A 111,663-nucleotide genomic window follows, 5' to 3' on the forward strand; every position below is an offset into this window, starting at 1 on the left:
CGCCGGGGAGCACGCCGGGCAACGGCGTACGCAGCCCCGAGTTCCTGCTCGCCATGGACGCCTTCGGCGGACTCCGCCAGGACCTGTTCCGGGACGCCTTCGCCTACCGGCCGCTGCCGCCGATGCGTACGGACGGCCCGCTCACCCGCCATCTGTCCGACCGGCTGCGCCGGTACGCGGCCTGGACCCCGCACGCGGCCGTGCTCTTCGTCGCGTTCTGCGCCGCGGTGATCACGTACACCGCCGGCTCCCAGCGCGGCGGCCCGGAGCTGCTCATCTGGGTGGCGTCGGGACTGCTCACCGGGGTGCCCGTCGCCATGACCCTGATACGGCCGGTCGGCGCCTGGTGGACGATGTGCGCGACCACGGTGGTCATGAGCGTCCTGGGCCGGGGCGACGGCCTCGGCTGGCCGTGGGCGCCGGGCACGTTCCTCGCCCAGCTCACCGTGATGGTCGTGGTGGCGCTGCGCACCCGGCCCCGTACCGCCGCGTGGATGTGGGTGCTCACGCTGCTGCTCGGCACGGTGATGCAGTTCTCCGGCCACCGGTACGGCGGCTCGGACGCCGGGACGATGGCCGTCACCTCCGCGATCCTGCTTCTGATCGCCGTCGTCGTGAGCATCCGCCGGGAAGCGGAGCAGAAGATCACCGTCCAGCAGTCGGTCACCGCCGTCGAACGCGACAAGCGGACCGTGCTCGAAGAGCGCACCACCATCGCGCGCGAGCTGCACGACGTGGTCGCGCACCACATGTCGGTGGTCGCCATCCAGGCCGAGGCCGCCCCGTACCGCGTGGAAGACCCGCCGCCGGAGCTGACGCAGGCGTTCGCGACGATCCGCGAGAACGCGGTGGCGGCGCTCACCGAGCTGCGCCGCGTGCTCGGTGTCGTACGGGCGGAGGACTACGAGGCGCCGGACGCGCCCCAGCCCACCCTCGCCGACCTCGACCGGCTCCTCGCGAACGTACGCGACGCCGGGCTCGACGTGACCAAGGCGGTCACGGGCGCGGTGCGCGAACTCCCGCAGGGCGTCGAGCTGTCGGCGTACCGCATCATCCAGGAGGCCCTCAGCAACGCCCTGCGGCATGCGCCGGGCGCGGCCGCGCGGGTGGAGGTCGGCTATGTGCTGGGCGGGGTGGGCCTGCGCGTGGTCAACGGCCCGCCGACGGGCCCGGCGGCCGCGTCGCCGGGCAGCGGCCACGGGATCACGGGGATGCGGGAGCGGGTGGCGATGCTGGGCGGCGAGATGACGGCGGGTGAGGTGGGGGAGGACGGCGGTTACGAGGTGACGGTGTTCATCCCCGTGACGGCGGCGGCGACGGCGGGCGAGGCATGAGCGGGGCGAGCATCCGCGTACTGATCGTCGACGACCAGATGATGGTCCGCGAGGGCTTCTCGGTCCTGCTCAACGCCCAGCGGGACATCGAGGTGATCGGCGAGGCGGTCGACGGCCGGGAGGCGCTGGCCAAGGTCCGCGAACTCCGCCCGGACGTCGTCCTGATGGACATCCGGATGCCCGAGATGAACGGCATCGAGGCGACGCGGGAGATCGTGGCGGCGGACACGGCGGCGCGGGTGCTGGTGCTGACCACCTTCGACCTGGACGAGTACGTGTACCAGGCGCTGCGGGCGGGGGCGTCGGGGTTCCTCCTGAAGGACGCGTCCGCACGTCAACTCGCTGAGGGCGTACGGGTCGTGGCGTCCGGCGACGCGCTGCTGGCGCCGTCGGTGACGCGCCGCTTGATCACAGAGTTCGCGCGGTCGACGCCGATGCGGCGGGGAACGGTGGGTGTGGGTTCGGTCCAGGTCGAGGAACTGACCGACCGCGAGACGGAGGTCCTCGTCCTGATCGCCCAGGGCCTTTCCAACGCGGAGATCGCGGAGCGGTTGGTGGTGGCGGAGTCGACGATCAAGACGCATGTGAGCCGGGTACTGGTGAAACTGGGCCTGCGGGACCGCACACAGGCGGCGGTGTACGCGTACGAGTCCCGCCTGATCACCCCGTCGTAGCAGCCCCCACCCCACCCCTTCCCTAAACCCTCCGGGGGCGGGAGGGGGCGAGGGTGGTTTTCCCGGGGGCTACGCCCCGGACCCCTTGGGCGGGGCCTGCGGCCCCTGCACCCCGCTTTCGGGCTGCGCCCCGGGCCCGTGCAGGGGGTGGGTGGGCTACTGGGGGCTTCGCCACTCGGACCCCGTTCGTCTGCGGGCCGTCCCCAACTGGTCGCGCAGTTCCCCGCGCCCCTGAATGGCTCGGCTTCGCCATCGCCATCGGCCGTACCCCTTCAGGGGCGCGGGGAACTGCGCGAGCAACCCACCGCGACCCGCAGACGAAAGAAGCGGGGCGCAGGGGCCGCAGGCCCCGCGACGGGGTCCGGGGCGAAGGCCCGAGGGGGTGCAGGGGCGCAGCCCCGCCCGGGGTCCGGGGGCCCAGCCCCCGGGAACGCACCTCCGCCCCCTCCCACCCCCGGAGGGTTTAGGGAAGGGGCGGGGTGGGGGCCCGACCAGGTCAGGCCGCGAGCTCCGGCTCGCGCTCCGGCGTCGCCACCCGCGAACCATCCCGCATCAGCAACCCCGCCAGCACCGCCGCCACCAGCACCCCGATCCCGCTCACCGCGAACGTCGTCGACATCGACGAGGTGAAGGCCTCGTGAGCCGTACGTACCAGGGACTGGTCACCACCGGCCACAGCCAGCGCACCCGCGATCGAGTGCCGAGCCGCATCCGGCGCGTCCGACGGCATCTCCGACGCGAACCCGCTCGACAGCATCGAGCCGAGGATCGCGATGCCCAGCGCCGTACCGGCCTGCTGGATCGTGTCGTTGAGCGCCGACCCCACCCCCGCCTTGTCCGCCGGGATCGTCCCCATCAGGGCGCCGACCGCAGCCGGCATCGCCAGGCCCGCGCCCAGGCCCAGCAGGCCGAGGGCGATCGCCGGGACCGTGAAGCCCGAGGACGCGGTGACCGTGGTCAGCAGGGCGAAGGACGAGGACATCGTCAGCATGCCGGCCACGATCAGCCACCGGTTGCCGATCTTCGCGGCGGCCTGCGCCCCCACCGTGTTGCCGACCAGCGCCGTCACCGCCAGCGGCACGAACGCCAGGCCCGCCTTGACCGGCGAGTAGCCGAGGACGAACTGGAGGTACTGGGTGAGGACGAGCAGCAGCCCACCCGTACCGATCTGGACGAGCGCCAGCGACACCGAACCGCCGCTGAAGTTGCGGTGCTTGAACAGGACCAGCGGCACCATCGGCGCGGAGGTGACGTTCTCCCAGACCACGAAGCCCGCGAGAGCCACGACCGCGACCGCCAGCGTGACCAGCGAGCGGGACCCGAACGCCCCGTGCTGCGGAATCTCGATGATCCACCAGATCAGCGCGGTCATCCCCGCCGCCGACAGCACCGCGCCCAGCGGATCCGGCTTCTGCCACGGCGCCTTCGACTCCGGCATCAGCAGCAGACCCGCGAGGATGGCCAGCGCCACGACCGGGATGTTGATGAAGAAGATCGAGTGCCAGGAGAAGTGGTCGATCAGTACGCCGCCCAGCACCGGGCTGCCGACCAGACCGAGCATCGACACCGAACCCCACGCCGCCATCGCCTTGCCGCGCTCCTCCTCGTCGAAGACGGTGATGAGGATGGAGAGGGTCGACGGCATGATCAGCGCGCCGCCCACGCCCATCGCCACTCGTACGGCTATGACCTCGCCGGGATTCGTACAGAACACCGCCGCCAGCGACGCCGCCCCGAACAGCAGCAAGCCGATGATCATCACCTTGCGGCGGCCGAACCGGTCACCGAGGCTGCCGGAGGTGAGCAGCAGGCCCGCGAACACCAGGATGTAGGAGTCGAGGATCCACTGCGTGTCCTGGGCACTCGCCCCGAGGTCCTCCGTCATCGACGGCACCGCCACCGTCAGCGCCATGCTGTCGATCACCAGCACCAGCGAGCTGAGGCACAGCACGATCAGGATCCACCAGCGGCGTGGGTTGCGGGTTTCCATGGTTCGTTCCCCTTCTCAGCTGCGCACGTCGTTCTCTCGATGCGCACACTGTACGCAGGGGGGAACAGTGTGCGCAACTGTCTGTCGCTGTACGCTAAATGCGAACGTCGTACGCACGTACCGCCGCGAAGGAGCGTCATGGCCGCCAGGACCACCAAGGCGAACCCCATCCCGTCCGTCTGGGCCCGTCGGGCGCGCGAAGCCGACCAGCCCGCGCTGAGCAGGGCCGCGATCGTCCGCGAGGCGGTCGTGATGCTGGACGCCGACGGCGTCGAGGCGCTCAGCATGCGCAAGCTCGGCGCCCGGCTGAACGCGGGCGCGACCTCCCTCTACCGGCACGTCGCCACCAAGGACGAGCTGATGGAGCTCGCGGTGGACGAGGTGTTCGGGGAGATCGCCGTGCCCGCCGCCGACGGCGCCGACTGGCGGGCCGCCGCCACCGAGGCCGCCCAGTCGTTCCGCGCGACGGCGCTGCGCCACCGCTGGCTGTCCTCGGTCCTCGGCCAGGCGGGCCTCGCCTATCTGGGCCCCAACCTGATGTCGTTCTCCGAGCGGCTCGCCGCGCTCTTCGCGGACGCCGGGTTCCCCGAGCCGGAGCGCGCGATCGAGACGGTCCTGTCGTACGTGATCGGGATGAGCACCACGGAGGCGGCGTGGCTCACCACGGTCGCCCGCTCCGGCGAGTCCGAGGCGGACTTCATCGCCCGCCTCATGCCCGCCGCGCAGCAGGCGGTGGCGGACCACGAGCACCTGGCCGAGGCGTACGCGGCGGAGGTCGTGGACCCGGTCGCGCTGCGCGACGACAAGTTCGCGTACGGGTTGGAGGTCGTCCTGGACGGCTTGGCGCTGAGGCGCCCGAAGGCGTCCTAGACCTCCACTTCGACGGCGGTGAGGCCCCGGATCACGTACCCCGGCTTCCAGCGCGGCTCGGTGACCAGCCGCATGCGCGGGGCCTCGCGCAGCAACAGACCGAAGGACGCGGCCAGTTCGAGGCGGGCGAGGGGGGCGCCGAGGCAGTAGTGGATGCCCGCGCCGAAGCTGACGTGCCGGTTGTCGGCGACCGGACGGCGTACGTCGAAGGTGTCCGGGTCCGCGAACGCGGCCGGGTCCCGGTTGGCGGACCCGAAGAGCAGCGCGACCTCCGCCCCCCGGGGGATCTTCGTCCCCGCGACCTCGATGTCGTCGAGCACCCAGCGTTCGAAGAGCTGCAACGGGGTGTCGTAGCGCAGCAGTTCCTCGACGGCGCCGGGGAGCAGCTTCTCGGGTTCGGCGCGCAGCAGGGCCAGCTGCTCGGGGTGGCGGAAGAGCGTCCACCACGCGTTGGCCGTGGTGTTGACGGTGGCCTCGTGGCCCGCGTTGAGGAGCAGGACGCAGGTGGAGATCATCTCCTGCTCGGTGAGGCGGGTGCCGTCGGTGTCGTGGACGGCGATGAGGGCGGAGACGAGGTCGGGGGCGGGGGTGCGGCGCCGTTCTTGGATCAACTCCCTCAAGTAGGCCGAGAACTCGACCGCCGCCGTAACCGCGCGTGCGGCGGTGTCCTCGTCCGGGTTGAGCTCGTACATCCCGCAGATGTCGGCCGACCAGGGGCGTAGGAGGTGCCGGTCTGCGTCGGGGATGCCGAGCATTTCGGCGATGACGGTGACGGGGAGGGGCTCGGCGACGTCTGCGAGGAGGTCCCCGCCGCCCGCTGCGACGAAGTCGCGTACGAGGCGGGTGGCGATGCGCTGGACGACGGGTTCGAGTTCCTCGACGCGTCGGGGGGTGAACGCCTTCGCCACGAGCCGCCGGATCCGGGTGTGATCCGGACCTTCCTGGTCCAGGATCCCCTGGTCGTTGAGGGTGTGGAAGGGCTCGTGGGCGGGGGATGGGGGCGTACGGCCGAACTCCTCGTGGGTGAAGCGGTGGAGGTAGGTGCGGCCGAGGCGGCGGTCGCGGAGGAGTCCGCTGACGTCGGTGTGGTGGGGGATGAGCCATTGGTTGGTGGGGGTGTGGTGGTGGGCGCGGCCCGCTGCGCGGAGCTGGGCGTACGCGGGGTAGGGGTCGGCGACGAAGCCGGGGTCGCCGGGTCGAAAGTGACGGCTGGTGTCCATGGGTTTCCTTTTCCCCACCCCACCCCTTCCCGAAAGCCCTCTGGCGGGCGGCCGGGATCGTCACCTGCGGGCCGGTGGCGGGCTGGTCGCGCAGTTCCCCGCGCCCCTGAAGAGGTACGGCCGATGGCGATGGCGAAGCCGAGCCATCCAGGGGCGCGGGGAACTGCGCGACCAGTTGGGGACGGCCCGCAGACGAACGCGGACCCCGGGGCGAAGCCCCCCTCCCACCCCCGGAGGGTTTAGGGAAGGGGCGGGGTGGGGGCTGACCACGTCACGGGGGTGGCAGCGTCAGCGTCCACGTCCCCGCCGTCCACGTCCGCGTGCGGACCGGGCCCGCCACCACCTGGCCCGCCCGGTAGCGGAAGCCGTCCCCGGACACCGCCCCCGACACCGTCACCACCCGCGCCCGCGCCCGAACCCCCGGCACCCCCACCCCCCGGGACACCACCACATCGCCCCCCACCCCCACCGACACCCCCACGACCGGACGGTCGAGGTCGGACAGGAGGACCCCGTCCGCCTCGACCCGCAAGCGGTGGGTGACGGACAGGGGCGCCGGTGCCCGCACCAGGGTGCGGACGAGGGAACGGCACGTACCCCAGACGGTCGGGGCGGCAGGACGCACCTCGAGCGGCGGAGCCGGGATGCAGAGGTCGCCGAGGACCACGCCCCCGCTGTCGTCCACCAGGAGGTCGAGGCGGCGTGGCGCGCCCTCCAGGACCGCCCGGGCCGCCGCCACCGCCCCCGTCGGCACCCCCAGTGACCTGGCAAGTTCCACCAGAGGGGCGGTCCCCACGGGCACGATCGCCAGGCCGGAGGCGCAGACATCACCGCAGACATCACGTTCCCGCTGCAGCAATGTCACAGTACGTAGCAGTGCCCGGTCGTCACCCACCACCACGGGCCGCCGCGAACCCCTTCGCGCAAGGGCACGCGAGAACTCCTCCACCCCCTCCGGCCAGCATATTTTCGCCTGTGCACCCGCACACAGCACATCTTTCGCGATCCGCACGGACTCGCCGTCGATACGGCGGGCGACCGGGTCGATGACCACCAGTAGCTGGTCGGCAGCCGACACTTCGGTCCTTCCTCGGGTAGCATCTTTGTGCAAGAGCCCCTTGCGCTATTGCGCCAGGGGCTTCGTCTATTCCGGGGCACATTGGTGAGGCGGCGACAAGCCCCTGACCTTGGACATGCCCCGCCCGGAAGGGGTGTACGCCTGTGCCCGCACTTGTGCTGCTCGGTGCTCAGTGGGGTGACGAGGGCAAGGGAAAGGCCACCGACCTGCTCGGTGGATCCGTTGACTATGTAGTGCGCTACCAGGGCGGCAACAACGCCGGCCACACGGTCGTCGTAGGCGACCAGAAGTACGCGCTGCATCTTCTCCCTTCCGGGATCCTCTCGCCGGGGTGTACCCCGGTCATCGGCAACGGAGTCGTCGTCGACCCGGCGGTCCTGCTCTCCGAGCTGAGCGGGCTGAACGAGCGCGGCGTCGACACGTCCAAGCTGCTCATCAGCGGTAACGCTCACCTGATCACGCCGTACAACGTCACCCTCGACAAGGTGACGGAACGGTTCCTCGGCTCCCGCAAGATCGGCACCACCGGTCGCGGCATCGGACCGACCTACGCGGACAAGATCAACCGCGTGGGCATCCGCGTCCAGGACCTGTACGACGAGTCGATCCTGATGCAGAAGGTCGAGGCGGCGCTGGAGTCCAAGAACCAGCTCCTGGCCAAGGTCTTCAACCGGCGCGCGATCGAGTCCGAGAAGATCGTCGAGGAGATGCTCCAGTACGCGGAGCAGATCAAGCCGTTCGTGGCCGACACGACGCTGATCCTCAACGACGCGATCGACGACGGCAAGGTCGTCCTCTTCGAGGGCGGCCAGGGCACGCTCCTCGACGTCGACCACGGCACGTACCCCTTCGTGACCTCGTCGAACCCGACCGCGGGCGGTGCCTGCACGGGTGCGGGCGTGGGCCCCACGAAGATCAGCCGCGTGATCGGCATCCTCAAGGCCTACACGACGCGCGTCGGCGCGGGCCCGTTCCCGACCGAGCTGTTCGACCAGGACGGCGAGGACCTGCGCCGCATCGGCGGCGAGCGCGGTGTGACCACCGGCCGTGACCGCCGCTGCGGCTGGTTCGACGCGGTGATCGCCCGTTACGCGACCCGGGTCAACGGCCTCACCGACTTCTTCCTCACCAAGCTCGACGTCCTGACGGGCTGGGAGCAGATCCCGGTCTGCGTGGCGTACGAGATCGACGGCAAGCGCGTCGAGGAGCTGCCGTACTCGCAGACCGACTTCCACCACGCGAAGCCGATCTACGAGATGCTGCCGGGCTGGTCCGAGGACATCACCAAGGCCCAGACGTTCTCGGACCTGCCGAAGAACGCGCAGGCGTACGTGAAGGCGCTGGAGGAGATGTCCGGCGCGCCGATCTCCGCGATCGGCGTCGGCCCCGGCCGGACCGAGACGATCGAGATCAACTCGTTCCTGTAGGAGCGGGGTTCGCCCGGGCGGGCGGGGCCGTCGGGATACGTTCCCGTCGGCCCCGCCCCCTTTTTTTTGGCCCGGTGTCCGTCTGCGGACCGTGCTGGGTTGCTCGCGCAGTTCCCCGCGCCCCTAGAAGCCCCCCTGCGGGGCGCCCAGGGGATTGCCGCGGAGCGGCATTTTTAGGGGCGCGGGGAACTGCGCGACCAGCCAGCCACGGTCCGCAGATGAACTCAGGTGACGGTCCGGACTACGAACCAGGCGACGGCGGCGGCGACGGCGAGGACCGCGAGGGCGACCAGCAGGGCGGTTCTGCGGCGTGTGCGCCTGCGTGAGCCCCACGCGGGGCCACGGGGCAGACTCGCCCGGTGCGGCGGCGGGGACGGCGCGGGCTCGCTCGCGGACCACGGCAGCGGAGGCGGCGGATCCGGACGGTGGCTGTCCTCGGGAACGGGCGGCAGATACCGGCGCCGGTACCCGGGAGACACGACGGACTCCCCCGACCGCACCGCGTACCGGGCGAGTTGAGCCGACACCTCCCGGGGCAGCCAGGACTGCCCCGGGCTCCCGCTCGCCAGATACCCGGTGAGCTGCCCCGGCGTCGGCCGCCGCGCCGGATCCTTGTGCAGGCACGCCCGTACGACGGGCAGCAGGGACGCCGGAACGCCCACCAGGTCCGGCTCCTCGTGGACGACGCGGCGCACCAGCGCCCCGATGTCGCCGTCGGGCAGGCCGAAGGCCATCCGCCCGGTCGCGGCGTACGCCAGCACCGTCCCCAGGGAGAACACGTCCGCGGCGGGGGTGACCGGCTCGCCCCGGAACTGCTCGGGTGCCATGAACCCTGGGGTCCCGACGATCACCCCGGCGCCCGCAGAGGCCTCCATCGCGCGCGTGATCCCGAAGTCGATGACGCGCGGCCCGTCCATGGCGAGCAGGACGTGGGACGGCTTCAGATCACGGTGGCGCAGGCCCGCGTCGTGGATGTCGTCCAGCGCCCGCGCGAGCCGGTCGGCGAGCACGAGCAGCGTCGGCTCCGGCAGCGGCCCGAAGCCCCGCTCCACGACGTCCTGGAGGCTGGGCCCCGCCACGTACGCCGTCGCGATCCAGGGGATCTGGGCCTGCGTGTCCGCGTCGAGGACGTACGCGGCCCACGCTCCGCCGACGCGCCGCGCGGCCTCCACGTCCTGGCGCAGCCGCTGCCGGAACGCGGGATCGGCAGCGTACGGCTCCCGTACGAGTTTGACGGCAGCCGGCCGGCCGTTCAGCGACTCGCCCAGGTACACCCGCCCCATACCCCCGGCCCCGAGCCTGCCGAGCAGCCGGAACGGGCCGACGCGATGGGGATCCTCCGCCAACAGGTCGTCCATGACGGGATCGTGGCACAGCGGGGGCCGGTGCGACAGGTGATCGGGCGGGGTCGCCGCCGGGGGGCTTCGCGGCCCGTAGGCCGTATCGCCGGGCCCAAGTGATCGTTCTGCCAGGCGTGATCACCCGTCAGCTGCTCCTCTGTCTCGGCGCGACCGTGGCACTGAACCCGCTCGCCGCGCAGCTGTACGCGGGCACCGGGCAGTGCCCGGTGGGCGTGGGCCCCGTCCCGCCGAGGGTGGCCGCGCCCGCACCGGCCGCGCCCCCCGTGGTGCGGCGTGAGCGCCCTGAGGCCGGGCCGCCCCCGCCCCAGATCGGCGTACCGACGTCCCGCCCGCGCCCGCCGCAGCCGGTGCTGCCGCAGGTCGTGCCCGTGGTGCCCGTGCCGCCGCCCGCCGCCAAGCCCCCCGCCCACCCGGCCGTGCACCACCTCGCGCACCCCTACCGCTCCGCCGCCCACGCCCGTCCCGCCCCCGCCGGGTTCTCCACGGTCACGCTGATGCTCGTCGTCACCACCCCCGCCGTCCTGGCCGCCGCCATCCTCCGCCCCCGATCCCGTTCCGGAGCCCGCCCGTGTCGCAATGGCTAGTACTCCTCGCCGCGTTGGTGCTCGTCTGCGCCGTCGTCCTGACCGTCACCGTGCTGCGCCACCGCCGTGTGGCCGACGCCGAGGACCCCAGTGAGACGCCCGACGTCATCGAGTACATGGTGATGATGGTCGGCGTCGTGTACGCCATCGTGCTCGGCCTCGCGATCGCGGGCGTGTGGGAGGCCCGAGGGGCGGCCGAGGACTCCGTGCAGCGCGAGGCCCAGGCGCTGTACGAGGTCGGCCAGCGGGTCGACGTGTACCCGCCCGCCGTGCGCGACCGCATCCGGAACGAGATCGGCGCGTACGCCGCCCACACCGTGTCGGCCGAGTGGCCCCTACTGGTCCAGGGTCAGGAACCGTCGCCGGACGGAGCCGCGCTGCTCGCGGCCGTACGCACTGACGTCACCCACCGCGCGCCCGCCAACGACCTCCAGGCGCAGGCCTATCAGCCGCTGCTCGACCAGATCGCCACCGCCGACGACGCCCGGCACGCACGGCTCGACAGCGCCGGTTCCACGCTGCCGGGGGTCGTCTGGTTCGGCCTCGTCGCCGGGGCCGTGGTGACGATCGGGCTGATCTTCACGCTCCAGATCCGCCGCTCGGCGAGGGAGTTGCTGCTCGCCGGGATCTTCAGCGGCCTGATCGTTTTCCTGCTGTTCCTGGTCTGGAGCTTCGACGCGCCGTTCGGCAGGTCGGGTACGGAGTCGGCGGACCCGTTCCGCGAACTCGTCCCCAGCGTGACCGCCGCTCAGGCGGCCCACCCGACGAACTGAGCGAGGCGCCGCCCCCGTAGGGACGGCGCCTCGTCGCTCACGTGGCCGGGGTCAGCAGCCGGGGGAGTTCCAGTCGCTGCCCCGCACCCCGCCCGTGGAGTAGTCGTGTTCGGCCGTGTCGCCGGTCATATGGCAGCCCCGGGCGGTGTTGGTGATGTCCGCGCGAGCGTGGAACCACTTGTTGCTCGTCCAGGCGTTCCAATGCCCGATCCAGACGTGCGGGGACTCCACGTTCGCGCCGTAGTTCTGGGCGGGGACGTTCGTGAGGAACGTGATGTGGTAGCTGCCGTCCGGGTCGTAAATGGCCACGCCGATGTTGGCGTTGAACGGCTGCTGGTAGGGCGTGTAGCGCGCGAACGCCGCGTAGCAGCCCTGGTCGTAGAAGTGCTGGATGGTGCCGATCCGGGTGGTGGGAACGCGGTTGTCGTAGAGGCGCTCCTGGTCGATCAGCAGCAGGTTGCTCGATCGGCAACCGGTCTCGGCATCGGAGCCCGCCGCATGCGCGCCCGTCGTGTTGACGGCCGTCAGCGCCAGCGCGGCGAGCGCGAGCCCGGTGGCGCGCTTGGCTCTCGAACTGGTCCGCAGTCCACGTACCTTCATGGGTTCTCCCCCTCGAATACGGTGATGTAGCCGGTATCGGGGGACAGCCTGGCCGCGCTCCTCGCCGCCGAACCGCTTTCCGCTGTCCAAGATCGTCCAAGGTCGTCCCAACCCGTTGGGACAGCGGTGTTCCTACTGCGCCTCCGACGCCTTGTCGTACGTCAACTGCTCCCCCGTGTCGTCGTTCTGGCGGCGCAGGCGGCCGTCCGGGAGGACCGTGAGGGTGGTGGCCGCGCCCGGGGAGCAGGACGTGGTCGGGCCGGACTCGACCGTGGAGGGGCCGAGGCGGAGGGGGGCGTCGGGGGTGGACGGGGTGGCGGTGAGGGGCGCGCGGAAGACGCAGTGGTAGGTGCCGCCGCCGTCCAGCGGGCCGTCCGCCGTGAGCGTCATGACCTGGTCGCCGACCTTGCCGGGGCGGATGACCAGATGGCGGTTGTTGAGGCCGGAGTCGTTGGCGATCGAGCCGGACCAGGCGCCGAGGTACTGCTGGGGGATGTCGCCCGGGGCGCTTGCGCTGGGAGAGGCGGACGGACTTTCGCTGTCGCTCGAACTCGGCGTGGTGGAAGGCTCCTTGGAGGCCGACGGGCTCGCCGACGCCTTGTCGTCCTTCTTCTTCTCCAGCGGGTCGTTCATGTACGCGTACACCGCGCCGCCCGCGCCGACCGCCACCACCAGCGCCACCGCGATCAGCGCGATCGTCGACTTGGCGTTGCGACGCGGCGGCTCCTCGGGGGGCGGGGGCGGGCCGTAGCCGTAGGGGGCGGGGTTGGGGTGCGGGTAGCCGTATCCGACGGGCTGGTGCGGGGGCGGGTAGCTGTGGGCGGGGGCGGGCTGGCCGCCGTTGGCCCAGGGCGGGGGTGCGGGGGCGGCGTAGCCGGGGCGTGCGAGGCCGGAGCTTCCCGTTCCGTTGGGGGAGATCTCGGTGGGGGTCGGGGGCGTCGGGGCCGGGCTGCTCGGCGGGAGTGCGGGCATCGGGGGCGGGGGCGGGACCGGGGTCTGGGCCGTGCCGCCCTCCGGGTTCTCGACCTCCAGCAACTGCACGGCGTGGCTGCCGAGTTCGGCGATCAGGGGGCCGGGGAGCCACGGGCCCGTCGACGCGTCCTCGGGGCCGAGGCGCTCCAGGATCGCGGCGAGCGCGGGGCGGTCCTCGGGGGTCTTGTGCAGACAGTCCCGTACGAGCTCGCGCAGCGCCTCCGGCACCCCGTCCAGCTCCGGCGGCTCCTGCGCGATCCGGAACATCAGCGCGTGCACGCCGCTGTCGCTCCCGCCGAACGGGAGCTTCCCGCTCGCGGCGTACGCCAGCACCGAGCCGAGGCAGAAGACGTCGCAGGCGGGGGTGATGCGGTCGCCTCGGACCTGCTCGGGGGCCATGAAGCCGGGCGATCCGACGAGCGCGCCGGTGCGGGTCAGGCCGCCGTCCGTGACGGTTTCCAGTGCCCGGGCTATGCCGAAGTCGATGACGCGGGGGCCGTCGATGGTGATCAGGACGTTGGAGGGCTTGAGGTCGCGGTGGATCAGCCCGGCGGTGTGGATGTCCTGGAGGGCGTGGGTGAGGCCGCGGGCGAGTACGCGGACGGAGTGCTCGGGGAGGGGGCCGTGGGTCTTGGAGACGATGGTGTGGAGGCTGGGGCCGGCGACGTAGCCGGTGGCTACCCAGGGGGTGGGGGCGTCGGTGTCGGCGTCCAGGACGGGGGCGGTCCATTGGCCGCCGACGCGTCGGGCGGCCTGCACCTCTTGGCGGAAGCGGCCCCGGAACTCCTCTTTCTCGGCCAGCTCCTGTCGTACGAGCTTGACGGCGACGGTCCGTCCTCGGTCGGAGCGGGCGAGGTAGACCTGGCCCATTCCGCCTGCGCCGAGGCGCGCGAGTATCCGGTACGCGCCGATCCTCTGCGGATCCCCGGCCCCCAGCTTGTCCATGGCGCCCGCCGCCCTCCCCCGATCGAACGACCGTCAACGGGCTGAGGATAGTGGGCCTCCGGCGGGGAGGCCCCCACCCCGCCCCTTCCCGAAAGCCCTGGGCGGGCGGCCGGGTGCTTCGTCTGCGGACCGTGGTGGGCTGGTCGCGCAGTTCCCCGCGCCCCTTATGGGGGCCGGTCTTCGTCTGCGGGCTGTGGTGGGTTGCTCGCGCAGTTCCCCGCGCCCCGGAGGGGATACGGGCGGCGGCGATGGCGAAGCCGAGCCTTTTAGGGGCGCGGGGAACTGCGCGACCAGCCACCTACGGTCCGCAGGGGAACGCGAAGCGGGGTGCAGGGGCCGTAAGCCCCGCAACGGGGGTCCGGGGGCGTAGCCCCCGGGAAACCACCTCCACCCCCACCCACCCCCGGAGGGTCTGGGGAAGGGGTGGGGTGGGGGCTCGACACCCTGCCGAGCCACGCCCGCCACGCCATACAACCTGGCCATCCCCACCCCCACCTGCCACTCCCTACCCTGGCCCCATGACCCCTCATGTCGACCCCGACCCCCGGACCGGCGCGGCCGTCAAGGCCGCCGACCGTGCGCACGTGTTCCACTCCTGGTCCGCCCAGGGCCTGATCGACCCGCTCGCCGTCGCCGGCGCGGAGGGCTCGTACTTCTGGGACTACGACGGCAACCGCTACCTCGACTTCACCAGCGGCCTCGTCTTCACGAACATCGGGTACCAGCACCCGAAGGTCGTCGCCGCCATCCAGGAGCAGGCCGGGAAGCTCGCCACCTTCGCGCCCGCCTTCGCCGTCGAGGCCCGCTCCGAGGCCGCACGCCTCATCGCCGAGCGGACCCCCGGCGACCTGGACAAGATCTTCTTCACGAACGGCGGCGCCGAGGCCGTCGAGAACGCCGTCCGGCTGGCCCGGCTGCACACCGGCCGCCACAAGGTGATGAGCGCGTACCGCTCGTACCACGGCGCCACCGCCCAGGCCATCAACCTCACCGGCGACCCCCGCCGCTGGGCCTCCGACACCGGCTCGGCCGGAGTCGTACGCTTCTGGGCGCCCTTCCTCTACCGGTCGGCGTTCTACTCGACGACCGAGGCCGAAGAGTGCGCCCGCGCCCTTACCCACCTCGAAGACACCATCGCCTTCGAGGGGCCCGGCACCATCGCCGCGATCATCCTGGAGACCGTCCCCGGCACCGCCGGCATCATGACCCCGCCCCCCGGCTACCTCGCCGGCGTCCGCGAGATCTGCGACCGGTACGGGATCGTCCTCGTCCTGGACGAGGTCATGTCCGGGTTCGGGCGGACGGGCGCGTGGTTCGCCGCCGATCTGTACGGCGTCACCCCCGACCTCATGACCTTCGCCAAGGGCGTGAACTCCGGGTACGTACCCCTCGGCGGTGTCGCCATCTCCGCCGAGATCGCCGCCACCTTCGACAAGCGGCCCTTCCCCGGCGGGCTCACCTACTCCGGGCACCCCCTCGCCTGCGCCGCCGCCGTCGCCACCATCAACGTCATGGAGGACGAGGGCATCGTCGACCACGCCGCCCACATCGGCTCCACCGTCCTGGAGCCGGGGCTGCGCGACCTCGCCGCCCGCCACCCCTCCGTCGGCGAGGTGCGGGGGACCGGCGTCTTCTGGGCCCTTGAGCTGGTCAAGAGCCGGGAGACGCGCGAGCCGCTCGTCCCGTACAACGCCGCTGGCCCCGACGCCGCCCCCATGGCCGCCTTCGGTGCCGCCTGCAAGAAGAACGGCGTCTGGCCCTTCATCAACATGAACCGCACCCACGTCGTCCCGCCCTGCAACATCACCGAGGCCGAGGCCAAGGAAGGCCTCGCGGTGCTGGACGAGGCGCTGTCCGTCGCGGACGAGTACACCGTCTGAGCCGCTGGTCACGCGCAAGTACGGCCCGGGAGCCCCCGCCCCGGGCCGTACTTGCGTATGCGCGCAATAATGTGCCAGGCTGCCGACCGGAAGCGGCCGGTGTGTTCCACAACGGGCTGAACCTCGCCATACGTACGGTCTATCCAGATGAGTCCACTCGCCCGCCGGTCCCGCTCCCTCTGGACCGACCTCGTGGTCGCCGCCGCCGTCCTGGTGCTCGGCTATCTCGTCCTGCGGGCCGGCAAGGGCGCCACCGTCAACTTCGACCCGGCCGACGTGGCCACCGCCGACACCAGCCCGGCGCGGCTGCCGTACGACGCGGCCCGCTCGCTGCTGCGGATGTTCGCGGCGCTGGGACTCTCGGTCTGCTTCACCTTCGTGTACGCGTACGCCGCCGCCAAGAGCCGCCGCCTTGAGCGGGTGCTGATCCCCGCGCTCGACATCCTCCAGTCGGTGCCCGTGCTCGGGTTCCTCACCGTCGCCGTGACCGGGTTCATCGCGCTGTTCCCCGGGTCCGTACTCGGCCTCGAATGCGCGTCGATCTTCGCGATCTTCACCTCGCAGGCCTGGAACATGACGTTCTCCTTCTACCGGACGCTCACCGCGCTGCCCCGTGAACTCGACGAGGTGTCACGGTCGTTCGGGTTCACCCGGTGGATGCGGTTCTGGCGCGTGGAGCTGCCGTCCGGGGCGATCGACCTGGTCTGGAACGCGATGATGAGCTTCGCGGGCGGTTGGTTCTTCCTGGTCGCCTCGGAGGCGATCAGCGTCGGGAACAGGGCGTACTCGCTGCCCGGCGTCGGCTCGTACGCCGGGGCCGCGATCGCCGAGGGCGACCTCGGGAAGATCGGCTGGGCGATCGCCACCATGGCGGTCATGGTCGTCGGCGTGAACTTCCTCTTCTGGCGGCCGCTCACCGCCTGGGTGGAGAAGTTCAAGAACGAGCAGTCGGAGGCGAGCGAGGTCCAGCGGTCCGTCGTGCTCGACCTGCTGCGCCGGGCCAACGTGCCGACGGCAATCGGGCGTTGGAGCCGTCCGCTGCGGGACGCCGTCGGGCGCGGCGCCCGCGTCTTCGGCCGCGACGACCGGCCGCTCGTCCACGACCCGGCCCGCCGCCGCGCGGGTGACCTGCTCTTCGGCGCGGTGCTGCTCGCGCTTCTCGGCTGGGGGCTGTACGACCTGCTGCGCTACCTCCACCGGCGGACCGGGCTCGGGGTGTTCGGCGAGCCGCTGCTCCTTGGGCTCGCCACGCTCGCCCGGGTCGCCGTGGTGGTGGTCGTGGCGACGCTGGTGTGGGTGCCGGTCGGGGTGCGGATCGGGTTCTCGCCCCGGCTCGCCCGGATCGCCCAGCCCGTCGTCCAGGTCCTGGCCAGCTTCCCCGCCAACTTCCTCTTCCCGCTGGCCATGTGGGTCTTCCTGCGCACCGGTGTGGACATGAACCTGGGCTGCGTCGCGCTGATGGCGCTCGGCGCGCAGTGGTACGTCCTGTTCAACACCGTCGCGGGCGCCATGGCGATCCCGTCCGACCTGCGCGAGGCGATGGACGACCTGGGCGTACGGGGGTGGCAGCGCTGGCGGCGGCTGATCCTGCCGGGGATCTTCCCCGCGTACGTCACCGGCGGCATCACCGCGTCCGGCGGCGCCTGGAACGCCTCGATCGTCTCCGAGGTCGTCACCTTCGGCGGCACGACGCTGACGGCGACGGGCCTGGGCGCGTACGTCTTCCGCGCCACCGAGACCGGCGACCACCCGCGGCTGATCGCGGGGGTGGCGGTGATGAGCCTGTACGTGGTGGTGCTGAACCGGTTGGTGTGGCGGCGGCTGCACGGGGTGGCGCAGCGGCGCTACACGCTCTGACCGATGGCCTTGAGGAGGTTCACGTGATGACCGGAGAAGTGCTGCTCAGCGCGCACGGGCTGACGAAGGCGTACGCCGGGGCCGACGGGGAGCTGCCCGTGCTCGGCGGGATCGACCTGGAGGTGCGGGCGGGCGAGGTCGTCGCGCTGCTCGGCAAGTCCGGGTCGGGCAAGTCGACGCTGCTGCGGTGCCTGGCGGGGCTGGTCCCGGCGAGCTCGGGGACGGTCGCGTACCGGGGGGAGCCGCTGACCGGGGCCAACCCCGGTACGGCGATGGTCTTCCAGACCTTCGCGCTGCTGCCGTGGCTCACGGTCCGGCAGAACGTGGAGCTGGGCCTGGAGGCGAAGGGGGTCGGCCGCAAGGAGCGGGCGCGGGCCGCCGGCCAGGCCATCGACCTGATCGGCCTGGACGGCTTCGAGAACGCGTACCCCAAGGAGCTCTCCGGCGGGATGCGCCAGCGGGTCGGCTTCGCTCGGGCGCTGGTGGTCGAGCCGGACGTGCTGATGATGGACGAGCCCTTCTCGGCGCTGGACGTGCTGACGGCGGAGAACCTGCGCGGCGAGCTGATGGAGCTGTGGGAGTCGGGCCAGTTCCCGACCCGGGCGGTCGTGCTGGTCACGCACAACATCGAGGAGGCGGTGCTGATGGCGGACCGGGTGGTGGTGCTGGGGGCGCGGCCGTACGGGACGATCCGGTCGACGTTCGCGGTGGACCTCCCGCGCCCGCGCGACCGCCGGTCGACGGGGTTCCTGGACCTGGTGGACTCGGTCTACCGGGCCATGACGGGTCGCCCGAAGGACGCGCCCGGCCGCAGCGTGCTGGGCAGCACGCCGCTGCCGTCCGCGTCGGTGGACGGGCTCTCCGGCCTGGCCGAGATCCTCGCCCGGCACGCGTCCGACCGCTCGGACGTGGCGGATCTGGCGGACGGGCTCGGCCTGGAGGTGGACGACCTGTTGCCCCAGATCGACGCGCTGGAGTTGCTGGGGCTGGCGGAGGTTTCGGGGGCGGACCTTGCCCTGACCCCGCTGGGCTCGGCGTTCGCCCGGGCGGACGTCCAGGAGTCCAAGCGGCTCTTCGGGGAGGCGGCGCTGTCGGTTCCGCTGGTGTCGCTGCTGGCGACGAGCCTGACGCGCACGCCGACGCTTCGGCGGGGCTTCTTCCGGGATCTGCTCTCTCACCACTTCACGAGTGAGCAGGTGGAGGGGCAGCTGGAGACGGCGACGGACTGGGGGCGGTACGGGGAGCTGTACGCGTACGACGCCGCGACCGCGACCTACTACTTGCCCCCCACCCCACCCCTTCCCTAAACCCTCCGGGGGATCCGCACCCGCAGGTGGGGAGTCCCCGGCGGGGCTGGCCTATCGTGGGCGGTTACCGAGGAGGGGAGGGCGCCGTGCCCGCGAGTGGAGGCGTGACGCGCAGCACGCTGCGGCAGCAGATCGCCGACGCGCTGCGCGACGAGATACTGGCCGGGCGCCTGCAGCCCGGCGAGGAATTCACCGTCAAGCAGATCGCCGAGCAGTACGGGGTCAGCGCCACCCCCGTCCGCGAGGCCCTCGTCGACCTCACCGCCCAAGGCCTGCTCGACTCCGACCAGCACCGCGGCTTCCGCGTCCATGAGTTCTCCATCGAGGACTACAAGGGGATGGTCGAGGCTCGGTCGCTCGTCGTTAATGGGATCTTTCGGAAGATTACCGAGCTCGGTGCCGCCCAGGGGCCCGCCCTCGTTTCCGTGCGGCGCCGCGCCGAGGAGTGCGCCCGCGCCGCCCGCAGCGGCGACCTCAACATCCTCATCGGCTACGACCTCCGGTTCTGGCGCGAGCTCGGCGCCCTCGCCGGAAACCCGTACATCTCGGACTTCCTGCACCGGCTCCGCATGCAGTGCTGGGTCTTCGCCGTCCCGTACCTGCGCGGGCGCAGTGACCTCAGCGACTGGCTGTGGAACGGGCACGGCGACCTCGTCGACGCCGTGGTCAAGGGCGACGGCGACGCCGCCCACGCCGTGATCTGCGCGTACAACGACCACTCGCTCACCTGGGCGGAGCGGCTGAAGCGGTGACGGACGGCGGCCCCCCCGACCTCTCGGTCGTCGTCCCCGCGTACAACGAGGAGCGGCGCCTCGGCCCGACCCTGGACGCCATCCGGGACCACCTCCACGGCTCGGCGCTCTCCTGGGAGCTGATCGTCGTCGACGACGGGTCCGAGGACGGCACGGCGGACGTGGCGAGGGAAGCGGCCGCCGACCCCCGCATCCGGCTCCTCGCCGCCGACCGCAACCGCGGCAAGGGCCACGCCCTGCGGCTCGGCGTCGCCGCCTCCCGGGGCGCCCGCGTGCTGCTCACCGACGCCGACCTGGCCACCCCCGTCGCCGAGCTCGACCGGCTCGCCAAGGAGCTCGACGGCGCCCAGGCGGCCGCCGCGATCGGCTCCCGCGCCCACCCCGAGGCCGACATAGCGGTCCACCAGGGCCGCGTCCGCGAGTGGCTCGGGCGGATGGGCAACCGGCTCATACGCGCGGTCGCGGTCCCCGGCATCCACGACACCCAGTGCGGCTTCAAGCTCTTCGACGGCGACAAGGCGCGCGCGGCCTTCGCCGACGCCCGCCTCGACGGCTGGGGCATAGACGTGGAGATCCTCCAGTACTTCCGCCGCCACGGCTGGCCCGTGGCCGAGGTCCCGGTCCGCTGGTCCCACCAGGAGGGCTCCAAGGTCGGCCCGGCCGACTACGGCCGGGTGCTCCTCGAACTCGTCCGTCTCAAAGCCCGTTCCGCGAGCCGCGCGAGCCTCGCCCTGTTCGCCCTCTTCCTGCTGTCCTCGGTCCTGCTCTACAAGGACCTCTGGACCGACCTCGGCCACGGCTACCTCGCCGACTCCGGCCAGGACCAGAACCAGTGGGAGTGGTTCTTCTCGGTCACCGCCGACAACGTCCGGCATCTGCGCGACCCGCTCTTCACCACCCTCCAGGGCTTCCCGGACGGGGTGAACCTCATGGGCAACACGCCCATGCTGGGCCTGTCCGTGCCGCTCACACCCGTCACGCTCGCGCTGGGCCCGACCGTCACCTGGGCGCTGGTCCTCACCCTGGGCCTGACCGCCACCGCGTACGCCTGGTACCGGCTCTTCGCGCGCTGGGTGACCGACAATCCATGGGCGGCGGGCCTCGGCGGCGCGCTCGCCGGGTTCGCGCCGCCGATGATCTCGCACGCCAACGCGCACCCGAACTTCTGCGTCCTGTTCATGATCCCGGTGATCGTCGACCGCGCGCTGAGGCTGTGCCGACCGGCCGCGAACGTACGCCGTGACGGCGTGCTGCTCGGCCTGTTCACCGCGTACCAGATCTTCCTCGGCGAGGAGGTCCTGCTGCTCGCCTCGGTCGGCATGCTGCTCTTCGCGCTGTCGTACGCGCTGGCGCGCCGCGGGGTCGTCCGCGAAGCCGGGCCCGCGCTCGCGAAGGGCCTCGGGGTGGCCGCCCTGGTCTGCCTGCCTCTGGTCGCGTACCCGCTGACCTGGCAGTTCTTCGGCAGCCAGAGCTACCACTCGGTGCTGCACGGCGACGCCGCCGGCAACAGCCCGCTCTCGTTCCTGAAGTTCTCCGGGCGGGCGCTGCTCGGCGACGAGGCGACGGCCGACAAGCTGGCGCTCAACAGGACCGAGCAGAACGCGTTCTACGGCTGGCCGCTGATCGCCCTGGCCTTCGCGATCACGGTACGGCTGTGGCGGCACGCCCTGGTCAAGGCGCTCGCGGGCACGGCGGTCGCGGCGGCGCTGCTCTCGCTCGGGCAGAGGATCCGTATCCCCTACACGGACGTCGTCCTGCCCGGCCCCTGGCGGGCCCTCGCCCACCGGCCGCTCTTCGAGTCGGTCATCGAGGGCCGGGTCGGCATGGTCTGCGCGCCGGCGCTCGGCGCGCTGGTCGCGCTGGCGGTCGGCCGCCTCGCGGCGGCGGGCCGGGTGAACCGGTCCGTCGGCCTCGCCGCGGTGGCGCTCGCCCTGCTGCCGATCGTCCCGACGCCCTTCGCGGTGACCGAGCGGGCGCCGGTGCCGTCGTTCTTCGCGGACGGGCTGTGGCGTCCGTACGTGAAGCCCGGCGAGTCCGTGGTGACCGTGCCGCTGCCCGACCCGACGGCCGCCGACGCCCTGCACTGGCAGGTCCGCGCCGACCTCGGCTTCCCGCTGCCCGGCGGCTACTTCAACGGCCCCTGGGGCCCGGACCGCATCGGCATCTACGGCGCCTCCCCGCGCTGGACCTCCAACCTGCTGCGCGATGTGCGCTACGGCGGCGCGATCCCGGACATCGGCGACGCCTGGCGCGCCCAGGCGCGGGCGGACCTGGCGTACTGGAAGGCCGGGCTGGTCGTGCTGCCCCCGCAGGACAACGACGACGCGCTGTACACGACGGTGACCCGGCTGCTCGGCAGGGAGGGACGCCGGGTGGACGGGGTATGGATCTGGGACGTGGGCCGCTGAGCCCGGCGGGTCGGTCGTCATGCGTCTGCTGATACGCGTGTGACGCCTGAGCCGACGGCTTCGCGGCGCGTTGACGCGTGCCCCGCACGGGAGTTGACGGGCGAGCTTCGCGGAGCGTGCTCGGCGGACTACGCTGTCCCGACCATCGCGACCTCGTAAGGAGCCCCGTGGCCTGTGACTTGTGGCTGGTCCCCCTCGTCGACGTGCTGTGCCACAGCCCCGACAACCCGTTCGCCGAGGAGATCGCCTCGTACGACAAGGCACTCGGTGAGGCCGGGCTGCCGCCCGTGCCCGTCTTCGCGTACATGCCCGGCCTGTCGGGCGACGTCGCCCCGGTCGCGGGCTTCGACTACGACGCCCTGCACTTCCTGCGCCGCGCCTACCTCCTCCAGCTCTGCCGCCTCGCCGTGACCCCGGTCGACGAGCTCGGCGGCGACTACGAGCAGCTCCTGGAGATGTTCGAGACGACGGCCCAGCAGTCCCATCTGGTCTGGCACTACGACCACGCGGGCGCGTACGTGCCGGTGGACTTCCACACCCCGCTCGCCAACGAGGAACTGCTGGCCGGGGGCGGTCCGCTGGGCTCCACGCACGGGCTGCTGCGGGAGCTGGAGTTCGTGGCCCCGGCGATCGGGATAGATCCCGTCAACCCGCCGATGGCCCCGGCCCCGCCGGACCGGCCGACCTCGCTCGAGGAGCCGGCGGGCCCGATCCCGTACGACGAGAGCCCCTTCGCACGGGAGCGGCACGTGTGGCTGGGGCTGCACGCGGCGGCGACGCGGTCGCTGGCGCAGGGCTCTATGATCATCTTCAGCTGAGGGGCGGGCTGCTGGGGGCGGGCCGTACGGGGGATGTCGCCGGAGCACCACCGGCCCCACCCCTGACCGTAAACTCCCCGCCACCTGGCGGGAGTAGGACCGGTCCATGTCACAAACGACGGGCGCTCAGAGCGCCGCCGCCCCGGCCCGCTTCTCCGATGTGAAGGGGTGGTTCTGGCCCGCCGACCAACTGCTCTTCGACTGGTTCCTGGCGCGCCAGGAGCGCCAGGAACTCCGTGGTGACCTGCTGGAACTCGGCGCGTACCTGGGCAAGAGCGCGATCTTCCTGGGGTCGTACCTGCGGGAGGGCGAGACGTTCACGGTCTGCGACCTGTTCGACTCGCCCGCGCCGGACGACCCCAACAGCGAGGAGATGGACCGCTCGTACGCGACGCTGACGCGGCGGGCGTTCGAGGCGAACTACCTGTCCTTCCACGACTCGCTCCCGGTCGTCGTCCAGGCACCCACGTCGGTGATCACGTCCCGGGTGTCGGCGGCGTCCTGCCGCTTCGTCCACGTGGACGCGTCGCACCTGTACGAGCATGTGTACGGGGACATCGCGGCGGCCCGGGCCCTGGTCGCCCCCGACGGGATCGTGGCGTTCGACGACTTCCGGGCGGAGCACTGTCCGGGGGTGGCGGCGGCGGTGTGGGGGGCGGTGGCGACGACGGGCCTCCGTCCGATCTGCATCACGGGAACGAAGTTCTACGGCACGTGGTCGGACCCGGAGCCGGCTCGGTCGGAGCTGCTGTCGTGGCTCTCGTCCCGTCCCGACATGTGGCACGGGGTGGAGGAGGTGGCGGGGGCGCCGCTGATCCGGATCGCGGGGAAGAAGGCGGTGGCGCCAACGCCGCCGCGCTCCCGCCACGAGGGGGCCGCGACCCCCTCGACGCCGTCCCCGGCGACGCCCCCGAAGCCGCGAGCGCCCCTGACCCGCCGCTTGGCGAGGACGCTACTGCCGCGCCGCTGAACGGCGGGTTTTTGCCCCACCCCACCCCTTCCCGAAACCCTCCGGGGGTGGGCGGGGGCGGAGGTGGTTTCCCGGGGGCTACGCCCCCGGACCCCTGGGTCTGCATTCGTCTGCGGACCGTCCCCAACTGGTCGCGCAGTTCCCCGCGCCCCTTAAATGCCGCTCCGCGGCAATCCCCCTGGGTGCCCCGAAGGGGCGCATCCAGGGGCGCGGGGAACTGCGCGACCAGCCCGCCACGGTCCGCAGACGAACAGGGGGTCTGGGGGCGCAGCCCCCAGTAGCCCACCCCGCCCCGGTCCCACCCACCCGGCCGCCCGCCAGAGGGCCTTCGGGAAGGGGCGGGGTGGGGGCTTCTACCTCGGGGACTCCGGGGGGCGTTGGCGGGGCATGTTGGGGCGGGTGCCTGGGGGGAGGGGGAAGCGGCCTGGGCCGGGGGCTGCGTCCGGGCGGGGGGAGGAGGATGCCAGCGACTGCATGACCAGCGGCGCTGGGCCCGAGCGGAATTCCACCATCCAGTCCGCCGTTTCGGAGCGGACCAGTTCCGTCACGTCTTCTGAGAAGCGGCGGAGGACCGTGAGGCAGCGGTCCGCCGCCTCGCTCGCCGTCCCCTCCGTCGGGCCGAGCACCTCACGAACACTCTCCGACGCCCAGTCGAACTGCAGCACCTGCAACCTCCGCTGCACCGCCTGCGCCGTCGCAACATCCCGCATCCACCCCGACGTAAGCCCGAAGTACCGGTCGCAGGCCAGGCACGCCGCCCCCAGGAGCAGTGAGACGTAGCCCCAGCCGGACGCCCCCGACAGCGCGCCCGTGACGTCGAGCAGCGGCAGCCCCGCCCCGGCGATCGCGCCCGCCGCCGTGCACACCCGCAGCACCCGCGCGCCCCGCCGCTTCCACAGCCGGTCCGCCAGGTACCACTCGGCCGTGCGCAGCGCCCCCGCCTCGACCCACCGGTACAGCTCGTCCAGCCGTTCCGCGGGCTCGCCCCAGTCGCCGAGCGGGAACGGGCGACCGGTCAGGTCGCGCTCGTCCCGGGGCGGTCCCGGAAGCCCCTCGGGCTGCATCTCCGGCTGGCTCACCCGGCGCTCCCTCCGCGGTGCGTATCGAAACTGTCGGCGTACGGTCGGCACATGTCGGTGACGTAACGTACAGTCACCGTCCATCACCGTGCGCAGCGGCCACCGGCCTCCCCCGAGACGTGACTGCCCTTCCTACCGCCGAATGGTGGGAGCCAGAGCCGATATCCCGGTATTTCCCCCCGTAAGAGGGCCTTGATCAGGTAGGAGAACCTCCGTCGACTCACTCGAAAGAGTTGCGGAGCAGTGCGCGGGGAGAGCACGTAGGCTCGGAGTGCCGGATCCTTCCGGCACCCGAGTACGCGACACGACTACGCGAAAAGACGGAGTGCACCGTGATCCCTGGTGGTGGCCAGCCCAACATGCAGCAGCTGCTCCAGCAGGCGCAGCAGATGCAGCAGGACCTCGCCCGTGCGCAGGAGGAGCTCGCCGCGACCGAGGTCGACGGCCAGGCCGGCGGCGGGCTCGTCAAGGCGACCGTGACCGGCTCCGGCGAGCTGCGCGGCCTCGTCATCGACCCGAAGGCGGTCGACCCGGAGGACACCGAGACGCTCGCGGACCTCGTCGTCGCCGCCGTCCAGGCCGCGAACGAGAACGCGCAGCAGCTCCAGCAGCAGAAGCTCGGCCCGCTGGCGCAGGGCCTCGGCTCAATGCCGGGCCTGCCCTTCTGAGGCGGCTGCGGGAGCGCGCTCCTGAACAGTGGTGAACAACGCGGGTCCGCCCTTATGCGGCGCCCGCCCACCAACTACCGTAAGCACCCGGAAGACCCACGAGAGGCAGTCCGTTGTACGAAGGCGTGGTCCAGGACCTCATCGACGAGTTGGGCAGGCTGCCCGGCGTCGGTCCCAAGAGCGCGCAGCGGATCGCCTTCCACATCCTCCAGGCCGAGCCCACCGACGTGCGCAGGCTCGCGCACGCCCTGCTCGAAGTGAAGGACAAGGTCCGGTTCTGCGCGGTGTGCGGCAACGTGGCGCAGGAGGAGCGGTGCAACATCTGCCGCGACCCGCGCCGCGACCCGGCCGTCATCTGCGTCGTGGAGGAGCCGAAGGACGTCGTGGCGATCGAGCGGACCCGTGAGTTCCGCGGCCGCTACCACGTGCTCGGCGGCGCCATCAGCCCCATCGAGGGGGTCGGCCCGGACGACCTGCGCATCCGCGAGCTGCTCGCCCGGCTCGCCGACGGCACGGTCACCGAGCTGATCCTGGCCACCGACCCGAACCTGGAGGGCGAGGCGACAGCGACGTACCTCGCCCGCATGATCAAGCCGATGGGCCTGCGGGTCACCCGGCTGGCCAGCGGACTCCCCGTCGGGGGAGATCTGGAGTACGCGGACGAGGTCACGCTCGGGCGGGCCTTTGAAGGAAGGCGACTTCTCGATGTCTGACGCAACGCTGCACGCGGTCAACCAGGATCCGGACTCCTTCGCGGTCCAGATCGCGGACCAGGTCGAGTCCTTCATCGTCGCGGTCACCGAGGTGGCCAAGGGCGACGAGCCGGACAGCGCGGTGCCGTTCCTGCTCCTGGAGGTCTCCCAACTGCTGCTCGCGGGCGGGCGCCTGGGCGCGCACGAGGACATCGTCCCGGACGAGCGGTACGAGCCGGACCTCGGCCCGGAGCCGGACGTCGACGACCTGCGCGAGCGGTTCGCGGCCCTGCTCGAGCCGATCGACGTGTACTCGGAGGTCTTCGACCCGTATGAGCCGCGCAAGGCGCCCGTCGCCTGCCGGATCTCCGACGACCTCGCGGACGTCGTCACCGACCTGCGCCACGGCCTCGCCCACTACCGCGCGGGCCGCACCACCGAGGCGCTGTGGTGGTGGCAGTTCTCGTACTTCTCCAACTGGGGCTCCACCGCCTCCGCGACCCTGCGCGCCCTCCAGTCGCTGGTCGCCCACGTCCGCCTCAACCAGCCCCTCCAGGAGCTGGACGGCCTCGACACGGACGAGGACCTGACCGAGGAGTCGCTCGCCGAGGAGGCGGGCCGCGTGATGGCCGAGGAGATCGCGGGGCCGCTGGGCCTGCGTACGGTCAAGTAGTCCGGTACTGGCTCCGACGGCTATGTGAGCCGCCCCACACCCGTGCGTACAACCACGGTCGAGGGGCAGGTGCGCCTTCACGAGCGGACCGGATCCGTCCCCCCGCCCGGGGGCCTACCAAGATCACATCGCGAGCGGGACATCTCACGATGTGGCACCTCCCGGGCGGATCCGGGCCGCTCGTTAGACTGAGCCGACCGCAGTAATGGACTGAGCGAGGAGCGCACGTGGGCCTTGTCGTGCAGAAGTACGGAGGCTCCTCCGTTGCCGATGCCGAGGGCATCAAGCGCGTCGCCAAGCGGATCGTGGAAGCCAAGAAGAACGGCCACCAGGTGGTCGTCGTGGTTTCCGCGATGGGCGACACGACGGACGAGTTGATCGATCTCGCCGAGCAGGTATCTCCGATGCCGACCGGCCGGGAATTCGACATGCTGCTGACCGCCGGAGAGCGGATCTCCATGGCCCTGCTGGCCATGGCGATCAAAAACCTGGGCCACAAGGCCCAGTCGTTCACGGGCAGCCAGGCAGGCGTCATCACGGACTCGGTCCACAACAAAGCGCGGATCATCGACGTCACGCCGGGCCGGATCCGGACCGCCCTCGACGAGGGCAACATCGCGATCGTGGCCGGTTTCCAGGGGGTCTCCCAGGACTCCAAGGACATCACCACGCTCGGCCGAGGCGGGTCCGACACCACGGCCGTGGCCCTCGCGGCGGCGCTCGACGCCGAGGTCTGCGAGATCTACACCGACGTCGACGGTGTGTTCACCGCGGACCCGCGCGTGGTCAAGAAGGCCAAGAAGATCGACTGGATCTCCTTCGAGGACATGCTGGAGCTGGCCGCGTCCGGCTCCAAGGTGCTGCTGCACCGCTGCGTCGAGTACGCACGCCGTTACAACATTCCGATCCACGTCCGGTCGTCCTTCAGCGGACTTCAGGGCACCTGGGTCAGCAACGAACCGCGAGGGGATCAGCAGGTGGAGCACGCCATCATCTCCGGAGTCGCCCACGACGTCTCCGAGGCGAAGATCACGGTGGTCGGGGTCCCCGACAAGCCGGGCGAGGCCGCGGCCATCTTCCGGACGATCGCCAATGCCGAGATCAACATCGACATGGTCGTCCAGAACGTCTCCGCCGCCTCCACCGGGCTGACCGACATCTCCTTCACCCTGCCCAAGGCGGAGGGCCGCAAGGCCATCGACGCCCTGGAGCGGGCCAAGGCGACCATCGGCTTCGAGTCGCTGCGCTACGACGACCAGATCGCCAAGATCTCGCTGGTCGGCGCCGGGATGAAGACCAACCCGGGCGTCACCGCCGGGTTCTTCGAGGCGCTCAGCGACGCGGGCGTGAACATCGAGCTGATCTCCACCTCCGAGATCCGTATCTCCGTGGTCACCCGCGCCGACGACGTCAACGAGGCCGTGCGCGCCGTGCACACCGCCTTCGGCCTGGACTCCGACTCCGACGAGGCGGTCGTCTACGGAGGCACCGGACGATGAACCGGGGGCCGGCGCTCGCGGTCGTCGGTGCGACCGGGGGCGCCGGCGCGGTGCTGCTCCAGATCCTGTCCCAGCACGCGGACGTCTGGGGCGAGATCAGGCTGGTCGCCTCCGCGCGCTCGGCGGGCCGCAAGCTCGTCGTGCGCGGCGAGGAGACCGAGGTCCTGCCTCTGGGCGAGGAGGCCCTCGACGGCGTAGACGTCGCCGTCTTCCTGGTGCCCGAGCAGGTCGCCGCCCAGTGGGCGCCGGTCGCCGCCGCCAAGGGCGCGGTGGTCGTGGACACCTCGGCGGCCTTCCGCATGGACCCGGACGTGCCGCTGGTGGTGCCCGAGGTCAACCCGCACGCCGTACGGCTGCGGCCGCGCGGGATCGTCGCCTCCCCGCACTGCGTCACCCTCGCGCTGATCGTGGCGGTGGGCGCGCTGCACGCCGAGTACGGCCTGAGCGGGCTCGTCGTCTCCACGTACCAGGCGGTCAGCGGCGCCGGCCGGGCCGGCGTCGAGACCCTGCGCGCCCAGCTCTCCCTCGTCGCGGGTACGGAACTGGGCACCGGGCCCGGCGATGTGCGCCGGGCTGTGGGCGAGGACACCGGGCCGTTCGCGGCGCCGGTCGCGCTCAACGTGGTGCCCTGGTCGGGGGAGCCGGCCGACGGCGGCTGGTCCAGCGAGGAGCTGGGGCTGCGCGCGGAGACCCGCAAGGTGCTCGGCCTGCCGCGGCTCGCGGTGGCCGCGACCTGCGTGCGGGTCCCGGTGGTCACCACCCACTCCGTCTCCGTCCACGCGACCTTCGAGAACGAGGTCGAGGTGGCGCGGGCCCACGAGATCCTGGCCACCGCGCCCGGCGTGGTGCTGCTCGACGACCCGGCGGTGGGCGAGTTCCCGACGCCCGCCGACGCGGTCGGCACCGACCCGGCGTGGGTGGGACGGGTGCGGCGCTCGCCCGACGATCCGTACGCGCTCGACCTCTTCGTCTGCGGCGACAACCTCCGCAAGGGCTCGGCTTTGAACGCCGCTCAGATCGCCGAGCTGGCGGCCGGGGAATTCAGCGGCTGAAGACCGGTCCCATACCGGCGCGATTTCGCCGCCGGGAAGGCCACAGAGTTTGTAGGATCTGTGAACGCTCTGTGAGCAAGTCGCTGGTCTGTACCACTTGAACTGCACTGTTGCCCTGTTACACGATTCATTTCCGTGTCCCTGCAACCGGCAGCCCGGCATGGAGCGTCTATGCGGTCGCCCATCAAGGTGCCGTAAATATCGGGGCATTGGGGAAGAGCGAGTACGCATGAGGGCATTTGTCGCACTGTCAAAAACGGTGTCGTACGCGTACAACCCTGACGGGGGGAAGCGTGTCCAACTGGCGTGGCAGAGGTTCTCGACATCAGCGCTATTCCGGTGCGCGGCGCAGTGGTCCGCCCGCTCCGGCGGCGGCCGCCCGGCGGCATGCCGGTGATCGCCCCCATGCCCACCGCGCGCCCCACCCGCGTCCCGTCCCAGCCGACGTCGGCCCGCGAGGGCACTGACGACGCCATGGCAGCGGGGACCACCGTCGACCACCTCACCGAGACCTACCGCGCGCACTACCGCTCGCTGCTCGGGCTCGCCGCCCTGCTGCTCGACGACACGGCCTCCTGCGAGGACGTCGTCCAGGAGGCCTTCATCCGCGTCCACTCGGCCCGCTCGCGCGTGCGCGAGCCCGAGAAGACGCTCGCCTATCTGCGCCAGACCGTCGTCAACCTGTCCCGCTCGGCCCTGCGCCGCCGCATCCTCGGGCTCAAGCTGCTCTCCAAGCCGATGCCCGACATGGCGAGCGCCGAGGAGGGGGCGTACGACCAGCTGGAGCGGGACGCGCTGATCAAGGCCATGCGCGGCCTCCAGCGCCGCCAGCGCGAGGTCCTCGTGCTGCGGTACTTCGCGGACATGACCGAGTCCCAGGTCGCCGAGACGCTGGGGATATCCCTGGGCTCGGTGAAGGCGTACGGCTCGCGCGGCATCGCGGCCCTCCGGATAGCCATGGAGGCACCGGTATGAGCGCCAAGTGGAATGCGGGATTCGGGGACAGGGGGGATCGGCGGGGAGACGGCGACGAGCGCGGTGACCACCGCGGGCGCCGGGACGGCACGGATGGCTTGACGGACGGTTTGTACAGCACCGACAGTCCGTACGGCACCGACAGTCCGTACGGTACGGCCGGGGCCCGAGGGGAACACGGGCACCACGGCGAGCACGGCGACCGCGGCCACGGCCGCCGCCACGGGGAGAGCACCTACGGGCCCGACCGCCCTCTGGACGACCGGACTGGAAACGGAATTGTGAACGACCCCTTCCCACCTGGCCTCACCCCGGACGAAGACGCGCTGCGCCGGATGCTGCACGGCGCGGTGGACGGCATGGAGCCGTCCGAGGGAGCCCTGGACCACCTGCGCCGGGCCGTCCCCGCCCGCCAGGCCCGCAAGCGGCACGCGATGGTCGGCGCGGCCGCCGCGGCGCTGCTCATCGGCACCGCGGTCCCCGCGTTCCTGCACGTCGCCAACTCCGGCGCGGCCTCCGAGGACCGGCCCACCATCGCCGGGCACGGCCAGCAGGCCCAGGGCGGCACCGGCACCGCTCCGGGCGTGGAGGACGGTGACCGGGGGGCCGACAGGCCCTCCGGACGGACCCCCCGCACCCCGGCGCCGACCGGGACCGTGAAGCCCGTGGAGCCCGGGCGGACCGCCGTCGGCGGCACCGTGGGCGGCGCGACCGGACCCGTCGGCGGGCCGGTCGTCCCCGGCTCGCCGGTCTGCGACGCGACCGAACTCGGTGTGAAGTCCGCGCGGATCAGCAAGCCCGACGCCGACGGCAAGGTCTACGGCACGTTCCGCGTCGCCAACGTCTCGCAGAAGCTCTGCCAGGTCAGCGGGGCGGGCAAGGTCGACTTCCAGGCGCTGGGCGCGGCCGACGCCTCCCGGATCACCGTCGTGGACCACTCCACCGGCGACCCGGCGGCCCGGCTGCCCGACCCCTCGCTGGAAGCCACCGGTCTCGTCCTCAAGCCGTCGGCCGCGTACGAGATCAAGTTCGCCTGGGTGCCGTCCGAGACCTGCCCCAAGCCACAGCCCTCGCCCGACCCCTCGCCGTCGACGGTCAGCGGAGGCGGCGGCGCGGCGACCGGCGGCACGGGGACCGGTACGGCCCCGACGGGCGCCGAACCCCAGCTCGGCGCCGCCGACCCGGCGACGCCCGCCACCCCGACGGACGGCAAGGTCGCGGTGACCCACGTCGCCGAACCGGGCGCCCCGACCGCCGAGGCGACCATCCCCAACGCCTGCGCCGGAACGATCTACCGCACGGGCGTCCTCGCGGCCCCGACCCCGGCGGCACCCTGACGGCTCCTCGTCCGGAGGGGGAGGAGCACGAGGGGGCGGCGGCCGGTTGATTCAGGCCCCCGCCCCCTCGCACGTGGTGCGCTGCGGTTCAGTGCCTAAGGGGCGCGGGGAACTGCGCGACCAGCCCCCACCGGCCCGCAGAAGACACTCAGCCCGTACTGGCCGTACTGGCCGTACTGGCCGTACCGGTCGGCTCGGGCGCCAGGCCCAACTCCGCGTCCTCCGCCGCCTCGGCCTCGCGCCGCAGCAGCCGGAACCACATGAAGATCACGAACCCGGCGAAGACGAACCACTCGCCGGTGTAGCCGAGGTTCTGGAACGCCTTCAGGTCCAGGCCGGTGTTCTGCGGCTTGGCGGCCGGTACCGCCGTCATCCCCGCGTCGGCCTTGGTGAGCGTGATCCACGCGTCTTCCACCTCGTACGGCACGAGGTTGACCAGCGACGCCGCGCTGATCATCCCGAGCTGGCCCCGGGGGAGTCCGCCCGAGGCGTTCACCCCGTCCGTCCCGGGCGTCTCGGAGGCCTGGAGCGCCCCGGCGACGGCGACCTCGCCGGTGGGCGGGGCGGGCGCCGGGCGCCCCTTCGGCAACCAGCCGCGCACCACGGGCAGCGCCTTGCCGCCGTCGGTACGCAGCAGGGTCAGCACGTACGAGCCGCTGCGGCCATCCACCCGGCGGTCCGGCACCAGGAACTGGTCCCCGTACCGCCCGGTCGCGCTCGCCGTGCGGCCCGAGGTCTTCTGGTCGACGGGCAGCAGCTCGCGCAGCGGTGCGGCCCGCTGCTCGGCCTGGTCGGGCCGCTCGTCGGCCGCGTTGTGCGACTGCACGCGGTCCTCGAAGCGGCCGAGCTGCCAGGACCCCATGAACACGCAGAAGGGGATGGCCAGCACGACGAAGACGTTGATCCCCCACCAGCGGGGCGTCAGCAGGAACCGGTACACACCACCACGGTACGGAATCCCTCCGGGGGGCTGGGGCGCGGGGTGCCCGCCCGTCTCGCTAGGGGGCCAGGTGCCTCCCCGCGAACTCCAGCTCCAGCCGCACCTGCTTGATCCGTTCCTCCACCACCAGCGATCCGTGCCCCGCGTCGTACCGGTACACCTCGTGCACCGCCCCCCGCGCCGCCAGTCGGTCCACGTAGTTCTCGACCTGGCGGATCGGGCAGCGCGGGTCGTTGACGCCCGCCGAGATGTAGACGGGGGCCTTCACCGCGTCCACGTACGTCAGCGGCGAGGAGGCCTCGAAGCGCTCCGGCACCTCCTCCGGCGTGCCGCCCAGCAGCGTCCGGTCCATCGCCTTCAGCGCTTCCATCTCGTCGTGGTACGCCGTCACATAGTCCGCGACCGGCACCACCGCGAGGCCGAGCGACCACGCGTCCGGCTGGGTGCCCAGGCCGAGCAGGGTCAGATAGCCGCCCCAGGACGCGCCCGCGAGCACCAGCCTGGCCGGGTCGGCGAGGCCGGACGAGACCGCCCACTCGCGGACCGCCGCCACGTCCTCCAGCTCGATGAGCCCGACCCGGTGCTTGAGCGCGTCCGTCCACTCCCTGCCGTACCCCGTGGAGCCGCGGTAGTTGACGCGCACCACCGCGTACCCGTGGTCCAGCCACGCCGCCGGGCCCGCCGCGAACGCGTCGCTGTCGTGCCAGGTCGGGCCGCCGTGGAGCTCGAAGACGGTCGGGAACGGGCCCGCCCCGGCCGGCCGCTGCACCAGCGCGTGGATCCGGCCCCCGGGCCCCTCCACCCACGCGTCCTCCACCGGGACCGAGCCCGGCGCCTTCATGCCCGGGGGATCGAGGACGACCGCGCCCGTGGTGGAGCGCACCTCCGAGGGGCGCGCCGCCGACGACCACAGGTACTCCACGGTCCCGTCGGGCCGGGCCGTCGCGCCGGAGACGGAACCGGCCGGGGTCTCCACCTCGACCAGCTCGGCCGCCGCCAGGTCGTACCGGAACAGCTCGCTGCGGGCCTCGAAGCTGTGCACGACGAGCAGCGCCGAGCCGTCCGGGTACCACTCCGCCACCACGTCGCCCGGCAGTTCCAGCGCGAGCTCGGTCTCCTCGCCGGACGCCACGTCCCACACCATCGGCTCCCAGCGCCCCCGGCGCTGGTGTGCGATCAGCAGCCGGGTGTCGCCGGGCAGCGGTGCGAAGCCGAGCACCTCAAGGCCCAGCTCCTCCGCGCCGCCCTTGGTGTCGTCGAGCTCGGCGGCCGTGGAGCCGTCGAGCCGGACCACGCGCAGCGCCGAGTGCATCGCGTCGCCGTGCTCGGTGTGCTCCAGGGCGATCAGCGCCCCGTCGTGCGAGAGGTCGCCGACGCCCGCCGACTCGCGGTGCCGGTAGATCTCCACCGGTGCGGTCCCGGGCCGCACCACGTGGACCGTCGTGCCGTCGTCGTCGGTGGAGCGGCCGACCACCGCCGTGCCGTCCCGGCCGAGCGCCAGGCCCGCCGGGTAGGACGGCTCCAGGCCGGGCACGGCGGGCTCGTCGTCCCCGCCGCCGAACGGCTGGCGCATCCACACGCCGAACTCGTCGCCGTCCGTGTCGCTGAACCACCAGATCCACTCGCCGTCCGGCGTCAGCACCCCGTCCGTCGTCCCGTTCGGCCGGTCCGTCGCCTGGCGCTGGGCGCCGGTCGCCCGGTCCCATGCGTACAGCTCGTACGTCCCCGTCGCGTTCGACACGAACAGCGAGCGGTCCGGGGCGTCCTCCGCCCAGTCGGGGAGCCCGACCCGGGGCGCCCTGAACCGCTTCTCCCACTCCGGCATCTCGTTCATGGACCCCATCATGCGCCGCCCCGCCGACAACCCGCCCACACCGTCCGCAGCCTGTGGACAACTCCGTGCGTGTACATGCCGGGCGGGTCGGCGGCGGTTACGGGCGCGGCGCGTCGGCGGGGTGCGGTGCGGGGGTCTGGGCGGGAGTCTGGGTCGAGGCCTGAGCCGTGCTCCGGTCGGCGGAGGGCTGGACGACCACGGTCGGCGTCACGGCCCCCGCCTCGCCCCCCGACTCGTCCTTCATCGCCCGCGTCTCGCTCTTGAGGATCCGCAGCGACTTGCCCAGGGCCCGCGCCGTGTCAGGGAGCTTCTTGGAGCCGAAGAGCAGGATCAGCACCACGGCAACGATCAGCAGATGCCAGGGCTCCAGGCCATTGCGCAGGAACATCCCGTCGTCCTTCCCTCTCGGCTTCTCTCTCAGTAAGACTTGCTACATTGCGCAACTGTACAACCAAACGGACACGGATAGGGCGTACGGATGGCAGGCAGCCACAAGGCGGGACACGGGCGCGGCGGAAGCCGGAAGGGCGCCGCCGGCGCGCCCCCGGCCCGGCGGCGCAGACGCGGCAAACTGCGTCTGGTGCTCGCCCTGCTGGTGTCCCTGCTCGTCCTCGCCGTGGCCGGGGTCGGCTGGCTCTACCTCCAGCTCAACGGCGACATCCGCACCTTCGACGACGGCGGGGTCTCCGGCGAGCGCCCGGCCGCCTCGGCCAAGGGCCAGAACGTCCTGGTCATCGGCTCGGACTCGCGCGCGGGGGACAACGAGCAGTACGGCCACGGCGACGGTGACATCGGCCGCTCGGACACCGCGTTCCTGATGCACGTCCACGCCGACCACAAGCACGCCACGGCCGTCTCCATACCCCGCGACACCCTGGTCGACGTACCGCCCTGCAAGCTGCCGAACGGCACCTGGACCAAGACGCAGCACAACGTGATGTTCAACTCGGCGTTCTCCGTGGGCGACACCGCCAAGGGCAACCCGGCCTGCACCCAGAACACCGTCGAGAAGCTGACCGGGCTGCGCGTCGACCACACCGTCGTCGTGGACTTCGCGGGCTTCGCCAAGATGACCGAGGCCGTCGGCGGCGTCCAGGTCTGCGTGCCCAAGGACATCTACCAGGGCGACCTCAACCCCAACCTCCACGCGCGCGGGGAGCGGCTGTTCACCAAGGGCGTCCAGGAGGTCTCCGGCCAGAAGGCGCTCGACTACGTACGCATCCGGCACGGCATAGGCGACGGCTCCGACATCGGCCGCATCCAGCGCCAGCAGGCGTTCATCGCCAGCCTCATGAAGAAGGTGAAGTCGCAGGGCCTCAGCCCGACCACCCTCTTCCCGCTCGCCAAGGCCGCGACCGCCTCCATGACCGTCGACCCGGGCCTCGGCTCGGCCGACAAGCTGATCTCCTTCGCCATGTCGATGAAGAGCATCGACCTGCACAACACCAAGTTCGTCACCCTGCCCTGGCGGTACGAGGGCGCGCGCGTGGCGATAGTGAAGCCGCAGGCCGACGCGCTCTTCGCGGCCCTGCGTGCGGACCGGACCGTCGACGGCAAGGACGCGGGCGGCAAGCAGGAGCAGGCCCGGGCAGCCTCCCCGAGCCCGAGTCCGAGCGCCCCGCCGTCGGGCGCCGGGGTGTCCGTCGCCGTCTACAACGGCACCACCACCAAGGGCCTGGCCGCCCGCGCCGCCGACTCCCTCAAGGCGGGCGGCTACACGGTCACCGGCACGGCGACCGCCGCCACCCAGGACTTCGTGCACACCGTCATCGAGTACGGGCCGGGCGCACGCGCCCACGCCGACGCCCTCGCCCAGCGCTTTCCCGGCGCGCTGCTGCGCCAGGCCAAGGCCCCGGGGCTCAGCGTCATCCTGGGTGCGAAGTACGCGGAAGCCCCGGCGGGCGACGCCTCCTCGAACAGCGCCCCCGCCGCCGTCCCCTCCGAGGTCGCGGACAAGGCCCGCTCGGCGGACGACAACATCTGCTCCGGCCTCTCGTACGGGTAGGCCGACACGACGGGCAACAAGACGGAGCCGCACCACGGATCAACACCATGGAAAGGCAAAGCCGTTCGTTCGCCGTACTCCCGCACCTCACAACTCGTTCATATTCGGCTCATAGCTTCGCCGCCATGAGATCCATGGGACACAAGCGCCGCAAGGCGCTGACGGTGGTGGCACTGGCCTCCGCCGTCGCGGCGGGCAGTGCCGTCACGGCCAACTCCGCCCCGCAGCACGACGCCCGCCCGTTCCCGGGCCACGGGCAGGAGATACACAACGTCATCTACCTGCTCGGCGACGGCATGGGCCGCACCCACGTCACCGCCGGCCGCGAGCGCTACTACGGCGCCCAGGGCAAGCTGAACATGGAGCGCCTGCCCTACACGGGCGCGGTCGCCACCTACGCCGTCGAGAAGGGCACCGACCAGCCCGCGCTGGTCACCGACTCGGCGAGCTCCGCCACCGCGTGGTCGTCCGGCGTGAAGACGTACAACGCCGCGCTCGGCGTGGACGCGTACGAGAAGCGCCGCGTCACGCTGATGGAGCAGGCCAAGAAGGCCGGCTTCGCCACCGGCAACGTCTCCACCGCCGAGATCACCGACGCCACCCCCGGCGCCCAGTTCAGCCACGTGCTGCTGCGCGGCTGCCAGGGACCGGTCTACTCGGACGCGGCCTGCCTTCCGAAGAACGCGGACGGCTCGTACGAGAAGGCCCCCGAGGACAAGACGCTGATCACCCCGGTCGCCGAGCAGATCGCCCGCAACGGCACCGCCGACGTGGTCCTCGGCGGTGGCCTCGCCCGCTTCGAGCCGGACGACCAGAAGGCCCTCCAGGCCCAGGGCTACCAGGTGCTCGGCAGCTTCGGCGACCCGAGCCTGCCCGCGCAGACCGCCGCCAGCCAGAAGGTCGCCACCAAGGCCGACCTCGCCGGCGTCAAGGGCAAGAAGGTCGTCGGCCTCTTCAACCGCGGCAACCTGACCGTCGAGCAGGCCAAGGCCGGGCTCCCGGCGGACGCCCCGCAGCAGCAGGAGCCGAGCCTCTCCGAGATGGCGAAGAAGTCGATCGACCTGCTCAACGGCCGGTCCAAGAAGGGCTTCTTCCTCCAGATCGAGGGCGCCCAGATCGACAAGCGCTCGCACGCCAACGACGCGGCCCAGACGCTCGCCGAGGTCAAGGCGTTCGACGACGCGGTCAAGGCGGCGACCGACTTCGCCAAGAAGGACGGGCACACGCTGGTCATCGTGACCGCCGACCACGAGTGCGCGGGCTTCAACATCATCGAGAAGGGCACGTACACCAACGCCGAGGCCGTCGCGCCCCCGGCCAACACGGACGCGGGCAACCCGGCGAACAACTCGAAGCCGTCGCGCGACAAGTCGGGTGCCAAGGACCCGGTCCGCTCGTCCGGCATCCTCAACGGCGCCGGCTCCGGCGACGTCAAGAACTTCGCCCCGGCGACGTTCCGTACGCCCGACGACGCGGCCGGCGTCAAGGACGGCAGCCCCGAGGCGAGCCTCTGGCTGACCTACCTCTCCGGCAACCACACCGGCGCCGACGTGCCGATCTACGCCTACGGGCCGGGCGCCGAGAAGTTCGCGGCGAGCCAGATCAACACCGAGCTGTACGGCAAGATGTACCGCTCGCTGTTCGGCCGGGCGCCGCGCGGCTGACGCGGCAGGGCCGTCGAGTGAGCGACGTTTCACGTGAAACGCGGACTGTTCCACACGAGCTGTTTCACGTGAAACGCCGCCCCAACAGCCTGCTCCCCCACGGCGGTTGACCCGCCGTGGCCATGCTTCACCAGGGGCCGGGGGACCACCCCTCTCCCGGCCCCGCACCCGCCGACACAGGAGTACGCAGTGAACCGCTCGATCCGTCTGGCCGCTCTCGCCCTGACCGCCCTGGCCCTCACCACGGCCTGCGGAGGCTCCGACGGCGACAAGGCCGACGCCGGGCAGCGGCCCGCGCAGGCCGAACAGGCGGCGGCCCCGGCCGTCACCTTCCCCGCGCCGAGCGGCGCCCCGGCACCCGCCGCGACCCTCGCCAAGGTTCCGGCGAAGGGCGAAGTGCGGCTGGAGCAGGGCCCGTTCACGGATCGCGTACGGGTCACCAAGCTCCAGCTCTCCGAGAAGGCCTCCGGGAAGTCGTCCGTCACCGGCCACTTCGCCATCACCTCCGACGTGAGCGACGTGCTCGCGCTCGAACTGCGCGCCGCGTTCTACGACGAGAGCGGCCACCTCGTCGGCACCGGCTCCTTCCAGTACGCGGAGGAGGGCGAGGCGGGCGAGGCCGCCCACGGCACCCCCGGGCACGCCGGACCTCGCGCCGAGGGCGCGGGCATCGACTTCACCGCCGTACCGAAGCCCCCGCTCACGGGGAAGGCGGCGAGCGCGGTCCTGTCCGTGCCGGTACTGGTCAACGAGTAGCGGTCAACGGTCAGTTGTAGCCGTTGGCGCCGGGCGCGCGGCCTTCACGCCAGCCGCCGCGCCAGCGCCCGTCCCGCCGCCCGGCCCGAGAAGATGCAGCCGCCGAGGAACGTCCCCTCCAGCGCGTTGTAGCCGTGCACCCCGCCGCCGCCGAACCCGGCGACCTCACCGGCCGCGTACAGCCCGTCGAACGGGGTCCCGTCCGGCCGTACGACCTGCGAGTCGAGCGTCGTCTCCAGGCCGCCGAGCGTCTTGCGCGTCAGCACGTGCAGCCGTACGGCGATGAGCGGCCCGTGTGCCGGGTCGAGCAGCCGGTGCGGCTTGGCGACCCGGGTGATGCGGTCCGGCCAGTACGCGCGCGCGTTGCGCATCGACATGACCTGGAAGTCCTTGCCGTACCCGTTGTCGATCTCGCGGTCGCGGGCCCGGATCTCCCGCTCCACCTGGTCGAGTTCGAGCTTGGGGCCGGGCGAGATCGCGTTCATGCCGTCGACCAGGTCGCGCAGCGAGCGGCGGACGACGAAGTCCTCGCCGTGGTCGAGGAACGCCTGCACGGGCCCGGGTGCGCCCTTGCGTACGCGTGACAGGACCAGCTTCAGGTCCTTGCCGGTGATGTCGGGGTTCTGCTCCGAGCCGGAGAGCGCGAACTCCTTCTCCACGATGGAACGCGTCAGCACGAACCAGGTGTGGTCGTGGCCGGTCCCCACGATGTGCTTGAGCGTGCCGAGGGTGTCGTGGCCGGGGAAGAGCGGCGCGGGCAGCCGCCGCCCGGTCGCGTCCAGCCACAGCGAGGACGGGCCCGGGATGATCCGGATGCCGTGGCCGGGCCAGATCGGGTCCCAGTTCTTCAGGCCCTCGGTGTAGTGCCACATCCGGTCGCGGTTGACGATCGAGCCGCCCGCGTTCTCGGTGATCCCCAGCATCCGCCCGTCGACGTACGCGGGCACACCGGTCACCATCGAGCGCGGCGCGGGCCCCATCCGCTCCACCGGCCAGTTCTTGCGGACCAGGTCGTGGTCGCCGCCGATGCCGCCGGAGGTGACGACGACGGCCTGCGCCCGCAGCTCGAACTCGCCTGCGGGCTCCCGCGAGGAGGCCACACCGCGCGGCTCCGACGAGGGCACCAGGACGCTTCCGCGCACCCCGACCGCCGCCCCGCCCTCGACGATCAGGTCGTCCACGCGATGGCGGTACTTGAAGGTGACGAGCCCGCGCGCGGCGGCCGCCAGGACCGGCTCGCGGAAGACCCGGACGACCTCGGGCCCGGTCCCCCAGGTCAGATGGAAGCGGGGCACCGAGTTGCCGTGCCCGCCCGCGGTGCCCGCGCCGCGCTCGGCCCACCCGACGGTCGCCGTGACCTTCAGCCCGAGCCCGTACAGATAGCTCCGCTTCTGCCCGGCGGCGAAGTTGACGTACGCCTTCGCCCACTGGCGCGGCCAGTGGTCCTCGCGCTCGCGGTCGAAGGCGGCCGAGCCCATCCAGTCGGCGAGCGCCAGGTCGTACGAGTCCTTGATGCCCATCCGGCGCTGCTCGGGACTGTTCACGAAGAACAGCCCGCCCAGCGACCAGAAGGCCTGGCCGCCGAGGTTGGCCTCGTTCTCCTGGTCGACGACGAGCACCTTGCGGCCCGCGCGGACGAGTTCGTACGTGGCGACGAGCCCGGCGAGGCCGGCTCCCACGACGATGACATCGGCGTCGTCACTCACGGCGGTCTCCTGGGAGGTAGGGGTTAGGAGGTTGCGGTGCTGTAGGCCTGAAGGACGTGCAGGAAGAGCGCTTCGCGGCGGGCCAGGACGGCCTCGCTGCCGGGGTCGAGCAGGACCTGGACGGCGGTGCCGTCGTGGACGGCGACGAGCGCCTGACCCAGCGCGTCCTCGTCGGTGACCCGGCGCCCGGTGCGCCCGAGCGCCTCGACGACCGCGGGCAGCACGGCGTCCTGGATCGCCCGCTCCCGGGCGGCCATCACGCGCCGCAGGGCGGGGTTGCGCAGGGCGTGCGCGGTGAACTCGGCGGTGACCCGGTACCAGGCGTCGTCCACCGGGATGGCCCGCAGCGCGGCCCGCACGGCGTCCTCGGGCGCGGCCGCCGACACCTCGTCGAGGGCGGCGCGCACGTCCGCGAGCAGCCGGGTCGAGCGCTCCTCCCACATGGCGAGGAACAGCTCGTCGAGCGAGGTGAAGTTCGAGTAGAAGGCGCCGCGGGTGTATCCGGCCCGCTCGCAGATCTGCTCGACCGTGGACCGGCCGAAGCCCTCCTCGGCGAACACGTCGAGCGCGGAGTCGAGCAGCCGCCGCCGGGTGCGGGCGCGGCGCGAGGTGACGCGCTTGGGCGGGGTGGCGGTGGTCATGGGCTCCCTCTCTCGGATACATGAACGTATCCGATGCGCGAATGTATCGACAAGGCCTCTGACCTGGGTGTTCGCACCCGCGATAGAGGTGACTGATACGCGCCCCTCTCGCGTCGGGCCTCTTCGGCTCTATTCGGCCGTGTCTCGCTCGCGTCGGCCTTTGTCGAGATTGCGTCCTGTACAGGTCTGGGTCCCCGCAGCAGGGTTCTCCCCGGCGGACGGATGACAGCTGACAGACGTCGACGCACTGATGGGGAGTGGGAACCATGGGCGACTCGCTCGGCACGGCCGGCGCGGCCGGGGCACAGGACCCCGGGCCCGAGGGCGCGGGCTTCGCGTACCACCCGGTCGAGCGGGAGCTGATCGTGGTCGCCCGCCCCGAACTCGTACAGGACGGCTCGCCGATCTCCGAGGCGCCCCCGGGATCGTCCGCCCTGGACATGTTCCTGATGGACCAACAGCTGGCCCTGGAGCCGCTGTTCGGCAGTGAGGCCCGGGTGCGTGAGGCGCTGGCGCTGCTCCCCCGGCACGGCGTCGACGTACCCGACCTCACGCTCTTCCACCGCGTGCGCGGCGGCGAGGACCGCCTGGAGGAGCTCGCCTCCCGGCTCGCGGGCCTGCCCGGGATCGACACGGCGTACGTGAAGCCGAGCGCGCTCCCGGCGACGGGCCCGTTCGGCGCGAAGGACGACGGCGACGCGCGCGCCGACGAAGGGCGGCGCGAGAAGGAAGGGGCCGCCACCCCCGACTTCAGCGGCCGCCAGGGCTACCTGGGCCCCGCGCCCGACGGCGTGGACGCGGCCTGGGCGTGGCTCCAGGCGGGCGGCTCCGGCGAGGGCGTGAGCATCGTCGACGTCGAGGCGGCCTGGCAGCTCGGCCACCGCGACCTCGGGCCCAAGCTCGCCGGGATCGTCGCGGGCACCCCCGTCGAGGACCTGGCCTGGCGCAACCACGGAACCGGCGTGCTCGGGGTGCTCGGCGGCAGCCGCACCGGCAGCGGCACGCTCGGCATCGTCCCGGAGGCGGTCCTCGCGGTCGCGTCGATCCACGGCATCGGCACGGCCCGGGCCATCACCGGCGCCGCCGACCGCCTCACCCCCGGCGACATCCTGCTGGTCCCGCTGCACCGCCCCGGCCCGCGCTTCGGCTACGCGGCCGACGACGACCAGCGCGGTCACATCCCGCTGGAGTGGTGGCCCGACGACTACGCGGCCGTGCGGTACGCGACGGCGCGCGGCGTGGTGGTCGTCGAGGCGGCCGGCAACGGCGCGGAGAGCCTGGACGACGCGCTGTACGAGGCGCGCCCGGACGGCTTCCCGGCGTGGTGGCGCAACCCGTTCGACCCGGCGGCCCCGTCCTCCGGCGCGATCGTGGTCGGCGCGGGCGCCCCGCCGCCGGGCACGCACGGCCGCGACCACGGCCCCGACCGCTCCCGCCTGGGCTTCTCCAACTTCGGTACGCGGGTGGACGCCCAGGGCTGGGGCCACGAGGTCACCACGGCGGGCGGCTTCTGGAACCGGCCGGGCGAGCTGCAGGGCGGGCAGTCGGAGGACACCTGGTACACGGACGCGTTCTCCGGCACGTCACCGGCGGCCGCGCAGGTCGCGGGCGTGCTGGCCGCGCTCCAGGGGATGCTGCGCACGGCGGGCCTGGCCCCGCTGGCGCCCGAGCCCCTGCGCGAGCTCCTGCGCCGCACCGGCTCGCCGCAGCGGGAGGCGCCGGGCCGCCCGTCCTCGCAGCGCATCGGCACCCGCCCGGACCTGCGCGCCGCGGTGGCCCACCTCGTACCGCGCCGCATCACGGAGGGCGTGGCGGAACGCTTCTGGGACGACCTGCTGCCGGACCCGCCCGACCCTCTCGACGCGCACCACAGCACCACGCGCCTGCGCCTGTACGTGAACGGGGCGTGGCGCACCCTCACCGACCCCGAGCCGCACGTCCGCCTGGCGGTCCACACCGCGTTCGCGGGCGGCCGCCACGCCGTACGCGTCCGGTACACCGATGCCGACGAGGTCGTGGGCGTGACGGTGACGGGCGAGAGGTGACCCCCAACACGAGGAAAGGGGAACAGAGATGACGTCCTTCGTACCGCAGCAGTTCGAGCAGGGCACGGGTCAGGGGATGGGCCAGGGGATGGGTCCGGGGCAGGGCTTCGGTCAGGGCCAGGGAATCGGCCAAGGGCAGGGGCAGGGCCAGGGCGTCCCGCAGCACCTCCAGCAGCAGCTGCACCAGCTGGGCCAGCAGCAGCCGTTCCAGTCGCTGCTCCAGCAGTTCGGCCAGCAGCCGGGCACCCAGCCCCAGGCGCAGCCCCAGCCCCAGGCACAACCGCAGGCGCAGTACTTCGTCGCGTACGCAACAGCCGTACAGGCGCCGATCGCCCCGTTCCCGGGGATCGAGGCGTCCATGACCCTGGTGGTCAACGGCCGCCAGGTGCGGCTGCCGCACCCGAGCCAGTTCGTGATCGAGCGGGTCCTGAGCGCGTTCCGGCACGGCCAGTTCGTCCGGGTGGCGTACGACGACCGGATGATGGTGAAGGGGATCGAGATAGAGGCATCGAGGCCGATGCAGTAGCAGCCCGACCATCGAGGAGGGGCCCGGGCCGCGAAGACGGTGGCCCGGGCCCGGCGGCTCAGGGCAGCAGATGGACGTCGTAGAAGAACTGATACCGCGACGGATCGTCAGGTAGGAACCAGTGAAACCCTTCCAGCAGAAAGACAGCGACGAGATTCACGGCGATGACGAGCGCGACGAAGGCGAGCACGCACCGCCCGACGGCCCGCAGGGGTGAGGCGGGAAGCACGCGGTCGGCGGTGACGGGCGCGAAGGCGAGGACGACGCCGACGGCGAGGATCGACGCCACGAAGAGGACCCAGGCCCAGACGTACAGATGCAGCCCGAGGACGGGGCTGCCGTATCCCTTGTCGCCGGGCAGGATGTGCAGCATGGTCTGCCGCCACGAGGTGAACCCCCCGCCCACACAGGCGACGAGCGCGAGCCCCCACCCGGTCATGTAGTCGCTCCCGGACACCCGCCCGGTCATCCCCTGCCGTACGACGTACGCGGCCCCGAGCGCGGCCAGCAGCATGAACATCCGCTGCACCATGCAGAGCGGACAGGGATAGTCCCAGTCCCCGAACTGCACGGCGAGCCCGCCGCACACGACCCCGGTCCACCCGACGGCGAAGAGACAGGCGAACCAGTACTGCACCTGCCCGAGCACCCCGCGCCGCTCATCGATGGCGACGGCTACGGGGGAGGTGCTGGGCGTACCACCACTGTCGTCCATCAGTAACTCAGCCCCAGCCCGAGCCCGCTGGTGATGTGATGCGCGAGCAGGAAACAGGTAGCCACAAACACCACCCACCACACCCCGACCCCCACCACCCCCCGCCGCCAAATCCCCACGACGACGACCAGCAGCCCCCCGAAGATGAGCGTGTCCATGGCCGGGACGCTAGCGGGCGGGGGCAGGGGAGGGGGGAGGCTGCGGGGGGACGCGCGCGGGGGTGCCTCGGGAGGGTGTACGGCGCGCACGCAGAAACAGAAGAGCCACCTACTCACGTGAGTAGATGGCTCTCCTGCTGTTTCGGCTGTCGGGGTGGCGGGATTTGAACCCACGACCTCTTCGTCCCGAACGAAGCGCGCTGCCAAGCTGCGCTACACCCCGATGTCACCGGTTGTCGCGGCGACGTCGTTTACTTTAGCCCACCGGCGGCCGGAGACGAAATCCGGTTTCGGGGGGCCGTCACGGGCGGGGTGTCAGGGTCAGCAGGGTGGCCTCCGGGGGGCAGGCGAAGCGGACCGGGGTGTAGCGGTTCGTGCCGCAGCCCGCCGAGACGTGCAGGTAGGCGCGGTTGCCCGCCGACTCGTGGGTGGAGAGGCCCTTCACCCGGTCCGTGTCCAGGTCGCAGTTGGTGACCAGGGCCCCGTAGAAGGGGACGCACAGCTGGCCGCCGTGGGTGTGGCCGGCCAGGATCAGGGGGTAGCCGTCGGCGGTGAAGGCGTCCAGGGAGCGCAGGTACGGGGCGTGGACCACCGCGATCGACAGGTCCGCGTCCTTCTCCGGGCCGCCCGCCACCTTCTCGTACCGGTCCCGCTTGATGTGCGGGTCGTCCAGGCCCGTGAAGGCGAGCTCGAAGCCGCCCTCCAGCTTGAGGCGGCCGCGCGTGTTGCTCAGGCCGACCCAGCCCGCCGTGTCGAACGCGTCCCGGAGCTCCTCCCACGGGTTGTGGACGACACCGACCGCGGGCGGGTTGCCGTTCAGGCCGTGCTTGCCCTGGACTTTCTCCAGCAGATAGCGGGCGGGGTTGCGCAGCCTCGGGCCGTAGTAGTCGTTCGAGCCGAAGACGTACACCCCGGGGAACTCCATCAGCGGGCCCAGCGCGTCCAGGACCTCCGGCACGCCCTCCGTGTCCGACAGGTTGTCGCCCGTGTTGACCACGAAGTCCGGGCGCAGCCCGGCCAGCGACTGGAGCCAGGCGCGCTTCTTGCGCTGGCCGCCGACCATGTGGATGTCCGAGACCTGGAGCACGCGCAGCGGGCGCGCGCCGCGCGGCAGCACCGGGACCGTCACCCGGCGGAGCCGGAAGGACCGGGCTTCGATGCCCGCCGCGTAGGCGATACCGGCCGCCCCGATCGCCGTGATGGCCGCCGTCGTCTTCAGAGGAATCCCGTATCGCGCGCGCATGCGTCCATCGTTGCAGACGTACGTACTCCTACGGCCTTCGCGGGTGGTTCGCGGACGTCCCGTACGCCCCTGCCCGCGCCCCGCGTACGCCCGGACCCGCGCTCCCGGCGTGAAACTGGCACGCGCCCCGGGTGCGCCACCTGCCACACTAGGCGCATGACCACGCTCAAGGCCACGCTCAAGGACGACCTCACCACCGCCATGAAGGCGCGCGACGAGCTGCGCTCGTCGACGCTGCGACTGACCCTCACCGCCATCGCCAAGGAGGAGGTCGCGGGCAAGAGCGCGCGCGAGCTCTCCGACGACGAGGTGCTGCAGGTGATCGCCAAGGAGGCGAAGAAGCGGCGTGAGGCGGCCGAGGCGTTCGACCAGGGCGGCCGGGCCGAGTCGGCGGCGAAGGAGCGGGCCGAGGGCGAGATCCTCGACGCGTACCTGCCCAAGCAGCTCACCGACGACGAGCTCCACGCGATCGTCTTGGAGGCCGTGGCGGAGGCCAGGGCCGCGGGCGCCGAGGGCCCGAAGGCCATGGGCGCCGTGATGAAGATCGTGAAGCCGAAGGTGGCCGGGCTCGCGGACGGCGGCCGGGTGTCGGCGGCCGTCAAGAGCCTGCTGGCGGGCTGACGCACCGCCCGCGTACGTACGCGGAAGGGGCGCCCGGGTGATCCCGGGCGCCCCTTCCGTCGTATGCGAGCCGAGGGCCTACGGGAAGTTCCCGCCGATCGCCCCGTCCGTCGTCGCCCCGCCGATCACTCCCGGCGGGATGGTGATGCCGGGGTTGGGCGGGACGGTGATGCCGCCGCCCGGCTTGTTGTCGCCGGGGCGGTGCTTCTTGCCGCCCTTGCCCTTGCCCTTCGCGTTGTCGCCCCCGTCGCCCGCCGGCGGGTCCTTGGGCTGCGGGTCGGGGATGTCGACCCGTACGAAGTTGGGGGCGGGCTGGCCGGAGAGGGCGCCGGTCATGGCGTCCTTCCAGATCGGTCCGGGGACCTCACCGCCGTACACCTTCTCCTTGTACACGCCGCCGATCGTGATGTTCTCCATCTCGACGCTCTGCGACGGGCTGCCGACCCACACCGCGCCCGACATGTTCGGCGTGTAGCCGACGAACCAGGCGTTCTTGCGCTGGTCGGTGGTGCCGGTCTTGCCCGCGTTGTCGCGGTCCGAGAGGCCCGCCAGCGCACCCGTACCGGAGTCGGTCACGCCGCGCAGCAGCGTGTTGACGCTGTCCGCCGTGTTCTGGGACATCGCCTGGCTGCACGAGGACTTCGGCACCGGCAGCGCCGTACCGTCCGCCTTCTTGATCGACTCGATGGCGACCGGCGTGCAGTAGGTGCCCCGGCTGGCGAAGGCCGCGTACGCGCTCGCCATGTTCAGCGGGGAGATGCCGGTGGAGCCCAGCGTCAGCGCGGACGGCACCATCGGGAGCTTCGCGCCGTTGCCCTGCACCACGTGCAGCTTGTCCGTCATCTGCGACACCGGGCACATGCCGATCTCGCCGAGCATCTGCACGAAGTACGTGTTGACGGACTTCTCCATCGCCGTCCTCAGCGCGTACGGCCCGTGCTCGGACTCGTTCTCGTTCTCCAGCGACTCGTTGCGGACGTTCACCCACGGCTTGGCGCCGCACGTCTGCACGGTCGCCGGGTACGCCATCTCGAACGGCGACGGGTACTGCTGCGTGGGCGGCTTGCCGCCCTCGATCGCGGCGGCGGCCAGGAACGGCTTGAAGGTCGAGCCGACCGGGAAGCCGTAGTTCGAGCCGCCCATCTGCTTGTTCACCGAGAAGTTGATCTGCGTCTCGTGGTTGCCGAAGCCGTACGGCCGCGACTGGCCCATCGCCATGATCTTGCCGGTGCCGGGCTGGACCAGGGTGACCGCCGTGGCGACCTTGTCCGACTGGTAGACGTGGTCCTTGATGGAGGCCTGGGCGGACTGCTGGGCCTGCGGGTCCAGGGTCGTGCGGACGGTGAGACCGCCCTGGTTCCACAGCTTGGCCCGCTCCTCCTTGGTCTTGCCGAAGACCGGGTCGGAGAGGAAGACCTCGCGCACGTAGTCGCAGAAGAAGCCCGCGCCGCTGACGGCCGTGATGCAGCCGTTCTTCGGCTTGGAGACCTTCAGCTTGATCGGGGCGGCCTTGGCGCGGTCCGCCTCGGCCTGCGAGACGTCCTTCATGTCGGCCATCCGCTGGAGCACCGTGTCCCGGCGCTTCTTGGCCTCCTGCGCGTCGTTGACCGGGTCGTACCGGCTCGGCGACTGGACGATGCCCGCCAGCATGGCGGCCTCCTCCAGCTTCAGGTCCTTGGCCGGCTTGGAGAAGTAGCGCTTGGCGGCGGCCTCGACGCCGTACGCCTGCTGCCCGAAGAACGTGATGTTGAGGTAGTTCTCCAGGATCTTCTTCTTGCCGAGCTCCTCCTCGACCTGGATCGCGTACTTCAGCTCCTTGACCTTGCGGCCGAGCGTCTGCTGGGTGGCCTCGGCGACCTTGTCGGGGTCGTCGCCGGCCTCCTCCACGAAGACGTTCTTCACGTACTGCTGGGTGAGGGTGGACGCGCCCTGGGCCACCCCGCCCGACGTGGCGTTCTTGTTGAGCGCGCGCAGCACGCCCTTGAGGTCGATCGCGCCGTGCTCGTAGAAGCGCGAGTCCTCGATCGCGACGATCGCCTTCTGCATGTACGGCGAGATGTCCGCGAGCGGGACCACCGTGCGGTCGCGCGAGTACACGGTCGCGATCGGACCGCCCTTGGAGTCCAGGATCGTGGTGCGCTGACTCAGCGGCGGGGTCTTCAGATTGGCGGGGATCTCGTCGAACCCCTCGACCGTGCCCTTGGCCGCGAGCCCCAGCGCGCCGAACGCCGGCAGCGCGATGCCCGCGAGCACCGCTCCGGAGAGCACACTCACCCCGACGAACTTGGCGGCCTGCTGGGTCCCGGTCAGACCACCGCCCGAGCGCTTCTTTGCCATGGGGGCAGCCTACGTTCTGATTCGCCGGACACGGGTCAATGCTCTGGCCTAAGCTGCTCTCAACTGTCACAGCAGTGCGGTTGTGCATCAAGTCGATGTTTATCGCCGTTCAACTCTCGCAAGAGGGCGGCCGTCCCGAATCGCCGTCCGTTTACGCCTCATGCGTCATCAGGCGTCCGTTGTGGCTCAACTGGAACGTCCCGCTTGGTCGGGTTTGTCACTTATGTCCCCAGCTCACTCCGTTGGGTGATCTGCCGCGTACGCATAGTCCGTTCGGGCCATTCAAGATTGGGCCCGAAGGGGGTGTTGCGCTGTGCCCACCTTCCGTAACGTCCTCAACTGGCAGCGGTGAATATGCCTCTGCCGCCGTGGGGGAGCCTCGATTCGGGAGAGGACGGCGCCGGCATGGGCTGGGTAACCGACTGGAGTGCGCAGGCAGCCTGCCGCACTACCGATCCGGACGAACTGTTCGTACAGGGTGCGGCTCAGAACAGGGCGAAGGCGGTGTGCACCGGATGTCCGGTGCGGACCGAGTGCCTCGCGGACGCACTGGACAACCGCGTCGAATTCGGCGTGTGGGGCGGAATGACGGAACGGGAGCGCCGCGCACTGCTGCGCCGCCGGCCCACCGTCACGTCCTGGCGGCGTCTCCTGGAGACGGCGCGTACGGAGTACGAGCGCAGCACGGGCATCCTGCCCGTGGGCATCGACGACGAGGAGGCGTACGCCTACCGGCACGCCGTGGACGAGACGTACGCGGCCGTGGGGTAAGCCCGCGCACGTACGACACGTACGTAACCAGACGTATCAGAGCGCTCCGGCCGTCTCTTCCTGGGCCGCGAGCCGTTCCCCGATGGCCCGGAGCCCGGCGAGATCGTGTACGTCGCCGGGCAGGGCGGCCACTTCGGCCACCGGGACTTCGGGGTGGAGTGCGGTGAAGCGGTCTCGCGTGCGCTGCTCGCGGGCGAGCACCTGCATCCGCTCGGCGTGCAGGCGCAGCAGACCGGCGGTCAGCCGGTCGACCGACACGCCGTGTTCGGGTGCGCTGTCCTGGGACGCGCTGTCCTCGGAACCGGTGGGGGAGGGAGCTTCGGGAGAGGAACCACCGGTGCCACGATCCTCAGCCTTCCCGGACCCCTGATCGACAATGCGGCCGTCGACAAGATTTTCCCCACGGCCCTCGCCCCGGTCCTCGCCGCCCCGGTCCTCGTCCAGGTGCTCCGCCGCCGCGAGCGCCCGCTCGGCCGACAGCCGGGCCGCGCCGCTGCCGTGCACCCGGTTCAGGACGAGACCCGCCAGCGGCATCGTGTCGGCCGCCAGCCGCTCCACGAAGTACGCGGCCTCGCGCAGCGCGTCCCGCTCCGGCGCCGCGACCACGAGGAAGGCCGTGCCAGGGGCCTGGAGCAGCCGGTAGGTGGCGTCGGCGCGGGTGCGGAAGCCGCCGAACATCGTGTCCATCGCCGCCACGAACGTCTGGACGTCCCGCAGCAGCTGCCCGCCGAGGAGCTTGCCGAGCGTGCCGGTCATCATCGACATGCCGACGTTGAGGAACTTCATCCCGGCCCGGCCGCCCATCTTCGCGGGCGCCATCAGCAGCCGGATGAACTTGCCGTCCAGGAACGACCCCAGCCGCTTCGGCGCGTCCAGGAAGTCCAGCGCCGAGCGCGACGGCGGGGTGTCCACGACGATCAGGTCCCACTCGTCGCGGGCCCGCAGCTGGCCCAGCTTCTCCATCGCCATGTACTCCTGCGTGCCCGCGAAACCGGCCGACAGGGACTGGTAGAAGGGGTTGGAGAGGATCGCCCGGGCGCGCTCCGGGTCCGCGTGCGCCTCGACGATCTCGTCGAAGGTCCGCTTCATGTCGAGCATCATGGCGTGCAGCTCGCCGTCGCCCTCGACGCCCTTGACCCGGCGCGGGGTGTTGTCGAGCGAGTCGATACCCATGGACTGGGCGAGCCTGCGCGCCGGGTCGATGGTCAGCACGACCACCTTGCGGCCGCGCTCGGCGGCCCGCAGCCCCAGCGCCGCCGCCGTGGTGGTCTTGCCCACCCCGCCGGAGCCGCAGCACACCACGATCCGCGTCTTCGGGTCGTCGAGCAGGGGGTCGATGTCGAGCGGCGCCGCCGCGTCCATGCTCACTTGCTTCCCACCCCGGAGTTCCGCAGCTCGGCGGCCAGGCGGTAGAGCCCGGCCAGATCCATTCCCTCGCCGATCAGGGGCAGTTCGTGCACGGGCAGACCCAACCCGCCCACCACCGCCCGCTGTTCGCGCTCCAGCTCCACCCGCTCGGCGTGCTCGGCGGCCTCCTGGAGCAGCGGGGTGACCAGCTTCGCCGAGCCGGTGACCCCGGCGCGGGTGAGCGCCTTGGCGACCTCCTTGCGCCGGTCGCCGGTGACGCCCCGGACCGCCTCCTCGTCCAGCAGGTGCGGGCGGACCATGTTCACGATGACGGCGCCGGTCGGCAGATCGGCGGCGCGCAGCTCGGCGATCCCGTCGGCGGTCTCCTGGACCGGCATCTCCTCCAGGAGCGTCACCAGGTGCACGGCCGTCTCGGGGGACTTCAGCACCCGCATCACGGCCTGCGCCTGGTTGTGTATCGGGCCGATCTTGGCGAGCCCGGCGACCTCGTCGTTGACGTTGAGGAAGCGGGTGATCCGCCCGGTGGGCGGGGCGTCCATGACCACATGGTCGTACGCGTACCGCCCGTGCTTGTCCTTACGCCTGACGGCTTCGCACGCCTTGCCGGTCAGCAGGACGTCGCGGACGCCCGGGGCGATGGTGGTGGCGAAGTCGATGGCGCCGAGCTTCTTCAGGGCGCGGCCCGCCGAACCCAGCTTGTAGAACATCTGGAGGTAGTCGAGCAGGGCCCGCTCGGCGTCGATCGCCAGCGCGTGCACCTCCCCGCCGCCGGGCGCCACGGCGATCTTCCGCTCCTCGTACGGAAGGGTCTCCGCCTCGAAGAGCTGTGCGATGCCCTGTCTGCCCTCGACCTCGACGAGGAGCGTGCGCTTGCCCTCCGTCGCGAGGGCGAGCGCGAGGGCAGCGGCGACCGTGGTCTTGCCGGTACCGCCCTTGCCGCTGACGACCTGGAGCCTGCTCACGTCGTCGAGCCTAACCAGTCGCCCGGCGGCCTACGCATGAGGCTGCCTCCGGCAGCGGCTACAGTCGGCCCCATGACCAAGTGGGAATACGCGACCGTGCCCCTTCTCGTGCACGCGACCAAGCAGATTCTGGACACCTGGGGCGAGGACGGCTGGGAGCTGGTCCAGGTCGTTCCCGGGCCGAACAACCCCGAGCAGCTGGTGGCCTACCTGAAGCGGGAGAAGCAGGCATGAGCGGCGCGGTGGAGGCGAAGCTGGCCGAGCTCGGCCTGACGCTGCCGGAGGTCGTGCCGCCGCTGGCCGCGTACCAGCCGGCCGTGCGGTCGGGTGTGTACGTGTACACCTCCGGGCAGCTGCCGATCGTTGAGGGCAAGCTCACGCTGACCGGCAAGGTCGGTGCGGAGGTCACGGCCGAGGAGGCGAAGGACGCGGCCCGTATCTGCGCGCTGAACGCCCTCGCCGCGGTGAAGTCCGTCGCGGGTGACCTCGACCGGATCGCGCGCGTCGTGAAGGTCGTCGGATTCGTCGCCTCGGCGAGCGACTTCACCGGGCAGCCGGGTGTGATCAACGGGGCGAGCGAGCTCCTGGGTGCCGTGCTGGGCGACAAGGGTGTTCACGCCCGCAGCGCGGTCGGCGTCGCGGTCCTCCCCCTGGACGCGCCCGTCGAGGTCGAGATCCAGGTCGAGCTGAACGACTAGCCGTTCGTCTGCGGGCCGGGGGGTGCTCGCGTAGGGCACCCCCCACCCCGCCCCTTCCCCAAAGCCCTCTGGCGGGCGGGCGGCTTTGTCTGCGGGCCGTCCCCAACTGGTCGCGCAGTTCCCCGCGCCCCTAAATGGCTCGGCTTCGCCATCGCCGTCGCCCGTACCCCCTAGGGGCGCGGGGAGCTGCGCGACCAGCCCGCCACCGGCCCGCAGACGAAGGCCCGCGAAAGCTAGCCGCAGCCGCAGGACCGGCGGATCACCAACCGCGACGGGAACTGCTTCAGGCGTTCCCGGCGCGACCCCGCCACCCGCAGCGCGTCGTCCAGGACCAGGTCCACCGCCGCGCGGGCCATCGCGGGACGGTCGGAGGCGACCGTCGTCAGGGGCGGGTCCGTCAGACCCGCCTCCTTCACGTCGTCGAAGGCCGCCACCGCCAGCTCCCCCGGCACATCGATCCGCAGCTCGCGCGCCGCGCGAAGGACCCCGATCGCCTGGTCGTCCGTGGAGCAGAAGATCGCCGGGGGCCGCTCGGGCCCGCCCAGGATCTCCAGCGCCACCCGGTACGCGTCGTACCGGTTGTACGGCGCCTGGAAGAGCCGCCCCTCCACCGAGCGCCCGGACTCCAGCATCGCCCGCCGCCAGCCCTCCACATGGTCCGCCACCGGGTCGCCGACCGCCGGGGTCGACTCGACCCCGCCGAGGCACGCCACGTACGCGTGACCGTGTTCCAACAGGTGGCGCGTGGCCAGCTGCGCCCCGCCGATGTCGTCCGTGACGACGGCCACGTCGTCGATCGCCTCCGGCCGTTCATGGAGCAGCACCACGCGCGCGTCCCAGGCGTCGATCTCGGCCGCCGCGCGCTCGCTGGGACCCTGGCTGACCAGGATCAGACCCGCGACCCGCATGCCGAGGAACGCCCGCAGATAGTGGACCTCGCGGTCGTCCAGATAGTCGGAGTTGCCGACCAGGACCATTTTCCCGCGTTCGGCCGCCGCCTGCTCCACCGCGTGCGCCATCTCCGCGAAGAACGGCTGGCGCGCGTCCGGGACGATCATGCCTATGAGGTCCGTGCGCCGGGAGGCCATCGCCTGGGCAACCCGGTCCGGCCGGTAGCCCAGCTCCTTGATCGCGGCGAGTACCCGCTCGCGCGTGGCCGGGGCGACCGGCCTCGGTCCGTTGTTGATGACGTAGCTGACGACCGCGGTCGACGTACCCGCCAGTCTCGCCACATCATCCCGCGTCACCTTGGCCACGAGCGGGAGTCTACGCGGGGTGACCTACCTCTGGGCAGGGCGTACGGAGGCTTCCTCCGGCTCCGCGGCGGGCGGGACCGGTGCGGAGGCCACGGATTCCGCGGCCGCCTTGGCCTTGGCTTCTTCCGCCGCCCGTTCGACCTTTTCGGGGGTGACGAACCGGTAGCCGACATTCCGGACGGTACCGATCAGCGACTCGTGCTCGGGGCCGAGCTTGGCCCGCAGTCGCCGTACGTGGACGTCGACCGTCCGCGTACCGCCGAAGTAGTCGTACCCCCACACCTCCTGCAGCAGCTGCGCGCGCGTGAAGACCCGGCCGGGGTGCTGTGCCAGGTACTTCAGGAGCTCGAACTCCTTGAAGGTGAGGTCCAGGACCCGGCCCTTGAGCTTGGCGCTGTAGGTCGCCTCGTCCACGGAGAGGTCGCCGTTGCGGATCTCCATGGGGGAGTCGTCGGAGGTGATCTGCTGGCGGCCCATCGCGAGCCGCAGCCGTGCCTCGACCTCGGCGGGACCCGCGGTGTCCAGGAGCACGTCGTCGATGCCCCAGTCGGCGGTGACGGCGGCAAGGCCGCCCTCGGTGACCACCAGGATCAGCGGGCAGCCGGGGCCGGTGGAGCGCAGCAGCTGGCAGAGGGAGCGGACCTGCGGGAGGTCGCGGCGGCCGTCGACGAGGATCACGTCGGCACCGGGGGTGTCCACCAGGGCCGGGCCCTCGGCGGGGGCCACGCGCACGTTGTGCAGCAGCAGGCCGAGCGCGGGAAGCACCTCGGTCGACGGCTGGAGGGCGTTGGTCAGGAGCAGCAAGGAGCTCATCGCGCCTCACCCGCCACGGTCGTCTGTTTCGGTTTCTTCGGTTCGTGCACGGTCTGCTCGCCCATAACGTCGGTTCCTCCTCGGTCCCTGCGAGGACGTTTACGGCACTGCTTTCGCTGCCCGGCTCCCGCGCCCTGAGAGCCTTTGTTCACCTGCTCGTAACAACGACCAGGAAACGCAAAAGGACCCGGGGGCTGCGCTGCCCGGATCCTCTGCCCAGCAGAATAGCCCACATGAGTTCCGGGGCAGAGGGCCGATTTCACACTGTGGATGTTTCCTCGATCACTAGGGGACCGCGGCGCGCAACTCTGCGCACCTCGGACGGTGTGCCGATCGAGGCTTTCCACGACCCCTGCACGGCGGGTCCGACGGACACCGCGGTCGTGGTCGCGCACGGTTTCACGGGGTCGGCGGCCCGGCCCGCGGTGCGGCGGGCGGCGGGGGTGTTCGCCCAGTACGCGGGCGTGGTGACGTTCTCCTTTCGGGGCCACGGCGGCTCCGGCGGGCGCTCCACGGTCGGCGACCGCGAGGTGCTCGACCTGGCGGCGGCCGTGGAGTGGGCGAGATCACTCGGCTACGCGCGCGTGGTGACCGTCGGCTTCTCCATGGGCGGATCGGTGGTCCTGCGGCACGCGGCGATGCACAAGGGGCTCACGGATGCGCGGACGGATGCCGTCGTCTCCGTCAGTGCGCCGGCCCGTTGGTACTACCGGGGGACCGCCCCCATGCGGCGGCTGCACTGGCTGGTGACCCGGCCCGCCGGGCGCCTGGTCGGGCGGCTCGGCTTCGCCACCCGGATCGACTCCAAGGAGTGGAGCCCGGTGCCGCTCTCGCCGGTCGAGGCGGTCCCGCTGATCGCGCCGACCCCGCTGTTGATCGTCCACGGCGACCGCGACCCGTACTTCCCGCTCGACCACCCCAGGATGCTGGCGGCCGCCGGACCTGCGCGGTTGTGGCTGGAGGAAGGGATGGGGCACGCGGAGAACGCGGCCGGCGAGGAGCTGCTGCGCCGGATCGCGCAGTGGCTGTCGGTGGCGTAGCCCATCATGGGGGACGACGAAAGGAGGGTCGCCATGGCAGCGGGAACCATCCGCTTCTGGGCCGCGGCCAAGTCCGCCGCCGGTGTCGCGGAGGAGCCGTACGCGGCGGCCACACTGGCCGAGGCGCTCGACGCGGTGCGCGAGCGCCACCCCGGCGAGCTGACCCGCGTACTGCTCAGGTGCTCGTTCCTGGTCGACGGTGACCCCGTCGGGACGCGCGGGCATGAGACCGTACGGCTTGCCGAGGGCGGCACGGTCGAGGTGCTCCCGCCGTTCGCAGGAGGGTGACCCCCACGTCATGAGCGATCAGCAGTACCCGCAGCCGTACGACGAGCCGTACCCGCGCTTCGACCAGTACGGGCAGCCGGTCCAGCAGTACCAGCAGCAGTACGACGCGTACCAGCAGCAGCACCAGCCGCAGCAGCAGTACGACCAGTACGGGCAGCCGCTCCAGCAGCAGCCGGTCCAGCACCAGCAGCCGCAGCAGTTCCCGCACGATCCGTCGCACCAGGAGCAGCAGCAGTACACGCAGACGTGGGAGGGCCAGACCTGGGACACCCAGTACCAGCCCACCATCCAGCCGCAGCCCGTGCAGCGGCAGCCGGTCCAGCAGCCCGTGCAGCCGCAGCCGATGCAGCAGCAGTACGCGCAGGCGTACGCGCAGCCCGCCGCCGACACCGCGTACCTGCCGCCGCAGACCGGGTCCGTACCGCTGCCGCCGGAGGCGTCGGCGTACGAACCGCCGCCCGCCGCGCCCGCCCCGGCCGACGGCCCCGCCTACAGCCCGCCCACCACCGTCGGCAACACCCGCGTCACCGACGCCCAGCGGGCCCGCGCCGAGGGGCGCTCGCCGATCATCGCGCCCGGGATGCAGCCCGCCGCGCTCACCGCCGTCCTCGGCCTGCTGCTCGCGGCCGCGTCCGGCATCGGGCAGTACGCGCTGGTGGTGCCGATGGTGCTGCTCCAGGCCGTCACGGCCGCGGGCTGGTTCCGGCTCAACGGGATGTGGCCCGCCCGGCAGGGCATCGCGCTCGCCTTCCTGGGCGGCCTGGTCGCCGACGCGGCGCTGCTCGCCGTCGGCGACGAGCACGCGCCCGCGGCGATCCTGGGCACGCTCGGGGTGTGGGTGCTGCTGACGCTGGTGCTCCAGCTGCGCAGCCACGCGGACCCGGACGAGCGGATGTACGGCCTGATGGCGACCGTGGCCTCGGCGGCGCTCGCGATCCTGGCCGCCGGCTACCTCGCGGCGATCCCGCACGCGGTGGCGGTGGGCGCGGCGGCGGTGGCCGTCGCCGTCCCGGCCCGCGCGCTGCCGCTGCCGGGGCCGGTCTCCGTGGTGGTCTCGCTGCTCGCCGCGGCGGGCGCGGGGATCGTGGTCGGACAGCTGACGGACGTGGGTGCCTCGGGCGCGCTGCTCGGGCTCGCGGCCGGGGTGTGCGCGCTGATCGGGCTGCGGGTGGCCAGTTATGACTACCCGTCGCGTTTCGTGCACATGACGGCCGGAGTGGCGCTGCCGCTCACCGCGGCTGTTCCCGCTTTGTATCTGATCGGTCGAGTGATCGGGTAATTCCGGAGGTTAGGCTCGCAGCGTCAACGACCAATGTGGGGGGACTCGTACGCAATGCGCGCACTTCGGATATGGCTCATCGTCGCGGTGGTTCTCGGCGGCCTCTTCGTCGCCGCGGACCGCATCGCGGTGAACGTCGTCGAGTCCAAGGTGGCCGACAAGATCAAGGCCAGTCAGGGCCTGCGGGAGACCCCCGACGTCTCGATCTCCGGCTTCCCCTTCCTCACCCAGGCGATGGGCAAGGAGTTCGACGAGGTCGACGTGAAGCTGGGCGGGGTCACCGCCACGGCCGACGGCCACTCGGTCAACGTCACCGAGGTCCGCGCCAAGCTGCACGACGTGAAGGTCAATAGCAGCTACTCGTCCGCCACGGCGGTACGGGCGGACGGCTCGGCCCGTATCTCCTACGCCGACCTCACCAAGTCCGCGCCCAAGGGCGCCAAGGTCGGCTACGCCGGTCCCGAGCGGGCCGCCAAGGGCCAGGTCCAGGTGACCGGCCAGCTCACCGACCTGCTGGAGGGCGCGGGCGTCCAGGTCCCCGCGAGCCTCAAGGTGCTGCTCGCGGGCCGCACGGTCAGCGCGTACAGCACGGTGACCACGGACGGCGGCGCGACCGTCAAGGTCCGCTCCGAGGAGCTGCCGAAGCTGCCGGTGGCGGGCTTCGACGAGAAGCTGCGCAAGGCGGTCGACTACGACCTGAAGATCGAGGGCCTGCCGCGGGGCATCAAGCTGGACAAGGTGACGGCCACGCCGGACGGTTTGCGGTTCTCGGGGACGGGCACGAACGTCTCCCTGGCGGGGTGAGCGGCCCCACGGCCCCTGGGGGTACGGCGGCGGCCGCACCGGACCTGCTGGACCGGCCCGTAACCGCATGCTGAGACGAAGGCGTCCGCTGGGCAGATGGTGAGCGGCGGGGAGGCGTCCGGACGCCGCCGGAAGAAGCTTTCCGGCCGATCTCGTCCCACCATCCGGATGATCGTGTCTCAAAATACGACACACCGGTGACATGGCAGCCCGTCCGTCCCTACGATCGGACGCATGAAGCGACAGGCGGATCTCACGAAGCGGCGGGCAGTCGACCTGTGCCGCGTCGCCGCCATGCTCTGTCGCCACGTCTGAGCGGGACCCGCCCCTCTCTGCGAAGAGACGGCAACTCCCGTGTTCCCCGGGCCCTTTGAGCTGTCATTCAGGGCCACCCCCCGTGCCGAAGCAGCGCCGCGCCCGCTCGCGTGGCGAGCGCACCCGCACCCCGCACCACCCGCCGCACCTGCCCCGGAGGAGAACCGCATGAGCCGCAGCGACGTCCTGGTCGACGCCGACTGGGTCGAGGCCCACATCGACGACCCCAAGGTCGCCATCGTCGAGGTCGACGAAGACACCTCGGCGTACGAGAAGAACCACATCAAGAACGCGATCCGGATCGACTGGACCAAGGACCTCCAGGACCCGGTCCGCCGTGACTTCATCGACCAGGAGGGCTTCGAGAAGCTCCTGTCGGCGAAGGGCATCGCGAACGACACCACCGTCGTCCTCTACGGCGGCAACAACAACTGGTTCGCCTCGTACGCCTACTGGTACTTCAAGCTCTACGGCCACGACAGCGTCAAGCTGCTCGACGGCGGCCGCAAGAAGTGGGAGCTCGACTCGCGCGACCTGGTCGACGGCTCGCAGGTGCCGGCCCGCCCGGCCACGGACTACAAGGCGAAGCCGCAGAACACCGCGATCCGTGCCTTCCGCGACGACGTGGTGGCGGCCATCGGCGCCCAGAACCTGGTCGACGTGCGCTCCCCCGACGAGTTCAGCGGCAAGCTGCTCGCCCCGGCCCACCTCCCGCAGGAGCAGTCGCAGCGCCCGGGCCACGTGCCCAGCGCGCGCAACATCCCGTGGTCGAAGAACGCCAACGACGACGGCACCTTCAAGTCGGACGACGCCCTGAAGGAGCTGTACGCGGCGGAGCAGGTCGACCTGGCCAAGGACACCATCGCGTACTGCCGCATCGGCGAGCGCTCGGCCCTGACGTGGTTCGTGCTGCACGAGCTGCTCGGCGTCGAGAACGTCAAGAACTACGACGGCTCGTGGACCGAGTACGGCTCCCTCGTCGGCGTGCCGATCGAGCTCGGCGCCAACAAGTAACCCCGCACACCCCCAGACCGTAGACCGTAAGGAAGAACCATGTGTGGAGCGAAGGCAGGCGGCCCCGACGCCTCGACGATCAAGCCCGGTGAGACCACGATCCAGGGCCAGGTGACCAAGGACGGCGAGCCGGTGGTCGGCTACGTCCGCCTGCTGGACTCGACCGGCGAGTTCACCGCCGAGGTCCCGACCTCGGCGACGGGCCAGTTCCGCTTCTACGCGGCCGAGGGCACGTGGACCGTCCGCGCCCTGGTCCCGGGCGGCACGGCGGACCGCACGGTGGTCGCCCAGACGGGCGGCCTGTCGGAGGTCGCGATCGCCGTCTGACGACGAGCGCCGCTGTACTGGCCGGAGGGCCGCACCCCAGGGGGTTGGACGCTACCTGGACCGGGTGCGGTCCTCCGCGCCGTTTCAGCCGTACGCTGGACTTATGTTGGCCCGGCGCCGGCGCGAGTACTTCTGGCTGATGGGCGGATGCCTGGTCCTGTTCGTGTCCGCCTGGGGATTCGTGCGGCTGTGGTCGGTCCCGGCCGCGGTCGCCATGTGCGTGGTCGCGATGCTGATCCCGCCGGTCGCGGCGATGGTCGCGAACCGGAGAGGCCCGGACGACCGCTGGTGGGACGACCCATCCCCAAGCTCTCAACTTCGTTCGAGCAGGGGAGACCCCACTGGGGACCCGAAGTCGGACGAGTGGTGGGACGAGCTGGACGGCAAGAAGAAGTACTAGACGCTTCGCTGGGGTGCCGAGACTTCGACTGCGGGCCGTGGGTGGCTGGTCGCGCAGTTCCCCGCGCCAATAAGGGGCGCCCGGCGCCCTCAGTAGACCAGCGCCTGCGTCTCGTCCGCCATCGCCTCCTGGACGAAGACCTGCGCGCCCGCGATCCGCGCGCCCTCGATCAGGTCCTTCTCGGTGATGTCGCGGCGGGCCGCGCACTGCGTGCACACCGTGATCGTGCCGCCGCCCGCCAGGATCCCGCCGATCAGGTCCGGCAGCGGCGCCGCGTGCGGGAGCTCGAACTCGGCGGCCCGCCCCGGCAGGGCGAACCACGACGACTCACCGGTCAGCCACAGCGAGACCTCGACCCCACTGGCGACGGCGACCGCCGCCACGGTGAACGCCTGCGAACACCGCTCGGGGGCGTCGGCCCCGGCGGTCACCTTCAGTACGAGCTTTTTGGCCATATGCCGAACTGTAATGCGCACCGGCACAACCCCTCCCGAGGACGGCGAGTCAGTTCTGTGCACGGGTGATCGGGCCCGTACCGAGGTCTCGTGGGGGGACCCTTTTGGATACGGCATTCGCGTCGGATACGACGGAAGCGACGGATACGACAGCGGTGGTGCGGCGGCGCGGGCGTACGCCGCTGCTGATCGCGGGGGGCGCCGTGCTCGGCGTGGTGGCCGGGCTGTGCGCCGGTTACACCGTTCAGGCGGGCCGGGCGCCGACCCCGTTGCCGCCGCTCTCCCAGCCCGTACTCGCGCAGGCGAAGGGCAAGGCGCCCGCGCCGCTCTCCGCCGCCCGGGACCGCAAGGCCGCGTCGGACGGCGATCTGCGGAACATGCTGCTGAAGAGGCCCGCCGGGGCGTCGGACGTCGAGCGTCCGGCGGGCATCGATGGCTGGCTGCCCATGTCCGACTACGCGGAGGACTTCACCAAGCCGGACGCGGCGTTCGGGAACCTGCTGAGCGAGGAGTTCCGGCGCGCGGCCGTGGCGGAATGGCGGGAGGGGAACCTCTCCGTGACGATCCGGCTCGTCCAGTTCCGGGACGAGCGCGTGGTCGCGTCGCAGGGGGCCCTGGACGGCGCCGAGCGGTGGGCGGCCGAGGAGAGCGGCCACACCACGGCGATCAGCGGTTCGGGCAACGGGCGCGTCTACACCGGCGGCGACCTCGACTCCGGCAGTCGGCACCGGGCGGAGGCCTTCGCGCGGCGCGGGAACGTCCTCATGGAGCTGTGGCTCGACAGCGACGAGCCGATCGCGGCGCGCAAGGCGTTGGACCTGGCACAGCGGCAGTGGGAGCGGATGTGAGCGGGAGAAGGCGTGGTGTCGCCCTTGCCGTGGGAGGGGTGCTGTTCGTGGTGGTCGTGGGGGGAGTCGGGGCCACCGCCGTCGTCGTGGACCGGGCCGACCGAGCGCCCGGCGCGCCGGACTGGGCCTTCCCGCCGAGCGACCGCAAGACCGCCGATGCCGGTGCCCAGGCCGGAAAGGCCGCCTCGGAGCTCGGGCGGATGCTGGTCCCGTACGGCACCGACGGGTACAGCCGGGGCCCCGACATCGAGGGCTTCGGCGCCGACGCCGATCTGACCGGCGATCAGGTGGTGGCGCTGCGCAGGGAGTCCCTGCGCGGTCTGACCGGTGGCCAGCGGCAGAAGCTGGAGAAGCGGGTCGAGAAGGAGCGCGTCAAGGGCATGGCGATGCGCAGCTACAGCAGCACCGACGACGCGCCCGACTCGAACGTCGCCGCCGCCTCCGCCTTCACGGTCCAGATCGCGCTCTCCCGGATGGAGAACACCCGGACCGTGCGCCAGATCGCCGAGTTCCGCACGGCGCTGTTCGACTCCGTGGGCATCATGCGCAAGGGCCCCGAGGTCAAGGGGCACAAGGACGCCCGGTGCTTCCTGGGCCCCGACGAGAAGGACGAGAAGCTCGACATGATGGTCTGTTCGGCGTACCGGGGCGAGGTCCTGGTGGACGTCGTCGCCGAGAGCCCCAAGCCGATGAACGCCAAGGGCGTCGCCCTGCTGCTGAGCGAGCAGCTGGACCGGATCGGCGCGTCCGGGGAGTCGGTGTGACCGAGCCGACCACCGAGCAGACAGAGCCCCAGCCCGTCACCGAGGAGCAGCCGGAGCCGCAGTCCGTCACCCCCGATCGGCCGGAGCCGCAGCCCACCGCCGACGAGCAACCCGCCCCCCAGCCGGACCCCCCGGCCCCGCCCCGCCGCCGCACCCGCGCCGCACTGCGCTGGACCGCCGCCGTCCTCGCCTTCCTCTCCGTCGGCGCCGGCACCGCGTACGCCGTCGTGGACCGCACCCGTACCGACCTGCCGGGGCTCTCCACCGAGTCGGACGGGCGCTGGCGGTATCCGGAGATCGCGCTGCCGCCGCTGCCCCCGGGTGCGCCCCGGCCGCTCGCGGGGTCCAACACCGGGCAGAACCACTACGCCGATCTGCGCGCGCTGGTGCTGCCCGCCCCCGAGGGGGCGGTGCCGGACCCGGCGCTGAAGGGCGACGACGGCTGGCTGGCGACCTCCGTGTTCCTCGCGCAGTACGAGAAGGAGGACCGGGCGGCTTTCGGCCAGTCGCTCGCCGACAACGGGCTGCGCCACATCGCCGCCCGGGGCTGGACCATGCCCGACGGCACCCGGAGCAGGATCTTCCTGCTCCAGTTCGACACCCACGCACTGGCCAACCGGGTCCTGTCGAAGGACGTCGCCCGCTACAGCACGCCGTACCACGCGCTCATCGGCGGCCACTACGCCGAGCTGGACGAGTCGTTCCCGATGAACGCCCTGGTCGAGGGCACCGCGCGGTACCCGTACGACGAGGTGAAGCCGTACGGACCGGAGCAGCTGCGGCAGGCGTACGTCCTGGCCGGTGACGTCCTCGCGGTGGTCGTCCAGTCCCGCTCCGGCACCGCCCCCGCCGTCCCCTTCCAGCAGACCGTGGTCCTCCAGAACCAGCTGCTCGGCTGACCGGCGGGCCCGTCGAGGTGCGCCGCGCGGTCGCGGCGGCGCACCTCACAGAGAAGGCCGTGGCTCAACCCATTAGGCTGGGGTACGGCCCTTTACTGCCCACACGCTCATCCGAGGAGCACCCCGTGCTTGAGGCTTTCTTCGAAACCCTGCTGGTCCTGGTCTGCGTCGGTGTCCTCGCCTTCGCCGGTCTGGCCGTGAAGAAGCTGTACCAGGGCCAGCGCTGAACCGCGCCCCAGCCGCAGACGTAACGAAAGACTGATCGAAGCCTCATGATCGAGATCCCGTCCGACCTGAACCCGGACCTCGTCCCCCTCGCCTTCCTCCTCGGCACGTGGGAGGGCGCGGGCGTCACCGACTTCCCCGGCGCCGAGAAGGCCAATTTCGGCCAGTCCGTCACCTTCAGCCACGACGGCCGGGACTTCCTGGAGTACGTGTCGCACTCCTGGATCCTCGACGCCGAGGGCAACAAGGTGAAGCCGCTGGAAAGCGAGTCCGGCTTCTGGCGCATCGACAAGGACCGCAAGGTCGAGGTCGTCATGGTCCGCGACCAGGGCGTCGTCGAGATCTGGTACGGCGAGCTCGCCGACCAGAAGCCGCAGATCGACCTGGTGACGGACGCCGTGGCGCGCACCGCCGCCTCCGGTCCGTACACCGGTGGCAAGCGGCTGTACGGATACGTGAAGAGCGACCTGATGTGGGTCGGCGAGAAGGCCACCCCCGAGGTCGAGCTCCGGCCGTACATGTCCGCGCACCTCAAGAAGGTCGTCACGCCCGAGGAGGTCGCGGCGATGGCCAGGGGCCTGGGCGACCTGCCGGACGACGGGATCGCCTTCTTCAAGTAGGAGATCCGCAAGTAGGAGATCCGTCTCAGAAGTACGAGATCCGTTTGCGGAGTCGGTAATCCCGGGGTGGCTCCTACACTGGGCGTGTGGTGACCACCGACTGGCAGAGCGACCTCCGCAAGCGCGGGTACCGGCTGACCCCCCAGCGCCAGCTCGTGCTGGAGGCCGTCGACGTACTGGAACACGCGACGCCCGACGACATCCTCACCGAGGTGAGGAAGACGGCGGGCGGCGTGAACATCTCCACCGTGTACCGGACCCTGGAGCTCCTGGAGGAGCTGGGTCTGGTCTCGCACGCCCATCTGGGCCACGGCGCCCCGACGTACCACCTGGCGGACCGCCATCACCACATCCATCTGGTCTGCCGGGACTGTACGTCGGTGATCGAGGCGGACGTGGAGGTGGCGGCGGAGTTCACCGCCAAGCTCTGCTCGACGTTCGGCTTCACCACGGACATGAAGCACTTCGCGATCTTCGGGCAGTGCGAGAAGTGCGCCAAGAACGCCTCGAGCGATGCTTCGAACGGCGAGTCGTAGGCTTGCCTGCATGAAGAGTCCCCTGCTGTCCCTGCCCGGCGCCGTCCCCGCCGAAGGGCCCGACGACGGTGTCGCCGCGCACTACGGCGACCTGTTCCGCGAGCAGCGCGCCCTCGCCGACGGCAGCGGCCTCGTCGACCTCTCGCACCGCGGTGTCGTCACCGTCACCGGCGACGACCGGCTGAGCTGGCTGCACCTGCTGCTCACCCAGCACGTCAGCGACCTGCCGGCGGGCCTGGCGACCGAGGCGCTGATCCTCTCCGCGCACGGGCACATCGAGCACGCGCTCTACCTCGTCGACGACGGTACGACGGTGTGGGCGCACGTCGAGCCCGGTACGCAGGACGACCTCGTCGCGTACCTGGAGTCGATGAAGTTCTTCTACCGCGTCGAAGTCGCCGACCGTACGGCCGACTTCGCGGTGGTGCACCTGCCCGCCGGGTCTATCGCCGAGGTGCCCTCGGGCACGGTGGTCCGGGAGGCCTCGCACGGGCGGGACCTGTTCCTGCCGCGCGCGGAGCTGGAGGCGTTCGCCGCCGCGCACGGGCCCGCGATCGGGATCCTGGCGTACGAGGCGCTGCGGGTCGAGGCGCACCGGCCGCGGCTCGGCCTGGAGACCGACCACCGCACCATCCCGCACGAGCTGGGCTGGATCGGCACCGCCGTGCACCTCCAGAAGGGCTGCTACCGGGGCCAGGAGACGGTCGCGCGCGTCCACAACCTGGGGAAGCCGCCGCGCCGGCTGGTCTTCCTGCACCTGGACGGCAGCGAGGTGCTGCTGCCGGCGCACGGGACGCCGCTGCGGGTGGCGGCGGACGGCGACGAGGGCCGCCAGATCGGCTTCATCACGACGTCGGCCCGCCACCACGAGCTGGGGCCGATCGCGCTGGCGCTGGTGAAGCGGAACGTGCCGGTGGACGCGGAGCTGCTGGCGGGGGTCACCGCTGCGGCCCAGGAGGTCGTGGTCGAGCCGTAACGGCTAGACCTCCACCAGGACCGTGAACGGGCCGTGGTTCGTCAGGGTCACCCTCATGTCCGCACCGAACCTGCCCGTCTCCACCCTCGCCCCCAGCGCCCTCAGCCGCGCCACCACCTCGTCCACCAGGGGCTCGGCGACCTCGCCGGGGGCCGCCGCGTTCCAGGTGGGGCGGCGACCCTTGCGGGCGTCGCCGTAGAGGGTGAACTGGGAGATCACCAGGAGCGGGGCTTTCACGTCCGAGCAGGACTTCTCGCCCTCCAGGATCCGTACCGACCACAGCTTCCTGGCCAGCTGCGCCGCCTTCTCGGGGGTGTCCCCGTGGGTGACCCCGACCAGGACGCACAGGCCCTCGCCGGTGATCTCGCCGACCGTCTCGCCCGCCACGACGACGCTCGCGCCGTCCACCCGCTGTACCACCGCTCGCATGGGACCCAACCTATTCCACGCACCAATCCGGTCCGACGGGGGCCGAACGGGTGGTGTGTGTCTGCATATGCGCCATCGGGAGTGGCACGATGCTGGCAGGCGGTGCGCCCCATCCCGCACCGGTCGAGGGGACGGTAAGACTCATGAGCACTCCTGGCGCCGGGCAGCACTCGCCCGGCCCCGTTTCGCTGACCCGGACGAGCCCGTCGGCCGCGCGGGCGGCCGTCTCGCGACCGCCCGTCCAGCGTGCCGGTGACCATCTGCCCGTACCGAAGGACCCCGACCTGACCGCGCTGCGGCTGCCGGAGCTGCGGACGCTGCGACGGCAGTCGCAGAGCGACGAGGCCGACCTCAGCTATGTGCGGCGGCTGCTGCACGGCCGCATCGACATCCTGCGGGCCGAGCTGGCCCGGCGCACCGGGCCGCACACGCCCGTCGTGGAGCGGCTCTCCGAGATCCTGGCGGACGCGCCCTCCTCGCACCGGGCCTCCGCCCGCCACGTCACGCTCTCCACGCCGCGCAGCGCCGAGTACCGCCGACTCGCGGCCGAGATGGACGCGGAGGTCCAGCTCTCCGACCTCGACGCCCGTACGGACGAGGAGCTGCACACCGCGATGGGCCGGCTGATCCGCTACGAGCAGCAGGTCTCGCGGCGCCGCCAGCACCTCCAGCGCACGGCCGACGATTGCAGCGCGGAGATCGCCCGCAGGTACCGTGAAGGCGAAGCACAAGTAGACGACCTGCTCATCTGACCACCGATTCGAAGGCCACTTCGGGGTTACGAGGCGGGTCCACCCCTGGAAGGCCCCGCCATGACCACCGAAACCGTCATACCCCCGGTCCTCGCCGAAGTCGTACGTTCCGGTTTCGTCGAGGGCCATCATCGGGGCTCGCTGGTGGTGCTGGCGGCCGACGGCAGTGTGGAGCTGGCGCTCGGCGACCCGGCCGCGCCCGTCTTCCCGCGCTCCAGCAACAAGCCCATGCAGGCCGCCGCCGTGCTGCGGGCCGGGCTCGACCTCTCCGGGGAGCGCCTGGCGCTCGCCGCCGCCAGCCACTCGGGCGAGGGCTTCCACCTGGACCTCGTCCGCAAGATGCTCGCCGAGCACGGGCTGACCCCGGCCGACCTCCAGACCCCGCCCGACCTGCCGCTGGACCCGGCCGAGGCCGAGACGTACCTGGCGGCGGGCCACGTCCGCGACCGGGTCACCATGAACTGCTCCGGCAAGCACGCGGCCATGCTCGCCGCCTGCCGCCTCAACGGCTGGGACGAGGCGACCTACCTGGACCCGGCGCACCCGCTCCAGCGCCTGGTGCACGACGGCGTGGAGGCGGCGGCGGGCGAGCCGGTGACGACGGTCGGCACGGACGGCTGCGGGGCGCCCCTGATGGCGATCAGCCTGACGGGCCTGGCGCGGGCGTTCCGTACGTTCGTGCTCGCCGAGCCCGGCACGCCGGAGCGCCGGGTGGCGGACGCGATGCGCGCGCACCCCGAGTACGTGGCGGGCACCCGCCGCCCCGACACCTGGCTGATGCGCGAGCTGCCCGGGACGCTGTCGAAGATGGGCGCGGAGGCGGTGCAGGCGGTGGCGCTGCCGGACGGCCGCGCGCTCGCCTTCAAGGTCGACGACGGCGCCGCGCGCGCCCTCGGCCCGGTCCTGGCCCGCGCGCTGCGCCTGCTCGGCGTGGACGCGCCGGTGGTCGACCGCATCGGCAGCGCGCCGCTGCTGGGCGGGGCGGAGCGGGTGGGGGAGGTCCGGGCGGCGTTCTGAGGCGTCGCCGCGAGGCCCCGGAAATTGCCGCGACAGCCGGGCGGGGGCGTGCCTAGCGTGACGGTATGAGCCCGAGCCGCCGCGAAGCCGCCCCCACCCCTCCCGCCCTCGACATCCGTACCGTCTCCGAAGCCGAGTTCGGCGACTGGCTCAAGGCCGTCAACGTCGGCTTCCTACGGCCGCCGGTGGTGGGCGAGAACGACCTGGCGAACCGGCTGGCCAACAGCGATCTGGCGCGTACGCAGGGCGTGTTCGACAACGGCCGCTGTGTGGCGACCTTCCGCTCGTTCGCCCAGGAGCTGACCGTGGTGGGCGGCGCGGCCGTCCCCACCAGCGCGGTCACCAACGTCACGGTCTCCCCGACGCACCGCCGACGCGGCCTGCTCAGCAGGATGATGGCGAACGACCTGGCGGCGGCGAAGGAGCGCGGCGAGGTGGCGGCGACGCTGATCGCCGCCGAGTACCCGATCTACGGGCGGTACGGGTTCGGCCCCGCCACCTGGACCGCCGAGTGGGAGGTCGACACCGGCCGGGCGGGCCTGGACCCGCGCTGGTCGGGCCCCGAGGACGGCGGCCGCGTCGAGCTGGCCGACGCCGGGGACGTACGCAAGCTGGGCCCCGAGCTCTTCGAGCGCTTCCGGGCCGGGCAGCCGGGCGCGGTGAGCCGGAGCGCCCGCTGGTGGGACCTGACCACGGGTACGGTCCGGCGGGACGACCAGCCGTGGACCGAGCCGTTCTGGGCGGTGTACCGCTCGGCGGCGGGCGAGGTGGAGGGTCTGGCGGCTTACCACGCGGACGAGACGTGGACGGACGCCAAGCAGCCGCTGAACACGGCGACGGTGCGCGGGCTGCTGGGGCTGACCCCGGCCGCCGAGCGCGCGCTGTGGCACTTCGTCTGCTCGGTCGACTGGATCACCAAGGTCCGCACGGGCTACCGCGCCCCCGACGACCTGCTCCCGCTGCTCCTCCCGGACCCGCGCGCGGCCCGGATGGTGACGCACGCGGACTTCCTGTGGCTGCGGGTGCTGGACGTCGTACGGGCCCTTGAGGCGCGTACGTACGCGTCCTCGGGCACCCTCGTCCTGGAGGTCACGGACGCGTCCGGCCTCGCGTCGGGCCGCTACCGCCTGGACGCGGACCCGTCCGGCGCGTCCTGTGCCCCCACGACTTCGTCGCCGGATCTGACTCTGGACGTCCGGGAGTTGGGGACGCTGTACCTGGGAGACGAGTCGGCGGTGCGACTGGCCGCGCTGGGCCGGGCCGCCGAGGAGACGGCGGGGGCAGCGGCCCGGGCGGACGCCCTCTTGCGGACGCCTCGGCGGGCCTGGTGCCCGGACATGTTCTGATGCTGACGGCGATGCTCATTTGTCCGCCTGCGGGATGAGTGCGGCGAGGATCGCGGCCGCGCCGATGACGGTGAAGGTGTGGTCGTGGGTCTGCACGCCGACGGACAGCACCACGATCCCCACGGTGCCGACGGCCCCGAGCTTGTGGTGGACCAGCTTCTCGGAGGCGACGAGGGCTAGGGCGACGATGAGCGCGATCACTGGCATGGAGTCCCTCCCCGTAGGACTTCGTAGGGCTTCGGAGAACTTCACCAAGTTGGCGGACAACTTGGTGAAGTTGTCCCGCTAGCTCAAGACCCATAAACCAACTCCCGAACAACTCCCCATTGCTGTCAGATAGTTGTAGCGTTCAGATGTGACTTCGCAACCTGAGGTGACGGACGGCGGGGACGCCAGGCGCACCCCCGACGACGTGGCGGCCTCCCTGCGGGCCCGGATCCGCGCGGGCGAGCTCAAGGTCGGCGCCAAACTGCCCACCCAGGCCTGGCTGGTGGAGCACTACGGCGTGGAGCGGACGGTGGTGCGCCAGGCCCTGCAGCAACTGCACGGCGAGGGCCTGATCACCGAGGGCCGCAAGGGCGCCCCCGCGAAGATCGCCAGCGCGGTCCCGGCCGCGTCGCGCCCTTCGGACGAGGAACCGAAGCGGACGGCGGCGGTCCTGAGCCCCCGGGTGGCGGAGGCGTTCCGCGCGCGGGAGGTGCGGATCGACGCGGTGTGCCTGACGACGGAGACGCTGAATCTGGCGCTGGGGGAGCCGCTGGGTGCGATCCACGCGGGGCTGTTCCGGCCGGAGTCGGTGCATGTGCGGGTGCTGCTGCCGGACCGGGGGATCAATCTTGCTTTTCCGCGGCCCGTACACCGTTCCGTGGACGGCGACGACCGGCTTGTACACGAGCGCTGGCTCAGCCAGCGGAACACCCAAGGCCTGGTCCTGCGGGACAACTTGGAGGCACTGCACATCATCGAGGACATCGACGTCCGCATCGAGTTCCAGGCGCTCCCGCTCACCTCGCCGATCAAGCTCTACCTGCTCAACGGCTCCGAGGCCCTCTTCGGCTACTACGACATCACCCGCCGCGAACAGGAGATCGACGACACCTCGGTGGAGATCTATGACTCGCTGGGCAACCAGTCGATCCTGTTCCAGTACCTGCGCAGCGGGGGGTCGAGGGACGCGGCCTTCGTGGAGCGGTCGCAGCGGTGGTTCGACGGCCTCTGGAACACGATCACTTCGCAGTTGAGACTGTCCTGATGGACACTCAAATCTTACGAATTCCTCGTCGGTGGTGACCGTGATGGAGGACCTGACGGGTTTGATCGCGAAAGCTGAATGCGTGCTCTTCGACTTCGACGGCCCCGTCTGCCGCCTCTTCGCCCACCACAGCGCGCCCGGAGTGGCGCACAGGATGAGGCGCCTCGCGAAGGCGCGAGGGCTCCGGGTGAAGGCATCCAGAGACCCGCATCGCGTCCTGAGGATCGCGAGCGAACTGCGTCCGGGCAGCGGGCTGGTCAGTGAGCTGGAGGAGCGGCTGACCAGGGAGGAGACCGGCGCTGCGATGAGCGCCACACCCACCCCGCATGCCGACGAGCTGATACGGACCTGGCGGCTCGGCGGCCGAGGGTTGGCCATAACGACCAACAACTCCCCGCGCGCGGTGGAGCGCTACCTGACCGACCAGGGGCTCATCGACTGCTTCGCCCCCCACATCCACGGCCGCACCACCGACCTGGATCTGCTGAAGCCGGATCCGTACTGCCTCCACCAGGCCCTGGACTCCCTGGGCTCGCGTCCCGCGGCCGCACTGATGATCGGCGACAGCGCCACGGACTGGGATGCCGCCCAGCGAGCGGGCGTCCCTTTCCTCGGATACGCGCGCGACACCAGACGGGCGAAACGATTGCGCAGGGCCGGGGCGCCGCTGGTGGTGACCTCGCTGGGCGGGGTCCTTGAAGCGGTGCGAGGTGTCGGCGGGTTGTGAGGCGCCGGCAGCGAACGAGCGCTGCGTCCTCGCCGTAGGGATCCTCATGGGACCCTCCCTGTTTGCCTTCAGTTGGACTGATCAATGGCAGTCCAACTGGACTGAATTGGTGCTTGAGAGCTATGTCCCCGAGCCTTCCGATCCTTTAACCCGCCATCTGTTCGGGGTTCCTATATGACTGAAAGTGGCATGCCGGAACGCCGGGAGCAGTACGGTCGCAGGTGTGGGCAGTCAGCGAGCGGGTGGAGGGACGGGCAGGGCGTTCCAACGTGTCGCGGACACCCTGCGCAGTCGGCTGGCAGACGGCCGCACCTACCCGATCGACCGGCTGCTGCCTTCCGAGCGGGAGCTCGCCGCGGAGTTCGACGTGTCCCGGGACACCGTCCAGCGGGTCCTGCGGGAGCTGCGGAGCGAGGGCTGGATCAGGGCCGAGCAGGGCCGAGGACACCGGGTCGTCAAGACACAGAGCATCCACTCACCTGACCAGCCGCAGGGCCACGCCAAGCGGGTCAACCTCGAACTCGTCCTCGACAAGGCGTTCGCGGCGGAGGAGGTGGCCCTGGACGTGTACAGCCTCACCTCGGAATCACTGGTGGGCCGACTTCAGGAGCAGGCAGGCCGGATCCGACGAGGCGAGATCTCGCCTCGCGGTATCAAAATCCGGATGCTCCTGCCTGCCAAGGATGCTCTGATGGATCTTCCACGGCCTTGCGGCGGCGGTGACAACGCGGCCCTGCTGGAGCGGCTGCACGGCATCATCGACGTCATGGCCGGGATGGTGCGCAAGACGCTGGAGGACCTGAACACCGAGGGCTGGGTACCGTCCGTGACCGTGGCCGTCAGATATACGCGGTCAAGACCCCAGTTCAAGCTCTATCTGGTCAACCGGACCGAGGCGCTGCACGCGCTGTACCGGTCGGAGCGCCGCCCCATCACGCTCCACGGGGGAGAGACGGTCGACGCCGTGGACATACTCGGGATGCAGGCGACCCTGATCCACTACGAGAAGGGCGCGGACCCCGAGTCCCACGGCTCGCTTTTCGTACGGGAGTCCCAACGCTGGTTCGACGAGGAATGGATTAATTCACTCTCTGGAGCTACTTGGCGTCCGAGTGGTGCAACTGCGGGCGAGTAAAGCGGGTTTGCGCTTAGTAGGCTCTGCTCGTCATCGCCAGCGCCGTTGAATCATCCAGGGAGTGGCCCAGGTGGCCGGCAGTCCCCATGTGGCCGGTCCCCCGGCGCCCAGCCGTTCGTCGTCCGACGCCTGCGGCGCCTTCCTGCGGAACGCGCTCCGCGAGGGCACGATGAGCCGCGGGCATCATCACCGCAACTTCTTCGCCAGGCTCGACGAGCCGATGGCGAGGCTGCTGGGACGGGAGCAGGGCGAGTTCGTCACCGTACGGCAGCGGGCCCAAGGCGTACTGGGCGTCGTCATCAGGACCTGGCCCGAGGAAGATCGCATCCTGGAGGCGATTCGCGGGAGGGTTCCGTGTGTCCCCGAGCTCCTGATGTCCTGCGGCGACACGGACATCCACAGCTATGTGGCAGGCGTGCCGCTGTCGGCGGTCTGCCCCGACGGCATGCGGCTGGACGCCGACCTGGTCACTTCGCTTGCCGGTCTGTTCGCCGACCTGGCCAAGGTATCCCGGTGGGTATTGCCGCCGCTGCCGACCTCCTGGCCGCGCGACGGTGACAGTACGGGATTCCTGCGAAGGCTCGTGGTCCTGGCCGAAGAGCAAGTGAGGCAGCCCAACTGGACTGAATTCGGTGGTCTGTTCATCGCACTCGGTGTGCCCGAGGACGTGCTGCGACGGTACGTCGAGAGGCTGCCGACGCTGACCCCGCGCCCCTACGCTCTGCTCCACACCGATCTCCACAGGGACAACGTGATCGTCCCGTTCGTCGCCGATCCACCGCTTGTCTGCCTCGACTGGGAACTCGCCTCTTACGGCGACCCCTTGCATGACCTGGCCACCCATCTGGTCCGGATGCGCTACCCGGCTGCCCAGTGGGACGAGGCGACGGCTGCCTGGCGGCTGGCCGTGGAGCAAGAGTGCCCAGCTGCGGTCGTATCCATGGAACAGGAGCTCCGGCACTATGTGGATTTCGAGCGGGCACAGTCGGTGTTTCCGGACACCATGCGCGCGGCGCGGAGCCTCGGCGCAGCGGACGAACCGAAAGGGTTGGACTCAGCCGCGCGGAGCATCAGCGATGCTCTGGAACGGGCCAGCGAGCCACTGGCCCTCGGGGAGCCGCCCGCAGTGACCGAGGTGGAGAACATCCTCCACCGCTGGTACACCGCCCGCCTCACCATCAGGAAAAGGGCGCCACGGCCCGCGCCGCCCCTCGTGTGGCACAGGGCCGACGGGTCCGTGGATCGAGCCCCCTTCCCCGACGCGGCGGTGCGGGAGGCACTGGCCGCCGAGGGGTCGGCCGGGGCGGAACACGTCTTCAAGGGAACGGGCCACCTCAACACGGTCGTACGGGTACGGGAGCCCGTCGATGCCACGGTGATCGTGCGTCGCAGACTCGGCGGCGCGGGGTTGGAGCACATGGGGCGCCTGGACGAGAACGAGGTGCTGCGGGCCCTGGAGTCCTTCTGCGCGCGAGTGCGGGCCCCTCGCCTGCTGGCCGTCGGATCCACCCGCCCCGGAGGCAACTTCGCCATCCACTCTTATATCGGCGGTCCAGGCGGGATGCCGGCACCTCGGCATCCCGCGGACGGGCTGATGCCGAAACAGGCGGACGCGTTGGTGGACCAGCTGTGCGAGCTGGCGCTGATGCCCACTGACCGCTTCGGCGGTGAGCCGAAGCTCGACGGGTTCTATGAATGGCTGTGCGCGCAGCTCGCCGATCTCGTGGCGAGACTGCCGAGGGAGACGATGCAACTCGCCCAGGGGCTCGGACTGCCGGACGCCGATCAGCTGAGGGACATCCTCGGCCGCCACAAAGTGACCGATCGCCGCCCGGTGCTCCTGCACGGGGATCTCAATCCCTGGAATCTGGTGATTGGCGCTGCTAATCGGCTCACCCTCATCGACTGGGAACTGGCCATGATCGGTGACCCGTTGTACGACTTGGTGCGCCATCTGCACCTGACGCCGCACAGGCCGTGGATCCGCGACCGCATGTACGGGCGCTGGGCCGGGCAGCTGGGCGACGATTACACCAAGGGGTGGGCGGAGGACATCGAGGTCTACCAGCGGATCGAGGTGGTTCGCTCGGCCTATGTAGATCTGCACCGGCTGACGGCCGGAGCCGGGCTGGAGGCCCCCAATGTCCGCCGGGCGCTGGCGAATTACCAGCGCACCGTCATGGCTGCCACATCCGCACTGGGACGGCGAGGTCAGCAAGTGACCAACCCGCACTTGGCGAAGGCGCTGTCGGGTGCGGGTGTCGCGGGTGAATGAAGGTAGCCCGTACGGAGCCTGTCCGCACGCCCCCTCCCCGCACCGTCCCTACACACTCAGCAGCACCTTCCCCACCACCCCCCGCCCCTCAATCACCGCATGCGCCTCCCCCGCCCGCTCCAGCGGATACACCGCCCCCACCACCGTCCGCAGGCGCCCCGCAGCCGCCTCCTCCAGGGCCCGGGCCGCCAGGGCCACCCGCCGCGCAGGCGGGATCTGGACATCCGCGATGCCCAGGAACGTGATCGAGCGGCGGGCGGCCTCCTCCGGAGGTACCGCCGCGAAGTCGCCCGTCGGCGCGCCGTGGGCCGAGAAGCGGCCGCCCGGGGCCGTCAGGGGGAACGCCGCCGCGCCCACCGCGCCGCCCACCCCGTCCAGGACCACATCCGCACCCCCGCCCAGCGCCTCCGCCGCGCGCCGGGGCCAGTCCGGGAGTGCCGCGTCCACCACCTCGTGGGCGCCCAACTCCAGGGCGAGGGCAAGCTTCTCCCGCCCCCGGGCCACCCCTACCACCCGCGCCCCCCGCGACCGCGCCAGCTGGACCAGCAGCGTGCCCATTCCCCCCGACGCCCCCGTGATCAGCACCGTCTCGCCCGCCTTCAGGGCCGTGAGGTCCAGCAGGGCCAGGGCCGTCACGCTGTCGTGGATCAGGGCGGCCGCCTCGCGCAGGCCCAGGCCGTCGGGGACCGGGACCAGGTGGTCGACGGGGACGGCGGCCAGCGAGGCGTAGCTGCCGGGCTCGACCGCGGCGATCACCCGGCGGCCCGACCACTGGGCCGGGTCGACCTCCGCGCCGGTCGAGACGACCGTGCCGGAGACCCCGCCGCCGGGCACGTACGGCGGCTCGACGTCGAAGTACTCCCCGAACGCCCCCGCCCGTATCTGCGTCTGCACGAACAGCGTGTCGATGTGGTCGACCGCGATCACCACCTCGTCCGGCCCCGCCACCGGGTCCGGCAGCTCCGCCGGAACCAGTACCTCCGGGCCGCCGAACTCCTTCACCTGTGCCACACGCATAACCGATCACCCATCCCCGTCGTTCAGTCGAAGTCTGTGATCGGAGTCTTTTTCCTCAAGTGGGGTTGAGGTCAAGCGCCCGCCGCCCCGCCCCCTCCCGCGCCCTCCCCGTACGCTCGCCCCATGGGCTTGCGGGAGCAGAAGAAGCAGCAGACGTACCAGGCCGTCTCGGACGTGGCCATCGCCCTCTTCCTGGAGAAGGGCTTCGACAATGTGCCGGTCGCGGAGGTCGCGGCCGCCGCCGGGATCTCCAAGCCGACCCTCTTTCGCTACTTCCCGGCCAAGGAGGACCTGGCCCTGCACCGGTTCTCCGACCACGAGGACGAGGCCGCCCGGGTGGTCGCGCAGGGGCGTACGGAGGGGCTCGCCCCGCTGCCCGCCCTGCGCCGCCACTTCCTCGCCGGGCTCGACGGCCGCGACCCGGTGACCGGCCTGAACGACGACCCGCGGGTCCGCGCGTACCACGGGCTGCTCTACGGGACCCCCAGCCTCGTCGCGCGGCTCTTCTCGTACCAGGGCCGGGCCGAGGGCGCGCTCGCGCAGGCCCTGGGCACGGACATCGGCGCGCGCCTCGCCGCCGGCCAGATCGTCGCCGTACAGCGGATCCTCGCGGAGGAGAACTGGCGGCGGATCCAGGCCGGGGAGAGCGCCGAGGAGGTCCACGAGAGTGCCGTCGTGGCTGCTGAGGAGGCTTTCGCGCAGCTCAGGGACGGCTTGGGGAAGTACGCGTAGCAGGCACCATCCCGCATTTCATTACTGAGTAAAAAATTTAACCGAGTTGCGTTACGCTGGATCCATGACGCCACTCGACCGCGAACTCAGTCAGGAACGGACCTACCACGAAGCCTGCCGCGCGGCCCTGGCCGGCATGGTCGAAGGCGCGGACGTCCGGGTCGTCATCGGCGAGAACGCGTTCGCCTCCGGCGCGGACGCCGAGGTGCTCGGGTACCAACTGCGCAGCTGGGCCAAGGAGTTGCGGCAGGAGCCGGACAGTCCGCTGTTCTTCGGGCGGCTCGACTTCGAGGACGGCGGGGCGTCCGGCGACCACGCCGGGCAGCGCTACTACATCGGCCGCCGCCGCATCAGCGAGCACCCCTCGGCGCCGCCGCTGGTCGTCGACTGGCGGGCGCCCGTCTCGCGGACGTTCTACCAGGCCGGGGCCCGCGACCCGCTGGGCGTCGCCGTGCGCCGCCGGTTCGGCTGGGCCCCGGGCAGCCTCGGCGCCCCCGAGGACCTCACGAGCATGGAGGACGAGCGGCTGGGCGCCCCGGCCGCACAGCGGGAACCACAGGTCGGCGGCATCCTCGCCGCCGAGATCGAGCGCCCCCGCGTCGGCCCCATGCGCGACATCGCCGCCACCATCCAGCCCGAACAGGACGACCTCGTACGCTCCGAGCTCGGCCGGTCCCTCTGCGTCCAGGGCGCCCCGGGCACCGGCAAGACGGCCGTCGGGCTGCACCGGGCCGCGTATCTGCTCTACACCTACCCGCAGCGCATCCAGCGCGGCGGCCTCCTTGTCCTCGGCCCCAACCGGACCTTCCTCCACTACATCGCCCAGGTCCTGCCCGCCCTCGGCGAGATCGACATCCGGCAGTCGACGGTCGACGACGAGGTCGCGCGCGGGCCCGTCCGGGCGGTCGACGACGAGGCCGCGGCCGTCGTCAAGCACGACGCCCGCACCGCGCGGGTGCTGCACCGGGCGCTGTACGCGCGGGTGGGCACGGCCGGGAGCTACGAAGCGGTCGAGGTGCCCGACGGCTCGTACCGCTGGCGGGTGACCGGCGGCGAGCTGGCGAGGATCGTCGAGGAGGTACGGGCCGAAGCGCCCCCGTACGCGGTGGGCCGCGAGCGGGTCCGCAGCCGGGCCGTCCGCGTCATCCAGCTGGAGGCCGAGCGCCGGGCCGGGCCGATGAACAACACCTGGCTGCAGCGGATCTCGCGGGCCCGCCCGGTCTCCGCCTTCGTGGACGCGGCCTGGCCGAAGGTCACGCCCGAGGAGGTCCTGGCGGAGCTCTTCACCGACCCGGACGTGCTGGCGGCGGCCGCCGACGGCGTGCTCGGCGCGGACGAGCAGAAGCGGCTGCTGTGGAGCCGGGCGCCGCGCTCGTACAAGTCGGCCAAGTGGTCCGCCGCCGACCAGGTCCTGCTCGACGAGCTCGCGGGGCTGATCGAACGCCCGCAGGGATACGGCCACATCGTCGTCGACGAGGCGCAGGACCTCTCCCCGATGCAGTGCCGGGCCGTCGCCCGCCGCTCCGGCTTCGGCTCGCTGACCGTGCTCGGCGACCTGGCGCAGGGCACCACCCCGTGGGCGGCCCGCGACTGGCCGGAGCACCTGGCCCACCTCGGCAAGCCGGACGCCCCGGTGGTCCCGCTGACGACCGGCTTCCGGGTCCCGGCGGCGATCGTGGCCCTGGCGAACGGGCTGCTCGGGGCGCTCGACGTGACCGTACCGCCGTCCCGCTCGCTGCGCCGGGACGGCGAGCTGGCGCTGCGGCGGGTCGAGGACGTACGGGCCGCGCTGGTCGACTCCGTACGGGCGGCGCTGGCGCGGGAGGGCTCGGTGGGCGTGATCGCGTGCGACGCGGACGTACCGGAGCTGCGCGCGGCCCTCGCGGCGGCGGGCGTGGCGACGGCGGAGGCGGACGACCTGACGGCGGCGGCCCGGGTGACGGTTCTGCCCGCGACGGTGGCCAAGGGCTTGGAGTACGACCACGTGGTGGCCGTGGAACCGGCGGCGATCGCGGAGGCGGAGGAGCGGGGGCTGCACCGGCTGTACGTGGTGCTGACGCGGGCGGTGTCCCGCCTCGAGGTCCTGCACAGCAGGGCGCTGCCGGAGGCGCTGCGGTGAGGGCCGCGATGCAAGGGTGTTCAACATGCCCATGGAGCAAGGCGGTTGGGTGCGCTCGGGGCGTCGACTCACTATGTTGTGGAGCGCTCAAGCAAGGCTCGGCACACCCGAAACTCGTCCGCTCACGCCTTCTGGGGGCCTCACCCGTCATGACCACTTCTCCTGAGCCGACCGCCACCGCCGCCACGCTGCCCGGCTACACCCCGGGCACCTGGACCATCGACCCGGTCCACACCGAAATCGCCTTCGCCGTACGCCACTTGGGCGTCGCCAACGTACGCGGCCGGTTCGACGAGTTCACCGGCGAGATCGTGCTCGCCGAGAACCCGCTGGAGTCGTCGGTGACCGCGACGATCCAGGTCGCGTCCGTGTCCACGGCGCACGAACAGCGCGACAACCACATACGGTCCGAGGAGTTCCTGCACGCGGCGGAGTTCCCCGAGATGACCTTCCGCTCGACGGGGCTCCGCCCGGGCGACGGCGACGGCTTCCTCGCCGACGGCGAACTGACCGTCCACGGCGTCACCCGCCCCGTCACCCTCGAACTGGAGCTGATCGGCTTCGGCAAGGGCTACCAGGACCGCCCGGTCGCGGGCTTCACCGCCACCACCCAGATCAGCCGCAAGGCCTTCGGGGTGACGGGCGGCGCGACGGGTGCGATGCTCGGCGACGCCATCAAGATCACGCTGGACGTCGAGGCGTCCCTGGCCTGAGGGGGCGCCCCACCGTGGCGTCGCACACTCTTGCAAGCACCTGCTTGCAATAGTTAGCAGGGAAGGGGCAGTATCGGGGTATGGCATCGCTCAACGTCGGCAATCTCGGCGGGTTCCTGCGCGAGCAGCGGCGTAACGCCCAGCTCTCGTTGCGGCAGCTCGCGGACGCCGCCGGCGTGTCCAATCCGTATCTGAGCCAGATCGAGCGCGGGCTGCGCAAGCCGAGCGCGGACATCCTGCAGCAGCTCGCCAAGGCGCTGCGGATCTCCGCCGAGACGCTGTACGTGCAGGCCGGGATCCTCGACGAACGGGCGCCGGAAGCGGCGGAGACACGGAGCGTCATCCTCGCCGACCCCTCGCTCGACGAGCGGCAGAAGCAGGTGCTGATCCAGATCTACGAGTCCTTCCGCAAGGAGAACGGGCTCGACGCGGACGCACCTGCTTCGGCCCCGGGCGAGGGCACCGAGGGCGGCACGGGCGATGACCCATCGGCTCCCCAGAGCTGATCCAGGCACTGATCACTGATCCGGGAGGAAACCAGCATGGCCGTCACCGATGAGCTGCGTAATGCCCTGACCGACCCCAAGCCCCTGTTCTTCGTCGCCGGCGCGCTCGACCTCGGCGCCAAGCAGGCCGCGAAGGTCCCGGAGAAGATCCCGGTCATCGTCGAGCGGCTCCAGACCGAGGTCCCGGCGCGGATCGAGGCCGTGCGCAAGACCGACCCCAAGGTCGTCCAGGACAAGGTCGTCGCCCAGGCCAAGGAGGCCCAGGCCGCCGTCACCGCCAAGGTGACCGAGGTAGTCGGCGCGCTCGACGGCGATGTGAAGAAGCTGGGCGACTCCGTCCAGCACCTCGCCCTCCAGGCGGTCGGCTTCGCCGCGGAGTCCCTGGTCAAGGCCCGTGAGGGGTACGACAAGGTGGCCGAGCGTGGCCAGGAGGTCGTCAAGGAGTGGCGCGGCGAGGCCGCCGAGGAGATCTTGGAGGTCGCCGAGGCCATCGAGCCGAAGGACTCCGGGGCCGAGGCCCCCGCCGCTGACTCGTCTGACGGGTCCGACTCCGCCGAGGCCGAGCCCGCGCCCGCGCCCGCCAAGAAGACGGCCGCGCGCAGGAGCACGGCGAAGAAGACCGCGGCCAAGCCCGCGGAGTGAGCGGGGTCCGTCGCGGCGGCGGGCACCTTTTCGGTGTCCGCCTCGTTGGACGGGTACCTTGGCCGCGTAGGAGCGATTCCGGGAAAGGTGGTGGACGACCGTGCTGATGCAGGGATTCTCGGGGTTCATGTGGTTGCTGAGTACAGCCCTGACCGCATTGAGCCTGTTCGCGCTCGTGGACGCGGCCTTCCGCCGTGAGGACGCGTTCCGTGCGGTGGACAAGCAGACCAAGCCGTTCTGGCTGATCATCCTGGCCATCGCGCTGCTGGTCAGCGTGCTGTTCCCGCTGCTCTCGTTCCTGCCGGTGATCGGCGCGGTGGCGGTGATCGTCTACATCGTGGACGTCCGCCCGGCGGTCCGGCAGATCAGCGGCGGGCGCGGACGCGGCGGCCGCCGCGGCGGATCGAGCAGCGACGGTCCGTACGGGCCGTACAACGGCGGACGCTAGGCCTTCAGGCCTTACGTTCCCTTGCGTTACGGGGCGGTCGCCCGGCCGGTCCGTTCCAGCAGCAACACCGCGACGTCGTCGGTGAGTTCACCGCCGTTGAGCTCGCGGGCCTCGGTGACCGCCGCCTCCAGGAGCGCCTCGCCGCCCAGGCCCGTCGTCAGCAGCCGGTTGACCATCTCGGTCATGCCCTCCTGGCCCAGCCGCTGGTTGCCGACGCCGGTACGGCCCTCGATCAGGCCGTCCGTGTACATCAACAGGCTCCACGCGTCGCCCAGTTCGACCCGGCGGCGCGGCCAGCGGGTCTGGGGCAGCAGCCCGAGCGCCGGGCCCCCGCTCTCGTACGCGAGCAGGCTCGCGGGGCCGCCCGCGCGGGCGATCAGCGGGGCCGGGTGGCCCGCCAGGCTCAGCTCGGCGCGGCGGCCGTCCGGGGCGATGTCGACCGTGCAGAGCGTGGCGAAGATCTCGTCGTCGTCGCGCTCGTGCTCCAGGACCTGCTGAAGGGTCGTGAGCAGCGCGTCGCCACACAGCCCGGCCAGTGTCAACGCCCGCCAGGCGATGCGCAGTTCCACCCCGAGGGCGGCTTCGTCGGGGCCATGGCCGCAGACGTCGCCGATCATGGCGTGGACGGTGCCGTCGGGGGTGCGGACCGTGTCGTAGAAGTCGCCGCCGAGCAGGGCGCGGGACCGGCCCGGCCGGTAGCGGGCGGCGAACCGCAGGTCGGAGCCGTCGAGCAGCGGCGTCGGAAGCAGTCCGCGCTCCAGCCGGGCGTTCTCCTGGGCGCGCAGCCGTGACTCCGCGAGCTTGTACTGCGCGGTGTCGGCACGCTTGCGCTCCACCGCGTACCGGATGGCCCGGCTCAGCAGTCTGCCGTCCAGCTCGTCGCGGAAGAGGTAGTCCTGCGCGCCGACGCGGACGGCCTCGGCGGCGCGTTCGGCGTGGGTGGAGGCGGTGAGGGCGAGGACGGCGTGCCGGGGCGCGAGCCGCAGCAGGGCCCGCAGCGCGGCGAGCTCGTCGTCGGGGTCGCGGCCGGGCAGCGCGAGGTCGAGCAGGATGCAGTTCACGTCGTCGGTGAGCAGCCGCTCGGCCTCGGTGAGATTGCGCGCGGTACGGATCCGCACCCGGGTCCCGGCGGTGTGCAGCAGCTCGGAGACGGTGAAGGGGCCGACGGGGTCGTCCTCGATGACCAGCAGGTTGAGGGCGGCGGCGGTGTGCGGTGCGGTGCTGTGGGAGCCCACTTCCAGGCCTGTGCCGTCCGCACCGGGCGCACCCGGCGCCGTCGGTACGACCGCGCCGCCCGCACCCGCGAGGGCGTCGGGACTGCCCGCTCCCACGAGCCCGCCCGGCACACGCGTCCCCGGCAGGCCGGGGGACGGGGCCAAGGGACCCGGGGTACCCGAAGTGCCCGGGGCCGGTTCGCCCGGCCCCGGTGGGGGCGTCCGAGGGGACCACATCTGCGGTGCGGGCATCGTTCCGGTCTCCCTCCTTTCGAGGGCGCCGCGGAACGCCGGGCTGCGTTGCCGCCAGTCCGGGACCCTAGCGTCAGTGGGCCGGGCAGCGGAATGGCGTTCGGTGACTGTTCGGCAAATGGCGCATGGCATATGCCACATGCCGCACTTGTCGGGGCGCCCGACGCCTGGTCCGGCCGCCGGACCACCCCTTTTGCATCCGATCCCGCATCCGATCCCGCATCCGCTGGCGCGTCCGGCTACTTGTCCGGGCGCACGACCCCCAGGATCGGCATCGTGCCCGCGCCCGCGACCGTCACGTTCCGCCCCGGCCGGGGAGCGTGCACGATCGCGCCGTCCCCCACGTACATCCCGACGTGCGTCGCGTCCGAGAAGTAGATGATGAGATCGCCCGGTCGCATGTCCTTGATGGCGACATGCGGCAGTTGTGCCCACTGCTCCTGCGAGGTGCGCGGAATGCCCCGGCCCGCCGCGAGCCACGCCTGGGACGTGAGGCCCGAGCAGTCGTACGACTTCGGTCCCTCCGCTCCCCACACGTACGGCTTGCCGATCTGGTCGGTGGCGAACGCCACCGCCTTGCGGCCCTGCTCGCTCGCCCTGCCGTTGATCTCCTTCAATATCCCCGAACTGAGCCAGTCCGTCTGCGCCTTGTACTGCTGCTGGCGCTCCAGCTCCGCCAGCCGCTCGCGCTCCTTCGCCTCCAGCTGGGACTCCAGCTTCTCGGCGGCCGCGATCTTTCCGGTGATCTCCTTCTTGGCGGTCTCCTTCTTGACCCGGTTCGCCTCCAGCTTCTTCCACTGGGCGGAGGCGTCCTTCGAGTACTGCGCCAAGTCCTGTTGCGTACGGTTCAGTTCGGCCAGCATTCCCTGCCCGGCCTGCTGGCCCTGGCGCAGCCGGTCGGCGCCGTCCAGGAAGCTGTCCGGGTTGCCGCTGAGCATCATCTGGGCGCCGAGCGGCAGCCCGCCCGTGCGGTACTGCAACCGGGCCGTCGCCCCCGCCTGGTCCTTCAGCTGCTTGATCCGCTGCTCGCCCTTGACGATCGCCTGGGCGATCTTCACGATCTCGGCCGACTGGAGCTTGGTCTGCTCCTGGGCCTGGTTGTACGCCTCGGTCGCGACCGCCGCCTGCCGGTAGAGCTCGTCTATCTCCTTGCGCACGTCGTCGAGGCTCTTCGACGACAGCGGCGGAGCCGGGGGAGCGGACGACGTGGTCGGGTCCGGCTGCGGATTCGGCGCGGCGAACGCCGTCGCCGGCATCGCGAGCACGGTCAAGGCGCACACCACGGTGATCGCGGTGGCCAAGCGGTGCGGCTGCACTAAGTCTCCCCCTCCAACAACCGGACAACACCAGGCAGAACGGTATGTGATTTACCGTCAGTAACATTCTGGCAACGTCGTGATGGTGCCATGCCGTCCCCCAAAACGACAGGGGCGGACGGGCACCTCACGGGTCACCCCCCGCGAATGGGACGAACGACGGGCGCGGTGCGTTCCCCTCCAGGCCGCCCGCCCCCGGCATTCACTCGTGCGAGGTCAATCGGCCCCGGTCCGGTACGCCGGGGTTCACCCCCGAGGGGCCAGCGCCTCCCACTCCACCGTGACCTCCCCCTGCCGCCACCGCCGCGGCCCGTCCCGCAGCGGCCAGTCCGCCGCCAGGTCCCGGACCGCCCGGATCCACCGCTGCCGCGCGCCCAGCGAGGCGTACGGGGCCGCCGCCGCCCACGCCCGGTCGAAGTCGCGCAGGAACGCGTGGACCGGCTCGCCCGGCACGTTCCGGTGGATCAGCGCCTTCGGCAGCCGCTCCGCCAGGTCGGACGGGCGCTCCAGGGAGCCCAGCCGGGTCGCGAAGGTCACCGTGCGCGGGCCCGACGCGTCCAGCGCCACCCACACGTGCCGCCGCCCGATCTCGTCGCAGGTGCCCTCGACCAGCAGCCCGCCGTCCGCGAGCCGTCCGCACAGCCGCGCCCACACCGCCGCGACCTCGCCCTCCTCGTACTGCCGCAGCACATTGGCCGCCCGGATCAGCAGCGGCGGATGCGGCAGCGGCACCTCGAAGCCGCCGTGCAGGAAGGTGAGGCCCTCCCGCTCGTACGGCTTCGCGGCCGCGACCCGGGCCGGCTCGATCTCGATCCCGACCACCGACACGGCGGGCGCGGCGGTCCGCAGCCGCTGCAGCAGCTCGACGGCCGTCCAGGGGGCCGCCCCGTACCCCAGGTCCACCGCGACCGGCGCCTCGGCGCGGCGCAGCGCGGGCCCGTGGACCTCGGCGATCCAGCGGTCCATGCGGCGGAGCCGGTTCGGATTGGTGGTGCCGCGCGTGACGGTGCCGACGGGTCGCTTGGGTGGAGCCATACGACGAGGGTAGGCGCCCCTGATGAGAGGCGTGGGCGGGCAAGATTTCGGCAAAAGTGCGGGGAGGTGGAATGGAAGGAAGGGTTCCGGTGGTTACCGCCCATTGGGGGCGTGTGCAAGCCCTCGATGAGTTGTGCCCAGTGCCACCCGCCCTGCCCCTTGGTCGAGAGGACGTCGACGTGAGCCAGTACGTGTCCCGGTTCACCGGCACCCTGGCGGGGCCGCCCCGGCTCAGGCTCCCCGGGGGCCATCGCAGACCGCGGCGGATCGCCATGCTCAGCGTCCACACCTCGCCGCTGCACCAGCCGGGCACGGGCGACGCGGGCGGCATGAACGTCTACATCGTGGAGCTCGCCAAGCGGCTCGCCGCGATCAACATCGAGGTCGAGATCTTCACCCGGGCGACCACGGGCGGCCTGGCCCCCACGGTCGAGATGGCGCCCGGGGTGCTGGTCCGGCACGTGGACGCGGGGCCGTACGAGGGCCTGGCCAAGGAGGAGCTGCCGGCCCAGCTGTGCGCCTTCACCCACGGCGTGATGCAGGCCTGGGCGGGCCACCGGCCCGGCCACTACGACCTGGTCCACTCCCACTACTGGCTCTCCGGCCACGTCGGCTGGCTGGCCGCCCAGCGCTGGGGCGTACCGCTGGTGCACGCCATGCACACCATGGCCAAGGTCAAGAACGCCGCGCTCGCCGACGGCGACACGCCCGAGCCCGCGGCCCGGGTGATCGGCGAGACGCAGATCGTCGACGCGGCGGACCGGCTGATCGCCAACACCGCCGAGGAGGCCGACGAGCTCGTCCGCTTCTACGAGGCCGACCCCGGCAAGGTCGCGGTCGTCCACCCCGGTGTGAACCTGGACCGCTTCCGCCCGGCGGACGGCCGGGCGGCGGCCCGGGCCCGGCTCGGCCTGCCGCAGGACGCCGTGATCCCGCTCTTCGCGGGCCGCATCCAGCCGCTGAAGGCGCCCGACATCCTGCTGCGGGCGGTGGCGGTGCTGCTCACCGAGACCCCGTCGCTGCGCTCGCGGCTGGTGGTGCCGGTGATCGGCGGCCCGTCGGGCAGCGGTCTGGCGAAGCCGGAGGGGCTGCACAAGCTGGCGGCCCGGCTCGGCATCTCGGACGTGGTCCGGTTCCACCCGCCGGTGGGCCAGGACCGGCTGGCGGACTGGTTCCGGGCGGCGTCGGTGCTGGTCATGCCCTCGTACAGCGAGTCCTTCGGCCTGGTGGCGATCGAGGCGCAGGCGGCGGGGACGCCGGTGGTGGCGGCGGCCGTGGGCGGCCTTCCGGTCGCGGTCCGCTCCGGCGAGACCGGCTTCCTGGTCGAGGGCCATGACCCCGGCGACTACGCGCGCGCCCTGCGCCGCTTCCTGGACGACCCGACGCTGGCGGACCGGATGGGCGCGGCGGCCGCCCGGCACGCCGAGTCCTTCGGCTGGGGGACGGCCGCGTCGGCCACGGCGGACGTCTACACCGCCGCGATGCACGAACACCGCCGTCGCGTACGCTCGCACCATGGCTGATGCACTGGCTGTGATCGACGCGTACCTCAAGGACGCCGAGCTGGAGTGGGAGTCCCCCGGGCCGGGCTCGTACGTGGTGAAGCTGCCGGGCACGCGGAAGCTGTCCACGACGTGCTCGCTGCGGGTGGGTCGGCATTCTTTGTCGGTGAACGCGTTCGTGGTGCGCCATCCCGACGAGAACGCGGCGGGTGTCCACCGCTGGCTCCTTGAGCGCAACCTCCGCCTCTACGGCGTGGGTTACGCGGTCGACAACCTCGGGGACGTCTACCTCGCGGGCAAGCTCCCGCTCTCCGCGGTCACCCCGGAGGAGCTGGACCGCCTCCTGGGAACGGTCCTGGAGGAGGCGGACGGATCCTTCAACACGCTGCTTGAGCTGGGGTTCGCGTCGGCGATTCGGCGGGAGTACGAGTGGAGGGTGTCGCGGGGGGAGTCGACGCGGAACTTGGACGCGTTCGCGAACCTGACGCAACGCCCGGCTTCCCGGGGGGAGTAGCCCCCACCCCGCCCCTTCCCCAAATCCCTGGCCGGGCGGCTGGTTATTCGTCTGCGAGTCGGTGGCGGGCTGGTCGCGCAGTTCCCCGCGCCCCTGAAATGCTCGGCTTCGCCATCGCACTCGCCCTTACCCCCAGGGGCGCGGGGAACTGCGCGAGCAACCCAGCACGGTCCGCAGACGAAAGAAGCGGGGTGCAGGGGCCGCAGGCCCCGCGACGGGGTCCGGGGCGAAGCCCCGCCCGGGGGCTGGGGGCGTAGCCCCCGGGAAACCACCCTCGCCCCCACCCACCCCCGGAGGGTTTAGGGAAGGGGCGGGGAGGGGCCAAAAAGGCCGGAGCCACTACGCCGCCACGTTCTCCCGGCGTTCCCGTACCCCGCCCCCCGCCACCACATCCGCCTCGTTCCCCAGCCCCCGCATCAGCAGCCAGTAACCCCCCGCCGCCACAGACCCCAGCACCGCACACGCCCCCCACAACCAGTCCGCCCCGAAGTGGTCGACCACGAAGCCCGACATCAGGGGGGCCACCAGGGCCGCCACCGACCAGGACATCGTGTACACACCCTGGTAGCGGCCCCGTCCGTGCACGGGCGACAGGCGCACCACGAGTCCCGTCTGCGTGGGCGAGTTGACGATCTCGGCCAGCGTCCAGACGCAGATCGTCAGCGCGTACACCGCGACCGACCCGGCGAACGCCGTGAGCCCGAACCCGTACCCCGCCAGCAGCGACGACACGATCAGCAGCCGCCGCGGATCGCGGTGCTCGATCGCCCGCGTGACCGGGATCTGGACGGCGACGATCAGCACGCCGTTGACCGCGATCGCCAAGCCGAAGTCCGCGCTGGAGAAGCCGTCCGCGCCCATGGCGACCGGCAGCCCCACGTAACCCTGCTGGAAGATCAGGGAGATGAGGAAGGACAGGCCGACCACGCCCATGAAGCGGCCGTCGCGGAACACCGTCCCGAGCCCGACCTCCGGCTCGGCCCCCCGCTCGCGACTCCCCTTGAGCGGAGCGTCCGGACGGGACTCCGGCAGCTTCAAGAAGACGAGGACCGCACACGTCAGCGTCAGCGCGGCCTCCCCGAGGAAGCCCGCCAGATAGCTGTGCTGCGCGATGAAGCCCGCGCCCGCCGAGGAGACCGCGAACCCGAGGTTGATCGCCCAGTAGTTGAGCGAGAACGCCCGCATCCGGTCCTCGGGCTTCACGATGTCCGCCATCATCGCCTGGACGGCCGGGCGCGAGGCGTTGGAGGCCATGCCGACCAGGAACGCCACGGCGACGATCGCCGCCGGGTCGGTCATGAAGCCGAGCAGCGCCACCGAGAAGGCCGTCGCCGTCTGGGCGATCATCATCGTGGGGCGGCGGCCGAGCCGGTCGGTCAGGACGCCCGCGCCGAGCGAGGAGACCACGCCGCCCAGGCCGTGGAGGGAGACGACCAGACCCGCGTACGAGGCCGAGTAGCCGCGCTCGTGCGTCAGGTACAGCGTCATGAAGGTAACCATTGACTACGCCGTACGCAACGCGTTCCCCCCTGCGGCGCCTCGGATCGGGGCTCGGCCCGTTCGCTGTATCGGCAGGTTGCGCCGAACATGACGCCGCCCGCCAGTGCCCCCGGTGGGGGCTGCTGGCGGGCGGCGTGTGGGGCTGCTGGGGTCCTACGCCCATCCGTGTTCGGTCAGTGCCTCGGCGCCCTTGAGGTAGCCGTACAGGCCCGCGGCGGGGTACTCGATGATGTCCTCGGGTAGGGCGTCGACGGGGAACCACGTCAGTGCGAGGCACTTCTCGGGCTCGCGGTTGACCGGTTCGCCGGCCCACTCGGTCGCGAGGAAGAACAGCCCGATCCGCTCGACCTGCTCGCTCTGCTTGTGGTGCACGGTGTGCACGAGCCGCAGGTGCCCGGGGTCGACGTCGATCCCGGTTTCTTCGCGCAGCTCGCGGGCGGCGCCGACGGTGAGCGGCTCGCCCTGGTCGAGCTTGCCGGAGGGGGCGTGCCACCGGCCGTAGCCGTACGGTCCTCCGCGCTGCGAGAGCAGGATCATGTCGCCGTCGCGCAGGATCACGTGCGTGTCGATGACGGGGGCTGCGGGTGTGGGGCTCATGGGGTCACCGTGGGGTCGTCGTCGTGTGGGACGGGTGCGACGGTACCGCCGGACGGGGGCAGCGCGTCGGCGATTCGGCGCGCTACGTCCTTTGGGGCGATGGTGGTGGAGTCGAGTACGAGTACCTGTACGCCCATGCCCATGAGGGTCTGTGCTGCCTCGGCGTAGAGGTCGAGTTCGCGGCTCGGGGCGTCGGGGTCGTGGTGGAAGCGGTGGCGTACGCCGCGGGCGGCGAGGCGGGCGGCGATCACGGCCGGGTCGGCGGTGAGGATCACGGCGAGGTCGGGCAGCATGATTTCGCGGTTCAGGTCGAGCAGGTACTGCTCGGCGACGCCGTCGAGACGTTGCAGCACGAGCGACGAGGCGAGGTACCGGTCGGATATGACCGTGAATCCGGCGTCGCGCATCGGGCGCAGTTCGACCTCGACGTGTTCGTACCGGTTGGCGGCGACGAGGCAGGCAAGGGCGTGCCCGCGGAGGAACGCGGCGCTCGCGCGGGTGAACTGCCCGAGAGCGCTCTGCGTGGGCTCGCACGTGCGGTAGACGAGGCGGCCCTCGTTGCGTAACAGGCGGTCGAGTTCTTCTAGGGTGGTGGACTTCCCGACGGCGCCGGGGCCGTCGAGGCTGATGAACAGGCCGGGGTCGGTCATGAGGTCGCTCCGGCGAGGTTGCGTTCGTACTGCTCGCGGGTGACCTCGGCGAGGCGGTCGCGCAGCTCGGGCAGGGGGGTGCCGCCGAACTGGATGCCGACGGAGAAATTGAACTCGTCGCGTTGCCGCATCGACTCGTTGGCGCCGTTCTCGGTGAGGTCGACGTCGGCGTACGCGAGCATCTTCTCGGGGTCGTGGCCGGCGTCGACGAGGGGCTGCCAGACGGGGGTACCGGGGTAGGGGCGGAACTCGAAGGCTGAGGCTCGGAAGGTGCCGGGGGAGCGGTCGGCGATCTTCCACAGGTTGTGGATGTGCCGCATGGTTGCGTCGAGGTCTTCGGGCTGTTCGCCGGGGTAGCCCATGATGAAATACCCCTTCACGTTGATGCCGCGGGCGAGCATCCGTTCGGCGGCGCGCTCGGTCATCGCGGCTGTGATGCGCTTGTCCATCTGTTGCAGTACGCGGTCGCTGCCGGATTCGATGCCGAGGGCGACCTCGCGCAGCCCGCAGTCGGCGAGCTGGTCGAGCAGGGCGTCGTCGGCCTTGTCGATGATGTTGATGCGGCCGGTTGCGTCCCACACGTACCGGTCGCCGATGCCGTGGTTCTCGAATGCTTTCATCTGCGGCCGGATGATGACTTCGGCGCCGAGGAAGAGGTCGTCAACGAAGCGGAACGAGGTCGCGCCGTAGTCGCTGTGGAGCTGGTCAAGCTCGGCGATGATGTTCTCGGGGTCACGGACCCTGATTTTGATGTCGGGGTTCATGCTGTTGGCGGCGCCGCAGAACGTGCACTCGTAGTAGCAGCCGCGGCTGCCGCAGATGTTGCACTTCTTGCGGCCGTCCGATGCGGTGTACGGGTCTTGCGGTAGGAAGATCCGGTCAACGAACGGGATCTCGTCGATGGGCGGGGTCAACCATGCGTGATGGTCGGCCGGCGCGCACTTGCCGTAGTTGATCGTGTCGAGCAGGGGGTCGCGCCACCACACTTGGGGCAGGTCGGCGCGGCGGTGGTGATCGGTGAGCAGGGCCGCGACGCGGTTCTCGCCCTCGCCGATGACGAGGGCTTGCAGGCGGGACATGCGGGGGTCGCGGAGGATGCGGGTCGGCATGGCGCGGGCGTGGTGGCCACCGACCATGAGCATGATGTCGCGGTCGAGCTGCTCGGCGATCCGGGCGCTCATTTCGTAGGTCGGAGCGAGCAGGTTCATGCCGACCCATCGGGGGCGGGCGCGGTTGATGATGCGGGCGGTTTCGTCGATGCCGAGGCCGTGTGCCTCGGCGTCGAGGACCGCGACGTTCAGACCGGCGACGTCGCGGGCGTAGGTGGCGATGTAGGCCATGCCGAGCACGGGCAGGGTGTAGTCGTTGGTGCGCGGGCGCAGGCCGTAGTCGCGGAGCGGGGCGTTCACGAACAGTGCGTCGATGACGCGGTTCGGGTCGGCGCCGGCGATCAGGTCAGGGGTGGTGCGGTGTTCCTCCTGTGCGGGTAATACGGGCATGGCTCCCCCAAGTGAGAGTGAACAGGGTCAGGGCGTGCAGGTTGGTGCGGGCGGGCGCCCAGCGGCGCCAAAGGGCCTCGAACTCGCGCTCGGCGCTCGGCAGGGTGAGGCCAGGGGCGGCGCGGCCGGCCCAGGTGCGCACGGCTAGGTCGGCGTGCGGGTAGACGGAGTGGTCCCCGGTGAAGTCGGCCGCTGCTGCTGCGGCGGTCCACGGGCCGATGAACGGCACCTGTACGAGTTCCTTGATGAGGCTTTCGGGGTCGAGGGTGGTCCAGTGGGCGCCGTGGTCGAGGTAGGCGGTTGCGGCGGCGCGTAGGCCCTTGGCGTTGAACCGGGCACCTACTTGGGCGAACTCGTCGTCGGTGAGTTCGAGGACGATTTCCGGGGCCGGTACCAGGGGCAGGGGGCCCGCCGGGGTGTCGAACGTGTAGCCGTACGCGGAGTAGTAGGCACGGTGGCGCTTTCGCGCCTGCGCGGCGGTCACCACCTGGCGGAGGAGCGCGGTCGTGATCGCGTCCCACAGAGAGGGGTTGGTGAGCCGCGCCACCGTGCCGAGGGACACCAACTCGTCGAGGAGCAGCACGCCCTCGTCGGCCGTCGGGAGGTCAACGGCGGACGTGTAGGCGACGGGGGGCTGCTCGCCCTCGGTGCGGTCGAGCGCGCGCAGCAGCAGGTGCTCGCGCTCGGTCTCCCAGTGGGCGAGCCATGCGGCGCCCTGGTGCTCGACGATGCGTACCGGTTCGCCCGTGGGGGTCTCGTGCCAGCCGGGGTGTTCCGTGATGATTGTGGTGCTCATATGCTCAAGTCCCGTCGAACTAGCTGCGGTTGAACTGCTCAGTCTGCGGAATGCTCCCGAGGCTCGCGGGGGTTCGCGGCTGCTGGCGTCCGCGGAACTCGGCCCAAACGATCTTTCCGGGGTTTCGTGGCAGCACGCCCCACTCGTCTGACAGGGCGCCGACGATGGACAGGCCGCGGCCGGCGGTCGCGTCGGCCGCAATCGTGGTGCTCGGCGGCTCTCGCCAATTCGGTCCGCTGTCGTGCACTTCAATCCGCACCGTGTCCTCGAACGCCAGCAGCCGGACGAGGAAGAGGCGCCCGCAGGGCACGCCGTGCCTGACTGCATTGGTCGCTAGCTCGCTTGCGCAGAGCACCATGTCGTCGACGCGCGCCGGCTGTACCGCCCACGTGGTTGCGGTCTCACGCATAAAGTCACGGGCTGCACGGCTCGACTGACGCGACCTCAGAAACGCTCGATCGCGTGCGACACCAGGCACCGGGGCACCACGAAGATTCGGGCTACTCATGCGGTGGCCCCCTGGCGAGGGCAGTCAAGCGCGATACGGGTGTTCAACGCTTCGAGCGCGAGGAGTCGTGCGGGGCGTACCGACCACTCGATGACTGCGCCGCTTCCAAGTACGACGGTGAGGCCGCACGGTTCGCCCGCAGTGAGCAGCCCGAGCGCCTGGAGCCATCCGGATTCGGTCCACTCGACGGCGCGACTGATCTCCCGCGGGGTCATGCCGGCCGAGTGCGCGCCGCGCACGTCCACCCGGAGCAGGCGTACCGCGGCGCGAGCGGTGGGGAGTATGGACGGCGGGCGGAGTGGGGTCGCGCGGCGCGCGAGCGTCGAGTCGCGCCGAACCGCCTCGTACAGATATCCGGTCCTGCGGGTGACCTCGGGCAACGCGGACAACGTTGCCCCGTTGACGCCGATAAGACTGCTTGCCGCGCCCATGCCTGAGCCCTCCGGTATGGTGTCAACTTTGGCCCCTGCCGCGTGGTGACGTGATGCCGTTGGCAGGGGTTCAACCCTCGGGGGTTCCTCCCAACAGGCTTGCGAATGGGAAGAATTGCGCAGCAATCGACATCGCACATTGCGGGCGATCGACCATTGCAGCGCAGAGCGACCGTACTGCTACAGGTGATGAGCGGCAAGTGTGCTACGGGGCAAACTTGACGATTGGCATATGCAGATGCCCCCCGACCCGATGGGTCGAGGGGCACCGTTGCTACAGGAGGGGGCGAGGCTCAGCTCAGCAGGTAGTCGAACTCTCCTGCCTTGGCGCCGCGGAGGAACGCCGCGAGCTTTTCTCGGCTCGTGGTGATGACCACGTCGGGGTCATCGCTCTCGCGCATCTTGATCATGCCGTCGGCCGTGCCGAGTTCGAGGCAGTTCTCACCCTCGCCCCCGGAGAACGAAGACTTTTTCCAATTGATGGGAGATGCGCTCATGCCCGTTACTCACAGTTCCCTTGCGATGTGGTGGATGATCTGTCTCGACTCGTCCGGGGTGAGTGCTGCTTTCTCGGCGATGTCGAGCAGGGTTCGATATTTCTTCAACTCGGCTTCCGCGTCCAAGAATCGACCGCCCGAGGCGCTGTCGATCTGCACCGTGTCCAGTTCTGAAACCGGGCCGTAGGCGTAAAGGACGGGCTGCGTCACCTCGATAAAGTCCTCGCTCGTGAACGGAATGACCCGAATTTCGATGCTCGGCCGTTCTGAGACCTTGATCAGGTGTTGAAGTTGTTCGCGTACCACGGTGCGGCCCCCGAACCGCATCCGCAGTGCTGCCTCGTGGATGATCGCAGTGTACTGCGGGGGTGTCTCACGCTCGAAGATCGAAAACCGCCTGAGGCGGTGCTCGACTCGGGCCTCGATCTCATCCGCCGGGAGCTTGGGCATCACTCCGCCGAACAGGGCCCGTGCGTAGTTCTCGGTCTGGAAGGGGCCCGGAAAGGTAAAGCTCTGAGAGGAGCGCATTGCCTTCGCGTGAAACTCTAGCTCGGCAACGTTCAGCCAGTTCGGATCGAGTTTTCCTCGGAATTCGTCGAACCAGAATTGCCCGCGGTGCTCAAGCGCTATTTCGCAAAGGGCGTCAACTAGCGGCATGTTGTCGCACTGGTAGAAGGTGCACATGCGTCGGATTCGATCGGTGCTGACTCCGATGCGGCCCGCTTCCATGTGCGAAATCTTGGCTTGGTCGATCGACAGAAGGCCGGCCGCCTCGCGAGCAGTCCGGCCCGCAAGTTCGCGCAGCCTGCGCAGCTCCGTTCCGAGCCGCTGCTGCCGCGCCGTCGGGTTGTCCCTCGGTGGCATAGTCCCTTCCCCTGTCGGTCCCATGAGTCTGCCGGGTAACGGTGCCATGGGTCTACCCAATCTGCCCAAGAGGGGGGCGCATGGTTGCCCCGGGGCATGTTTGACCCCTACAGTCCGAGCAGTACCGCGCCACGTCAGTAAGCCCGAAGTGCAGCCGCGGGGGCCGCCGTTGGTGTGCCCTGCCCCGGGGAGCGGCCGATGCCACGCATGGCGAGCGCGAGTCTGGACCGCGTTGGGAGACGACGAAATGACCATGACTGCATTACCGCCTGCGCCGCCCCCTGAGCTGGGCGTGAGTTACCGCATGACGGCGCCGCGCGCCGCGACCACACCCAAGATCATTCGAGACTGGCTTGTGCTGCTGCTGGCCACCTTCGGGCACGAGGACATCGCCGAACAGCTCCGACTGTGCGTGTCCGAGGTGGTCACGAACGCCTACCACCACACGCGTACCGCCCTGATCACGGTTGATGTGTCCCTGGGCTCATCCGGGGTCACTGTCTGGGTGAACGACGACCGTCCCGAGTGGCTACCCCGTCCGCCCCGCACCGCGCCACCGTGGCGATCAGAGCACGGACGCGGCCTGTTCCTCCTGTCGCGGCTCGCAGACCGATGGGACGTCAGCGCCAACGGCGCCGGTACGAAGCGCCTTAGCTTCACCATCGACTACAAGGGGGCGGCGTGAAGATCGAAGAGAACATCGGCGCCGTATTCAGGCCCGGCGAGGCCGACGGCGAGCACGCCGTGTGGCTGGTCAACGGTCAGAACATCCCGCTCTGCGAGGTGCCCGAGTCCGACGCTGTCAGTCTCGTACTCGAACTCGCCGAGCTGCTCGGTCTGTTCGTGTGCCGCCGCGAGGCATTGAGCGAGGCGGCCGAATGAGGTTCGAACCCGTTGTCGTCGGCGTGGTCTCGATCGCCGTCAGTCTCGGTCTGCTCGTCCTTACTGCTGTGTGGGCCTCGCTGCCGAGCGCTCGCCGTGCAGTGACGCCGGCGCCGGATCGCCCCGGAAGAAAATACCGCTGCTACTGCTGGAAAGAGCCCGTTCTCGTGCTCGTCGAGGCGCAGGTGCCCCCGGACGTCGAGGCGTCACCGACACCGCGCAGGCGCCACGCGAGGCCATCCAAGACAGACCACGCCGCCCGCCCGGATAGTGCCTCCCACGCGGGGGCGGGCGGCGGTGGAAGGGGAGCACATCCCGTGCACGCGGTCGCGTAGATCACCCGCACGGTGACCCCAGGCAGGGGGCCCTCGACGAGTGCACCGTCGAGGGCCCCCTCGCCTGTCTCCAAAACAAAAAAGGGCGCCCCCGCCACCGGCACGAGGCCGGGGCGGGGGCGCGCAGTGTTCAGCGGGCGGCGGTCTGCCAGAGGGTGAGGGCGAGGCCGATTACGGCGACCAGGGCGAGGACGCTCGGGAGCGGCCACCGGGTCTTTTCGAGGGCGTCGAGGCGTGCCTCGTGGTCGGCGAGCTGCCGGTCGACTTGGTCGCCCCGCTGTACGACGAGAGCGAGCTGCCCGTCGAGGCGGGCGAACCCTGCCTCGACGACTCCTCGCAGCCTTTCGAGTTCGAGGGCGACGTCGGACGGAGAGGGGTCGGTCACGGGCGACCGTCCGGCCGGCGGCCTAGGGCGAGCAGCTCGGCGTCGGCGCTCGGGGCGGCGCGCAGCCACGCGGGCAGCAGGGCCTCGACCACGGGCAGCGCCATGACGCGGGTTACTCCACCTGCGACAGCGAGGGTCAGGCCGACGCCGGCGGCGGTCTGGGGAATGCCTGCGGCGTCGATGATCAGGGGGAGTCCGGCGGCGAGGGCGAGCACGGTCTGCACGACGGTGCGTACGGTGCGACGGGTTGCGTCAGTCATGGGTGATGCCTTTCCACAGGGCGGGGACGGCCCGCCCGCGGTCGCGGGCGGGCCAGGGGGCAGGGGGTCAGACCTTGGGGACCTTGAGCGCGGCCCACGAGGACGGGCCGGGCCATCCGTCGGCGTCGTCGCCGGAGTAGCCGAGGTGGCGCTGCCATGCGGCGTACGACTGGCGGTCGGACTCGGTCCACTGAGGGCCCGGTCCCTGCGAGTAGCGGCTGCACCCGACGGCGACGAGGCGCCGTCCCATGGCGGTGATGAGCGGCGAGCGTGGGTTCGCCTTGAACCAGCCGACACCAGGAAACGGGGCGTACTGCGTGGCCGGGGGCGGGGTGGGCTTGGGCTGCTCGGGCGTGCGGCCGAGGCGGTTGTCGATCCGCTCGCGCATGTCGTCCATGGACCAGCCGCGCGGGTCGCTCTTCCAATCCGACCACTCCTTGTGGCCGATCACGGATGCGGCCGACCACCCGTAGACACGGCAGATCGCCGCCGAGGTGCGCTCGATCGCGTCGAGCTGCTCGGCCGGCCACGGGTCGGCGCCGTCGCCCAGGTTCACGCACTCGAACCCGTAGTACCTTGCGTTTCCGTCGACGGCGCCGGGCGAGCCCTCGTGCTTGGTGGTCGCGGGCAGGTCGCCCTCGGCGATCACGGCGTCGAGCACGCGTGCGTCGCCCCCGCCGGCATGGTTCGCGCGGCCGGCCGAGATCAGGTAGACCGTGCCGTCCTTCGCGATCACGCCGTGACAGAGCGGCCCGGGGAGTTCCGCGTATCCGTCGTAGCAGAGGCGTACTGAGGCGTCGGTGCCGCTGCTCACGGTGTGGTGGATCATCACGCCGTTGATCGGGCCGAAGGCTCCCTTGTGGTTGCGGTTGTGGGTGCGCCACGAGCCGTACTCGACGACGCGTACGCCCTCGGTGCGCAGGGCCTCGACGAGTCGATCGGGGGACAGGGGCTGTGCCATGTGGGGTGTCTCCAGACATGAAAAGAGCCCCGGCCAGAGGCACGGGGCTTACGAGGAAGGGGAGTTAAGCGAGGGCGCACCAGAAGCGGTTGGCGCCGTTCTCCATCGAGGCGACGGTGATCGTTGCGGGCGCGGTGGCGGCGCCGGCGGTGTAGACGCCGAAGCGGCGCACGGGGGTCTGCCCGAACACGTTGGGCGGGGCGCCCGCGCCGCTCTCGGCGGCGAGGAGCATCGGGCCGTCGCCGGTGCCGGTGTTGTACTGCCAGCGCGAGGCGACGTAGTAGACGCCGGCGGGCGCTGCGTAGGACGCGGTCAGGGGCGAGCTGATCGTCGCCCCGCCGGCCGTGTGGACCTCGGCCGGTTCGTAGGTGGCGGTGGACATGTCGCCGGTTGCGGCCACGCGGGTACCGGCCGAGTCGTAGATCGCGGCCCATGAGCCGGTGGTGAGTCCGCCCGCGTATCCGGTGGCGAACCACACGATGCGGGTCACGGTGACCGGGACGCGCAGGATGACGGCGGTTACCCGAATGGGGCCGCTGCCGGGGTAGAGGGCGGTCGACTGGCCGAGGGCGGGGTCGAATGCCCACGTGAGCAGACCGTGATCGGACGGGAGCCACTCGCCGCCCCCGAGCGCGTCGACGTAACTCTTCCTCGTGAGGTGGTTCGCGGTGGTCGGCGCGGCGGTGGTCGAGGGAATGGCGCTGAACGTCTTACCGCCGCTGATCGTCTGCGTTCCGGCGAGCAGGACGGCGGCCGAGGTCTGCGCGTACCGGGCGTCGGCCGCGGTCTGGTCGAGCGCGCCGACGTCTGCCGCGGAGAGTACGACGACGCCGGTTTTCGAGTTGACGGAATCGACGGCGCCCCCGCCCCCAGTAGTGGGGAGCTGCGCCGCGGGCACCTTGCCGTCGGCGCCGAGCGTGGCGACGCCGGACGGGGCGCCGGCCGCGGAGGTTGCGAGGGCGCCGACGTCGGCCGCGGACAGGGTCACGGCGGCGGCGCTCTTGCCGTTCACGGACTGCACGACGCCGCCGGGCCCGGGGGCGCCGGTCTGCCCGGTCGCTCCGGTGTCTCCCTTGGGTCCGCGGAGATTGCCGACCGCGGAACCCCACCCGGACGCGCCGCGCTGCCAGAGGTCGCCGGTATCGGTGCGCAGCAGCATGTCGCCCGGTCGGGTGCCGGTGCTCGGCGTGCTCGCCGTGTTGACGTACCAAGCTGCGCCGCGGATGTCGCCGCCGAGCTGCGCCCATGTTCCGGCGCTGCGCTGCCATGTCGAGACGGTCGTCGAGGTGACGCCGAGCACGGTCGAGGATTCGTAGCGCACGTATAGGTCGCCGTCGACGCCGAGGCCGGCCGCGGGCGCGGCGGCGCCGCTGTAGATCCGCGACCCGGGGGCGCCGGTCGGGCCTGTGTCGCCACGGGGTCCCGGTACCCCGACGTAGTTCGGTTTCGTCGGGTCGGTGGGGGCGATGTCGGCGAGGTCGACCTCGGGCTGCGCGCGCGGTAGCAGGATGTTGTACGAGCGGCCGATGGGGATTCCCGAGAGCTGCTCGGTCACGATGTACGCCCACCCGTTCGGTTCCATGTCGGGGGCGTCGGTGGCGGGCAGGGTGACCTCGATCGAGCCCTGCGCGTCGAGCGGAGTGCTTACGGGGCCGCCGAGGATGACGTCGGCCTGCGGAAAGGTGAGGGTCGCGGGGGCCCGGAACACGAGTGCCCCCGACAGCGGCGTGCCGTCGGGGGCGAGGAACCGTGCTCTCACGGTCACCGTGGGTATGGACGGGGGCAGCAGGGCGGAGCCTCCTTAGTCGTCGATGGTGTGCAGTCCCTGCTCGGGAGGAGCCGGCGGGGGCATCTCGGGAGGCGGTCCGACGGGCGCGCCGAGGAACGTCGCCCCCTTGGCCGCGGCAGCGGCGGCCGGCGGCGGGGTGGGGGACTCGTCGGCCTCGAAGGTGTTGCGGGTGTACGCGTTGAACACGCGGGTCTCGATGCCGGACCCTGCTGTCTTGACGCGGTGCTGGATGTTCCATCCGACGTAGTCGAGGAACCCGACACCGTTGAGCGGCTGCACGATCGTCTTGTTCACCCACGTGTTCGCGGGCACGTCGTACTCGGCGACCGCGACCTCGCCCCCGCTCGGGGGAAGCATGTTCACGCGGACCTGCCCGCCCCCGGGGGCGGAGATGCTCGAAATCGTGATGATGGCGACGGCGTTGTGAGCGGCGGCGCCGCCCACCCATCCGTACTGGTAGCTGGTGCCCTCCGTCCCCTGCTGCTTGGTCGGGAACAGTTGGATCGGCATCCACGGGCGGCCGAGAAACTCGCGGTTGTAGTAGTCATCCATCAAGATCGGTTGGCCCGAGCGTGAGAACGTGCGGACCATGTTGGAGCCCTCGCCGCTGCCGCCGATGCTCAGTGCGAGGGTGCCGTCGGACCGCTGCATTCCCACCCCGTAGGCGCCATCCCAGTGACGCCCCACGGCAAAGATGCCGGTACCGTCCGGGGCCCGCACTTCGAGTGATCCGCCCTCGGCGATCTTGACCGGGCCGTTCGTGATCTCGTTGAGGGCGGGGCGCATGTTGGCGCGGCCGGTCAGTTCGCGCACCTTGCGTTCGAGTTCGCGGATGCGGTCGAGCAGGTCGAGCGGGATCGCTGCCACTAGGCGGCCTCCAAGTAGAGCTTTGCGGTCTCGGGCCGGCCGCGCAGGGGTGGACTGATGGCGAGGCCGACGACGCGGTATCGCTGGTCGAGGCCCTCGGCCCACCACAGATCCCGGATACGTACGCGGACGGTCGAGCCGAGCAGCGCGGGCGACAGGGCGACGCGATCGAGAGCGATGGTGAGTTCGGGAATCGGCCGCGGTGTGAGGGCGGCGGCGAGGTCGGCGCGGGCGTGCGCGGCGAGGGTGCCCGGGTCGGTCACGGTCGTGTAATCCGAGGTTCCGTCGAGGCGCGGCCATCCGGCGGCGAGCTGCTCGTCGTCGACGAGTAGCTCGCTCATCAGGGGCAGGGACTCGGCGGCCTGATTCTTGTTGTCGGACGCGCCGCGGGACTGCCAGACGTTGGCGCGCACGGTCGCGTCGATGGGCCAGTCGTAGGAGAGGACCGGCCCGGGGTGGTCGAGGACGATCTCGGACTCGCCGGTACGGATCACGGGAGTCCCGAGCTGCAAGCCCTTGACGCGTCGGCCGCTGCCCGTGTCGCGGTAGCTCGCGATCCTCCATTCGAACCCGTCCTCAAGCGAGGCGAGTTGGTCGATGACCTCGCGGATTCGTGGCTGGTCATAGCGCCGGTACGTCCGGTCGCGCAGGACTCCCGAAACCTGCTCGTCGTACTCGATTCCGATATCGCCGCCGCTGAGACTGGCGCTGTAGTCGATCAGTCCTCGCACGAGGTCGAACTGATCAACAGCGTTGGCCTGCTGCGTGTGAAGGATTGCGCGGTGGTCGAGGTAGGACGCCCACCCGCCCGCCTGTATCCGCAGGCTGAGGTCACCCCGCGCGCCGCTCGTCAGGTTGGCGGTCCACGGGATACCGCCCCACCAGATGTCAGGGCCTCGCTCGATCCACATCGCGGTACGGCCGAGGTCGAGTGCGGAGCGGACGCGGGCGGCGATCTGTGCGTTCGGCAGGGGCACGGTCACGGCGGCCGAGCCGATTTTGCCGAGGTAGTCGTCGAGTGACACATCGGTCACAGGAAGGACGTCGAGAACCTGGTCGGTGCGCAGGTCGCACAGGACGACCCGGTACGCGGGGGCGGTCAGACGATCACCCTCTTACGCGTCGAGGGGGTACGTCACCCCGGAGAGTGCGGCCCACGTGGTGAGCCCGGTACTGGAGATGAGCCGTAGCTGCCCGTTGGTCTGCGCGTCGAGCTTGATCGCGGCGCCGCCCGCGGCGATCGGTACGGACGTGAGGGCGGCCGGCCGGCAGTTCGCGGGGAGCACTGCGGCGAGCAGGTTCCCCGTGTTGGGCGGTGAGCCCGAGGTCGCCCACGACACGCCGCCCCGCAGCTGTAGACAGGGGACGCCGGCGACGACGATCCGTCGGTACTTGATGTCGCCCTGGGCGTTGCCGTTGTTGGTGAAGCCCGAGGCGAGGGTGAGCGGCGTCCACCCGACGGTGGGTTCGAGGGGCTGCCACGCCGAGCCGTCCCACCGGTCAAGACCGGTCCCGTTGTCGCGGTACTGACCCGCGTACGCGCCGGCGAAGCTCAACCCCCAGCCACGGGGGATCACCCCTCCATATGCGGCGGTGTAGCGGCGACGGTCGGCGAGGGCCGACGCCCACGTGATCCCGCCCGTTCCGGCCGAGGTACCGGCCGGAACCGTGATGTCCCACAGCCGCAGCGTTGCGGCCGGCAGCGTTGGGGGGACGGGGGTCGCGGTGGCGGCGCCCTGCACGATCTCGGCGCGGGCGAGGGTCTGTCCGGTGTTGTCGTACGTCGTGTCGTAGACGCGCAGCACCACGGAGTCGATCCGCGCGAACTGGGCGTGTCCGTCGCCGACGGTGAGGGTCTCGGGCGCCGTGACGGCGACGGGGTACGCCCCTTGAGCGTCGGCCCCTTGGACCAGGGCGCGGCCGACGGCGAGCTGCACCTGCATGGCGGCGGCGCCGGTCGCGGCGAGGGCGGTTCCCCCAGCGATCACGCCGTCGCGGGAGCCCAACGCGGTCTCGGGCGCCATCACGCCGAGCGGTACGAGGCGGGTGTCTTCGCGGGTCTGTCCCGCGGCGAGCAGCCATCCGGCACGGACGGTCAAGGGGTCCTCCTTACCAGTGGGCGGAGCGCCATCGGATCGAGCACGAGGCGCGGGGGTCGGTGGTGCCGGGCGCCGCGCGGAACAGAAGCGAGGTCGTACCTGGGGCGAGGACGAACAGGCTCTCGGGGATGCTGCGGGCGGTCGCGGTGTAGAGCCGCGCGGCGGTTCGGTTCAGCGTCACCGTGCCGTCGCGGGTGTCGACGAGCAGCTCGTCGTCGAGGGCGAGGTCGATGTCGTACTCGATCGCCGCGCCCGTGGCGAGGTTGGTCACGGACGGCAGGGAGACCGGGCCCCGGATTGCGATCACCGGGTGCGCGGGGGCGTCGCCCTCGTTGACGGTGAGGAGCGAACCCGTGCTGCCGGGGGCGCCGAAGTTGAGCGGGTAGAGCAGCCGTTCCGGGCCCGGGGTCACCTGCCAGTCGAGGCCCGGTTCGGCCGCCGGCAGGCGCGCCTCGACCTGCTGCTCGACGAGGCTGTACCGGCGGGGGTCGCTTGCCTCGAACTGCAACGCTGCCCCCTGCACGATGCCGATCGCGTACCCGCCCACACCGACGGGGATCGAGCGGCGCAGGCAGCGGGCAAAGGAGAGCAGGGGCGGCTCGTCGTCGAGCTGCACGACGAGCGGCTGCTCGTCGTCGCGGAGGGCGGTCGCCGCGCGCAGGGCGCGCACGGCGGCGCCCATCCGGCGCGGCTCGGTTCGGATCACCATGTCGTCGACCGTGATCGTCCGCGGCTGCGCGAGCAGCCGGCCGGGGTAGGCGCCGTGAGCGTCGGATCGCGGGACGGTGCCCGAGTCGACGCCGGGGGAGTCCTCCCACCCTTCGAGGGTCCGCCACCGGTAGGCGGTGCCGGGGCCGAGCAGCAGTGCGTCGCCGAACTGGACGTGCCCGGGGGAGGTGACGCGATCACCGGCGGCCATCGCTCACCCCCGGCCCTTGGCGTGCCAGGCGAGCGCCGCCGCGGTCTGGTCCGCGGTCGCCGTGCCGGCGTTCCAGTTCTCGATGTGGACAGCAGGACCGCCCCAACCCCCGCCCGTGCTGCCGCCGTTGGCGGGCGTGCCCGCGGTGGCGAACTGCGGGCCGGCGGGCACCGAGACGAGTCGGCGCATGGTGCGGTCGATCGCGGGGGCACCGGCCTTGATTCCCTCGACGATTCCCGCGGGAATGAACTTGCCGATTTTGTCGCGCATGAGACGACTCGGAGAGTGAATTCCGAGCGCCTTTGCGATCGGCCCTGGAATGAGATTTTTGGCCCAAGACATGAGGGTTGAACGCAGCCAACTGCCCATGGCCTTGATGCCATTCCACAAGCCCATGATCAGATCACGGCCGCTGTCGTACAGCATCGAGCCAAAATTTCCGAAGTAGCCCGCGATCATTCCGGGCAGGCCGCGGACCCAATCCAGCATTTCACCGGCCTTGCGGACGGTGCCCGACTTGATGGAATCCCAATGCTTGATGATCAGCCCGACGAGCGTCCAGTTTAGGAAGAAATCGAGGATGCGCCCCGGGATGCCCCGGACCCATTCGACGGTTGCATTCCAAGCGGATACCGTGCCGCTCTTGATCGCGTCCCAATGCTTGATGATCAGCCCGACTAGCGTCCAGTTCAGGAAGAAATCGAGGATCATCTGACCGACCCACTTGAGCTTTCCCCACACCCAATCCCAAGCGGCCGACGTCGCCGAAACGATGGTGTCCCAGTTGGCAACGACAAGCGCGACGATGCCGACCACGGCGGCGATGACAAGCGCTATCGGGCCCATGGCCAGCAGCCAGGCAGCGGCTATCCGGGCGCCCTGAATCAGGGATTGCGTGCCCATCAGAACCCACGCCCCGACCACCCGCAGCGCAGCAGCGCCGGCGCTCACACCCTGGGAGACCCACCCGGCGAGCATCATCGCGTTGAGCGCGACGAACCGCGCCGCGGCTGTGACGCCGGCCGCGGTCTGCATGGCCCAACCAGTGACAACGGCTGTTGTGGTCGTCCACGCGGTGATGCCGAGCGCGACGAGCGTCGGCAGCATCAGGAGCGTGATCACGCCGGCGGCGATCGAGAGCGCCGTCGAGTGCTCGGAGATCCACCCCACCGACGCGCGCAGCGCGCCGCCGAGGCCACCCTCGCCGATCCAGTCGGCCGCCTTTTCGAGGGCGGGTACAACGTAGTTTCCAAGGACGGTAACGACTTTATCGATTGCCGCCCGCTTGAATACCTCGAACTTTGTCGCGGCGTTGTCGCGCATTGCGTCGCCCGCCGCGTCCGTCGCGCCCTTGACGTTGCCCAGAGCGGCGACGGCGGTTTTCGGGTCGAGCTTAAAAAGGGCTTGCTGTAGGTCCTCGGCCTTGGTTCCGAAAAGGGCGACCGCGGTCGCATTTCGTTCGGCGGGGTCCTTGATTGCCTTGATGCGGGTAAGGACTTCGCCGAGGGCTTTCGAGGCTTCCGGTCCACCCTTGGTGAACGTCTTTGCCATTACATCCGCGTTGAGCCCGATGGACTGGAAAGCCTCTACGCTTCCCTTGCTCATGTCCTTCGAGCGAATCGCGAATTCTTTCAGTGCGTCAGCGACCGTATCCGCGTCGCGCGCACCGCCTTGCAGGCCCTGCTGCATGAGGCCCATCGCGGTCTGTGCGTCGAGCCCCAGGTCGCGAAATTGAGTCGGGTATTCCGCGAAAGTGTCGAGCAAATCCTCGGCCGCATTGGTGCCCGACTGGCTGCCCTTTACAAGGACGTCCATCGCCTCTTCGGCGTTTTTCGCGATGCCGGATTTCAGCATCACGCCGACCGCGCGACTGACTTTTCCGACGTCCTCGCCCATGACCGAGGCGGTGTCAGCGACGCGGGTCGCCATCTGCTTGATCTGGCCCTGCGTCGCCTCGGGCGGCAGCAGGCCCTGCTGCGCGATCCCTTTCAGGATGTCGGCGCCGTCGGCGACCGACTCGACGATCGCGCCCGAGTACAGCGCGCCGGCCACCTTGCCGTACTCCTTGGCGACGGGGCCCGAAGTGCCGAGCTGCGCCTGCAACTTCCCGGCGACCTTGCCCCGGTCCATGGCTTCGGCGATGCCGCCCATGAGCGCAGAGCCGATCGCCCCGCCGACCGCGGCGGCGGCGAAACCTTTCAGCGCGGCCCCCATGCCGGAGGACGCACGCTCGCCGCCGTCGGCCGCGCCCTCGGCGAGACCGTCGCCGAGACGGTCGCCCGCCTCTTGGCCTGCCTGATCGGCGGCGGCGGCGATCTGGTCGCCGCCCGCCTGTACGGCAGCACGGGCGCGGGCCATCCCGGCATCGGCGCCGGAATCGTCGATCGTGATTGTGGCGGCGAGCTCGCCCACCATGAGGGCCACGGGTGGTCACCTCCTGGCGGGTGCACCTCCCGTCGGGGAGGCATCGGGCGGAGGGGTGAGCACCCGGGCGAGGCGAGACTCGGCCGAGAGAAGAGCGAGGATGCGCACGCGCAGCCACCGCCAGGAACGGGCACGCAGCAGCCCGGGGTCGCCTACGTCGATGCCGTAGACCTCATGCAGATCAGCCTCGACGAGCGGCCACTCGGCGAGGATCGCCGCCCACGTCAGTGACGCTTGCGGCCCTTCTTGCCCGCGCCGCGGGCGGGTACCGGGCGGGTACTCGTACCACTCGTAGAGCCCCGACTCGGCGTCGAACTCGCCGCACCCGATGGGTTGCTGCGGCGGGCCGCCCGGTTCGGGGCCAGACGAGAAGGGTCGCCGGCCGCGGTCCAATAGCGCTCGGCCGCGGCCTTGTCCTGCGCGATCCACACCATGGCGGTGATCGCCGAATGTTTGAGCGTCGGCCACTTAACGCCGTCGGCGATCATCTCGTCGTGAGCGGGCCCGAGTACGTCGCGGTACAGGTCACGCTCGGCGGCGTCACCGAGCACCTGCTCGTCGGCGCGCCCGCCGTCCGCGGCGACCGCCGCGGCATGGATGAGCGCCTGTGTCCGCAGGCCGATCTCGGCCGACGGGGCAGGCACGGTGTAGATGCGGCCGGCGATCGGTAGCTCGATCGATTCGTCGAGAAGCTCGCCGAGTTCCTCGAACGCCACTAGCTGTCACCCCCCTTGGCGGCGAAGGTTCCGCCACCGGCCGCGGGGTTGGTGATCTCGACGAGCGGACCGGACCCGGTCAAGGTGACCTTGATCGTGTCGACCTCGTCGGGGCCCCCGCCGTCCGGCTCCCAGGTGACGAGGGCGGAACCTTCCTGCGCGTCCGGGGCGCCGTTGCGGTCGTAGTACCGCACGCGGACATAGGACTTGGCGCCGAACGAGCGGCTCGCCTTCCGCAGGGCTTCCTGCGCGGCGTTGAAAACCCCGGTCGTCGGGTGTGCGCGGTGCGCGATCGTGGTCTCGATGGACCACGCGAGCATGGTCACGGCCTGCTCGCTCCAGCCCTCGGCGTCGTAGGTTGTCACCTCCTGCTGCGTCGGCTCGATCTTCGGAGTGAACTCGGTGATCCCGGGGACCAACGTCCACACCGGGGTATTGGGCGTCGTGCCCATATCCAGCTCAAGGCGGTAGCGGCGCGCGAGGGCGGTTACGGTCTCGGCCGGGGGCGTCGGGGTGCTCAAGTGGGCGCCTCCTATTCGAGGTTGGGGTGCGCCCGGTGGGCGCGGGCGTAGTAGTTGGCGGTCCGCTCCCAGCGGCCGGCCGAGTCGGCGCCGATCGGGGCGGCCGAGACGCGAAAGACGAGCTGCACGGGGACGGCGCCGAAGCGGTGCGGGCCACTGCCGTGCAGCACCTCGTGCACCTGGTCGTCGAGGGCGTCGACCTCGCGGGGGTCGGCCCCCGCGCGGGTGCGCGCCTGAATCCCAGTGGTCGTGTCGGTGAGCACGGGGGAGTCGGTGACCGGGTAGGCGGCGAGGCAGATCACGCGGTCGGGAACCGGGGGAAGAGCGGCGATGGTGATCGCGGTCTCGCCCGCGGCGTACACGCCGTCGGGGCGATAGATGCCAACGCCGGCGGAGTGCAGCAGGCGGGCGAGACCGTCGAGCAAATCGACGGAATAGGTCATCGCAGCGCGCGCCGGATCTGCGCGGCGATCAGGGCCTGCACCTCGCCGGCGGTCTCAGGCAGAACCGACTCGACGTACTTCGCGGAGCGGCCGGGGGAATGCCGGGCGGTCATGTCCTCGTGGACCCGCGCGGCGTACGGGGTGTCGTAGCTGACGGCGGCGGTCATGGTGGCCTCGTCGACCGACGTCGCGCCGGACCGTTCGAGGGTGCCCTCGGCGATCGGTACGCGCTGCCTGCTCGCGGCGAGCACATGCTCGGCACTGAGCAGCAGCCCACGGGCGGCGGCCTGCTTGATCGCGCCGGTGGCGGCGTCGCCGTTCCAGCGCAGGCGGGCGCGGCTCATTCGCACATCACCTCCGCGCAGCTCGGTACGGGCAGGCCCGGGGCGGTGTGGCGGGTGATCGAGAGTGCGGTCGCCGTCCGGCCGTCGGGCAGGGTGACCCGTGATCCGGGCGGACAGTCGAGATCGGGTGCGGCGATGATCTGCGCGCTACTGGTGACCTCGCGCCCATCGGGTGCGCGCACCATGCGGACGGCGGGCGAGACGAGGGCAGGCACTGCGGGGACGGGGGCGCCGTAGCGCGGCCCGTAAGCGCCGTCGCCGAGGTACGGCTCGATCGTGATCCGGTGGCGCAGCAGCACCTCGGGGATACGGCTCACCATCCGATCACCCGCCCCGGGGTCAGACCCGCGCGGCGCAGCGCCCGGTCGGCGCGCGGAGCGAGTTCGACGCCGGCCGCCGCGGTGCGCGAGCTGCGCCCCGACAGGCTCACGGGGCCGATACTGACCGAGGCCCACTGTCCGCCGGCGCCGGTCCCGTCATCGCCGCCGGCGAGCTGGTACTCGACCTGTGCGCACGTGGCGTTGGCGAGGGCGGTCCGTATCTCGGGGTCGAGGGGGTCGCCGTCCTCGTCGACGGGGTAGATCGCGGTGAGCAGCGCCGAGTCGACGTCCTCGCCGGCCCGTGCGAGGAGTCGCTCGGCGTCCGCGGGTGCCGGTTGCCCGGTCCATGCGGCGAGCTGCTCGGGGGTCGCGTAAGGCTGCCGAATGGCTACCCCTCCTTACCGGGCTTGCGGCGAGACGGCGAACGCCCCGCGGCCGGTGGCTGCGGGGCGTCCTCGTCAGGCTCGGTCTCGGGTGCGGGGTCCTCGTCGGGGTGTTCGTGATAGCGGCGCAGCAGCACGTCGGCGCCCTCCTTTGCTGATCAGGTGGCGGCGAGGGTGCCGACGCACACGCCCCGGTCGTCGAGGCGCTTCACGGCGTAGTGAACGTTCGTCGTGATCACGGTCGTGCGCTTGAGAATGTCGCGGTCGGTCTCGACGAGCGGGCGCCGCTTGTAGAGGGCGCCGAGAGAGTTGTTCTTGAGGATCATGAACTTGCCGGCGGTGATCCGGTTCGTGATGAACACGGGCAGTCCGGCAATGGCGCCGATCTGCCCGGTGCGCACGGGGGTGTCGCCGCCCAGCTTGGAAGCGTCGATGAACTGCGGGTCGGCGAACGCCTCGGCCTGCTGCGCGGAGTTGAGGAACAGGCCCGCGAACTCGGCCGGCTCCCACTCGTCGCCGAACTGCGCGAGTGCGGGCACGACGGCGTCGCCCCACGTGAACTTGGTCTTTCCCGCGGCGGTGGTGAACTGGAAGGGCTTGCCCCCGCCCTGCGCGGTCTCGTCGGCCTGCGCCTGCGTGATGAGGGCGGCGTCGACCTTGCGGGCGGCGAGGATGCCGAACTGTCGCTGCGCCTCGCCTCGCGCGTCGCCGAGGCCGGTAAGCAGGGCCTTGTCGGTGATCTCGACCGCCTTACCGGCTTCCAAGATCACGGCCTCGCTGTGCGACTGCTTCATGACGCTGGTGGTCATGGCGGTGCCCTCGGCGAGATCGTCGAGTTCGCCGAGCGCGGCCCACTTCGGGAAGTTGATTCGGTCGCCGGGCTGGCCGGTGAGGGTGTCGTCGGTGACGACGGCGCCGCTTGCCATGACGCGAACGGTGCCGGTGAATCGGGCCTGTGCCATGTCGGCCCAGACCTCAGGAATGATGAGATCGGCGGCGGTGGTGTTGGGCACGCGGGCCCTCCTTGGTTACTGGGTTCCGGCGAGACGCCGGTAGGTGTCGGGGTCGGTCTGGAACAGGTCGGCGCGGGCGCCGTAGTCCATGGCTGCGAACTGATGCGCGGTGACGCCGCCGCTGGGGGCGCCGGAGAACTCGGCGCCGCCGCGGGGCGGTCCGCTCGGGCCTGCGCGGTAGAGGTCGGGGTCGGCCGTGACTGCCGCGGTGATCGCCGCGCCGAGCTTGGTGTCGAACGTCGCGTCGGCCGGGTCGAGGTCGGCGACCGAGGCGAGGAAGCTGCGGGAGTTCAGCAGCCGGTCGCCGCGTGCTCCGGCGTCGGCCGCGGCGCGGGCGACGGCGAGTTCGACCCGAGCCGATCGCAGCTCGGCGGCGTGGTCGGCGAGCAGCCGGTCGCGCTCGGCGACCGCGGCGGCGAGCGCGGCCGGGTCCTGCTCGGCCTCGCCCCCGTTCGGGTTGAGCGCACGGGTCACGGCGTCGAGGGCGGCGCGCAGTTCGTCACGCTCGGCCGCGGCCTGGTCGGCGCGGGTGGTCACCTCGGCGAGCTGCTGCTCGGCGCCGGGGGCCGGGGCCGGCGGAGCGCTCGGGGAGGGGCTCGGCGGGGTGGCCGGGTCACCCGCGGGCGGTGTGGCGGTGCCGGGGTCGGCGGTGGTCTCGGACATGCGGGATAGCCCTCCGGGGCTCGTACGGGCATGAAAAAGGGCCGCCGGATCGGCGGCCCTATATAGGGGAGAGAGGGGCTACGGCTCGGCCGGTGCGAGCTGCTGCTCGGCGGCGACGTAGCCGCGCACCCATGCGGCGCGCAGCAGTGGCTCGTCGCCGCGGTGCGGGCAGTCGGTTGCCGGGCGGCCGGCGACTGCGGCGGCGGTGCCGGCCTCGCGGGCGCGCACGGCGTTCTCGCGGAACCCCACGATCACCCCCTAGAACTTGTTGCGTTGGTCCTCGCGGGCGGCGCGGGCGGTGTCTCCTGCGGCGGTCCGGGCGCCGGTCACCTGCTCGGTGAACTCGGTCAGCGTGACGCGCGGTGAGACCTCTTCCCAGAAGCGGATCAGGTCCTCACTCGCCCTCGCGTAGGCGACGTGGGCGGGGCCGCTGAACAGAGAGAAGGGATCGACGCCGGCGGCGCGTGCCTTGCGGTTCAGCATGAATCCGCGGGTGTAGTCCTCGGCGGCGAGCACTTGCAGATAGACGTGCTCCCGGTACATCTCGCGGATTTCCTCGCGGCTGTACGCCTCGCGCGCCGCCCGCGCTTCGAGTTCCCGCTCGTACGCCCACCGTTCGACGGCGGACATGTGCTCGGTCCCGTCGGGGCCTCGTTCGAGGTCGCGTCCGTAGGCGCCCCACTCGTCGGGGTCCGTCGGGGGCGGGTCGTCGAGGCGTACGGGCTGCATGGCCTCGTCGAGGGCGGCCCGGGTGGCGAGGGTGTCGGCGACGCGTGCGCCCGTGGGGGCGGGCGGCGGCGTGGCGGGGTACCGGCGGTCGATCTCGGCGGTGATCCGTGCGGCGTCCGCGGGGGAGGCGTAGCGCACCCCCCACACGAGCAGGTCGTCGCTGAACGGGGAGAGATCGGCAGCGAGGTTACCCGCCGGTAGCAAAAACTCGAGCGCGGCTCGGCGGTGAATTTCGGCGCCGATCGCCGCCCGGTCCTCGGGAACGTTGCGCGCTCGGGTGGCGAGGTCGCGCTCGGACATGCCGACGAGGTCGCGCCGGATACCGGGCATGGCGGCGTCGATGTCGCGCCGGTCCATCTCGCCCATGATCCGCAGCATGTCGTCGTCGCCGAGGTGGCCGGCGACGGCGGCGAGTTCGTCGTCGCTGAACTCGGCGAGGTTGTCGGCGAGCTTGCCGTTCGGTCGGATGCGGTCGAGCAGCACCTGCTCGTCGCGGCGGGCGGCCTCGCCGCGGATGCGGTCGAGGTCGCGCTGATCGAGCACCCCGGGCCGGATCGCGGCGCCGAGCTGCTCGTCGGTCATCTCCGGCAGGGTGCGGTCGTCGCCGGAGCGGACGCGCGCAGCCTCGAAAGCGTCCTGCGGCGGGCGCGGGGCCGTGCTCGGCAGGTTGCCGGCGCCGGGCTGCTCGCGCTCGCGCCGGCGGATGAGTTCGGGGTGCTCGGCGAGGTGGGCGCGCTGCTTGGCCTGCCACTGCCTCACCTTGGCCTCGGCCGCCCGACGGGCCTCGGGGCTCGTCGCCGCGGCCGACCTGTTCTTGTACTTCCTGATCCCGCGCTCGATCGCCCGCTGTCTCTGTGTCGCCTCGTATCCGTCGGGGTCCTCGGACGCCTCAACCGCCGGCCGGGTCACCCCGGGCAGGTAGGCGGCGACCGAGTGCCTGCAATTCGGATGCTGGAAACCGCGCTGCCGTGCCTCGTCGAGGCTGCCCGCGATGTGCACCTGCACGGTGCGGCCGTCCTCGACGGCGTGCTCGACCTCGACCGTGCGGGCGCCGCCCGGTCCGGCGAGGCTCAGTACCTTGCCCTCGAACGGTTTGCACACGGGGCACTCGTGCGGGGCGTTGCTGACGATCACGAGGTCGAGGCCGGCGGCGCGCAGCTTGTCGCCGTGCGCCTCGACCGCGGCCCGTCCGGTCGCCGTCCGTACCGCCATTTCGGCATAGCTCGTCATCTGCCACGCGCGCCCGCCGCGGTCGATGAACGTCCTCAATCCCCGGTCGGCAAAACGGTCCATGGCGGATTGGGTGGCCTGACGCCGGGTGTCGACGCCGAGCAGGGGAGTCGCCGACACCTCGGCGATCACCTGCCGATAGTTGTCCTCGACGCCGCGGAGAATCCCGCGGTGGGTAGCCGTGACGAGATCGAGGGTCTCGGCGGCGAGGCGGTCGACCGCCCTCGTGTTCGGCGTGGTGTCGGCGATCCGGCGCAGGTCGTTGTCGTGCAGCGCGCCGAGTTCGGCGAGCCCGGATCGGGCGCCGATGCTGTACGCCTCGGCGACCGCGTCGAACACGTCGAGCTGTACCGCCTCGGCGAGGGCGTCGACGACACCCTGCGCCCCGCGGCGCAGCGCCTGAATATCCCTGAGCTTGTTGGTCGCCCACCCCGGGGCCTCGAACCCGTCG

Annotated in this window: 113 protein-coding genes, 1 tRNA gene and 1 pseudogene (2 of these 115 cut by a window edge); 60 read left to right on the forward strand and 55 right to left on the reverse strand. The window is 71.3% G+C overall.

The window, feature by feature from the left end; genetic code table 11:
* On the forward strand, window positions 1-1,334 hold the 3' portion of the coding sequence (locus tag IE252_RS04150) for a sensor histidine kinase (RefSeq protein WP_373298501.1). The gene continues 25 nt to the left of window position 1, outside the view; 1,334 of the gene's 1,359 nt are visible here — the last part of the coding sequence; the start codon falls outside the window, past its left edge; it ends in the stop codon at window positions 1,332-1,334.
* Complete coding sequence (locus IE252_RS04155) at window positions 1,331-2,008, forward strand: response regulator (protein ID WP_190087914.1); 678 nt, start codon at window positions 1,331-1,333, stop codon at window positions 2,006-2,008. Before IE252_RS04150 ends, IE252_RS04155 begins: the two co-directional genes overlap by 4 nt.
* A 496-nt stretch (window positions 2,009-2,504) precedes the next feature.
* On the opposite strand, the gene IE252_RS04160 is transcribed toward IE252_RS04155, so the two are convergent.
* A complete protein-coding gene (locus tag IE252_RS04160; protein WP_190087915.1) occupies window positions 2,505-3,998 on the reverse strand; it encodes an MFS transporter in 1,494 nt (497 codons plus the stop codon).
* 138 nt (window positions 3,999-4,136) lie between these two features.
* On the opposite strand from IE252_RS04160, the gene IE252_RS04165 reads away from it, so the two are divergent.
* Window positions 4,137-4,868 (forward strand): TetR/AcrR family transcriptional regulator C-terminal domain-containing protein, encoded by a 732-nt coding sequence (locus IE252_RS04165; RefSeq protein ID WP_190087916.1) that lies wholly within the window; start codon window positions 4,137-4,139, stop codon window positions 4,866-4,868.
* Here IE252_RS04165 and IE252_RS04170 read toward each other — a convergent pair.
* Both IE252_RS04170 and IE252_RS04175 read right to left on the reverse strand, forming a co-directional pair.
* Window positions 4,865-6,088 (reverse strand): cytochrome P450, encoded by a 1,224-nt coding sequence (locus IE252_RS04170; protein WP_190087917.1) that lies wholly within the window; start codon window positions 6,086-6,088, stop codon window positions 4,865-4,867. The two genes, IE252_RS04165 and IE252_RS04170, sit on opposite strands and share 4 nt — an antisense overlap.
* Window positions 6,089-6,359: 271 nt before the next feature.
* Window positions 6,360-7,166 (reverse strand): diacylglycerol kinase family protein, encoded by an 807-nt coding sequence (locus tag IE252_RS04175; RefSeq protein WP_190087918.1) that lies wholly within the window; start codon window positions 7,164-7,166, stop codon window positions 6,360-6,362.
* A 143-nt stretch (window positions 7,167-7,309) separates the two neighbouring features.
* Here IE252_RS04175 and IE252_RS04180 point away from each other — a divergent pair, with 143 nt between their 5' ends.
* Window positions 7,310-8,593, forward strand: coding sequence for an adenylosuccinate synthase (locus tag IE252_RS04180; RefSeq protein WP_101389009.1), 1,284 nt, complete (start codon window positions 7,310-7,312; stop codon window positions 8,591-8,593).
* A gap of 224 nt (window positions 8,594-8,817) precedes the next feature.
* Here the strand turns inward: IE252_RS04180 and IE252_RS04185 are convergent, their stop codons facing one another.
* Window positions 8,818-9,951, reverse strand: coding sequence for a serine/threonine-protein kinase (locus IE252_RS04185; protein WP_190087919.1), 1,134 nt, complete (start codon window positions 9,949-9,951; stop codon window positions 8,818-8,820).
* Window positions 9,952-10,067: 116 nt separating this feature from the next.
* Between IE252_RS04185 and IE252_RS43905 the strand changes: the two genes are divergently transcribed.
* Window positions 10,068-10,538, forward strand: a complete 471-nt coding sequence (locus tag IE252_RS43905) for a hypothetical protein (RefSeq protein WP_190087920.1) — start codon at window positions 10,068-10,070, stop codon at window positions 10,536-10,538.
* Window positions 10,523-11,311, forward strand: a complete 789-nt coding sequence (locus IE252_RS04195; protein WP_190087921.1) for a bestrophin-like domain — start codon at window positions 10,523-10,525, stop codon at window positions 11,309-11,311. Before IE252_RS43905 ends, IE252_RS04195 begins: the two co-directional genes overlap by 16 nt.
* A gap of 51 nt (window positions 11,312-11,362) precedes the next feature.
* On the opposite strand, the gene IE252_RS04200 is transcribed toward IE252_RS04195, so the two are convergent.
* On the reverse strand, window positions 11,363-11,911 hold the full coding sequence (locus IE252_RS04200; protein WP_190087922.1) for a hypothetical protein: 549 nt from the start codon (window positions 11,909-11,911) through the stop codon (window positions 11,363-11,365).
* A 132-nt stretch (window positions 11,912-12,043) separates the two neighbouring features.
* Complete coding sequence (locus IE252_RS04205) at window positions 12,044-13,828, reverse strand: serine/threonine-protein kinase (RefSeq protein WP_190087923.1); 1,785 nt, start codon at window positions 13,826-13,828, stop codon at window positions 12,044-12,046.
* Between the two features lie 518 nt (window positions 13,829-14,346).
* On the opposite strand from IE252_RS04205, the gene IE252_RS04210 reads away from it, so the two are divergent.
* The 7 genes from IE252_RS04210 (at window position 14,347) to IE252_RS04240 (ending at window position 23,820) form a co-directional block, all read left to right on the forward strand.
* Window positions 14,347-15,708, forward strand: coding sequence for an aspartate aminotransferase family protein (locus tag IE252_RS04210; RefSeq protein ID WP_190087924.1), 1,362 nt, complete (start codon window positions 14,347-14,349; stop codon window positions 15,706-15,708).
* A gap of 147 nt (window positions 15,709-15,855) precedes the next feature.
* On the forward strand, window positions 15,856-17,565 hold the full coding sequence (locus IE252_RS04215) for an ABC transporter permease (protein WP_190087925.1): 1,710 nt from the start codon (window positions 15,856-15,858) through the stop codon (window positions 17,563-17,565).
* 26 nt (window positions 17,566-17,591) lie between these two features.
* Window positions 17,592-18,872: an ABC transporter ATP-binding protein gene (locus IE252_RS04220; protein ID WP_190087926.1), complete on the forward strand. Its 1,281-nt coding sequence runs from the start codon at window positions 17,592-17,594 to the stop codon at window positions 18,870-18,872.
* 86 nt (window positions 18,873-18,958) lie between these two features.
* Window positions 18,959-19,624 carry a GntR family transcriptional regulator gene (locus IE252_RS04225; RefSeq protein ID WP_190087927.1) on the forward strand — a complete coding sequence of 222 codons (666 nt, stop codon included), beginning with the start codon at window positions 18,959-18,961 and terminating at the stop codon, window positions 19,622-19,624.
* Window positions 19,621-22,032, forward strand: a complete 2,412-nt coding sequence (locus IE252_RS04230) for a dolichyl-phosphate beta-glucosyltransferase (protein ID WP_229847989.1) — start codon at window positions 19,621-19,623, stop codon at window positions 22,030-22,032. The genes IE252_RS04225 and IE252_RS04230 overlap by 4 nt, the downstream gene beginning before the upstream one ends.
* Window positions 22,033-22,199: 167 nt before the next feature.
* Window positions 22,200-22,850, forward strand: a complete 651-nt coding sequence (locus IE252_RS04235) for a putative DNA-mimic protein (protein ID WP_101389000.1) — start codon at window positions 22,200-22,202, stop codon at window positions 22,848-22,850.
* Between the two features lie 106 nt (window positions 22,851-22,956).
* Entirely contained in the window at window positions 22,957-23,820 is an 864-nt protein-coding gene (locus IE252_RS04240; RefSeq protein ID WP_190087928.1) for a class I SAM-dependent methyltransferase, read from the forward strand.
* Window positions 23,821-24,173: 353 nt separating this feature from the next.
* On the opposite strand, the gene IE252_RS04245 is transcribed toward IE252_RS04240, so the two are convergent.
* On the reverse strand, window positions 24,174-24,899 hold the full coding sequence (locus IE252_RS04245; RefSeq protein WP_190087929.1) for an SLATT domain-containing protein: 726 nt from the start codon (window positions 24,897-24,899) through the stop codon (window positions 24,174-24,176).
* Window positions 24,900-25,231: 332 nt separating this feature from the next.
* On the opposite strand from IE252_RS04245, the gene IE252_RS04250 reads away from it, so the two are divergent.
* From IE252_RS04250 to IE252_RS04280, 7 genes are all read left to right on the forward strand, one after another.
* The gene (locus IE252_RS04250; RefSeq protein ID WP_190087930.1) at window positions 25,232-25,567 is read left to right on the forward strand and encodes a YbaB/EbfC family nucleoid-associated protein; all 336 of its coding nucleotides are present in this window, start codon (window positions 25,232-25,234) and stop codon (window positions 25,565-25,567) included.
* 113 nt (window positions 25,568-25,680) lie between these two features.
* Window positions 25,681-26,280, forward strand: coding sequence for a recombination mediator RecR (gene recR, locus IE252_RS04255; RefSeq protein ID WP_190087931.1), 600 nt, complete (start codon window positions 25,681-25,683; stop codon window positions 26,278-26,280).
* A complete protein-coding gene (locus IE252_RS04260) occupies window positions 26,273-26,932 on the forward strand; it encodes a DUF5063 domain-containing protein (RefSeq protein WP_190087932.1) in 660 nt (219 codons plus the stop codon). Before recR ends, IE252_RS04260 begins: the two co-directional genes overlap by 8 nt.
* 227 nt (window positions 26,933-27,159) lie before the next feature.
* Window positions 27,160-28,431, forward strand: a complete 1,272-nt coding sequence (locus IE252_RS04265) for an aspartate kinase (RefSeq protein ID WP_190087933.1) — start codon at window positions 27,160-27,162, stop codon at window positions 28,429-28,431.
* Window positions 28,428-29,483, forward strand: coding sequence for an aspartate-semialdehyde dehydrogenase (locus tag IE252_RS04270; RefSeq protein WP_190087934.1), 1,056 nt, complete (start codon window positions 28,428-28,430; stop codon window positions 29,481-29,483). Before IE252_RS04265 ends, IE252_RS04270 begins: the two co-directional genes overlap by 4 nt.
* A gap of 306 nt (window positions 29,484-29,789) precedes the next feature.
* Window positions 29,790-30,458 carry a SigE family RNA polymerase sigma factor gene (locus tag IE252_RS04275; protein WP_190087935.1) on the forward strand — a complete coding sequence of 223 codons (669 nt, stop codon included), beginning with the start codon at window positions 29,790-29,792 and terminating at the stop codon, window positions 30,456-30,458.
* A 281-nt stretch (window positions 30,459-30,739) separates the two neighbouring features.
* Window positions 30,740-31,795, forward strand: a complete 1,056-nt coding sequence (locus IE252_RS04280) for a hypothetical protein (protein WP_229847991.1) — start codon at window positions 30,740-30,742, stop codon at window positions 31,793-31,795.
* A gap of 148 nt (window positions 31,796-31,943) precedes the next feature.
* On the opposite strand, the gene IE252_RS04285 is transcribed toward IE252_RS04280, so the two are convergent.
* The 3 genes from IE252_RS04285 to tatA all read right to left on the reverse strand — a co-directional run bounded on the left by IE252_RS04285 (window position 31,944) and on the right by tatA (window position 34,957).
* Entirely contained in the window at window positions 31,944-32,735 is a 792-nt protein-coding gene (locus IE252_RS04285) for an SURF1 family protein (protein ID WP_190087936.1), read from the reverse strand.
* 58 nt (window positions 32,736-32,793) lie between these two features.
* Window positions 32,794-34,578: a S9 family peptidase gene (locus tag IE252_RS04290; protein WP_229848042.1), complete on the reverse strand. Its 1,785-nt coding sequence runs from the start codon at window positions 34,576-34,578 to the stop codon at window positions 32,794-32,796.
* Window positions 34,579-34,666: 88 nt separating this feature from the next.
* Window positions 34,667-34,957, reverse strand: a complete 291-nt coding sequence (gene tatA, locus IE252_RS04295) for a Sec-independent protein translocase subunit TatA (RefSeq protein WP_190087937.1) — start codon at window positions 34,955-34,957, stop codon at window positions 34,667-34,669.
* Window positions 34,958-35,047: 90 nt separating this feature from the next.
* Here tatA and IE252_RS04300 point away from each other — a divergent pair, with 90 nt between their 5' ends.
* From IE252_RS04300 to IE252_RS04310, 3 genes are all read left to right on the forward strand, one after another.
* The gene (locus IE252_RS04300; protein ID WP_190087938.1) at window positions 35,048-36,574 is read left to right on the forward strand and encodes an LCP family protein; all 1,527 of its coding nucleotides are present in this window, start codon (window positions 35,048-35,050) and stop codon (window positions 36,572-36,574) included.
* Window positions 36,575-36,699: 125 nt separating this feature from the next.
* The gene (locus IE252_RS04305; protein ID WP_229847993.1) at window positions 36,700-38,238 is read left to right on the forward strand and encodes an alkaline phosphatase; all 1,539 of its coding nucleotides are present in this window, start codon (window positions 36,700-36,702) and stop codon (window positions 38,236-38,238) included.
* A gap of 189 nt (window positions 38,239-38,427) precedes the next feature.
* Window positions 38,428-38,994, forward strand: coding sequence for a hypothetical protein (locus IE252_RS04310; protein WP_190087939.1), 567 nt, complete (start codon window positions 38,428-38,430; stop codon window positions 38,992-38,994).
* Window positions 38,995-39,038: 44 nt separating this feature from the next.
* Here the strand turns inward: IE252_RS04310 and IE252_RS04315 are convergent, their stop codons facing one another.
* Both IE252_RS04315 and IE252_RS04320 read right to left on the reverse strand, forming a co-directional pair.
* Window positions 39,039-40,700, reverse strand: a complete 1,662-nt coding sequence (locus tag IE252_RS04315; protein ID WP_190087940.1) for an FAD-binding dehydrogenase — start codon at window positions 40,698-40,700, stop codon at window positions 39,039-39,041.
* A gap of 23 nt (window positions 40,701-40,723) precedes the next feature.
* Window positions 40,724-41,341, reverse strand: a complete 618-nt coding sequence (locus IE252_RS04320; protein WP_190087941.1) for a TetR/AcrR family transcriptional regulator — start codon at window positions 41,339-41,341, stop codon at window positions 40,724-40,726.
* A 266-nt stretch (window positions 41,342-41,607) separates the two neighbouring features.
* Here IE252_RS04320 and IE252_RS04325 point away from each other — a divergent pair, with 266 nt between their 5' ends.
* Window positions 41,608-43,386 (forward strand): S8 family serine peptidase, encoded by a 1,779-nt coding sequence (locus IE252_RS04325; RefSeq protein WP_190087942.1) that lies wholly within the window; start codon window positions 41,608-41,610, stop codon window positions 43,384-43,386.
* A 28-nt stretch (window positions 43,387-43,414) separates the two neighbouring features.
* Window positions 43,415-43,912, forward strand: a complete 498-nt coding sequence (locus IE252_RS04330) for a hypothetical protein (protein ID WP_190087943.1) — start codon at window positions 43,415-43,417, stop codon at window positions 43,910-43,912.
* Between the two features lie 58 nt (window positions 43,913-43,970).
* On the opposite strand, the gene IE252_RS04335 is transcribed toward IE252_RS04330, so the two are convergent.
* The 4 genes from IE252_RS04335 to IE252_RS04350 form a co-directional block, all read right to left on the reverse strand.
* Window positions 43,971-44,627 carry a disulfide bond formation protein B gene (locus tag IE252_RS04335; protein ID WP_190087944.1) on the reverse strand — a complete coding sequence of 219 codons (657 nt, stop codon included), beginning with the start codon at window positions 44,625-44,627 and terminating at the stop codon, window positions 43,971-43,973.
* Entirely contained in the window at window positions 44,627-44,785 is a 159-nt protein-coding gene (locus IE252_RS04340; protein WP_190087945.1) for a DUF5993 family protein, read from the reverse strand. Before IE252_RS04340 ends, IE252_RS04335 begins: the two co-directional genes overlap by 1 nt.
* 149 nt (window positions 44,786-44,934) lie before the next feature.
* Window positions 44,935-45,008, reverse strand: a tRNA-Pro gene (locus IE252_RS04345).
* A 78-nt stretch (window positions 45,009-45,086) separates the two neighbouring features.
* Window positions 45,087-46,028 carry a metallophosphoesterase gene (locus IE252_RS04350; RefSeq protein ID WP_190087946.1) on the reverse strand — a complete coding sequence of 314 codons (942 nt, stop codon included), beginning with the start codon at window positions 46,026-46,028 and terminating at the stop codon, window positions 45,087-45,089.
* A gap of 156 nt (window positions 46,029-46,184) precedes the next feature.
* Here IE252_RS04350 and IE252_RS04355 point away from each other — a divergent pair, with 156 nt between their 5' ends.
* Window positions 46,185-46,649 carry a GatB/YqeY domain-containing protein gene (locus IE252_RS04355; RefSeq protein ID WP_190087947.1) on the forward strand — a complete coding sequence of 155 codons (465 nt, stop codon included), beginning with the start codon at window positions 46,185-46,187 and terminating at the stop codon, window positions 46,647-46,649.
* 78 nt (window positions 46,650-46,727) lie between these two features.
* Here IE252_RS04355 and IE252_RS04360 read toward each other — a convergent pair whose 3' ends face one another.
* Window positions 46,728-48,986, reverse strand: coding sequence for a transglycosylase domain-containing protein (locus IE252_RS04360; RefSeq protein ID WP_190087948.1), 2,259 nt, complete (start codon window positions 48,984-48,986; stop codon window positions 46,728-46,730).
* A 405-nt stretch (window positions 48,987-49,391) separates the two neighbouring features.
* Here IE252_RS04360 and IE252_RS04365 point away from each other — a divergent pair, with 405 nt between their 5' ends.
* A complete protein-coding gene (locus IE252_RS04365; RefSeq protein ID WP_180357204.1) occupies window positions 49,392-49,757 on the forward strand; it encodes a WhiB family transcriptional regulator in 366 nt (121 codons plus the stop codon).
* A gap of 36 nt (window positions 49,758-49,793) precedes the next feature.
* On the opposite strand, the gene bagB is transcribed toward IE252_RS04365, so the two are convergent.
* Together bagB and bagA are read right to left on the reverse strand one after the other, a co-directional pair.
* Window positions 49,794-51,119, reverse strand: coding sequence for an ATPase BagB (gene bagB / locus IE252_RS04370; RefSeq protein WP_190088392.1), 1,326 nt, complete (start codon window positions 51,117-51,119; stop codon window positions 49,794-49,796).
* Between the two features lie 2 nt (window positions 51,120-51,121).
* Window positions 51,122-52,087 (reverse strand): ATPase BagA, encoded by a 966-nt coding sequence (gene bagA, locus IE252_RS04375; protein WP_190087949.1) that lies wholly within the window; start codon window positions 52,085-52,087, stop codon window positions 51,122-51,124.
* A gap of 72 nt (window positions 52,088-52,159) precedes the next feature.
* Between bagA and sp36 the strand changes: the two genes are divergently transcribed.
* Together sp36 and IE252_RS04385 are read left to right on the forward strand one after the other, a co-directional pair.
* Entirely contained in the window at window positions 52,160-52,321 is a 162-nt protein-coding gene (gene sp36, locus IE252_RS04380) for a Sp36 family protein (protein WP_003975360.1), read from the forward strand.
* Window positions 52,318-52,785, forward strand: a complete 468-nt coding sequence (locus tag IE252_RS04385) for a RidA family protein (RefSeq protein ID WP_190087950.1) — start codon at window positions 52,318-52,320, stop codon at window positions 52,783-52,785. Before sp36 ends, IE252_RS04385 begins: the two co-directional genes overlap by 4 nt.
* A 233-nt stretch (window positions 52,786-53,018) precedes the next feature.
* On the opposite strand, the gene IE252_RS04390 is transcribed toward IE252_RS04385, so the two are convergent.
* The gene (locus IE252_RS04390) at window positions 53,019-54,041 is read right to left on the reverse strand and encodes a LacI family DNA-binding transcriptional regulator (protein ID WP_190087951.1); all 1,023 of its coding nucleotides are present in this window, start codon (window positions 54,039-54,041) and stop codon (window positions 53,019-53,021) included.
* Between the two features lie 24 nt (window positions 54,042-54,065).
* Window positions 54,066-54,854: a response regulator transcription factor gene (locus IE252_RS04395; RefSeq protein WP_190087952.1), complete on the reverse strand. Its 789-nt coding sequence runs from the start codon at window positions 54,852-54,854 to the stop codon at window positions 54,066-54,068.
* Between the two features lie 233 nt (window positions 54,855-55,087).
* Here IE252_RS04395 and IE252_RS04400 point away from each other — a divergent pair, with 233 nt between their 5' ends.
* From IE252_RS04400 to IE252_RS04430, 8 genes are all read left to right on the forward strand, one after another.
* Entirely contained in the window at window positions 55,088-55,894 is an 807-nt protein-coding gene (locus IE252_RS04400; RefSeq protein ID WP_190087953.1) for an alpha/beta hydrolase family protein, read from the forward strand.
* A 33-nt stretch (window positions 55,895-55,927) separates the two neighbouring features.
* Window positions 55,928-56,182, forward strand: coding sequence for a MoaD/ThiS family protein (locus tag IE252_RS04405; RefSeq protein WP_190087954.1), 255 nt, complete (start codon window positions 55,928-55,930; stop codon window positions 56,180-56,182).
* A gap of 10 nt (window positions 56,183-56,192) precedes the next feature.
* The gene (locus IE252_RS04410) at window positions 56,193-57,461 is read left to right on the forward strand and encodes a hypothetical protein (protein WP_229847995.1); all 1,269 of its coding nucleotides are present in this window, start codon (window positions 56,193-56,195) and stop codon (window positions 57,459-57,461) included.
* Window positions 57,462-57,515: 54 nt separating this feature from the next.
* Window positions 57,516-58,265 (forward strand): LmeA family phospholipid-binding protein, encoded by a 750-nt coding sequence (locus tag IE252_RS04415; RefSeq protein ID WP_190087956.1) that lies wholly within the window; start codon window positions 57,516-57,518, stop codon window positions 58,263-58,265.
* Between the two features lie 234 nt (window positions 58,266-58,499).
* Entirely contained in the window at window positions 58,500-58,580 is an 81-nt protein-coding gene (locus tag IE252_RS44235; protein ID WP_359104787.1) for a putative leader peptide, read from the forward strand.
* Window positions 58,581-58,748: 168 nt separating this feature from the next.
* Window positions 58,749-59,594: a sulfurtransferase gene (locus tag IE252_RS04420; RefSeq protein WP_190087957.1), complete on the forward strand. Its 846-nt coding sequence runs from the start codon at window positions 58,749-58,751 to the stop codon at window positions 59,592-59,594.
* Between the two features lie 39 nt (window positions 59,595-59,633).
* Window positions 59,634-59,921 carry a DUF1416 domain-containing protein gene (locus IE252_RS04425; RefSeq protein WP_190087958.1) on the forward strand — a complete coding sequence of 96 codons (288 nt, stop codon included), beginning with the start codon at window positions 59,634-59,636 and terminating at the stop codon, window positions 59,919-59,921.
* 103 nt (window positions 59,922-60,024) lie between these two features.
* Entirely contained in the window at window positions 60,025-60,321 is a 297-nt protein-coding gene (locus IE252_RS04430) for a DUF3099 domain-containing protein (RefSeq protein WP_190087959.1), read from the forward strand.
* Between the two features lie 89 nt (window positions 60,322-60,410).
* Here the strand turns inward: IE252_RS04430 and IE252_RS04435 are convergent, their stop codons facing one another.
* Window positions 60,411-60,776, reverse strand: coding sequence for a DsrE family protein (locus IE252_RS04435; protein WP_190087960.1), 366 nt, complete (start codon window positions 60,774-60,776; stop codon window positions 60,411-60,413).
* Between the two features lie 155 nt (window positions 60,777-60,931).
* On the opposite strand from IE252_RS04435, the gene IE252_RS04440 reads away from it, so the two are divergent.
* The 6 genes from IE252_RS04440 (at window position 60,932) to ygfZ (ending at window position 65,644) form a co-directional block, all read left to right on the forward strand.
* A complete protein-coding gene (locus IE252_RS04440) occupies window positions 60,932-61,624 on the forward strand; it encodes a hypothetical protein (RefSeq protein ID WP_190087961.1) in 693 nt (230 codons plus the stop codon).
* Between the two features lie 29 nt (window positions 61,625-61,653).
* Complete coding sequence (locus IE252_RS04445) at window positions 61,654-62,388, forward strand: hypothetical protein (protein WP_229847997.1); 735 nt, start codon at window positions 61,654-61,656, stop codon at window positions 62,386-62,388.
* Entirely contained in the window at window positions 62,385-63,287 is a 903-nt protein-coding gene (locus IE252_RS04450; RefSeq protein WP_190087963.1) for a hypothetical protein, read from the forward strand. The genes IE252_RS04445 and IE252_RS04450 overlap by 4 nt, the downstream gene beginning before the upstream one ends.
* Window positions 63,288-63,559: 272 nt before the next feature.
* On the forward strand, window positions 63,560-64,132 hold the full coding sequence (locus tag IE252_RS04455) for a heme-binding beta-barrel domain-containing protein (protein WP_101388959.1): 573 nt from the start codon (window positions 63,560-63,562) through the stop codon (window positions 64,130-64,132).
* Window positions 64,133-64,218: 86 nt separating this feature from the next.
* Entirely contained in the window at window positions 64,219-64,668 is a 450-nt protein-coding gene (locus tag IE252_RS04460) for a Fur family transcriptional regulator (protein ID WP_190087964.1), read from the forward strand.
* Between the two features lie 10 nt (window positions 64,669-64,678).
* Entirely contained in the window at window positions 64,679-65,644 is a 966-nt protein-coding gene (gene ygfZ, locus IE252_RS04465) for a CAF17-like 4Fe-4S cluster assembly/insertion protein YgfZ (protein WP_190087965.1), read from the forward strand.
* A gap of 3 nt (window positions 65,645-65,647) precedes the next feature.
* Here ygfZ and dtd read toward each other — a convergent pair whose 3' ends face one another.
* A complete protein-coding gene (gene dtd, locus IE252_RS04470; RefSeq protein ID WP_190087966.1) occupies window positions 65,648-66,073 on the reverse strand; it encodes a D-aminoacyl-tRNA deacylase in 426 nt (141 codons plus the stop codon).
* A gap of 143 nt (window positions 66,074-66,216) precedes the next feature.
* Here dtd and IE252_RS04475 point away from each other — a divergent pair, with 143 nt between their 5' ends.
* The 3 genes from IE252_RS04475 (at window position 66,217) to IE252_RS04485 (ending at window position 69,188) form a co-directional block, all read left to right on the forward strand.
* On the forward strand, window positions 66,217-66,825 hold the full coding sequence (locus IE252_RS04475; RefSeq protein WP_190087967.1) for an RsiG family protein: 609 nt from the start codon (window positions 66,217-66,219) through the stop codon (window positions 66,823-66,825).
* Window positions 66,826-66,885: 60 nt separating this feature from the next.
* Window positions 66,886-67,842, forward strand: coding sequence for an asparaginase (locus IE252_RS04480; protein ID WP_190087968.1), 957 nt, complete (start codon window positions 66,886-66,888; stop codon window positions 67,840-67,842).
* Window positions 67,843-67,907: 65 nt separating this feature from the next.
* Window positions 67,908-69,188: a GNAT family N-acetyltransferase gene (locus IE252_RS04485; RefSeq protein WP_190087969.1), complete on the forward strand. Its 1,281-nt coding sequence runs from the start codon at window positions 67,908-67,910 to the stop codon at window positions 69,186-69,188.
* 15 nt (window positions 69,189-69,203) lie between these two features.
* On the opposite strand, the gene IE252_RS04490 is transcribed toward IE252_RS04485, so the two are convergent.
* The gene (locus IE252_RS04490; protein ID WP_190087970.1) at window positions 69,204-69,395 is read right to left on the reverse strand and encodes a hypothetical protein; all 192 of its coding nucleotides are present in this window, start codon (window positions 69,393-69,395) and stop codon (window positions 69,204-69,206) included.
* A gap of 148 nt (window positions 69,396-69,543) precedes the next feature.
* Here IE252_RS04490 and IE252_RS04495 point away from each other — a divergent pair, with 148 nt between their 5' ends.
* From IE252_RS04495 to IE252_RS04510, 4 genes are all read left to right on the forward strand, one after another.
* Window positions 69,544-70,440, forward strand: coding sequence for a winged helix-turn-helix domain-containing protein (locus IE252_RS04495; protein WP_229847999.1), 897 nt, complete (start codon window positions 69,544-69,546; stop codon window positions 70,438-70,440).
* A gap of 43 nt (window positions 70,441-70,483) precedes the next feature.
* Window positions 70,484-71,167: an HAD family hydrolase gene (locus tag IE252_RS04500; protein ID WP_190087971.1), complete on the forward strand. Its 684-nt coding sequence runs from the start codon at window positions 70,484-70,486 to the stop codon at window positions 71,165-71,167.
* Between the two features lie 223 nt (window positions 71,168-71,390).
* Window positions 71,391-72,302, forward strand: a complete 912-nt coding sequence (locus tag IE252_RS04505; protein WP_190087972.1) for a winged helix-turn-helix domain-containing protein — start codon at window positions 71,391-71,393, stop codon at window positions 72,300-72,302.
* Between the two features lie 61 nt (window positions 72,303-72,363).
* On the forward strand, window positions 72,364-74,577 hold the full coding sequence (locus tag IE252_RS04510; RefSeq protein ID WP_308434515.1) for a phosphotransferase family protein: 2,214 nt from the start codon (window positions 72,364-72,366) through the stop codon (window positions 74,575-74,577).
* Between the two features lie 48 nt (window positions 74,578-74,625).
* Here the strand turns inward: IE252_RS04510 and IE252_RS04515 are convergent, their stop codons facing one another.
* A complete protein-coding gene (locus IE252_RS04515; RefSeq protein ID WP_190087973.1) occupies window positions 74,626-75,594 on the reverse strand; it encodes a zinc-binding dehydrogenase in 969 nt (322 codons plus the stop codon).
* 123 nt (window positions 75,595-75,717) lie between these two features.
* On the opposite strand from IE252_RS04515, the gene IE252_RS04520 reads away from it, so the two are divergent.
* The 6 genes from IE252_RS04520 to IE252_RS04545 all read left to right on the forward strand — a co-directional run bounded on the left by IE252_RS04520 (window position 75,718) and on the right by IE252_RS04545 (window position 80,754).
* A complete protein-coding gene (locus tag IE252_RS04520) occupies window positions 75,718-76,326 on the forward strand; it encodes a TetR family transcriptional regulator (RefSeq protein ID WP_190087974.1) in 609 nt (202 codons plus the stop codon).
* A 64-nt stretch (window positions 76,327-76,390) separates the two neighbouring features.
* Window positions 76,391-78,445 (forward strand): HelD family protein, encoded by a 2,055-nt coding sequence (locus IE252_RS04525; protein ID WP_190087975.1) that lies wholly within the window; start codon window positions 76,391-76,393, stop codon window positions 78,443-78,445.
* A 149-nt stretch (window positions 78,446-78,594) separates the two neighbouring features.
* A complete protein-coding gene (locus IE252_RS04530; protein WP_190087976.1) occupies window positions 78,595-79,158 on the forward strand; it encodes a YceI family protein in 564 nt (187 codons plus the stop codon).
* Window positions 79,159-79,238: 80 nt separating this feature from the next.
* The gene (locus tag IE252_RS04535; RefSeq protein ID WP_190087977.1) at window positions 79,239-79,664 is read left to right on the forward strand and encodes a helix-turn-helix domain-containing protein; all 426 of its coding nucleotides are present in this window, start codon (window positions 79,239-79,241) and stop codon (window positions 79,662-79,664) included.
* Window positions 79,665-79,700: 36 nt separating this feature from the next.
* Window positions 79,701-80,306 carry a hypothetical protein gene (locus IE252_RS04540; protein ID WP_190087978.1) on the forward strand — a complete coding sequence of 202 codons (606 nt, stop codon included), beginning with the start codon at window positions 79,701-79,703 and terminating at the stop codon, window positions 80,304-80,306.
* 100 nt (window positions 80,307-80,406) lie between these two features.
* Window positions 80,407-80,754: a DUF2516 family protein gene (locus tag IE252_RS04545; protein WP_229848001.1), complete on the forward strand. Its 348-nt coding sequence runs from the start codon at window positions 80,407-80,409 to the stop codon at window positions 80,752-80,754.
* Between the two features lie 26 nt (window positions 80,755-80,780).
* Here the strand turns inward: IE252_RS04545 and IE252_RS04550 are convergent, their stop codons facing one another.
* The 3 genes from IE252_RS04550 to IE252_RS04560 all read right to left on the reverse strand — a co-directional run bounded on the left by IE252_RS04550 (window position 80,781) and on the right by IE252_RS04560 (window position 84,571).
* A complete protein-coding gene (locus IE252_RS04550) occupies window positions 80,781-82,205 on the reverse strand; it encodes a PP2C family protein-serine/threonine phosphatase (protein ID WP_444545948.1) in 1,425 nt (474 codons plus the stop codon).
* A gap of 254 nt (window positions 82,206-82,459) precedes the next feature.
* Window positions 82,460-83,476 (reverse strand): C40 family peptidase, encoded by a 1,017-nt coding sequence (locus IE252_RS04555; RefSeq protein ID WP_190088397.1) that lies wholly within the window; start codon window positions 83,474-83,476, stop codon window positions 82,460-82,462.
* A 306-nt stretch (window positions 83,477-83,782) separates the two neighbouring features.
* Window positions 83,783-84,571 (reverse strand): class I SAM-dependent methyltransferase, encoded by a 789-nt coding sequence (locus IE252_RS04560; protein WP_190087979.1) that lies wholly within the window; start codon window positions 84,569-84,571, stop codon window positions 83,783-83,785.
* 179 nt (window positions 84,572-84,750) lie between these two features.
* On the opposite strand from IE252_RS04560, the gene mshA reads away from it, so the two are divergent.
* A complete protein-coding gene (mshA, locus tag IE252_RS04565) occupies window positions 84,751-86,094 on the forward strand; it encodes a D-inositol-3-phosphate glycosyltransferase (protein ID WP_190087980.1) in 1,344 nt (447 codons plus the stop codon).
* A complete protein-coding gene (locus IE252_RS04570; protein ID WP_190087981.1) occupies window positions 86,087-86,587 on the forward strand; it encodes a type III secretion system chaperone family protein in 501 nt (166 codons plus the stop codon). Before mshA ends, IE252_RS04570 begins: the two co-directional genes overlap by 8 nt.
* Before the next feature lie 339 nt (window positions 86,588-86,926).
* Here the strand turns inward: IE252_RS04570 and IE252_RS04575 are convergent.
* The 9 genes and pseudogenes from IE252_RS04575 to IE252_RS04615 all read right to left on the reverse strand — a co-directional run.
* Window positions 86,927-88,087 (reverse strand): annotated as a pseudogene (locus IE252_RS04575) (MDR family MFS transporter); the annotation flags it as partial.
* Window positions 88,088-88,240: 153 nt separating this feature from the next.
* A complete protein-coding gene (locus tag IE252_RS04580; protein ID WP_190087983.1) occupies window positions 88,241-88,684 on the reverse strand; it encodes an NUDIX hydrolase in 444 nt (147 codons plus the stop codon).
* Window positions 88,681-89,334: a dTMP kinase gene (locus tag IE252_RS04585; protein WP_190087984.1), complete on the reverse strand. Its 654-nt coding sequence runs from the start codon at window positions 89,332-89,334 to the stop codon at window positions 88,681-88,683. Before IE252_RS04585 ends, IE252_RS04580 begins: the two co-directional genes overlap by 4 nt.
* Window positions 89,331-90,833, reverse strand: coding sequence for a B12-binding domain-containing radical SAM protein (locus IE252_RS04590; RefSeq protein ID WP_190087985.1), 1,503 nt, complete (start codon window positions 90,831-90,833; stop codon window positions 89,331-89,333). The genes IE252_RS04585 and IE252_RS04590 overlap by 4 nt, the downstream gene beginning before the upstream one ends.
* Window positions 90,790-91,629, reverse strand: a complete 840-nt coding sequence (locus IE252_RS04595; protein WP_190087986.1) for a DNA glycosylase family protein — start codon at window positions 91,627-91,629, stop codon at window positions 90,790-90,792. The genes IE252_RS04590 and IE252_RS04595 overlap by 44 nt, the downstream gene beginning before the upstream one ends.
* A 19-nt stretch (window positions 91,630-91,648) precedes the next feature.
* A complete protein-coding gene (locus IE252_RS04600) occupies window positions 91,649-92,137 on the reverse strand; it encodes an ATP-binding protein (RefSeq protein WP_190087987.1) in 489 nt (162 codons plus the stop codon).
* Window positions 92,134-92,517 (reverse strand): hypothetical protein, encoded by a 384-nt coding sequence (locus IE252_RS04605; protein WP_190087988.1) that lies wholly within the window; start codon window positions 92,515-92,517, stop codon window positions 92,134-92,136. The genes IE252_RS04600 and IE252_RS04605 overlap by 4 nt, the downstream gene beginning before the upstream one ends.
* 344 nt (window positions 92,518-92,861) lie before the next feature.
* Entirely contained in the window at window positions 92,862-93,065 is a 204-nt protein-coding gene (locus IE252_RS04610; RefSeq protein WP_190087989.1) for a DUF397 domain-containing protein, read from the reverse strand.
* 9 nt (window positions 93,066-93,074) lie between these two features.
* Window positions 93,075-93,929, reverse strand: coding sequence for a helix-turn-helix domain-containing protein (locus IE252_RS04615; protein ID WP_190087990.1), 855 nt, complete (start codon window positions 93,927-93,929; stop codon window positions 93,075-93,077).
* A gap of 247 nt (window positions 93,930-94,176) precedes the next feature.
* On the opposite strand from IE252_RS04615, the gene IE252_RS04620 reads away from it, so the two are divergent.
* Both IE252_RS04620 and IE252_RS04625 read left to right on the forward strand, forming a co-directional pair.
* The gene (locus tag IE252_RS04620) at window positions 94,177-94,614 is read left to right on the forward strand and encodes an ATP-binding protein (RefSeq protein WP_190087991.1); all 438 of its coding nucleotides are present in this window, start codon (window positions 94,177-94,179) and stop codon (window positions 94,612-94,614) included.
* Window positions 94,611-94,811, forward strand: coding sequence for a hypothetical protein (locus tag IE252_RS04625; protein WP_190087992.1), 201 nt, complete (start codon window positions 94,611-94,613; stop codon window positions 94,809-94,811). Before IE252_RS04620 ends, IE252_RS04625 begins: the two co-directional genes overlap by 4 nt.
* Before the next feature lie 465 nt (window positions 94,812-95,276).
* Here the strand turns inward: IE252_RS04625 and IE252_RS04630 are convergent, their stop codons facing one another.
* From IE252_RS04630 to IE252_RS04720, 18 genes are all read right to left on the reverse strand, one after another.
* A complete protein-coding gene (locus IE252_RS04630) occupies window positions 95,277-95,531 on the reverse strand; it encodes a hypothetical protein (protein WP_190087993.1) in 255 nt (84 codons plus the stop codon).
* Window positions 95,528-95,791 carry a hypothetical protein gene (locus IE252_RS04635; protein WP_190087994.1) on the reverse strand — a complete coding sequence of 88 codons (264 nt, stop codon included), beginning with the start codon at window positions 95,789-95,791 and terminating at the stop codon, window positions 95,528-95,530. Before IE252_RS04635 ends, IE252_RS04630 begins: the two co-directional genes overlap by 4 nt.
* A gap of 67 nt (window positions 95,792-95,858) precedes the next feature.
* On the reverse strand, window positions 95,859-96,752 hold the full coding sequence (locus IE252_RS04640; protein ID WP_190087995.1) for a peptidoglycan-binding protein: 894 nt from the start codon (window positions 96,750-96,752) through the stop codon (window positions 95,859-95,861).
* Window positions 96,753-96,816: 64 nt separating this feature from the next.
* A complete protein-coding gene (locus tag IE252_RS04645) occupies window positions 96,817-98,511 on the reverse strand; it encodes a hypothetical protein (protein ID WP_229848003.1) in 1,695 nt (564 codons plus the stop codon).
* A 42-nt stretch (window positions 98,512-98,553) separates the two neighbouring features.
* The gene (locus IE252_RS04650; protein WP_190087996.1) at window positions 98,554-99,408 is read right to left on the reverse strand and encodes a hypothetical protein; all 855 of its coding nucleotides are present in this window, start codon (window positions 99,406-99,408) and stop codon (window positions 98,554-98,556) included.
* On the reverse strand, window positions 99,408-100,442 hold the full coding sequence (locus IE252_RS04655) for a hypothetical protein (protein WP_229848004.1): 1,035 nt from the start codon (window positions 100,440-100,442) through the stop codon (window positions 99,408-99,410). Before IE252_RS04655 ends, IE252_RS04650 begins: the two co-directional genes overlap by 1 nt.
* An 81-nt stretch (window positions 100,443-100,523) precedes the next feature.
* Window positions 100,524-101,507, reverse strand: coding sequence for a hypothetical protein (locus IE252_RS04660; protein WP_190087997.1), 984 nt, complete (start codon window positions 101,505-101,507; stop codon window positions 100,524-100,526).
* 10 nt (window positions 101,508-101,517) lie between these two features.
* Window positions 101,518-102,426, reverse strand: coding sequence for a phage tail family protein (locus IE252_RS04665; protein WP_190087998.1), 909 nt, complete (start codon window positions 102,424-102,426; stop codon window positions 101,518-101,520).
* A 3-nt stretch (window positions 102,427-102,429) separates the two neighbouring features.
* Complete coding sequence (locus IE252_RS04670) at window positions 102,430-104,841, reverse strand: phage tail tape measure protein (protein ID WP_229848046.1); 2,412 nt, start codon at window positions 104,839-104,841, stop codon at window positions 102,430-102,432.
* Window positions 104,842-105,074: 233 nt separating this feature from the next.
* The gene (locus IE252_RS04675; RefSeq protein WP_190088000.1) at window positions 105,075-105,566 is read right to left on the reverse strand and encodes a DUF7426 family protein; all 492 of its coding nucleotides are present in this window, start codon (window positions 105,564-105,566) and stop codon (window positions 105,075-105,077) included.
* The gene (locus IE252_RS04680; protein ID WP_190088001.1) at window positions 105,566-106,087 is read right to left on the reverse strand and encodes a phage tail tube protein; all 522 of its coding nucleotides are present in this window, start codon (window positions 106,085-106,087) and stop codon (window positions 105,566-105,568) included. Before IE252_RS04680 ends, IE252_RS04675 begins: the two co-directional genes overlap by 1 nt.
* Window positions 106,088-106,098: 11 nt before the next feature.
* Entirely contained in the window at window positions 106,099-106,530 is a 432-nt protein-coding gene (locus tag IE252_RS04685; protein WP_190088002.1) for a minor capsid protein, read from the reverse strand.
* Entirely contained in the window at window positions 106,527-106,874 is a 348-nt protein-coding gene (locus IE252_RS04690) for a hypothetical protein (protein ID WP_190088003.1), read from the reverse strand. Before IE252_RS04690 ends, IE252_RS04685 begins: the two co-directional genes overlap by 4 nt.
* On the reverse strand, window positions 106,871-107,194 hold the full coding sequence (locus IE252_RS04695) for a hypothetical protein (RefSeq protein ID WP_190088004.1): 324 nt from the start codon (window positions 107,192-107,194) through the stop codon (window positions 106,871-106,873). Before IE252_RS04695 ends, IE252_RS04690 begins: the two co-directional genes overlap by 4 nt.
* A gap of 541 nt (window positions 107,195-107,735) precedes the next feature.
* Complete coding sequence (locus tag IE252_RS04705; protein WP_190088005.1) at window positions 107,736-108,590, reverse strand: phage major capsid protein; 855 nt, start codon at window positions 108,588-108,590, stop codon at window positions 107,736-107,738.
* Between the two features lie 15 nt (window positions 108,591-108,605).
* A complete protein-coding gene (locus tag IE252_RS04710; protein ID WP_190088006.1) occupies window positions 108,606-109,253 on the reverse strand; it encodes a hypothetical protein in 648 nt (215 codons plus the stop codon).
* Window positions 109,254-109,331: 78 nt separating this feature from the next.
* Complete coding sequence (locus tag IE252_RS04715) at window positions 109,332-109,502, reverse strand: Rmf/CrpP fold protein (protein ID WP_190088007.1); 171 nt, start codon at window positions 109,500-109,502, stop codon at window positions 109,332-109,334.
* Window positions 109,503-109,511: 9 nt separating this feature from the next.
* A protein-coding gene (locus tag IE252_RS04720) for a phage minor capsid protein (RefSeq protein ID WP_190088008.1) crosses the window boundary here: on the reverse strand, window positions 109,512-111,663 show its 3' portion. The gene runs 104 nt beyond the window's last position; 2,152 of the gene's 2,256 nt are visible here — the last part of the coding sequence; its start codon lies beyond the right edge, outside the window — the gene reads right to left on this strand; its stop codon occupies window positions 109,512-109,514.

Source organism: Streptomyces melanogenes, from assembly GCF_014649795.1.
GTDB lineage: Bacteria > Actinomycetota > Actinomycetes > Streptomycetales > Streptomycetaceae > Streptomyces > Streptomyces noboritoensis.

Excerpts from the sequence above, each read along its gene's own strand:
- IE252_RS04155 (WP_190087914.1), top strand. The coding sequence starts at position 1,331 with ATGAGCGGGGCGAGCATCCGCGTACTGATCGTCGACGACCAGATGATG.
- IE252_RS04160 (WP_190087915.1), bottom strand. The coding sequence starts at position 3,998 with ATGGAAACCCGCAACCCACGCCGCTGGTGGATCCTGATCGTGCTGTGC.
- IE252_RS04165 (WP_190087916.1), top strand. The coding sequence starts at position 4,137 with ATGGCCGCCAGGACCACCAAGGCGAACCCCATCCCGTCCGTCTGGGCC.
- IE252_RS04170 (WP_190087917.1), bottom strand. The coding sequence starts at position 6,088 with ATGGACACCAGCCGTCACTTTCGACCCGGCGACCCCGGCTTCGTCGCC.
- IE252_RS04185 (WP_190087919.1), bottom strand. The coding sequence starts at position 9,951 with ATGGACGACCTGTTGGCGGAGGATCCCCATCGCGTCGGCCCGTTCCGG.
- IE252_RS04200 (WP_190087922.1), bottom strand. The coding sequence starts at position 11,911 with ATGAAGGTACGTGGACTGCGGACCAGTTCGAGAGCCAAGCGCGCCACC.
- IE252_RS04205 (WP_190087923.1), bottom strand. The coding sequence starts at position 13,828 with ATGGACAAGCTGGGGGCCGGGGATCCGCAGAGGATCGGCGCGTACCGG.
- IE252_RS04210 (WP_190087924.1), top strand. The coding sequence starts at position 14,347 with ATGACCCCTCATGTCGACCCCGACCCCCGGACCGGCGCGGCCGTCAAG.
- IE252_RS04215 (WP_190087925.1), top strand. The coding sequence starts at position 15,856 with ATGAGTCCACTCGCCCGCCGGTCCCGCTCCCTCTGGACCGACCTCGTG.
- IE252_RS04220 (WP_190087926.1), top strand. The coding sequence starts at position 17,592 with ATGACCGGAGAAGTGCTGCTCAGCGCGCACGGGCTGACGAAGGCGTAC.
- IE252_RS04240 (WP_190087928.1), top strand. The coding sequence starts at position 22,957 with ATGTCACAAACGACGGGCGCTCAGAGCGCCGCCGCCCCGGCCCGCTTC.
- IE252_RS04260 (WP_190087932.1), top strand. The coding sequence starts at position 26,273 with ATGTCTGACGCAACGCTGCACGCGGTCAACCAGGATCCGGACTCCTTC.
- IE252_RS04270 (WP_190087934.1), top strand. The coding sequence starts at position 28,428 with ATGAACCGGGGGCCGGCGCTCGCGGTCGTCGGTGCGACCGGGGGCGCC.
- IE252_RS04290 (WP_229848042.1), bottom strand. The coding sequence starts at position 34,578 with ATGGGGTCCATGAACGAGATGCCGGAGTGGGAGAAGCGGTTCAGGGCG.
- tatA (WP_190087937.1), bottom strand. The coding sequence starts at position 34,957 with ATGTTCCTGCGCAATGGCCTGGAGCCCTGGCATCTGCTGATCGTTGCC.
- IE252_RS04300 (WP_190087938.1), top strand. The coding sequence starts at position 35,048 with ATGGCAGGCAGCCACAAGGCGGGACACGGGCGCGGCGGAAGCCGGAAG.
- IE252_RS04305 (WP_229847993.1), top strand. The coding sequence starts at position 36,700 with ATGAGATCCATGGGACACAAGCGCCGCAAGGCGCTGACGGTGGTGGCA.
- IE252_RS04320 (WP_190087941.1), bottom strand. The coding sequence starts at position 41,341 with ATGACCACCGCCACCCCGCCCAAGCGCGTCACCTCGCGCCGCGCCCGC.
- IE252_RS04325 (WP_190087942.1), top strand. The coding sequence starts at position 41,608 with ATGGGCGACTCGCTCGGCACGGCCGGCGCGGCCGGGGCACAGGACCCC.
- IE252_RS04330 (WP_190087943.1), top strand. The coding sequence starts at position 43,415 with ATGACGTCCTTCGTACCGCAGCAGTTCGAGCAGGGCACGGGTCAGGGG.
- IE252_RS04335 (WP_190087944.1), bottom strand. The coding sequence starts at position 44,627 with ATGGACGACAGTGGTGGTACGCCCAGCACCTCCCCCGTAGCCGTCGCC.
- IE252_RS04340 (WP_190087945.1), bottom strand. The coding sequence starts at position 44,785 with ATGGACACGCTCATCTTCGGGGGGCTGCTGGTCGTCGTCGTGGGGATT.
- IE252_RS04350 (WP_190087946.1), bottom strand. The coding sequence starts at position 46,028 with ATGCGCGCGCGATACGGGATTCCTCTGAAGACGACGGCGGCCATCACG.
- IE252_RS04355 (WP_190087947.1), top strand. The coding sequence starts at position 46,185 with ATGACCACGCTCAAGGCCACGCTCAAGGACGACCTCACCACCGCCATG.
- IE252_RS04360 (WP_190087948.1), bottom strand. The coding sequence starts at position 48,986 with ATGGCAAAGAAGCGCTCGGGCGGTGGTCTGACCGGGACCCAGCAGGCC.
- IE252_RS04365 (WP_180357204.1), top strand. The coding sequence starts at position 49,392 with ATGGGCTGGGTAACCGACTGGAGTGCGCAGGCAGCCTGCCGCACTACC.
- bagB (WP_190088392.1), bottom strand. The coding sequence starts at position 51,119 with ATGGACGCGGCGGCGCCGCTCGACATCGACCCCCTGCTCGACGACCCG.
- sp36 (WP_003975360.1), top strand. The coding sequence starts at position 52,160 with ATGACCAAGTGGGAATACGCGACCGTGCCCCTTCTCGTGCACGCGACC.
- IE252_RS04385 (WP_190087950.1), top strand. The coding sequence starts at position 52,318 with ATGAGCGGCGCGGTGGAGGCGAAGCTGGCCGAGCTCGGCCTGACGCTG.
- IE252_RS04395 (WP_190087952.1), bottom strand. The coding sequence starts at position 54,854 with ATGAGCTCCTTGCTGCTCCTGACCAACGCCCTCCAGCCGTCGACCGAG.
- IE252_RS04400 (WP_190087953.1), top strand. The coding sequence starts at position 55,088 with ATGAGTTCCGGGGCAGAGGGCCGATTTCACACTGTGGATGTTTCCTCG.
- IE252_RS04405 (WP_190087954.1), top strand. The coding sequence starts at position 55,928 with ATGGCAGCGGGAACCATCCGCTTCTGGGCCGCGGCCAAGTCCGCCGCC.
- IE252_RS04410 (WP_229847995.1), top strand. The coding sequence starts at position 56,193 with ATGAGCGATCAGCAGTACCCGCAGCCGTACGACGAGCCGTACCCGCGC.
- IE252_RS04415 (WP_190087956.1), top strand. The coding sequence starts at position 57,516 with ATGCGCGCACTTCGGATATGGCTCATCGTCGCGGTGGTTCTCGGCGGC.
- IE252_RS44235 (WP_359104787.1), top strand. The coding sequence starts at position 58,500 with ATGAAGCGACAGGCGGATCTCACGAAGCGGCGGGCAGTCGACCTGTGC.
- IE252_RS04420 (WP_190087957.1), top strand. The coding sequence starts at position 58,749 with ATGAGCCGCAGCGACGTCCTGGTCGACGCCGACTGGGTCGAGGCCCAC.
- IE252_RS04425 (WP_190087958.1), top strand. The coding sequence starts at position 59,634 with ATGTGTGGAGCGAAGGCAGGCGGCCCCGACGCCTCGACGATCAAGCCC.
- IE252_RS04430 (WP_190087959.1), top strand. The coding sequence starts at position 60,025 with ATGTTGGCCCGGCGCCGGCGCGAGTACTTCTGGCTGATGGGCGGATGC.
- IE252_RS04435 (WP_190087960.1), bottom strand. The coding sequence starts at position 60,776 with ATGGCCAAAAAGCTCGTACTGAAGGTGACCGCCGGGGCCGACGCCCCC.
- IE252_RS04455 (WP_101388959.1), top strand. The coding sequence starts at position 63,560 with ATGATCGAGATCCCGTCCGACCTGAACCCGGACCTCGTCCCCCTCGCC.
- ygfZ (WP_190087965.1), top strand. The coding sequence starts at position 64,679 with ATGAAGAGTCCCCTGCTGTCCCTGCCCGGCGCCGTCCCCGCCGAAGGG.
- dtd (WP_190087966.1), bottom strand. The coding sequence starts at position 66,073 with ATGCGAGCGGTGGTACAGCGGGTGGACGGCGCGAGCGTCGTCGTGGCG.
- IE252_RS04475 (WP_190087967.1), top strand. The coding sequence starts at position 66,217 with ATGAGCACTCCTGGCGCCGGGCAGCACTCGCCCGGCCCCGTTTCGCTG.
- IE252_RS04480 (WP_190087968.1), top strand. The coding sequence starts at position 66,886 with ATGACCACCGAAACCGTCATACCCCCGGTCCTCGCCGAAGTCGTACGT.
- IE252_RS04485 (WP_190087969.1), top strand. The coding sequence starts at position 67,908 with ATGAGCCCGAGCCGCCGCGAAGCCGCCCCCACCCCTCCCGCCCTCGAC.
- IE252_RS04490 (WP_190087970.1), bottom strand. The coding sequence starts at position 69,395 with ATGCCAGTGATCGCGCTCATCGTCGCCCTAGCCCTCGTCGCCTCCGAG.
- IE252_RS04500 (WP_190087971.1), top strand. The coding sequence starts at position 70,484 with ATGGAGGACCTGACGGGTTTGATCGCGAAAGCTGAATGCGTGCTCTTC.
- IE252_RS04515 (WP_190087973.1), bottom strand. The coding sequence starts at position 75,594 with ATGCGTGTGGCACAGGTGAAGGAGTTCGGCGGCCCGGAGGTACTGGTT.
- IE252_RS04520 (WP_190087974.1), top strand. The coding sequence starts at position 75,718 with ATGGGCTTGCGGGAGCAGAAGAAGCAGCAGACGTACCAGGCCGTCTCG.
- IE252_RS04525 (WP_190087975.1), top strand. The coding sequence starts at position 76,391 with ATGACGCCACTCGACCGCGAACTCAGTCAGGAACGGACCTACCACGAA.
- IE252_RS04530 (WP_190087976.1), top strand. The coding sequence starts at position 78,595 with ATGACCACTTCTCCTGAGCCGACCGCCACCGCCGCCACGCTGCCCGGC.
- IE252_RS04535 (WP_190087977.1), top strand. The coding sequence starts at position 79,239 with ATGGCATCGCTCAACGTCGGCAATCTCGGCGGGTTCCTGCGCGAGCAG.
- IE252_RS04540 (WP_190087978.1), top strand. The coding sequence starts at position 79,701 with ATGGCCGTCACCGATGAGCTGCGTAATGCCCTGACCGACCCCAAGCCC.
- IE252_RS04550 (WP_444545948.1), bottom strand. The coding sequence starts at position 82,205 with ATGTGGTCCCCTCGGACGCCCCCACCGGGGCCGGGCGAACCGGCCCCG.
- IE252_RS04555 (WP_190088397.1), bottom strand. The coding sequence starts at position 83,476 with ATGCCGGCGACGGCGTTCGCCGCGCCGAATCCGCAGCCGGACCCGACC.
- IE252_RS04560 (WP_190087979.1), bottom strand. The coding sequence starts at position 84,571 with ATGGCTCCACCCAAGCGACCCGTCGGCACCGTCACGCGCGGCACCACC.
- IE252_RS04570 (WP_190087981.1), top strand. The coding sequence starts at position 86,087 with ATGGCTGATGCACTGGCTGTGATCGACGCGTACCTCAAGGACGCCGAG.
- IE252_RS04580 (WP_190087983.1), bottom strand. The coding sequence starts at position 88,684 with ATGAGCCCCACACCCGCAGCCCCCGTCATCGACACGCACGTGATCCTG.
- IE252_RS04585 (WP_190087984.1), bottom strand. The coding sequence starts at position 89,334 with ATGACCGACCCCGGCCTGTTCATCAGCCTCGACGGCCCCGGCGCCGTC.
- IE252_RS04590 (WP_190087985.1), bottom strand. The coding sequence starts at position 90,833 with ATGCCCGTATTACCCGCACAGGAGGAACACCGCACCACCCCTGACCTG.
- IE252_RS04595 (WP_190087986.1), bottom strand. The coding sequence starts at position 91,629 with ATGAGCACCACAATCATCACGGAACACCCCGGCTGGCACGAGACCCCC.
- IE252_RS04600 (WP_190087987.1), bottom strand. The coding sequence starts at position 92,137 with ATGAGTAGCCCGAATCTTCGTGGTGCCCCGGTGCCTGGTGTCGCACGC.
- IE252_RS04610 (WP_190087989.1), bottom strand. The coding sequence starts at position 93,065 with ATGAGCGCATCTCCCATCAATTGGAAAAAGTCTTCGTTCTCCGGGGGC.
- IE252_RS04615 (WP_190087990.1), bottom strand. The coding sequence starts at position 93,929 with ATGCCACCGAGGGACAACCCGACGGCGCGGCAGCAGCGGCTCGGAACG.
- IE252_RS04620 (WP_190087991.1), top strand. The coding sequence starts at position 94,177 with ATGACCATGACTGCATTACCGCCTGCGCCGCCCCCTGAGCTGGGCGTG.
- IE252_RS04635 (WP_190087994.1), bottom strand. The coding sequence starts at position 95,791 with ATGACTGACGCAACCCGTCGCACCGTACGCACCGTCGTGCAGACCGTG.
- IE252_RS04640 (WP_190087995.1), bottom strand. The coding sequence starts at position 96,752 with ATGGCACAGCCCCTGTCCCCCGATCGACTCGTCGAGGCCCTGCGCACC.
- IE252_RS04665 (WP_190087998.1), bottom strand. The coding sequence starts at position 102,426 with ATGGCCGCCGGTGATCGCGTCACCTCCCCCGGGCACGTCCAGTTCGGC.
- IE252_RS04670 (WP_229848046.1), bottom strand. The coding sequence starts at position 104,841 with ATGGTGGGCGAGCTCGCCGCCACAATCACGATCGACGATTCCGGCGCC.
- IE252_RS04685 (WP_190088002.1), bottom strand. The coding sequence starts at position 106,530 with ATGACCTATTCCGTCGATTTGCTCGACGGTCTCGCCCGCCTGCTGCAC.
- IE252_RS04690 (WP_190088003.1), bottom strand. The coding sequence starts at position 106,874 with ATGAGCCGCGCCCGCCTGCGCTGGAACGGCGACGCCGCCACCGGCGCG.
- IE252_RS04695 (WP_190088004.1), bottom strand. The coding sequence starts at position 107,194 with ATGGTGAGCCGTATCCCCGAGGTGCTGCTGCGCCACCGGATCACGATC.
- IE252_RS04710 (WP_190088006.1), bottom strand. The coding sequence starts at position 109,253 with ATGTCCGAGACCACCGCCGACCCCGGCACCGCCACACCGCCCGCGGGT.